At 63.3% G+C, this 104,049-nt stretch carries 90 protein-coding genes and 1 tRNA gene (1 of these 91 only partly in view); 60 read left to right on the top strand and 31 right to left on the bottom strand.

The window, feature by feature from the left end; all coding sequences use genetic code 11:
• Positions 1-341: 341 nt before the first annotated feature.
• Complete coding sequence (locus NKH52_RS15705) at positions 342-1,901, top strand: alkaline phosphatase D family protein (protein ID WP_502908033.1); 1,560 nt, start codon at positions 342-344, stop codon at positions 1,899-1,901.
• Between the two features lie 46 nt (positions 1,902-1,947).
• Here NKH52_RS15705 and NKH52_RS15700 read toward each other — a convergent pair whose 3' ends face one another.
• A complete protein-coding gene (locus NKH52_RS15700; RefSeq protein WP_352730845.1) occupies positions 1,948-2,229 on the bottom strand; it encodes a hypothetical protein in 282 nt (93 codons plus the stop codon).
• 197 nt (positions 2,230-2,426) lie between these two features.
• Here NKH52_RS15700 and typA point away from each other — a divergent pair, with 197 nt between their 5' ends.
• Entirely contained in the window at positions 2,427-4,256 is a 1,830-nt protein-coding gene (gene typA, locus NKH52_RS15695) for a translational GTPase TypA (protein ID WP_352730847.1), read from the top strand.
• Positions 4,257-4,316: 60 nt separating this feature from the next.
• On the opposite strand, the gene NKH52_RS15690 is transcribed toward typA, so the two are convergent.
• Together NKH52_RS15690 and NKH52_RS15685 are read right to left on the bottom strand one after the other, a co-directional pair.
• The gene (locus NKH52_RS15690) at positions 4,317-4,883 is read right to left on the bottom strand and encodes a DUF1062 domain-containing protein (protein ID WP_352967306.1); all 567 of its coding nucleotides are present in this window, start codon (positions 4,881-4,883) and stop codon (positions 4,317-4,319) included.
• Positions 4,816-5,085, bottom strand: coding sequence for a hypothetical protein (locus NKH52_RS15685; protein ID WP_352967309.1), 270 nt, complete (start codon positions 5,083-5,085; stop codon positions 4,816-4,818). The genes NKH52_RS15690 and NKH52_RS15685 overlap by 68 nt, the downstream gene beginning before the upstream one ends.
• A 333-nt stretch (positions 5,086-5,418) precedes the next feature.
• Between NKH52_RS15685 and NKH52_RS15680 the strand changes: the two genes are divergently transcribed.
• Positions 5,419-6,033, top strand: a complete 615-nt coding sequence (locus tag NKH52_RS15680) for a LysE family translocator (RefSeq protein ID WP_352731134.1) — start codon at positions 5,419-5,421, stop codon at positions 6,031-6,033.
• Between the two features lie 10 nt (positions 6,034-6,043).
• On the opposite strand, the gene NKH52_RS15675 is transcribed toward NKH52_RS15680, so the two are convergent.
• Positions 6,044-6,370, bottom strand: coding sequence for a YciI family protein (locus NKH52_RS15675; protein ID WP_352730850.1), 327 nt, complete (start codon positions 6,368-6,370; stop codon positions 6,044-6,046).
• Positions 6,371-6,494: 124 nt separating this feature from the next.
• The gene (locus NKH52_RS15670) at positions 6,495-7,058 is read right to left on the bottom strand and encodes a peroxidase-related enzyme (RefSeq protein ID WP_352730852.1); all 564 of its coding nucleotides are present in this window, start codon (positions 7,056-7,058) and stop codon (positions 6,495-6,497) included.
• 136 nt (positions 7,059-7,194) lie between these two features.
• Here NKH52_RS15670 and NKH52_RS15665 point away from each other — a divergent pair, with 136 nt between their 5' ends.
• Positions 7,195-11,985 (top strand): NAD-glutamate dehydrogenase, encoded by a 4,791-nt coding sequence (locus NKH52_RS15665; RefSeq protein WP_352730854.1) that lies wholly within the window; start codon positions 7,195-7,197, stop codon positions 11,983-11,985.
• 84 nt (positions 11,986-12,069) lie between these two features.
• Here NKH52_RS15665 and NKH52_RS15660 read toward each other — a convergent pair whose 3' ends face one another.
• Positions 12,070-14,214 (bottom strand): TonB-dependent siderophore receptor, encoded by a 2,145-nt coding sequence (locus NKH52_RS15660; RefSeq protein ID WP_352730856.1) that lies wholly within the window; start codon positions 14,212-14,214, stop codon positions 12,070-12,072.
• A gap of 353 nt (positions 14,215-14,567) precedes the next feature.
• Here NKH52_RS15660 and NKH52_RS15655 point away from each other — a divergent pair, with 353 nt between their 5' ends.
• Positions 14,568-15,944 (top strand): MFS transporter, encoded by a 1,377-nt coding sequence (locus tag NKH52_RS15655; protein ID WP_352730858.1) that lies wholly within the window; start codon positions 14,568-14,570, stop codon positions 15,942-15,944.
• Between the two features lie 518 nt (positions 15,945-16,462).
• On the opposite strand, the gene purH is transcribed toward NKH52_RS15655, so the two are convergent.
• From purH to htpX, 4 genes are all read right to left on the bottom strand, one after another.
• On the bottom strand, positions 16,463-18,079 hold the full coding sequence (gene purH / locus NKH52_RS15650) for a bifunctional phosphoribosylaminoimidazolecarboxamide formyltransferase/IMP cyclohydrolase (RefSeq protein ID WP_352730859.1): 1,617 nt from the start codon (positions 18,077-18,079) through the stop codon (positions 16,463-16,465).
• A gap of 352 nt (positions 18,080-18,431) precedes the next feature.
• On the bottom strand, positions 18,432-20,156 hold the full coding sequence (locus NKH52_RS15645) for a heparinase II/III family protein (protein WP_352730861.1): 1,725 nt from the start codon (positions 20,154-20,156) through the stop codon (positions 18,432-18,434).
• Between the two features lie 148 nt (positions 20,157-20,304).
• A complete protein-coding gene (locus NKH52_RS15640) occupies positions 20,305-21,693 on the bottom strand; it encodes an RsmB/NOP family class I SAM-dependent RNA methyltransferase (protein ID WP_352730863.1) in 1,389 nt (462 codons plus the stop codon).
• Complete coding sequence (gene htpX, locus NKH52_RS15635; RefSeq protein ID WP_352730865.1) at positions 21,690-22,706, bottom strand: zinc metalloprotease HtpX; 1,017 nt, start codon at positions 22,704-22,706, stop codon at positions 21,690-21,692. The genes NKH52_RS15640 and htpX overlap by 4 nt, the downstream gene beginning before the upstream one ends.
• Positions 22,707-22,825: 119 nt before the next feature.
• Here htpX and NKH52_RS15630 point away from each other — a divergent pair, with 119 nt between their 5' ends.
• A complete protein-coding gene (locus NKH52_RS15630; protein WP_127294179.1) occupies positions 22,826-23,047 on the top strand; it encodes a DUF1674 domain-containing protein in 222 nt (73 codons plus the stop codon).
• An 8-nt stretch (positions 23,048-23,055) separates the two neighbouring features.
• Here NKH52_RS15630 and NKH52_RS15625 read toward each other — a convergent pair whose 3' ends face one another.
• Complete coding sequence (locus tag NKH52_RS15625; protein ID WP_352730868.1) at positions 23,056-23,721, bottom strand: HAD-IA family hydrolase; 666 nt, start codon at positions 23,719-23,721, stop codon at positions 23,056-23,058.
• 169 nt (positions 23,722-23,890) lie between these two features.
• On the opposite strand from NKH52_RS15625, the gene NKH52_RS15620 reads away from it, so the two are divergent.
• The 3 genes from NKH52_RS15620 to NKH52_RS15610 all read left to right on the top strand — a co-directional run bounded on the left by NKH52_RS15620 (position 23,891) and on the right by NKH52_RS15610 (position 28,242).
• Entirely contained in the window at positions 23,891-24,760 is an 870-nt protein-coding gene (locus NKH52_RS15620; RefSeq protein WP_352730871.1) for a transglutaminase-like domain-containing protein, read from the top strand.
• A gap of 347 nt (positions 24,761-25,107) precedes the next feature.
• The gene (locus tag NKH52_RS15615) at positions 25,108-26,586 is read left to right on the top strand and encodes a TadE/TadG family type IV pilus assembly protein (RefSeq protein ID WP_352730873.1); all 1,479 of its coding nucleotides are present in this window, start codon (positions 25,108-25,110) and stop codon (positions 26,584-26,586) included.
• Positions 26,587-26,973: 387 nt separating this feature from the next.
• Positions 26,974-28,242, top strand: a complete 1,269-nt coding sequence (locus NKH52_RS15610) for a class I SAM-dependent methyltransferase (RefSeq protein ID WP_352730876.1) — start codon at positions 26,974-26,976, stop codon at positions 28,240-28,242.
• Position 28,243: 1 nt separating this feature from the next.
• Here NKH52_RS15610 and NKH52_RS15605 read toward each other — a convergent pair whose 3' ends face one another.
• On the bottom strand, positions 28,244-28,987 hold the full coding sequence (locus NKH52_RS15605; RefSeq protein ID WP_352730879.1) for an MOSC domain-containing protein: 744 nt from the start codon (positions 28,985-28,987) through the stop codon (positions 28,244-28,246).
• Positions 28,987-30,942 carry an acetate--CoA ligase gene (acs, locus tag NKH52_RS15600; RefSeq protein ID WP_352730882.1) on the bottom strand — a complete coding sequence of 652 codons (1,956 nt, stop codon included), beginning with the start codon at positions 30,940-30,942 and terminating at the stop codon, positions 28,987-28,989. The genes NKH52_RS15605 and acs overlap by 1 nt, the downstream gene beginning before the upstream one ends.
• A 305-nt stretch (positions 30,943-31,247) precedes the next feature.
• Between acs and NKH52_RS15595 the strand changes: the two genes are divergently transcribed.
• The gene (locus NKH52_RS15595; RefSeq protein WP_013529022.1) at positions 31,248-31,520 is read left to right on the top strand and encodes an usg protein; all 273 of its coding nucleotides are present in this window, start codon (positions 31,248-31,250) and stop codon (positions 31,518-31,520) included.
• 305 nt (positions 31,521-31,825) lie between these two features.
• On the opposite strand, the gene NKH52_RS15590 is transcribed toward NKH52_RS15595, so the two are convergent.
• Positions 31,826-32,860, bottom strand: a complete 1,035-nt coding sequence (locus NKH52_RS15590) for an aldo/keto reductase (protein WP_352730884.1) — start codon at positions 32,858-32,860, stop codon at positions 31,826-31,828.
• 52 nt (positions 32,861-32,912) lie between these two features.
• Positions 32,913-34,094, bottom strand: a complete 1,182-nt coding sequence (locus tag NKH52_RS15585) for an MFS transporter (RefSeq protein ID WP_352730886.1) — start codon at positions 34,092-34,094, stop codon at positions 32,913-32,915.
• 119 nt (positions 34,095-34,213) lie between these two features.
• Here NKH52_RS15585 and NKH52_RS15580 point away from each other — a divergent pair, with 119 nt between their 5' ends.
• Positions 34,214-35,122, top strand: coding sequence for a LysR family transcriptional regulator (locus tag NKH52_RS15580; RefSeq protein WP_023811745.1), 909 nt, complete (start codon positions 34,214-34,216; stop codon positions 35,120-35,122).
• A gap of 44 nt (positions 35,123-35,166) precedes the next feature.
• Here NKH52_RS15580 and NKH52_RS15575 read toward each other — a convergent pair whose 3' ends face one another.
• From NKH52_RS15575 to NKH52_RS15565, 3 genes are all read right to left on the bottom strand, one after another.
• Complete coding sequence (locus tag NKH52_RS15575) at positions 35,167-36,216, bottom strand: aldo/keto reductase (RefSeq protein ID WP_128304067.1); 1,050 nt, start codon at positions 36,214-36,216, stop codon at positions 35,167-35,169.
• Positions 36,217-36,392: 176 nt separating this feature from the next.
• Complete coding sequence (locus NKH52_RS15570; RefSeq protein WP_023811747.1) at positions 36,393-36,647, bottom strand: type II toxin-antitoxin system Phd/YefM family antitoxin; 255 nt, start codon at positions 36,645-36,647, stop codon at positions 36,393-36,395.
• A 431-nt stretch (positions 36,648-37,078) separates the two neighbouring features.
• A complete protein-coding gene (locus NKH52_RS15565) occupies positions 37,079-37,741 on the bottom strand; it encodes a YggS family pyridoxal phosphate-dependent enzyme (RefSeq protein WP_352730890.1) in 663 nt (220 codons plus the stop codon).
• 155 nt (positions 37,742-37,896) lie between these two features.
• On the opposite strand from NKH52_RS15565, the gene leuS reads away from it, so the two are divergent.
• Positions 37,897-40,521 carry a leucine--tRNA ligase gene (leuS, locus tag NKH52_RS15560; RefSeq protein WP_352730892.1) on the top strand — a complete coding sequence of 875 codons (2,625 nt, stop codon included), beginning with the start codon at positions 37,897-37,899 and terminating at the stop codon, positions 40,519-40,521.
• The gene (gene lptE / locus NKH52_RS15555; RefSeq protein WP_023811749.1) at positions 40,508-41,086 is read left to right on the top strand and encodes an LPS assembly lipoprotein LptE; all 579 of its coding nucleotides are present in this window, start codon (positions 40,508-40,510) and stop codon (positions 41,084-41,086) included. Before leuS ends, lptE begins: the two co-directional genes overlap by 14 nt.
• A gap of 77 nt (positions 41,087-41,163) precedes the next feature.
• On the opposite strand, the gene NKH52_RS15550 is transcribed toward lptE, so the two are convergent.
• Positions 41,164-41,331, bottom strand: a complete 168-nt coding sequence (locus NKH52_RS15550) for a hypothetical protein (RefSeq protein ID WP_352730894.1) — start codon at positions 41,329-41,331, stop codon at positions 41,164-41,166.
• 44 nt (positions 41,332-41,375) lie between these two features.
• Between NKH52_RS15550 and NKH52_RS15545 the strand changes: the two genes are divergently transcribed.
• Entirely contained in the window at positions 41,376-44,054 is a 2,679-nt protein-coding gene (locus NKH52_RS15545) for a DNA translocase FtsK (protein ID WP_352730897.1), read from the top strand.
• Between the two features lie 91 nt (positions 44,055-44,145).
• Here the strand turns inward: NKH52_RS15545 and NKH52_RS15540 are convergent, their stop codons facing one another.
• Positions 44,146-44,541, bottom strand: coding sequence for a hypothetical protein (locus tag NKH52_RS15540; protein ID WP_352730900.1), 396 nt, complete (start codon positions 44,539-44,541; stop codon positions 44,146-44,148).
• 333 nt (positions 44,542-44,874) lie between these two features.
• The gene (gene fsa / locus NKH52_RS15535) at positions 44,875-45,531 is read right to left on the bottom strand and encodes a fructose-6-phosphate aldolase (protein WP_127320636.1); all 657 of its coding nucleotides are present in this window, start codon (positions 45,529-45,531) and stop codon (positions 44,875-44,877) included.
• A 90-nt stretch (positions 45,532-45,621) separates the two neighbouring features.
• On the opposite strand from fsa, the gene NKH52_RS15530 reads away from it, so the two are divergent.
• The 9 genes from NKH52_RS15530 to NKH52_RS15490 all read left to right on the top strand — a co-directional run bounded on the left by NKH52_RS15530 (position 45,622) and on the right by NKH52_RS15490 (position 54,603).
• Positions 45,622-47,805 (top strand): primosomal protein N', encoded by a 2,184-nt coding sequence (locus NKH52_RS15530; protein ID WP_352730902.1) that lies wholly within the window; start codon positions 45,622-45,624, stop codon positions 47,803-47,805.
• Positions 47,806-47,858: 53 nt separating this feature from the next.
• Positions 47,859-48,554, top strand: coding sequence for an aspartate/glutamate racemase family protein (locus tag NKH52_RS15525; RefSeq protein ID WP_352730903.1), 696 nt, complete (start codon positions 47,859-47,861; stop codon positions 48,552-48,554).
• 95 nt (positions 48,555-48,649) lie between these two features.
• The gene (locus tag NKH52_RS15520; RefSeq protein ID WP_027037276.1) at positions 48,650-49,045 is read left to right on the top strand and encodes an AGROH133_08824 family phage infection protein; all 396 of its coding nucleotides are present in this window, start codon (positions 48,650-48,652) and stop codon (positions 49,043-49,045) included.
• Between the two features lie 246 nt (positions 49,046-49,291).
• On the top strand, positions 49,292-49,852 hold the full coding sequence (locus tag NKH52_RS15515; RefSeq protein WP_352629120.1) for a F0F1 ATP synthase subunit delta: 561 nt from the start codon (positions 49,292-49,294) through the stop codon (positions 49,850-49,852).
• The gene (gene atpA / locus NKH52_RS15510) at positions 49,852-51,381 is read left to right on the top strand and encodes a F0F1 ATP synthase subunit alpha (protein ID WP_023811756.1); all 1,530 of its coding nucleotides are present in this window, start codon (positions 49,852-49,854) and stop codon (positions 51,379-51,381) included. Before NKH52_RS15515 ends, atpA begins: the two co-directional genes overlap by 1 nt.
• Before the next feature lie 31 nt (positions 51,382-51,412).
• The gene (locus NKH52_RS15505) at positions 51,413-52,297 is read left to right on the top strand and encodes a F0F1 ATP synthase subunit gamma (RefSeq protein ID WP_023811757.1); all 885 of its coding nucleotides are present in this window, start codon (positions 51,413-51,415) and stop codon (positions 52,295-52,297) included.
• A gap of 70 nt (positions 52,298-52,367) precedes the next feature.
• On the top strand, positions 52,368-53,975 hold the full coding sequence (atpD, locus tag NKH52_RS15500; RefSeq protein WP_023811758.1) for a F0F1 ATP synthase subunit beta: 1,608 nt from the start codon (positions 52,368-52,370) through the stop codon (positions 53,973-53,975).
• Between the two features lie 42 nt (positions 53,976-54,017).
• The gene (locus NKH52_RS15495) at positions 54,018-54,203 is read left to right on the top strand and encodes a hypothetical protein (protein ID WP_502908029.1); all 186 of its coding nucleotides are present in this window, start codon (positions 54,018-54,020) and stop codon (positions 54,201-54,203) included.
• A complete protein-coding gene (locus NKH52_RS15490) occupies positions 54,196-54,603 on the top strand; it encodes a F0F1 ATP synthase subunit epsilon (RefSeq protein ID WP_352730909.1) in 408 nt (135 codons plus the stop codon). Before NKH52_RS15495 ends, NKH52_RS15490 begins: the two co-directional genes overlap by 8 nt.
• Positions 54,604-54,655: 52 nt before the next feature.
• On the opposite strand, the gene NKH52_RS15485 is transcribed toward NKH52_RS15490, so the two are convergent.
• Positions 54,656-56,176 carry a mannitol dehydrogenase family protein gene (locus NKH52_RS15485; RefSeq protein ID WP_352730912.1) on the bottom strand — a complete coding sequence of 507 codons (1,521 nt, stop codon included), beginning with the start codon at positions 56,174-56,176 and terminating at the stop codon, positions 54,656-54,658.
• A gap of 142 nt (positions 56,177-56,318) precedes the next feature.
• Between NKH52_RS15485 and uxaC the strand changes: the two genes are divergently transcribed.
• The 8 genes from uxaC (at position 56,319) to NKH52_RS15445 (ending at position 63,525) form a co-directional block, all read left to right on the top strand.
• Positions 56,319-57,731, top strand: a complete 1,413-nt coding sequence (gene uxaC / locus NKH52_RS15480) for a glucuronate isomerase (RefSeq protein ID WP_502908028.1) — start codon at positions 56,319-56,321, stop codon at positions 57,729-57,731.
• A 33-nt stretch (positions 57,732-57,764) separates the two neighbouring features.
• On the top strand, positions 57,765-58,742 hold the full coding sequence (locus NKH52_RS15475) for a TRAP transporter substrate-binding protein (protein WP_352730914.1): 978 nt from the start codon (positions 57,765-57,767) through the stop codon (positions 58,740-58,742).
• 56 nt (positions 58,743-58,798) lie between these two features.
• A complete protein-coding gene (locus NKH52_RS15470) occupies positions 58,799-59,326 on the top strand; it encodes a TRAP transporter small permease (RefSeq protein ID WP_127261423.1) in 528 nt (175 codons plus the stop codon).
• Positions 59,326-60,606, top strand: a complete 1,281-nt coding sequence (locus NKH52_RS15465; RefSeq protein ID WP_352730917.1) for a TRAP transporter large permease — start codon at positions 59,326-59,328, stop codon at positions 60,604-60,606. The genes NKH52_RS15470 and NKH52_RS15465 overlap by 1 nt, the downstream gene beginning before the upstream one ends.
• Positions 60,607-60,710: 104 nt before the next feature.
• Positions 60,711-61,484, top strand: a complete 774-nt coding sequence (locus NKH52_RS15460; protein WP_352730919.1) for a FadR/GntR family transcriptional regulator — start codon at positions 60,711-60,713, stop codon at positions 61,482-61,484.
• A gap of 25 nt (positions 61,485-61,509) precedes the next feature.
• On the top strand, positions 61,510-62,361 hold the full coding sequence (kduI, locus tag NKH52_RS15455; RefSeq protein ID WP_352730920.1) for a 5-dehydro-4-deoxy-D-glucuronate isomerase: 852 nt from the start codon (positions 61,510-61,512) through the stop codon (positions 62,359-62,361).
• Entirely contained in the window at positions 62,358-63,122 is a 765-nt protein-coding gene (gene kduD / locus NKH52_RS15450; RefSeq protein ID WP_352730922.1) for a 2-dehydro-3-deoxy-D-gluconate 5-dehydrogenase KduD, read from the top strand. Before kduI ends, kduD begins: the two co-directional genes overlap by 4 nt.
• A 67-nt stretch (positions 63,123-63,189) precedes the next feature.
• Positions 63,190-63,525: a cupin domain-containing protein gene (locus NKH52_RS15445; RefSeq protein ID WP_352730924.1), complete on the top strand. Its 336-nt coding sequence runs from the start codon at positions 63,190-63,192 to the stop codon at positions 63,523-63,525.
• Between the two features lie 174 nt (positions 63,526-63,699).
• Here NKH52_RS15445 and NKH52_RS15440 read toward each other — a convergent pair whose 3' ends face one another.
• Positions 63,700-65,121, bottom strand: a complete 1,422-nt coding sequence (locus tag NKH52_RS15440; protein ID WP_352730927.1) for a coniferyl aldehyde dehydrogenase — start codon at positions 65,119-65,121, stop codon at positions 63,700-63,702.
• A 379-nt stretch (positions 65,122-65,500) separates the two neighbouring features.
• On the opposite strand from NKH52_RS15440, the gene NKH52_RS15435 reads away from it, so the two are divergent.
• Positions 65,501-66,262: a sulfotransferase gene (locus NKH52_RS15435; RefSeq protein ID WP_352730930.1), complete on the top strand. Its 762-nt coding sequence runs from the start codon at positions 65,501-65,503 to the stop codon at positions 66,260-66,262.
• Entirely contained in the window at positions 66,262-68,103 is a 1,842-nt protein-coding gene (gene recQ, locus NKH52_RS15430; protein ID WP_127294236.1) for a DNA helicase RecQ, read from the top strand. The genes NKH52_RS15435 and recQ overlap by 1 nt, the downstream gene beginning before the upstream one ends.
• Before the next feature lie 260 nt (positions 68,104-68,363).
• Here the strand turns inward: recQ and NKH52_RS15425 are convergent, their stop codons facing one another.
• Positions 68,364-69,260 (bottom strand): LysR family transcriptional regulator, encoded by an 897-nt coding sequence (locus NKH52_RS15425; protein WP_352730932.1) that lies wholly within the window; start codon positions 69,258-69,260, stop codon positions 68,364-68,366.
• A gap of 276 nt (positions 69,261-69,536) precedes the next feature.
• On the opposite strand from NKH52_RS15425, the gene NKH52_RS15420 reads away from it, so the two are divergent.
• Together NKH52_RS15420 and NKH52_RS15415 are read left to right on the top strand one after the other, a co-directional pair.
• On the top strand, positions 69,537-70,271 hold the full coding sequence (locus NKH52_RS15420) for an SDR family NAD(P)-dependent oxidoreductase (protein ID WP_127294238.1): 735 nt from the start codon (positions 69,537-69,539) through the stop codon (positions 70,269-70,271).
• Positions 70,272-70,345: 74 nt separating this feature from the next.
• The gene (locus tag NKH52_RS15415; RefSeq protein ID WP_128304050.1) at positions 70,346-70,945 is read left to right on the top strand and encodes an NADPH-dependent F420 reductase; all 600 of its coding nucleotides are present in this window, start codon (positions 70,346-70,348) and stop codon (positions 70,943-70,945) included.
• Positions 70,946-71,603: 658 nt separating this feature from the next.
• Here NKH52_RS15415 and NKH52_RS15410 read toward each other — a convergent pair.
• Positions 71,604-71,693: transfer RNA gene (locus tag NKH52_RS15410), tRNA-Ser, on the bottom strand.
• Between the two features lie 409 nt (positions 71,694-72,102).
• Here NKH52_RS15410 and NKH52_RS15405 point away from each other — a divergent pair.
• The 3 genes from NKH52_RS15405 to NKH52_RS15395 all read left to right on the top strand — a co-directional run bounded on the left by NKH52_RS15405 (position 72,103) and on the right by NKH52_RS15395 (position 73,858).
• Positions 72,103-72,783 carry a 50S ribosomal protein L21 gene (locus tag NKH52_RS15405; protein WP_352730934.1) on the top strand — a complete coding sequence of 227 codons (681 nt, stop codon included), beginning with the start codon at positions 72,103-72,105 and terminating at the stop codon, positions 72,781-72,783.
• A 97-nt stretch (positions 72,784-72,880) separates the two neighbouring features.
• On the top strand, positions 72,881-73,150 hold the full coding sequence (gene rpmA, locus NKH52_RS15400; RefSeq protein WP_013529063.1) for a 50S ribosomal protein L27: 270 nt from the start codon (positions 72,881-72,883) through the stop codon (positions 73,148-73,150).
• Between the two features lie 120 nt (positions 73,151-73,270).
• Positions 73,271-73,858 (top strand): GNAT family N-acetyltransferase, encoded by a 588-nt coding sequence (locus tag NKH52_RS15395; RefSeq protein WP_352730938.1) that lies wholly within the window; start codon positions 73,271-73,273, stop codon positions 73,856-73,858.
• 178 nt (positions 73,859-74,036) lie between these two features.
• On the opposite strand, the gene NKH52_RS15390 is transcribed toward NKH52_RS15395, so the two are convergent.
• Entirely contained in the window at positions 74,037-74,906 is an 870-nt protein-coding gene (locus NKH52_RS15390; RefSeq protein ID WP_352730940.1) for an endonuclease/exonuclease/phosphatase family protein, read from the bottom strand.
• Positions 74,907-75,040: 134 nt separating this feature from the next.
• On the opposite strand from NKH52_RS15390, the gene obgE reads away from it, so the two are divergent.
• The 5 genes from obgE to NKH52_RS15365 all read left to right on the top strand — a co-directional run bounded on the left by obgE (position 75,041) and on the right by NKH52_RS15365 (position 80,745).
• Complete coding sequence (gene obgE / locus NKH52_RS15385) at positions 75,041-76,072, top strand: GTPase ObgE (protein ID WP_127297440.1); 1,032 nt, start codon at positions 75,041-75,043, stop codon at positions 76,070-76,072.
• A gap of 3 nt (positions 76,073-76,075) precedes the next feature.
• Positions 76,076-77,266, top strand: coding sequence for a glutamate 5-kinase (proB, locus tag NKH52_RS15380; RefSeq protein WP_352730942.1), 1,191 nt, complete (start codon positions 76,076-76,078; stop codon positions 77,264-77,266).
• Between the two features lie 48 nt (positions 77,267-77,314).
• Complete coding sequence (locus tag NKH52_RS15375; protein ID WP_502908032.1) at positions 77,315-78,556, top strand: glutamate-5-semialdehyde dehydrogenase; 1,242 nt, start codon at positions 77,315-77,317, stop codon at positions 78,554-78,556.
• A 249-nt stretch (positions 78,557-78,805) separates the two neighbouring features.
• Complete coding sequence (locus NKH52_RS15370; RefSeq protein WP_352731138.1) at positions 78,806-79,393, top strand: nicotinate-nucleotide adenylyltransferase; 588 nt, start codon at positions 78,806-78,808, stop codon at positions 79,391-79,393.
• Between the two features lie 68 nt (positions 79,394-79,461).
• A complete protein-coding gene (locus tag NKH52_RS15365; RefSeq protein WP_352554285.1) occupies positions 79,462-80,745 on the top strand; it encodes an MFS transporter in 1,284 nt (427 codons plus the stop codon).
• Positions 80,746-80,754: 9 nt separating this feature from the next.
• On the opposite strand, the gene NKH52_RS15360 is transcribed toward NKH52_RS15365, so the two are convergent.
• Positions 80,755-81,606 (bottom strand): mechanosensitive ion channel family protein, encoded by an 852-nt coding sequence (locus NKH52_RS15360; protein ID WP_352554284.1) that lies wholly within the window; start codon positions 81,604-81,606, stop codon positions 80,755-80,757.
• Positions 81,607-81,847: 241 nt separating this feature from the next.
• Between NKH52_RS15360 and rsfS the strand changes: the two genes are divergently transcribed.
• The 10 genes from rsfS (at position 81,848) to NKH52_RS15310 (ending at position 91,430) form a co-directional block, all read left to right on the top strand.
• Entirely contained in the window at positions 81,848-82,225 is a 378-nt protein-coding gene (gene rsfS, locus NKH52_RS15355) for a ribosome silencing factor (protein WP_013529073.1), read from the top strand.
• Positions 82,226-82,252: 27 nt separating this feature from the next.
• On the top strand, positions 82,253-82,735 hold the full coding sequence (gene rlmH / locus NKH52_RS15350) for a 23S rRNA (pseudouridine(1915)-N(3))-methyltransferase RlmH (protein WP_023811784.1): 483 nt from the start codon (positions 82,253-82,255) through the stop codon (positions 82,733-82,735).
• 124 nt (positions 82,736-82,859) lie between these two features.
• The gene (locus NKH52_RS15345) at positions 82,860-84,191 is read left to right on the top strand and encodes a murein hydrolase activator EnvC family protein (RefSeq protein WP_352730948.1); all 1,332 of its coding nucleotides are present in this window, start codon (positions 82,860-82,862) and stop codon (positions 84,189-84,191) included.
• Complete coding sequence (locus tag NKH52_RS15340) at positions 84,192-85,523, top strand: S41 family peptidase (RefSeq protein WP_023811786.1); 1,332 nt, start codon at positions 84,192-84,194, stop codon at positions 85,521-85,523.
• A 214-nt stretch (positions 85,524-85,737) separates the two neighbouring features.
• Positions 85,738-86,916, top strand: coding sequence for a divergent polysaccharide deacetylase family protein (locus NKH52_RS15335; protein WP_352730950.1), 1,179 nt, complete (start codon positions 85,738-85,740; stop codon positions 86,914-86,916).
• 156 nt (positions 86,917-87,072) lie between these two features.
• The gene (locus NKH52_RS15330) at positions 87,073-87,588 is read left to right on the top strand and encodes an RNA pyrophosphohydrolase (RefSeq protein WP_023811788.1); all 516 of its coding nucleotides are present in this window, start codon (positions 87,073-87,075) and stop codon (positions 87,586-87,588) included.
• Positions 87,589-87,665: 77 nt separating this feature from the next.
• Positions 87,666-88,805: an alanine racemase gene (gene alr / locus NKH52_RS15325; RefSeq protein WP_352730953.1), complete on the top strand. Its 1,140-nt coding sequence runs from the start codon at positions 87,666-87,668 to the stop codon at positions 88,803-88,805.
• Between the two features lie 273 nt (positions 88,806-89,078).
• The gene (gene rnk, locus NKH52_RS15320) at positions 89,079-89,495 is read left to right on the top strand and encodes a nucleoside diphosphate kinase regulator (RefSeq protein WP_352440991.1); all 417 of its coding nucleotides are present in this window, start codon (positions 89,079-89,081) and stop codon (positions 89,493-89,495) included.
• A 14-nt stretch (positions 89,496-89,509) separates the two neighbouring features.
• Positions 89,510-90,052 carry a GreA/GreB family elongation factor gene (locus NKH52_RS15315; RefSeq protein WP_352730956.1) on the top strand — a complete coding sequence of 181 codons (543 nt, stop codon included), beginning with the start codon at positions 89,510-89,512 and terminating at the stop codon, positions 90,050-90,052.
• Between the two features lie 121 nt (positions 90,053-90,173).
• Positions 90,174-91,430 carry a D-amino acid dehydrogenase gene (locus NKH52_RS15310; RefSeq protein WP_352730959.1) on the top strand — a complete coding sequence of 419 codons (1,257 nt, stop codon included), beginning with the start codon at positions 90,174-90,176 and terminating at the stop codon, positions 91,428-91,430.
• Between the two features lie 4 nt (positions 91,431-91,434).
• Here NKH52_RS15310 and NKH52_RS15305 read toward each other — a convergent pair whose 3' ends face one another.
• The 3 genes from NKH52_RS15305 to NKH52_RS15295 all read right to left on the bottom strand — a co-directional run bounded on the left by NKH52_RS15305 (position 91,435) and on the right by NKH52_RS15295 (position 95,131).
• The gene (locus NKH52_RS15305; RefSeq protein ID WP_352730962.1) at positions 91,435-93,591 is read right to left on the bottom strand and encodes a phospholipase D-like domain-containing protein; all 2,157 of its coding nucleotides are present in this window, start codon (positions 93,589-93,591) and stop codon (positions 91,435-91,437) included.
• Positions 93,588-94,031, bottom strand: coding sequence for a phospholipase A2 family protein (locus tag NKH52_RS15300; protein WP_352730964.1), 444 nt, complete (start codon positions 94,029-94,031; stop codon positions 93,588-93,590). The genes NKH52_RS15305 and NKH52_RS15300 overlap by 4 nt, the downstream gene beginning before the upstream one ends.
• A gap of 218 nt (positions 94,032-94,249) precedes the next feature.
• A complete protein-coding gene (locus NKH52_RS15295; RefSeq protein ID WP_352730967.1) occupies positions 94,250-95,131 on the bottom strand; it encodes a LysR family transcriptional regulator in 882 nt (293 codons plus the stop codon).
• A gap of 215 nt (positions 95,132-95,346) precedes the next feature.
• On the opposite strand from NKH52_RS15295, the gene NKH52_RS15290 reads away from it, so the two are divergent.
• Both NKH52_RS15290 and NKH52_RS15285 read left to right on the top strand, forming a co-directional pair.
• Positions 95,347-96,843 carry a CoA-acylating methylmalonate-semialdehyde dehydrogenase gene (locus NKH52_RS15290; RefSeq protein ID WP_023811796.1) on the top strand — a complete coding sequence of 499 codons (1,497 nt, stop codon included), beginning with the start codon at positions 95,347-95,349 and terminating at the stop codon, positions 96,841-96,843.
• 317 nt (positions 96,844-97,160) lie between these two features.
• Positions 97,161-97,460: a hypothetical protein gene (locus NKH52_RS15285; protein WP_352730970.1), complete on the top strand. Its 300-nt coding sequence runs from the start codon at positions 97,161-97,163 to the stop codon at positions 97,458-97,460.
• A gap of 54 nt (positions 97,461-97,514) precedes the next feature.
• Here the strand turns inward: NKH52_RS15285 and NKH52_RS15280 are convergent, their stop codons facing one another.
• The gene (locus NKH52_RS15280) at positions 97,515-98,165 is read right to left on the bottom strand and encodes a GntR family transcriptional regulator (protein WP_352730972.1); all 651 of its coding nucleotides are present in this window, start codon (positions 98,163-98,165) and stop codon (positions 97,515-97,517) included.
• Between the two features lie 111 nt (positions 98,166-98,276).
• Here NKH52_RS15280 and NKH52_RS15275 point away from each other — a divergent pair, with 111 nt between their 5' ends.
• The 5 genes from NKH52_RS15275 to livM form a co-directional block, all read left to right on the top strand.
• Complete coding sequence (locus tag NKH52_RS15275) at positions 98,277-99,170, top strand: dihydrodipicolinate synthase family protein (protein ID WP_352730974.1); 894 nt, start codon at positions 98,277-98,279, stop codon at positions 99,168-99,170.
• A 59-nt stretch (positions 99,171-99,229) separates the two neighbouring features.
• On the top strand, positions 99,230-100,480 hold the full coding sequence (locus tag NKH52_RS15270; protein ID WP_352730976.1) for an NAD(P)/FAD-dependent oxidoreductase: 1,251 nt from the start codon (positions 99,230-99,232) through the stop codon (positions 100,478-100,480).
• A 31-nt stretch (positions 100,481-100,511) separates the two neighbouring features.
• Positions 100,512-101,513 carry a 4-hydroxyproline epimerase gene (locus NKH52_RS15265; RefSeq protein WP_352730978.1) on the top strand — a complete coding sequence of 334 codons (1,002 nt, stop codon included), beginning with the start codon at positions 100,512-100,514 and terminating at the stop codon, positions 101,511-101,513.
• Positions 101,514-101,847: 334 nt separating this feature from the next.
• Entirely contained in the window at positions 101,848-102,750 is a 903-nt protein-coding gene (locus tag NKH52_RS15260) for a branched-chain amino acid ABC transporter permease (RefSeq protein ID WP_013529092.1), read from the top strand.
• A gap of 4 nt (positions 102,751-102,754) precedes the next feature.
• Positions 102,755-104,049: the 5' portion of a high-affinity branched-chain amino acid ABC transporter permease LivM gene (gene livM, locus NKH52_RS15255; protein WP_127296226.1), read on the top strand. 301 nt of this gene lie beyond the right edge of the window; only the first 1,295 of its 1,596 coding nucleotides appear in the window; it begins with the start codon at positions 102,755-102,757; its stop codon lies off the right edge, out of view.

The following is a 104,049-nucleotide window of genomic DNA, read 5'->3' as shown; positions in this document are numbered from 1 at the left end:
CCCTCCCCCTTGTGGGGAGGGGTTAGGGGTGGGGGTCCGTGCCGGGCAGACATCTCAGGAATTCCATGTGCGATAGCCCTGCCCTCAAGGGGGAGATGTCGCCGAAGGCGACAGAGGGGGTCGTCTCACGTGGAACGCCGACTTCCTGCGTCTGCGACAAAGGGCCGAGCCCGGTCGGACCGACCCCCTCTGGCCTGCCGGCCATCTCCCCCTCGAGGGGGGAGATCACCCTGTTGATCGTCAGAAAAACTTCATCATTTCGAGATGTGCCTGAAACATTGACGCTGGATTTTGGTGGCACCGTTCAAGCCATCCAGGAGACAGCCGTGAACAAGCTTTCGATGACCCGCCGCGCTTTCGTCACTTCCGTCGGCGCCGTTGGCCTGGCCGGCGTTTCGGGTCTGGCGCTGCCCTACTATTCGCGCGCCAATCAGCGGCCGGCCTTCACCCATGGCGTCCAGTCCGGTGATGTCGACGCAACCAGCGGCATGGTGTGGACGCGCACCGATCGCCCGTCGCGCGTCATGTTCGAAGTGTCGTCGACGGAGAATTTTGCCAATGCGACGCGCCTGGCGCCTCTCGATACGTCGCCGGCCAGCGATTATACGGTCAAGCGGCTGCTCACCGACCTCGCTTCCGATCAGGATATCTTCTACCGCATGACATCGGCCGACCTCGCCGACATCAACGCCGTTTCGGAGCCGATCACCGGCCGTTTCAGGACGGCGCCAGCCTCGAAGCGCGACATCCGCTTTGCCTGGTCCGGCGACACCGCCGGCCAGGGCTGGGGCATCGATGAGACCGGCATGAAGACCTACGCCACGATCGGCAAGCACACGCCCGACTTCTTCCTGCATTCGGGCGACACCATCTATGCCGACGGCGCCATGAAGGACGAGGTCGACCTGCCCGGCGGCGGCAAGTGGAAGAACGTCGTGTTGATCGACGGCAAGCGCAAGGTCGCCGAGACGCTGGAAGAATACCGGGACCAGTGGAAATACAACATGATGGACAGGAACGTGCTCGGCCTGAGCGCCATCTGCCCGACTTTCTACCAGTGGGACGACCATGAAGTGCTGAACAACTGGTCGGATTCCAAGGATCTCAGCGCCGACAGCCGCTATACGGAAAAATCCATCCACGTGCTGGCGGCCCGTGCGGCGCGGGCTTTCCACGAGATGACGACGATCCGCTACGAACCTTCCGAGCCCGGCCGCGTCTATCGCAAGGTTGCTTATGGGCCGCTGCTCGACGTGTTCTTCCTCGACATGCGCTCCTATCGCGGCCCCAATGGTCCGGACATGCAGGATGAGATGACGCCGCAATCACGCATGCTGGGCGAACAGCAGACGAAATGGCTGAAGCGCGAACTGGCGAATTCGAAGGCGACCTGGAAGATCATCGCCGCCGATATGCCGCTCGGCCTCGTCGTCTGGGACGACGGCACCAAGAAGGTTGGCGCCGAAGCGGTCAGCAATGGCGACAATGGCTTGCCAAAAGGGCGCGAGCTCGAGATCGCCGACCTGCTGCGCTTCATCAAGAATGCCGGCATCAGCAACACCGTCTGGCTGACCGCCGACGTGCATTACACGGCCGCGCACTACTACAACCCGGACAAGGCGCAGTTCCAGGAGTTCAATCCGTTCTGGGAATTCGTCTCGGGTCCGATCCATGCCGGCACGTTCGGTCCCAACGATTTCGACATGACGTTCGGTCCGGAGCTGAAGTTCATCAAGGCGCCGACCGCCGAACAGGGACAGAACCTGCCGCCCTCGGCCGGTCTGCAATTCTTCGGGCTGGTCGATATTTCAGGCGCCAGCGAGCAGATGACGGTGCGGCTGATGGATCGCGACGACAACGAGCTCTACAAGGTGACGCTCGACCCGGTGCGGTCGGCGTAAGCGCGCTGATGGAAAGGTGTCGCGCGCGTCCAGGGCGCGCGGCGTCTTAGTCCGGGTAGCAGACCATCGGAATGTTCGGCCAGACGGCGCTGTCGCAGTTGGCGCTGACCTGCCTCTGCTTGAAGGCGGCGCTCACCGGGCCGGTCACCACCGGGTCGACGCCGTCGGGCGCGTCGGCGAAAATCTGCTCGGCCGACTGTGCCTCTGACGGCAAGGCAGGCCGTGATTCCTTCATCGTCGCGGCCGACTGCGCGGCGTTGGCGGCCAGCAGGACGGCGAAGGCAACGGACGCGATGAGCGGCCAGAATCGGTTGAGTTTATCGGTCATGACGTTCAAACTGCCCGGCCCCCGAAGGGTTCCCGCCTTGGTTAACAAAATCATCTCACACGCAGATGCTTAAGATTTGATGAGTATTTGGTGACGCGCCTCCTCTTTCGCAACTGCGAAAAACCCTGTATGAGCCGCGCAACCGAAAGAGGCAGCGCCTTTTGGCCTGCTGCCTGCAACGCTTCCGAGACCAGAACATGAAAATTCGTAATATCGCGATCATCGCGCACGTCGACCATGGAAAGACCACCCTGGTCGACCAGCTTTTGAAGCAGTCCGGCTCCTTCCGAGACAATCAGCGCGTCGCCGAGCGCGCCATGGATTCCAACGATCTCGAAAAGGAACGCGGCATCACCATCCTGGCCAAGGCGACTTCGGTCGACTGGAAGGATACCCGCATCAACATCGTCGACACCCCCGGCCACGCCGATTTTGGCGGCGAGGTCGAACGCATCCTGTCGATGGTGGACTCAGCCATCGTGCTGGTCGACGCAGCCGAAGGGCCGATGCCGCAAACCAAGTTCGTCGTCGGCAAGGCGCTCAAGGTCGGCCTGAAGCCGATCGTCGTCATCAACAAGATCGACCGTCCGGACGCCCGTCATGTCGAGGTGGTCAACGAGGTGTTCGACCTTTTCGCGGCGCTCGACGCCACCGACGAGCAGCTCGACTTCCCGATTCTGTACGGTTCAGGCCGCGATGGCTGGGTTTCGGAAAATCCGGAAGGACCCAAGGACCAGCAGCTGGGGCCGCTGTTCGACCTCGTCATCAAGCATGTGCCGGAGCCGACCGTTCATCCCGGCCCGTTCCGCATGATCGGTACCATCCTGGAAGCCAATCCGTTCCTCGGCCGCATCATCACCGGCCGCATCGAGAGCGGCACGCTGAAGGCCAACCAGCCGGTCAAGGTGCTGCACCATGACGGCACCCAGATCGAAACCGGCCGTATTTCGAAGATCCTGGCCTTCCGCGGCCTCGAGCGCCAGCCGATCGAAGAAGCGCAGGCGGGCGACATCGTCGCCATTGCCGGCCTGTCGAAGGGCACCGTCGCCGACACGTTCTGCGACCTGAGCGTGAGCGAACCGCTGCATGCGCAGCCGATCGATCCGCCGACCGTGACCATGTCGTTCCTCGTCAACGACAGTCCGCTGGCCGGCACCGAAGGCGACAAGGTGACCAGCCGCGTCATCCGCGACCGCCTGCTGCGCGAAGCCGAAGGCAATGTCGCGCTGAAGATCGAGGAATCGCCCGACAAGGATTCGTTCTTCGTCTCCGGCCGCGGCGAATTGCAGCTGGCCGTGCTGATCGAGACGATGCGCCGCGAAGGCTTTGAAATCGCCGTGTCGCGTCCGCGCGTCGTCATGCAGAAGGGCGAGAACGGCGAATTGCTGGAGCCGGTCGAAGAAGTCGTCATCGACGTCGATGAGGAGCATGCCGGCGTCGTCGTGCAGAAGATGTCCGAGCGCAAGGCCGAGATGGTCGAACTGCGCCCATCCGGCGGTAACCGCCAGCGCATCGTCTTCCACGCTCCGACCCGCGGCCTGATCGGCTACCAGTCGGAGCTTTTGACCGACACGCGCGGCACCGCCGTGATGAACCGGCTTTTCCATGCCTATGAGCCCTACAAGGGCGAGCTGCCGGGCCGCACCAATGGCGTGCTGATTTCCAACGAACAGGGCGAATCGGTCGCCTACGCCATGTGGAACCTGGAAGATCGCGGCCCGATGGTCATCGATCCGGGCGTCAAGGTGTATCAGGGCATGATCATCGGCATCCATAGCCGCGACAATGATCTTGAAGTGAACGTGCTCAAGGGCAAGAAGCTGACCAACATCCGTGCCGCCGGCAAGGACGAGGCGGTCAAGCTGACCCCGCCGATCCGCATGACGTTGGAACGCGCCCTGGCTTGGATTCAGGACGACGAACTGGTCGAAGTGACGCCGAAGACCATTCGGCTGCGCAAGCTCTATCTCGATCCGAACGAACGCAAGCGGTTTGAAAAGTCATCCAAGGTGGTCGGCGCGGCGTAAGCTCTCTATTTTCCAACAACCGAGCGGGGCGGAGCAACCAGTGTTCCGCCCCTTTTTCGTTCATCCACCGGCAGCCGAGATGATAGCCTGTCGATCGGCCTCGCCGGCCAGATCGATTCGGATCGCGATTCCCGCGCGGGCCGGCTTGCGCAGGGCCTTTGCTCCATCCGGGTCAAGGATGAGCAGCCGCTTCTCCTCCAGCGCCTGAAGCCGTGATCGCGAGATGCCAAGTTCGCCGGCGAGCAGCCGGTCGAGTCGCAGCGATGTCGGCATTTCGAGCCCAAGCTGGATTTCCAACACGGTCGCGGCTTCCCTGGTGTCGCCGAGCCTGCGCTTGTGGACGCTGACATCGGGGAATTCCTCGACGCGCCCGATCCGGTTGCGCAACGCGACTACATCGAAGGCATGACGATGAGCGAGTGCAAGATCGTTGCTTTCGAGTGCCGCCAGCAGCGCCGGGTCGATGTCGCGGCGGTTGCAGCGCTCGAAAATGCCGAAATTCCAGGAATTGTCGCAGTCGATGCAGCGATAGATCAACCACACGTCGATGCGTTTGCCGTTAGCGTTGACGCGGAATTTCCCGCTGCTGCAATAGGCTTTCACAGTGCCGCAGCGATTGCAGCTGATGAGCGGCCGAGGTGGGGTTTTGGGTGCGATCGTCCAATGGATACGCAGTGGTCCAGACATGCCGATAAGCCCTTCCCGTCGGGAAGTTCATCAGACCGGTGATGTCGAGATGCCCATGTGGGCACGGCGTGGCGAGAAGCTGCGGTTTTTGGAAATCGGGTGTCACGGGCAAAAGCCGCGCGACGCGGTTCAGCAGTGCCAAACCGGTCTCGAACCGCCGCCCAGAAGAACACATGGAAAACGAAAACAGACACCGCGAACGCGGTGTCATGCCTTGTGTCGGGGGAGTTGGCGAGACCGGCGGTTACGTAGGCAAAGTGAAGCTCAAAATTGTTTCGCGGCGGCCTTTCTAGCCGCGAGATGCTGGAGGTGCAAGGGACCTCGCAAGCCTTGGGTTCCTCTCCCCCGCTTTGCGGGGGCGAGGAACCCAAGCCTTGGTACGTCAGCGCCAATGGCCCGTATCGGGTTGCCTTTGCCAGAGCCGCAGCTGTCGAGTATTTGTGGTTGATTGAGCCCTGACACCGAGACCCTGGCCATGCACCCCACCTCGCTCCTGATTTTCGCCGCCGCTCTGTTCGTTGCCGCGGGCTCGCCCGGGCCATCGATCGCGGCGCTTGTCGCCCGCGTCATCTCGAAAGGGTTTCGCGACGTGTTCCCGTTCCTGCTCGCCATGTGGATCGGCGAGGGCATCTGGCTGTCGCTGGCGGTGTTCGGCCTGGCTGTCGTGGCGCAGACCTTCCATTTCGCCTTCGTCGTGGTGAAATGGGTCGGCGTCGCCTATCTGGCTTACCTCGCCTGGAAGATGTGGACCGCGCCCGTCGATGCAAAAGAGGGCGAGATGCCGCGCGAGGATTCTCCGGCAAAGCTGTTCTTCGCCGGCATGGCCGTGACGCTCGGCAATCCCAAGATCATGATGTTCTACCTGGCGCTGCTGCCGACCATCATCGACCTCGCTTCGGTCAGCATTGTCGGCTGGGTCGAGCTGACGGCGACCATGGCCGTGGTGCTGGTCGCCATCGATCTCGCCTGGGTGCTCGCCGCATCACAGGCGCGCAAGCTTTTGAAGAGCAAGCGCGCCATGAAGATCGCCAACCGCGTCAGCGCCACGACGATGGCCGGTGCGGCCGCAGCCATCGCGGCACGGTCCTGAGCCGAAAGCGTCAGCCCATCATATTGATGATCGGCGCGATCTCGACATTGCAGTTCGGCTCCATCAGGATCGGACAGTCCCTGGCCTTGCTGGCAGCGTCATCGATGTCCTTTGCCTCGATGATCGAGTAGCCACCGGTCGGATTGCTGCCGCCATTGTTCTCGATCTTGCCGCCGGGCAGCACAATCTTCGACATGCCAACCGGATTGCCGCGGTCGACCACAGCCGAACCAAGCTTTCCGAACCAGCCTGTCCAGGCATCCGTCATCGCCTTGAGGTCGGCCTCCGTAGTCGGCATTTTGCCCGAGCCGTGATAGACGTAGAGAAACTGTGCCATGTTCTCCTCCTTTGATTGGCGGCATCAAACCGGCATGCCGTCACGCCGCAGCCCGATCATCGGCCGAAATTGGCGAACAGGCAATTAGAATAAGCAATTGCTAATATACGAATGGCGCCGAGCCTCACCGTGCCATGGCGTGGTATTCGTCGTTCGGGCGCATGTCGATTGCCGCGGCCACGCGGTTCGACATGTTGAAGAAGGCAGCGGTCGAGGCGATGTCCCAGATGTCGCGATCGGTGAAGCCGGCCTGACGCAGCGCGGCCCGGTCGGCCTCGACGATCTTGGCCGGCGCTTCGGTCAGCTTGACGGCGAATTCGAGCATTGCCGTCTGCCTGGGCGAAAGATCGGCGGCGCGGAAATTCATCACCATCATTTCACCGAGCGCGGGGTCGCCTGAGAGCTGACGCACCGCAGCGCCGTGCGCGGTCAGGCAATAGTAGCAATGGTTGATCGAGGAGACGGCGACCGCGATCATCTCGCGCTCCAGCTTCGACAGGCCGGACTCAGCCAGCATCAAATCGTTGTACATGTCGGTGAAGGCGCGCAGCTTCCTGTCGTCGAAGGCATAGGCCCTGAGCACGTTGGGGACGAGGCCGAGCTTCTCCTCGCATTTGGCGAAATAGGTTTTTGTCGCCTCGCTCAGCGCTCCGGATCCGAGGTCGAGCGCGGTGATTTTGCCGGTCATGGGTCATTTCTCCTCATCGAGCGGTGCCTTGTCACCGAATTCCGATAATTCTTGGCAAGCCGTCAAACCTTTGTCGCCAAATACCGGTCATCTGCTACGATAGTCGTAAAAGCATTCGACGGGAGGAAATAGCGTCATGGCCAGCGTGAAATCCGCGAGCAAGCCGAAGAAAAAAGCCACGGCAGCGATTAAAGCGGAGGAAAGGCCAGCCAGGCTTGCGGACTATCTGCTCGCCCGCGCGCCAGCGGAAGACATTGCTCCCTACGATGTGGCCGACCTGGAGCGGGCTGCCGATCTCGCCGGCCAGGCAGTCGCCACTCACAGGAAAGGCGAGTGTGTCGTCGCCGTCGATGCCGATTCGGGCGTTGTGCGAGACGGGCGCCCGATGACGGTTGTCACGGTCGTCAACGACAACATGCCGTTCCTGTTCGATTCCATCCTCGGCGAGATCACCGAGACATCAGGCGAACCGACCTTGGTCACCCATCCGGTTATCGTGGTTCGCCACGGCAAGGGCGGCGTGGAAGAAATCCTCGGCGACGGCAATTTCGCCAAGGACGACGGCAGCCACGACCGGCTGAGCGTCATCCATGTCCACATCCCGCGGCTGACATCCGAGCAGGCGAGCGGATTGAGCGAGCGGCTGCGCAAGATCCTCGGCCAGGTTCATGCCGCCGTTCACGACTGGAGGCCGATGCTGGCCCGCCTCGATCAGGCGATCTCGGAATTCCGCTATACGGCCGTGCCGCTCGACAAGAAGAGCGTTGCCGAGGCCCTCGCCTTCCTGGAGTGGCTGCGCGACGACAATTTCACCTTCCTTGGCATGCGGGAGTTCAAATACACCGGCGGCGAGGAAAGCGGCACGCTGGAGCGCGCTGAAAAGCCCGGCCTCGGCATCCTGTCCGATCCCGACGTGCTGGTGCTCAGGCGCGGCACCGAAGCGGTGACGACCACGCCGGAGATCCGCGCCTTCCTGCATGGGCCGGAGCCGCTGATCGTCACCAAGGCCAATGCCAAGTCTTCCGTGCACCGCCGCATCTATCTCGACTATATCGGCGTCAAGACCTACACCGCCAAGGGCACGCTCGCGGGCGAATTGCGCATCGTCGGCCTGTTCACCTCGACCGCCTACACGCGCTCGGTGATGAAGATCCCGTATCTCAGGTCCAAGGCCGAAACCATCATCGCCAAGTCCGGCTTCGACCGGCACGATCATTCCGGCAAGGCGCTGATCAACGTGCTGGAAAGCTATCCGCGCGACGAGCTGTTCCAGGTGCCGGTGCCGATCCTGAGGAAGCACGCCGCCGCCATTCTGGGCCTGGTCGAGCGGCCGCGCGTGCGGGCGCTGGTGCGCGCCGACCAGTTCGACCGTTTCGTCTCGATCCTCGTCTTCGTGCCGCGCGACCGTTACGACAGCGTCGTGCGCGAGAAGATCGGCTCGTATCTGAAGACCGTATTCGAAGGCCGGCTGTCGGCCTATTACCCGGCCTTCCCCGAGGGCGGGCTGGCGCGCGTGCACTTCATCATCGGCCGCTCCGGCGGCAAGACGCCGAAGGTCGAGCAAGCGACGATAGAGGCGGCGATCCGCGACATCGTGCGTACCTGGGAGGACGCCCTTTCCGATGCGGCCGAGGCCAGTGGCGGCGACCAGGCTTTGAAGGCGATCGCCGCGCGGCTGCCTGAAAGCTACCGCGATTCGTTCAGCGCGGCGGTGGCGCTGGCCGACGCCGGGCGTATCGCCAGGATCAGCGCCGGCAATCCGATCGCCATCGACTATTATCGCCACGCCGATCAGAAGCCGCACCAAGCGGCGCTGAAGATCTATCATCATGGCAGCCCGGTGGCGCTGTCGCGCCGGGTGCCGGTGCTGGAAAACATCGGCTTCCGCGTCATCAGCGAGCGCACTTTCGAGGTTGGCGATGACCAGTCCGGCTTAGTCTTCATTCATGACATGGAACTGGAGAACAGCTACGGCAAGCCGATCGACCTGACCGATGGCGGCGCGCTGTTCGAGGACGCATTCCTCTCCGTCTGGCGCGGCGACGTCGACAATGACGGCTATAACGGCCTCGCCCAGACCGCCGGCCTGTGGTCTGGCGAGATCACCATCCTGCGCGCCTATGGCCGCTATCTGCAGCAGGTGGGCATTCCGCAAAGCCAGGATTTTATCGCCGCCGCGCTCAACCGCTATCCCGACATCGCGCGTGGCCTGCATGCGCTGTTCATCGCCCGGCTTGGCTCGACAGCCGAGGCCGAAGGCATGGTGGCGGCAAAGCATCTCAAGGCCAAGATCAAGGATGCGCTGGAAGACGTTCCCAACATCGACGACGACACCATCATCCGGCGCTACCTCAATCTGATCGAAGCCTCGCTGCGCACCAATCATTTCGTTGCCGATACGAAAGAGAAAGGCCAGTCGCTGGCGATCAAGCTCGATTCGCACGCGGTCGAGGGATTGCCGGCACCGCGGCCGTGGCGGGAGATCTTCGTCTACGGTTCCGAGGTCGAAGGCCTGCATCTGCGCTTCGGTCCGGTGGCGCGCGGTGGCCTGCGCTGGTCCGACCGCGCCCAGGACTACCGCACCGAGGTGCTCGGCCTGGTCAAGGCACAGCAGGTCAAGAATGCCGTCATCGTGCCGGTGGGGGCCAAGGGCGGCTTTTATCCGAAGAAGCTCCCGATGAGCGCCGGTCGCGACGCGATCTTCGCGGCCGGCACCTCGGCCTACAAGAATTTCGTCTCCAGTCTGCTGTCGATCACCGACAATATCGGTCTCGACGGTGTCATCCCGCCGGCCGGCGTCATCAGACGCGACCCGGACGATCCGTATTTCGTCGTTGCCGCCGACAAGGGCACGGCGACCTTCTCCGACACCGCCAACGCGATCTCGGAGAAGCACGGCTTCTGGCTCGACGACGCCTTCGCCAGCGGCGGCTCGGCCGGCTACGACCACAAGAAGATGGGCATCACCGCCAAGGGCGCCTGGGAAGCGGTCAAGCGGCATTTCCGCGAGATCAACCGCGATATCCAGACCTCGTCCTTCACCGTCGTCGGGGTCGGCGACATGTCGGGCGACGTGTTCGGCAACGGCATGCTTTTGTCGCCGAAAACCCGGCTGATCGCCGCCTTCGACCATCGCGACATCTTCATCGACCCCGATCCCGATATGGCAGCCTCGATGGCCGAGCGCGAGCGCATGTTCGCGCTGCCGCGTTCGAGCTGGCAGGACTATGACAAGACGAAACTGTCGGAAGGCGGCATCATCGTCTCGCGCAACCAGAAATCGATCACCTTGCCGGCGGCGGCGGCGGCGGCGATCGGCCTGACCAAGACCATTGCCACGCCGGTCGAGATCATGACCGCCATCCTCAAGGCCCCTGTCGATCTCCTGTGGTTCGGCGGCATCGGCACGTATTTGCGGGCATCGACCGAAACCAATGCCGAAGTCGGCGATCGCGCCAACGATGCCATTCGCATCACCGCGCTCGACGTGCGCGCCAAAGTGATCGGCGAGGGCGCCAATCTCGGCGTCACGCAGCGGGCGCGCATCGAGTTCGGCCTAAATGGCGGCCGCTGCAATTCCGACGCCATCGACAATTCGGGCGGCGTCAACTGTTCCGACGTCGAGGTCAACATCAAGATCGCGCTGGCGTCCGCCATGCGCAAGGGGTCGTTGACGCGCCCGGCACGCAACAAGCTGCTGGCCGAGATGACCGACGAGGTCGGTTCGCTGGTGCTGTCCAACAACTACCAGCAGACGCTGGCGCTTTCGATCGCCCGCAAGCGCGGCCTCGCCGATATCGCGCATCAGAGCCGTTTCATGACGGCGCTGGAGGCGCGCGGCCTGCTTGACCGCACTGTGGAGACGCTGCCGTCGCCGGCATCGCTTGCCGAGCGCGAGGCGCGTGGCGAACCGCTGACCAGGGCCGAACTTGGCGTGCTGCTCGCCTATGCCAAGATCGTGCTGTTTTCCGACATCGTCGCCAGCGACGTGCCTGATGACGCGCATTTCGATCGCGACCTGATGGGCTATTTTCCCGACCGGATGGCGAAGAAATACGCCACTGAGATCCATGGCCACCGGCTGCGCCGCGAGATCATCACGCGCGTCGTCGCCAACGATCTGGTCAATCGCGGCGGCCCATCCTTCGTCAACCGGCTGCAGGAAGCCACGGGGCGCACCGCCGCTGACGTGGTGCGGACCTTCGCCTTGGTGCGCGACGGTTTTGCACTGCCGGCGCTCTATCGCGAGATCGATGCGCTCGACAACCAGATCGACGGCCAGGTGCAGCTCGATCTCTATCAGATGGTCAGCCGGCTGATCTATGTGACCAGCGGCTGGTATCTGAAGAACGATGCCGGCACGGTACCTCTCGGCCAGCGCATTGCCGAGCTGCAGGAAGCACGCAAGGCACTGGAACCCAAGCTCGTTTCGCTGCTGCCGGCTTTCTCGCGCGAGCGCATCGAGGAGAAGCGGCACGGGCTGTTCAAGAGTGGCGCGCCGGAAGGGCTGGCCGGGCAACTGGCGCTCAGCGAGGTGGCGGAACTTATCCCCGACATCGCGCTGACGGCGCGCACCGCCGGCGCCGATATCGTCGCCGCGGCCAAGGCGTTCTTCGCCGTCAGCGATGCCTTCCGCATCCCGCGTGTCGAGGACGCCGCACGCTCGATCACGCCTTCGGACTACTATGATCAACTGGCGCTGTCGCGCGCCACCGACACGATCGGCGCGGCACGGCGCGGCATCGCGGTGGCGGCACTCACCGGCCACGCCAAGACGGCCGATCCGGTGGTTGCCTGGCTGGACGCCGGCGGCGAGCGGGTGGCGCGCATCCGCGAGCGGCTGCAGGCACTGACCGAGGGCGGCGACATCACCGTGTCGCGGCTGTCGGTGGCGTCAGGGCTGATGAGCGATCTGACGGGGATGTGAACCGCCGACGATCACCACACGCATCACCGGATGCGTGTGGCTCCTTTCGAATGCCATCCGCTTCGAAACTAGCGTTCAAAAAGCTCACCAGGAATGTTTGAGCGTGCCGACGATTTTCAGCCGGTCGCCGTAAAATTCGGTTCCGTAATAGCTGGTTGTCAAATACTTCCGGTCGAACAGGTTCGTTGCGTTCAGGGCCAACGTCACGTCCTTGGTCATCTTGTAGCTGATCGCCGCATCCACCAGTGCGTAGCCGCCAATCGAAGTCGTGTTCGCGTCATCCCCGTAGGTTTGCCCGATATAGCGCACGCCTCCGCCGATGGTCAGGTCGCCACGCCGTCCTTCCTCGGGAAGCGTATAATCAACCCAGGCCGAAGCCAGGTGGCGAGGGACACGTTGCGGCCGATTGCCGGCATTTCCGCCAATACCGTCTTCCAGGATCTCGGCATCCCAGTAGGAATAGGCAAGTGTCAGGTTCAGGTTTTCCGCAATGGCGGCCTTGCCCTCGAGTTCGATGCCGCGGACGCCGACCTTGCCGATCTGCTGCTGGACAACAGGCGTGACATAGGTCGGAACATTGGTTTGGGTAAGGTCGAAGACCGCGGCCGTGAACAGGCCGTCGAAGCCGTCGGGCTTGTACTTGATGCCTGCCTCATACTGCTTGCCCTCTTGAGGCTTCAGCGAACCCGAGACCGCATATCCGTTGGCGCTTGGCGCCACAAGCGGCTGGAAGCTTTCCGAATAGTTGGCGTAGACCGCGAGGTTCGGGGTGAATTTGTAGGTCAGGCCGGCGCGCTTGGTGAAGGCGGATGCCGTGTCGTCGTCCTGCGTTCCCGAGTCGAGATAGTCCGCGGTCGTATGCACGCGGTCCCAGCGCCCGCCCAGGGTGACGATCCAGCGGTCGTCAAACGTCAATTGCTCCTGGGCATAGACACCGACCGCCTGTTGCTTGACCCGCCAGTTCACGTAGGGGCCGAGATTGATGCAGGACAGACCGCAATAGGTCGGATTGTTGATGTCGATGGGACCGGCGGTGCCGAAGAGGATGTTTTCGCGGGTGTTGTCATTGGCGTAGTCGACGCCGACAAGCGTCTTGCTGTCGATCCCGTCCCAGCCCGTATCGTATTGCAACTGATTGTCGAAGGCATAGCGGTTGGACACGCCATCGACGGAAAATGCCGTGCGGTCGGCCGTGGGGTCAGGCGATGCGCCGTAGACCTCGGCGTAGTCGAGGCTCAAATGCGTGTAGCGGGCATTGGAGCGGAAGGTGAGGTTCTCGTTGAACTCGTGCTCGAACTGGTAGCCGATATCGACCTGCTCCGTGTTGAAGCGGTTGAAATCCGGCTCGCCCAGGAATGTGCCGACGTCGATATTGCCGCCAGCCGGGGTGCCGCGTGCGCCTGTCCCATCTCGCTTGTAATAGTCAGTCAGGATGGTGAGCGACGTTCCTTCCTCGGGCTTGATGGTCAACGCGGGCGCGATGTAAAGCCGATCGTCGTTGGAATAGTCCCATCCTTGATCGCCATCCTTGGCCAGCCCGGTGAGCCGATAGGTCCACACGCCATCGGGGTCGATCGGTCCGCCAAAATCAACGCCAACCTCCTTGGTACCGTCGCCATAGGACGTGTAAATCTCCCCCTGCTTCTGGTCCAGCGGCCGCTTGGTGATGGCATTGACCAGTCCGCCAGGGCCGTTGAGACCAAAAAGCGTCGATGTCGATCCCTTCAGGACCTCCACGCGCTGAAGTCCGTAAGGCTCGAGACGGCTGGCCGTGAACCAAGCGGGGATGCGCGCCGTGAGGCCATCGCGATAAGTACCGAGCGATGTCTGGTCGAAACCGCGGATACGAACATAGTCGTATCGGTCATCGTTGCCGAACTCGTCGGTGAGGACGCTGGATGTGTAGGCCACGGCCTGCTGGAGGCTTTCGACATGGCGTGCCTCCAGTTCCTTCTGGGTTACAACTGAAACCGAGGCGGGAACGTCGACGATGGGCGTATCGGTCTTGGTGCCGGTCGCCGTATCCTCGGCGACGATCGTTTGATCGGGCCCGACAACGCGGTCCGACTTCCCGGTGACGACGATCGTTTCCAGTTGGGTTGCATCGTCCGGCAAAACCTGCTGGGCCCGGCCGGCCCCCATCGCTCCAAAAGATGCCGCTATCAAGGCACTGCTCGCAATCAATCGCCTTGCCTGAGTGCGCAACAATGCCTGTCGACCAATCGTCATTTCTTATTCCCTGTCAGACCAATATCGAGCCGTTCGACCGGTGACCTTCCGGCCCTGCGCGAGCGCAATTAGTCAAACCGGACAAAAGGAGTCAACTTAATAATCAAGAAATTCGCGCCGGCGGCAATCGCTGCGAAGCAGGGGGTGGAGGGCGGTGCCGGACCTTCGGTCCGACTTCCCCCACGAGAAAAAATAAGGGCTTGGCCCGCGCCGCGGACGAAAGCCAATTGCTGGGTTTTCGAACAATGAACCCTCGGCAGGGGCAAGGGACGGCACCAAGCTTCGTTCATTGCATGAGCGCATGAAACATGCAGACATGGCGCCCGACACGGAACCGGTGCCGGGGGATCATCATGACGGTAGAGACAGTGCAGCGTGCGTCCGGGCGCGGCATCTGGGGATGGATGTTGTTCGACTGGGCGGCGCAGCCGTTCTTCACCGTCGTCACCACCTTCATCTTCGGGCCTTATTTCGTGTCGCGGATGGCGAGCGATCCGGAAACCGGGCAAGCGGCCTGGGGCTACGGCATTGCCGCGGCCGGCCTTGTCATTGCAGTGCTGTCGCCCATCCTCGGCTCGATCGCCGACCAGACCGGACCGCGCAAGCCTTGGATCGCATTCTTTGCCGCGGTCAAGGTCACCTGCCTTTGCATGCTTTGGTTCGCGGCCCCCGGTTCGAACCTTTTCCTGGTCGTGCTGTTCTTTTCGCTGGCGTCGGTGGCGGCGGAGTTTTCGACCGTGTTCAACGATTCGATGATGCCGCGCCTGGTGCCGAAGAGCGAGATCGGCAGGATCTCCAACATGGCCTGGGGCCTTGGCTATCTCGGCGGCATGATCGCGCTGATCTTCGTCGTCGCCTGCCTGGCCGGTTCGCCGGAGACCGGCAAGACGATCATCGGCATCGACCCGCTGTTCGGGCTCGACCCGAAGCTCGGCGAGGACGCGCGCGCAACCGGGCCTTTGTCAGCCGGCTGGTACTTCCTGTTCATCCTGCCGATGTTCTTTTTCACCCCCGACGCCATCAAGGGCCTGCCGATCGGTCCGGCTGTCCGAGAGGGGTTGGCGGAGCTGAAAGTGACATTGGGCGAGGTGCGCAAGCGCAGCGGTATCTTCCGCTTCCTGGTCGCCCGCATGATCTATCAGGACGGCGTCAACGCGTTGCTGGCGTTGGGTGGCACTTTCGCCGCTGCGATGTTCCACTGGTCGATCACGGAGATCGGTATTTTCGGCATCATTCTCAACGTCGTCGCCATCTTCGGCTGCCTGGTCGCAGCCCGTCTCGACACGGCGCTTGGCTCAAAAACCATCGTCATGATCTCGCTGGTCCTGCTCAGCATCGCCACGATCGGCATCGTCTCGACTGGGCCGGGCTATACGTTGTTCGGCTTCTGGATGATGCCTGGACCGGACAGCGGCGGCCTGTTCGGCACGGCAGCGGAAAAAGCCTACATCTTCTTCGGCCTGTTGATCGGCGTGGCTTTCGGGCCGGTGCAGGCGTCGTCGCGGTCCTACATGGCGCGCAGCGTCACCGCGGCAGAATCCGGCCGCTATTTCGGCATTTACGCGCTGGCCGGGCGGGCGACCAGTTTCCTGGCGCCGTTCATGGTCGCGTCGGTCACCCTGGCCAGCGGCTCGGCGCGGCTCGGCATGGCGGTGATCGTGCTGTTCCTGGGCATCGGCATGGCGATCCTGGTCAAGACGCCCTATCCGGCGGACCGGCCGGTGGAATGAGTGGTTCGAAATATGGAGGTTGAAAGCCAACGGTTTATGGCCCTCGAAGGGACGCGTACGTGGGCGTCGGGTACGGTACACTTCGCTGCGGAATGCGACCGATTTCTAGTCGATCTATCGGTCTCTTCAAAAGATTTTAGGACCTCGCGACGAGCGTTTGAGGTAAGTCGTCACTGTTTTCTGATTGCCGCATTTAAGCTCTTGGAACATGCCGAATGGGCGGTCCAAGTCGATGCGTTTGACGCAGTTCTTACGGTGGAACTCAACGCCCACGCGAAGAATATTAAGCGCCTTCGTGACCTCAACGAACATAAATTGGAATATTTCATGGGAGGTGGTCGGCGGCGAGCCCTTTGGAATCGCGAAGAAGATGGGGGCACTGCGGACGCGAGTTCGACGGTTGATACCCGCATTGGAAATCTCCTAGATTGGCGGGAGGTTTCGCGGATTGCCGCAAAGCTGAATGAGGCTCTTCCCTAAATTGCTGTGGAGTTGCGAGCCCTGACGGCACGCCCAAATCAGTGCCGGAAATGCCTAACCCCCGTAAACACCATGGCGATGCCGTGTTCGTCGGCAGCGGCGATGACCTCCTTGTCGTTCATCGAGCCGCCCGGCTGGATGACGGCGGTGGCGCCGGCGGCGATCGCGGCCAGCAACCCGTCGGCGAAGGGGAAGAAGGCGTCGGAGGCAACGACCGAGCCCTTGGTCAGCGGTTCGGCAAGGCCCGCGGCCTCGGCTGCGTCGAGCGCCTTGCTGGCGGCGATGCGTGAGGAATCGACCCGGCTCATCTGGCCAGCGCCGACGCCGACAGTTGCGCCATCCCTAACGTAGACGATGGCGTTGGACTTGACGTGCTTGGCGATGCGGAAGGCGAATTTGAGGTCGGCCATTTCGGCCGGCGTCGGCGCCCTCTTGGTCACCACTTTCAGGCCGAGGTCGTCGACGACGGCGTTGTCCCGGCCCTGGACGAGCATGCCGCCGGCGACGGATTTGACCGTCGTGCCCGGCGTGCGCGGGTCCGGCAGCCCACCAGTGACCAGCAGGCGCAAATTCTTCTTCCCCGCCACGATGGCCGCTGCCTCATCGGTGGCGCCGGGCGCGATAATCACCTCGGTGAAGGTTTTTACGATCTCTTCCGCCGCCTCGGCGTCGAGGGTGCGGTTGACGGCGATGATGCCGCCGAAGGCCGAGACCGGGTCGCAGGCCAGCGCCTTGGCGTAGGCGGCTTTCAGCGAGGCGCCTTCGGCAACGCCGCACGGATTGGCGTGCTTGATGATGGCGACGGCAGCGGAAAGGTCGGGGTCGAACTCGCCGACCAGTTCGAAGGCGGCGTCGGTGTCGTTGATGTTGTTGTAGGATAGCTGCTTGCCCTGCAGCTGGCGCGCTGTTGCGACGCCCGGGCGCTTGTCGCCGTTGACGTAGAAGCCGGCGCTCTGATGCGGGTTCTCGCCATAGCGCATCACCTCGACCAGCCTGCCGCCAAAGGCGCGCCATGTCGGATGTTCGATCTCGAGCGCCTCGGCGAACCAGCCGGAGATCGCCGCGTCATAGCTGGCGGTGCGGGCAAAGGCCTTGGCCGCCAGCTTCTTGCGGAAATCCAGCGACAGCGAGCCGATGTTCATCTCCAGCGCATTCAGCACCGAAGCGTAATCGCCGGGATCGGTGACGATGGCGACATAGGCGTGGTTCTTGGCCGAGGCGCGGATCATCGCCGGGCCGCCAATGTCGATGTTTTCGACGATCAACGCGTAATCGGCGCCGGAGCGGCGGACCTCCTCGAACGGATAGAGATTGGAGACGACGAGATCGATCGGCTCGATGCCGTATTTGCGCATTGCCGCGGAATGCTCCGGATCGTCGCGCACGCCAAGCAGCGCGCCATGCACGCCGGGATGCAAGGTCTTGACGCGGCCGTCCATGATCTCGGGGAAACCGGTGAGCTCGGAGACGTCGCGCACCGCCAGGCCCGCCTCGGTGATCGCCTTTGCCGTGCCGCCGGTCGAGACCAGCTCGACACCGGCCGCTGCCAGCGCTTTGGCGAAATCGATCAGGCCGGTCTTGTCGAAAACGGAGAGCAGGGCGCGACGCACGGGAACGAGATCAGGTGCGGGAATGTTCTTGGCGGCGACGGCCATGGGCTGGCGGCCTTTCACGGCTGGTGTGGTGGATGCCCGCGCCCGTAGCACATGCCGCCCGGAAATCAAACCGGCGGTCAGGTGGGGGCAAGGCAACGAATCCGTGTTAACGGGTTTCTTCGGAGACTTCGCAGGCGCGTTGGCTGACGGAGCACCAACGAAAAAACCCGCTTATGCGGCGGGCCACTGGCACAAATCAGCACCATAGGCAAAAATATACCATAGCTGAGGGCACGGAGTCAAGAAAAAATTCCTATCGTGGGAAAGCTGTCGGCACAAAAGCTGCCGATGCCCCCGAACTGGTTGTCGTCAGGCCTTTTGTTAACCTGAGTTCGAAGCCCTGTCAGGAGGGTCAGTTGTTTTCCGGGTAGCCGGCGATGCTGGTGCGGGTCAGCTGCCAGTGGACTTCGGCGATTTCCGAAGCCTTGAAGGCAAGCACGATCTGGCGGCTGCGGCGCGGGCCGCCAAGGCCGGCGAAATAGATCGATTCCTCGACCTCCGGCACCACTTCGGCTGCTGTGAACACCCAGGTGTCGGCCTGATCGGCGGCCAGCACCAGGCGGTCATGCTCGTCCTGCAAAAGGTTGACGTCGGGATGAACGTGAAAGCGGACGGTGACGAAGTCGCGCCCATTGTTGCGGATCGCCGTATTGCCGGGGCGCTGGAAGCGGTCGCGGCCAGCCAGCACATTGCCGTTCGACGACAGTTTCAGCTCGCGCTCATGCAGGAAGCCGAAGCGCGGGACATAGCCGTCATGGCGGGCGATGAAGCCCTGAACGCCCTTCTGGTCGGTGCGCTTGCACTGCACATGCTGCGGGCCGCCGATCAGCGGCGAACCGAGTAGGTCGTTGACGCGCAACGAATGGCTGAAGCGCGCCGACGAGGTGTCGTTGATGGTGGCGGTCGAGTGCGCGGCGGTGGCGCGCGCCAGCGGCCGGAATTCAGCCGCGCCATAGGTGTCAATGCCGGCATTGACGATGTAGTGCTGGCGGCCGGACGACAGTTCGAAGGCGAGGCAGCTGGCGTGTGCGGCGTTGGACACATCGACCGGCGGCGGCGGGCCGGTGTCGGCGATGACCGTGGTGCCGCCCATCGACAGGCGCTCATAGCCGGAATGCGGCGCATGCAGCAGCGGCGCGCCAGCGGTGTCGTCGTGGCGCAGAATGGTGGCGATGCGGTCGTGGATGGTGGCGCCCATGCCGTTGAAGCGGGCGAGGCTGCCATCCTGATGGCGAAAGAAGCGCAGCGCCGGCAGCATGCGGTCGATGGCGCCGATCAGCGCCTGCGGCGGCGTTTCCGCCTGGTTGGCATAAGTCTGGCGCAGCGGCAGAAGGTCGGCGAGGATTTCCAGGACGACCATCGGGTTGCGCGAAATGTGCCCGCCATCGGCGAGGATCTGGCGGTCGAGTTCCTCGGCAAGATTGCGGGTCGCGCCCCGCAGGGCCGATGCCGGCGCCGGCAGGGACAAGGCAGCGAAGGCGAGCGCGATGCGGGCCCGCAGCCTGTCCTTGCCGTCGGGCATTTCGCGCGCCATCGACCTGAGGTAGCGGATCTGGATGGCAACCGATTTCAGGAAGGCGCGGTAGAAAGGGAACTCGGCGCCCTGCAATACGACCGAGGAGTGCTGCAACCAGGCGATGATGCGCTTGGCCGTCGTGCCCGGCTCCCAGGCGATGCCGGAAATATGGCTGCCATGCATGGTGATCCAGTCGGAGACCAGGGCGCGGGCGTTGGCGGCGGCAAGCTCGGTGCCGGCGGCGCGCATATGGCGCAGCCAGCGAAAGCCGTGCAGCGTCTTCTGCCAGCCGTGATTGGGCACGTGGATCTGGAAAGGCGACTTGCCGCCGGTCTCGACCACATGCCCCGACAGGGGATAACGGCCGTAATAGATCTCGAGTGCGATCTGCGGGTCGGCGAGGCGCAGGTCCGGCGGTGCGATCAGCACACGTTCCGGCGTGCGGCCGGAATAGCGCCAGCGATAGACAGGCCCGGCGCGCAGGCGCCGGCGCGTTTTGCGCCAGAACTCCTTCGCGACAAGCGTCCACAGACGCGTCGTGCTGCTGGCAGCAAGTGCCAAAACCCCTCCTGATCGTCCTCTACCCCGGCGCCGAGTCTACATGATTGCACGATTCGTGCGAAGGCGAATTCCACGAGCCCACGCCGGTTCACCTGGTTTTGCCCCCGATCCTACCCAAAAAAGTCAGTAAATCCGGGCAGTTCAATTCCTAGCCGGCTCGCCGCATGCGAGCGGCGAAGAAACCATCGAGGCCCGAGCGTTCCGGCGCGCCGAGCTCCAGGTCGGCGGGCGTGGTGCGCAGCGTGCCTTGCTGCGTCAGGAACGGATCGATGCCGGCGATCTCGCCTTGTCGCAGCGGATCGTTGGCGACTTCAGGCGTGCCGGCCAGAAAGGCGCGATAGAGATCCTCGCCCTCGAGCGGGTCGAGCGAACAGTTGGAAAAGACGATCGTGCCGCCGGGCCTCACCAGGGTGACGGCGCGGGCGAGCAGCCTGCGTTGCAGGTCGGCCAGTTTTTCGACATCGGCCGAAGTCTTGGTCCATGGCACGTCGGGATGCCGCCGCACCGTGCCGGTCGACGAGCAGGGCGCGTCGAGGAGAATCGCGTCGAAGAGTTCTTCCGGCTCATATTTGAGCAGGTCGGCCTGGACGATCTCGGCGGACAGGCCGAGGCGGTCGAGATTCTGCGTCAGCCGCACGAGCCGGTTTTTTGACGTGTCGACGGCGGTGACCTTCGCGCCGGCAACGATCAGCTGCGCGGTCTTGCCGCCGGGCGCGGCGCAGAGATCGGCAACCCGCAATCCCGTGACATCGCCGAACAGCCGGGCGGGCAGGCTGGCCGCGGCGTCCTGGACCCACCAGGCGCCCTCGGCAAAGCCAGGCAATTCAGTGACAGCACCGACAAGATTCTCGACTCGCACCGTGCCTGTCTGCAGGACGATGCCGCCGAGCTTTTCGGCCCAGAGACCGGGATCGGCCTTGACCGAGAAGTCGACCGGCGCCTCAACGCGATGTGCTTCGAGGATCTGTCTGGCCTTCTCGTTGCCGTAGGTGGTCTTCAGCCTGTCGGAAAACCATTTGGGCGCCTCGTCGGTGGCGGCAAGGGCGGCAGGCAATTCCGTTTCCTTGGCCCGTGCCAACGTGCGCAGAACGCCATTGACGAGGCCGGAGAAGCGCACCGTGCGCGGATCGGACTTGGCATGGGTCACCGCAATGTCGACGGCGGCGCTGTCGGGAATATCGAGGAACAGGATCTGTGCTGCGGCCACATGCAATATGTGCGACAAAGCGGTGGCATTGGGCGGCAGCGGTTTTTCCAGGCGCCTCGCCAGCAGCCCTGATATGGTCATGCGATAGCGCAGCGCGGTGACCAGGATGGCGCGGACCAGGCCGCGATCGCGCAAGTCGAGCGCCTTGTATTGCGGGTGGCCGTTCTCGTGATCGGTCAGCCCATCAAGCGGCGTCCTGGCGTCGATGACGGCGGCAAGCAGGCGCGCCGCCGCCTTGCGGGCGGCGAGGCCGGCAACGAAGTCGCCGCTGTCCCTGTGTTCCTGATCACCTGAAACTGTGCGTCGTGGTCCTCTGTCCGCCACGCTCACGACCACCGGCCCTTGGGCCCGGTCGGATTGCGACCCCACGGGTTGGATTTGGGCTTGGCGGCCTCCGTCGGCTGCTCGGGCCGCGCCTGATCCCATGGGCCGGATGGCCGCGGTTCGTCCGCCTGGCGTGGCGTTGGGGCCTGGCGCTGGGCGGCCCGGGTTTGGCTGCCGGCCATGTCGCGCGCCATCGCCTGCAAGGCTGCGATGCGGTTCTCAGTGGCGGGGTGGGTGGAGAACAGGCTGTCCATGCGCTCGCCGTGAAGAGGATTAATGATGAAGAGATGCGCGGTCGCGGGATTGCGCTCGGCATCGGGGTTGCGGATGCGTTCGGCGCCGCGGGCGATCTTGTCAAGCGCCGATGCCAGCCAGAGCGGGTGTCCACAGATTTCGGCGCCACGCCGGTCGGCCTCGTATTCGCGGGTCCGGCTGACCGCCATCTGCACGACCATCGCTGCAAACGGAGCCACGATCATCGCAACCAGCACGCCGACAAAGCCGAACGGGTTGTTGTCGCGGTTGCCGCTGAAAAAGAAGGCAAAATTGCCGAGCATCGAGATGGCACCGGCAAAGGTGGCGACGATCGTCATGGTGAGCGTGTCGCGATGCTGCACATGGGCGAGCTCGTGCGCCATGACCGCCGCGACCTCTTCAGGCGTCAGCGCCTGCAACAGGCCGGTGGAGGCAGCCACCGCCGCATTCTGCGGATTGCGGCCGGTGGCAAAGGCGTTCGGCTGCGGGCTGTCGATCAGATAGGTCTTCGGCATCGGCAGGCCGGCCTGTTTGGCCATTGCCTGGACGATGGCGTAATATTCGGGCGCGTTCCTTTCGTCGACCTCGACGGCACGGTTCATCGACAGCACCATCTTGTCGGCATTCCAGTAGCTGAACAGGTTGGTGCCGGCGGCGATCAGCAGCGCGATCATCATGCCGCCGGTTCCGCCGATCAAAAAGCCGACGCCCATGAACAGCGCGGTCATCGCGGCAAGAAGCATGGCGGTGCGGATGGTGTTCATCGTCTGCTCCTGTCCGGGGAATAGCGAAAAGGGGTCGATCGTCGTGGGTTCATGGCTATATGATGGGAAACGCCAGTTCCTGTTTCAATTGACTGGACTCAATCTGCCGAGATTATCGCATGACCGACGAAATCAGTAAAACAGGCGCCGCTCCTGCCGAAGCGGCATCGCAAAGAGAGCTAGCGCCGGCCGCACGCCGTGCGTTGGCCGAGGCCGCAGCGCGGCGGGAAGAATACCGCGAAAAGGAGGCCGCGCTGCCGAAGGAGATCGGCGGCCGCGGCGGCAAGGAGCCAGGGCGCTACGGCGACTGGGAAGTAAAGGGGCTGACCAGCGACTTCTAGATGCCTCCCTACGCAGCGTTGCGCTGCGGCTCGAGCGCGATCCAGCCACGCTCGTCGACAGTGATGCCGACCATGTCGTAGCCTGCGATCGCGGCATGTTGCGTTGGCAAGGGGTGCTTGTGCGTGGCGCTGATGACCATGACCGCCGCGCCCGCCGCTTCGGCTGCCGCGATGCCAGCTGGAGCATCCTCGAAGACGAGGCAATCGCGCGCGTCGAAGCCGAGCCGTTCCGCGCCAAGCCGGAAGCAATCGGGCGCCGGCTTGCCGCGGGAGACATCTTCCGCCGCGACGATGACGGCCGGGACAGGGATGCCGGCGGCCTTCATGCGCAACAGCGCCAGCTCGCGCGGGGCGGAGGTTACGATTGCCCAGCGTTCGGGCGGCAGCGAATCGAGAAATGCCACGGCGCCTGCGATCTGGAGAATGCCATCGAGATCGGCCGCCTCGGCCTTCAGCAGCAGATCAGCCTCGTATGCCGGGTCGACGCCCGGCAGTGCCAGGCCGGTGATGGTCTCGATCGCGCGCACGCCATGGATCGTCGGCAGGAAGGCGGCGACGTCGAGGCCCTGGCGGCGTGCCCAATCGCTCCACACCCGTTCCGCCGAGGCGATGGAATTGATGAGGGTGCCGTCCATGTCGAAGAGGAAGGCCGCGAATTTTCTGCCTGAGTACATGATTTTCCTTGAGTTCGGGGAGCGCTGGTGGGGTTGCCGAACCTAACCTCTCGACCGCGGCAGGGGAAGACACGGGGTGGGCTTTTCGATCGGCCCAGGGAACCACGGTATCCTCCGGGCGTTTGGGAAGGACTGCTTCTCACAACAACGATCGAAGGGGGGACCAACGATGCTGATCCGGCTCGGCTACGAAATCGCCATCGAATGCGTAGCCGCGACGCCGGTGATTTCAGTGCTCGAGATCCATCGGGACAGGCAGGCCGACATCAAGCGGCAGACGCGGGTGCTGACCTCTCCCGCGGTGCCGACAAGACTGTACCACGATCTGCATGGCAATGCCTGCCGACGCTTCACAGCGCCCGCCGGTGGTTTTCGCATCCTGTATGACGCGGTCGTCGAGGACAGCGGCGAGACGGACGAGGTAAACACGCTGGCCAGGGAAGTGCCGGTGGCGGACCTGCCGGACGAAGTTCTCGGTTATCTCCTGGGCAGCCGCTATTGCGAGACGGATCATCTGAGCAGCCTGGCCTGGCAGCTCTTCGGCGACATTCCGTCCGGCTGGGCGCGCGTGCAGGCGATCGTCGATTATGTCCACAACCGGCTGTCGTTCGGCTATGGCTATGCGCGCTCGACCCGCACCGCGGCGCAGGCGCATGAGGAGCGCGTCGGGGTCTGCCGCGACTTCGCCCATCTGGCGATCACGCTTTGCCGCTGCATGAACATTCCGGCACGCTACGTGAACGGCTATCTCGGCGATATCGGCGTGCCAGCCGATCCGGCGCCGATGGACTTCTCGGCGTGGCTGGAAGTGTTCCTCGACGGCAAATGGTACACGTTCGATCCTCGCCACAACACGCCGAGAACCGGCCGTATCGTCATCGCGCGCGGCCGCGACGCCACCGACGTGCCGCTGCTGCACAGTTTCGGCCCCCACCGGCTCAGCCTGTTCAAGGTGTGGACCTATGAACAGGAAGGCAATCTGTTCAACCCGCCCTACCACGGCATCGACAGGACCGTCAGCGCACAGATGCTGGCGTAGTCGCGAGGCCTACCGACGCAACTGCTCCAGGGTGGTCAGGAGGTTTTCTCCGGGCCGCAACTTTCGGAACACATGGTCCGCTTCGGCACAGTGAGCTTGTGCCGCAACAGGACGCCGTCGGCGGCGTCGCGATGCCTCGGGCCAGATCATGGTAAGCGGCTGGTAAACGCCAGCGCCACGGCGCGTTCCCGTTTACCAGCCGTTCACCTTTGTTGGTTCCAAAGTTTAACAAAAACAGTGACTTGCTACTGAAAAGCCAGCTCTCCGCCCAGCTAGGGCGTCATCCGGCGGGAATCCTGCATTGCCCTTTCCGCGGCGACGAGGCCGAGGCGAGTGGAGGCTGTAGGATGCGGAATTACGGGGGTCTTGTTCACGCGGTCGGCGGGTTCGCCAGGGATCGCGGTGGAAATTTCGCAATCTTGTTCGGCCTCAGCGCCTCGGTCTTGGCGCTGGCTGTCGGCTTCTCGGTCAACGTATCGCAGCTCTACAATGCCAGATCGAGCCTCCAGAGCGTGGTCGACGCCGCGGTCACGTCGACGGCACGCGACCTGACGACCGGCGCCATCAAGGAAGCCGATGCCAACACATCGGTGCAGGCTTTTCTCGACGCCAACAGCACGGCAGGCATCCTGCAGGCCAACCAAATCGTGCTCGACAAGCTGACTGTCAACAGGACCGCCAAGACGGTCCAGGCCGACGCCCATGTCGATGTCGGGCTGTATTTCCCGATTTTTGGCACGGGCGACATGAAACGCGTCGCCGTCTCCACGACGGCGCTCTATTCGGACAAGACCGTAGAAGTGGCGATGATGCTCGACATAACGGGGTCGATGGCCAAGCGCGGCAAGGTCGACAAAATCGGCGATTTGAAAGCAGCTGCAAAAAACGCCGTCCAGACGATGCTGCAGAAGCAGGATCCGCAGAACCCCCGCATCCGCGTCGCGATCGTGCCTTATGCATCTGGCGTGAACGCCGGCAAGCTGGCGGAAAACGTCTATGCCGAGAAGCAAGCCAGCTCTGAGCTCCCACCCATCGCCGGCAGTCCGCTTCTCGTCGCCAAGACAGGCAAAAATCTGCTGCCGTCCTTCAGCGACTACATCTCCATTGTCGGCGCGGCGATGCCACGCCCCGACAATTGCGCTACCGAGCGCAAGGACAAGAACGGCAACGCGGATATGAGCGCCGACGGCCCGGATACCGTTCGCACCGACAGGAACGGCAAGAAATACTATGCGCTGGTCAATCGGGACGACCATCTCGGTGACGGGGACATGAACAGGTGCCCTGATGCGGAAGTGATCCCCCTGACCGCCGAATCCGATGCATTGCTTGAATCGATCGACGACTTCCGGGCCAATGGGTTTACGGCCGGCGCGATCGCCATTCAGTGGACCTATTATATGCTGTCGCCGCAATGGCGCACTGCAATCAGGAATGCCGGTCTCGGCAAAGGCGCCTCGGATGCCGATCCGAAGAAGATCGCCAAGGTCGCGATCCTGATGACCGATGGCCAGTTCAATACCGCCTTCGCCGGCGCTGGGGACAGGTACAACAGCCAGGGCAACCTTGCGCGCGGCAACGCCGAAACGCTGTGCGACAACATGAAAAATGATGGCATCGAGATTTTCACCATCGGCTTCGATCTGGACGACAAGGACATGTCGGTAACCGAGCGGGACCAGGCAAAGGCGGTGCTCAGGGACTGTTCGTCGAAGGATACGTCCGCCGCCAAGAGGCATTTCTTCGACGTGTCCACCGGAGCCGAATTGGACGACGCCTTTCAGGAAATCATTCGCAACACCGAAAAGGTCGCATTGACCCAGTAGTCTAGTCCGCAAACGGAAAAGGCCGCCGCTTCTTTCGAAGCCGGCGGCCTTCCGTGTTTCCGTCCGTGGCGCGGCCCTATGGCGATGACCTATGAGGTCACCCGCCGCGCATTTCGCGCCTTAACGGGAAGACTGCTTCCCGAAAGTGCAATCCGCTGAGGCCACGTTCTGGAAAACGAAATCACTCGACATCGGATCACCTCCTTTCGATTTGTTGAACACATACTCATGATGGGGTGCGTTGCAGCAAAAGACAAGGCGCAGGTTTGAAAAAGTCGGGAAGGTGCTTTTGGCACGACACTGGGTTGCGGGCTGTCGGCCGGGCAGGCAAGATCATGGCATAGAGCCGAGCCGGCAACCCGGGTCGGCCCCTGTGGGGAGGAATGCATGGAAGCAGCCGAGAGAGCGGCGCGGATCGTGCGGACGGTTGTCGAGACGCTGAAACCGGGCTTTGCCGTCAGGCTGTGGACCGGGGAGCGGATCGGCCCAGCCACTGGTCCGGTGCTCACCATCAACGACCAGGACATCGTCTGGCAGATCGTGAAGCGACCGTCCCTGTCGACGCTGATCGAGATGTGGATTTCCAAGACGATCAACATCGAAGACGGGACGATCTTCGACTTCTACGCCCTGCCGTCGCAAGGCAAGCTCAGAACCAAGCTCAAATCGCTGCCGAAAATGGCGATCCTGCGCGACCTGCCTTCCGTGCTTTTGGCACGCAAGCAGATGACGGCGCGGACCGATCTTTCGGGGCGCAATCCTTATGTCGGCGGCTCGAGCCAGGAGGCGATCCAGCATCACTACGACATTTCGAACGCCTTCTACCGGCTCTTCCTCGACGAGCGCATGGTCTACAGCTGCGGCTACTTCAAGGATTTCGACAACAGCATCGATCAAGCGCAGATCGACAAGCTCGACCATATCTGCCGCAAACTCCGGCTGAAGCCGGGCGAACGACTGCTCGACATCGGCTGTGGCTGGGGAGCGATGCTGATCCATGCCGCGAAGAACTATGGCATCATCGGCCACGGTGTCTCGCTGTCGCAGGCCCAGACCGAGCTGGCCCGTGAGCGCATTCGCGCCGAGGGGCTGGAGGACCGCATCACCATCGAGATCAAATCCTATGCGGAGCTTACAGGCAGCTTCGACAAGATCTCGTCGATCGGCATGTTCGAGCATCTCGGGCTCGCCAACCACGCCACTTATTTCAAGACCATTCATCGCCTGCTGAAGCCCGGCGGCATCTATCTGCACCACGCCATCACCCGGCGCAGCAAGGGCGACATGAAGAAGACCCTGCGCAAGGGGCCGGAGTTCAAGGCGCTGATCAAATACATTTTCCCCGGCGGCGAACTCGACACGATCGGCATGACAACAGGCAATCTCGAGGCGCACGGCTTCCTGGTCTACGACGTGGAGAATCTGCGCGAGCATTACGCCCGCACCTGTCGCCTGTGGGCCGAGCGCCTGCATGCGCGTTTCGACGAGGCAATCGCCGAGGTGGGCGAAGCCAAGGCACGGCTATGGCTGCTTTACCTGACGGGCTGTTCGATCACCTTCGAACGTGCCTCGGCACAGATTTTCCAGACCGTCGTGACCAAGCGCGCGCGTGGTCCAAGCGGCCTGCCGCCGACGCGGGCGGATCTGTATCGATAGCTTACAGGAAGCGCATCGCGTCGCCGACTTCGACGCGCGCCGGCCGGTCGACCGTACAGTAGACGCCGAGATTGTGGGCGTTATGGCGGACAAGGTTGCGCAGGATCGCCGGATCATGATCGAAGCCATCCTGGGCGACGATGGTGAAACCGCAGCGGCGGCAGGGTTCCGAGATGGTCAGCAGGAGATCGCCGACGGCAAGCTTGCGGCCGATCCATTCCGTTTCGGGAAATGAACCTTCGATTGCCGCCATGTCGACGACGATGTTGGGGCGGAAGCGGCGTGGGTCGACGACCCCTTCCGGGTGCAACGCTTTGAGCCGTGCCAGCGAGGCGGTGGTCAACAGATGGATGGGCGCCTTGCGGTAGCGCTCCGCGGTCAGCGGGCCGGAATAGCTGGGCGCGGCATTCTCGCGGCGAAACGGCCGGATCGAGGCCTCGAAGCCGAGATAGGCCGACACCGCGCGGTCGCTCTCGATACTTGGCGCAGCCAGCCAGTTGTCCCCGGGAACGGCGATCTCGAGTTCCAGGGTCGGCGACAGCCGGGTGCGGATGCGCGGCACCTTGTGCCATTTCGGGTCGCGGTCCGGTCGCGCGATCTCATTGTCGGACGCGTCGACGAGGCCGAACATGCGGTCGCCCTCGATGCTCTCGATATCGACCGAGATTGTTTCCCGACGCTCGCCGGCAAGCGAACTCGCCGGATAGCGCCAGAGTTCACTGACAGTGCCGAGCGCGGCCTGCATCAGCTCTTCTTGTTCTGCCGGTTGGCAACCAGGTCGTCGACCACGGCTGGATCGGCAAGTGTCGAGGTATCGCCGAGGGCGGAGAAATCGTCCTCTGCGATCTTGCGCAAGATGCGGCGCATGATCTTGCCGGAGCGCGTCTTCGGCAGGCCGGGCGCGAACTGGAGCTTGTCGGGCGAAGCGATGGCGCCGATCTCCTTGCGGACATGGGCAACCAACTCCTTGCGCAGCTCCTCGCTCGGCTGCTCGCCGGCCATCAGCGTGACGTAGCAGTAGATGCCCTGGCCCTTGATGTCGTGCGGATAGCCGACGACGGCGGCTTCCGAAACCTTGTCGTGGCTGACCAGTGCGGATTCGACCTCGGCCGTGCCCATGCGATGGCCGGAGACGTTGATGACGTCGTCGACGCGGCCGGTGATCCAGTAATAGCCATCGGCGTCGCGGCGGCAGCCGTCGCCGGTGAAGTACTTGCCCTTGTAGGTCGAAAAATAGGTCTGCACGAAGCGATCATGATCGCCATAGACGGTGCGCATCTGGCCCGGCCAGGAATCGGTGATGCACAGATTGCCGTCGGCAGCCCCTTCCAGCACCTTGCCCTCGCCGTCGACCAGCTGCGGCTTGACGCCGAAGAAGGGCCGTGTCGCCGAACCCGCCTTGAGGTCGGTGGCGCCCGGCAGCGGCGTGATCAGGATGCCGCCGGTCTCGGTCTGCCACCATGTGTCGACGATCGGAACCTTGCCGTTGCCGACGATGTTGAAATACCACTCCCAGGCTTCCGGATTGATAGGCTCGCCGACCGAACCCAGCACGCGCAGCGACTTGCGCGACGTCTTCTTTACGTGCGCATCGCCGGCGCCCATCAGCGCGCGCAATGCCGTCGGCGCGGTGTAGAAGATATTGACCTTGTGCTTGTCGATGACTTCCCAGAAGCGCGACTGCGACGGATAGTTCGGCACGCCTTCGAACATCAGCGTGGTGGCGCCGTTGGCGAGCGGGCCATAGACGATGTAGCTGTGGCCGGTGACCCAGCCAACATCGGCGGTGCACCAGTAGATGTCGCCGTCATGGTAGTCGAAGACATATTGGTGCGTCATCGAGACGTAGACGAGATAGCCGGCGGTGGTGTGCAGCACGCCCTTCGGCTTGCCGGTCGAGCCCGATGTGTAAAGGATGAACAGCGGGTCCTCGGCCTTCATCCTCTCGGGCTTGCATTCGGCTTTCACCGTCGCGATCTCGTCGTGGTACCAGACGTCGCGGCCGGGAACCCAGCCGGTCTTGCCGCCGGTGCGGCGCACGACCACCACCTTTTCGACTTTCGTTCCGGCTTTCGCGGCGATCTCGATCGCCTTGTCGGTGTTTTCCTTCAAAGGGATCGGCTTGCCGCCGCGCAGGCCTTCATCAGCGGTGATGACGAAGGTCGACTTGCAGTCGTCGATGCGACCGGCCAGCGCATCCGGCGAGAAACCGCCGAAGACGATCGAATGGACGGCGCCGATGCGTGTGCAGGCCAGCATCGCATAGGCGGCTTCCGGGATCATCGGCATGTAGATGGTGACGCGGTCGCCCTTCTTGACGCCGTGCTTCTTCATCACATTGGCAAGCCGGCAGACGTGCTCGTAGAGTTCGTTGTAGGTGATCTTCTTGTCGTCGTAGGGATTGTCGCCTTCCCAGATGATGGCGGTCTGGTCGCCGCGCTTCTTCAGGTGACGGTCGATGCAGTTGTAGGAGACATTGGTCAGTCCGTCCTCGAACCATTTGATCGAGACCTTGCCGTCGAAGGAGGTGTTCTTGACCTTGCTGAAGGGCTTGAACCAGTCGATGCGCTTGCCGTGCTTGCCCCAGAATTTGTCCGGGTTCTTGAGGCTGTCGGCATACCATTTCAGGTAGGTGTCATTGTCGATCAGCGCGTTTTTCTTCCACGCCGGCTGGACGCGATGGACATGAACCTCGGACATTCCTGACTTTCCTCCCGAACCAATCGTCGCCGGCTTGAAATGTCGGCGGGATCGCGGCGACACGGCCGCGAATTCGGCGGCATTATTACCAGTTCCGCCGTTACGGCAACATTAGACGTTGGATTCGCGCGGCGGGATGCCGCAGGGGGCTTCTCCAAGGCTGTCAGCACTCGAATAGGTTCGCTGCTAACTGCATGTTTTCGCATGTTAAAGCCGGTTCAGATGAAGAAAAAATCAATAGACGGTTAATCAGCGGCGCGCACAATCAGCCGTGGGAGGACAGGCGAATCAACCTGGGGACCGTCATGCGCGACCATGCCGAAATGGACCTGATGCTCAAAGGCTATGGCTTGACCACGGCCAAGATTCTTTATCACTTTCCCGATCACCCGCATCTGCTGCAGAGCTTCATCTGGCAGGACTACGATCTGGCGCCGAAGTTTCCGGTGCTGATCAAGTTCATCGAATTCTGGAAGGCCAAGCTGGACGGGCCGCTGCATTCGATCAGCTACACCCACCAGAAGCTGATCGCGCCGAATGAATGGCGCAAGGTGGATGGGGAGTTCGTGCTGCACTAAGAGCAGTAGGCAGGCATTTTATCGACCATTATTGGTTGGCGCAAACGCCCATCGCGTCGTCATCCACGGGCGAAGCAAGGAGCGAAGCGACGCGGCGCAGACCCGAGGATCCATGCCGGGACTCCGAAGCGTCACAACGGTGCAGAGTTCTGCTCCGCTGCACTTTACGGCCAAAGTCGCGGCATGGATCCTCGGGTCTTCGCGACGCCGCTTCGCGGCTGCTCCGCCCGTGGATGACGAAGTTGAGGGGCTACGGCTACTCCCCAATGCCTATAGCGGCCCCGGAACGTAGGACTGCGACTTAATCACACCACCGGCGGGTTGAGCCGGGCGAAACCTTCCTGGCGACGATAGGGGAAATAGGGGTAGGGCGCGGTAATTTCGCTCGCCGTGTCGAGCTTTTTCATCTGCTCCGGCGTCAAGGTCCAGCCGACGGCGCCGAGGTTCTGGCGCAGCTGCTCCTCGTTGCGGGCGCCGATGATGACGGAGGAAACGGTCGGGCGCTGCAGCAGCCAGTTGATGGCGATCTGCGGCACGGTCTTGCCGGTCTCCAGCGCCACCGCATCGAGCGCATCCATCACCCGATAGAGATGCTCGTCCTCGACCGGCGGTCCGAAGCTTGCCGTGTCGTGCAGCCGGCTCTTTTCCGGCAAGGACTGGCCACGGCGGATCTTGCCGGTCAGGCGGCCCCAGCCGAGCGGGCTCCACACCAGCGCGCCGACGCCCTGGTCGAGGCCGAGCGGCATCAGTTCCCACTCATAGTCGCGGCCGACCAGCGAATAGTAGACCTGATGCGCGACATAGCGCGGATAGCCTTGGCTGTCGGCCTGCGCCAACGACTTCATCACCTGCCAGCCGGAGAAATTGGAGACGCCGACATAGCGCAGCTTGCCGGCGCGAACCAATTCGCCCAGCGTCGACAGAACCTCCTCGATCGGTGTGCCGGCATCGAAGGCGTGCAGCTGCAGCAGGTCGATGTAATCGGTGCCGAGGCGCCTCAGCGCATCATTCACGGATCTGATCAGCCGCGACCGAGACGAGCCATAGTCGGCCGGCCCGTCGCCCATCGGCAGCGCGGTCTTGGTCGAGATCAGCACGGCGTCGCGGCGGCCTTTTATGGCTTCGCCCAGCACCTGTTCAGAAGCGCCGTTCGAATAGACGTCGGCGGTGTCGAACAGGTTGACGCCGGCCTCCAGGCAAATGTCGATCAGCCGCCGCGCTTCCCTGGCATCGCTGTTGCCCCAGGCGCCGAACAGCGGGCCGGAACCGCCAAAGGTTCCCGCGCCAAATGAGAGTGCGGGCACTTTCAGGCCCGATGCACCGAGACGTCGGTAGTCCATCTTTTTACTCCTGTGGAACGAAGGGTGTGGAAAGCGGGTTTGCAGAGGACGGTCACGACCGGATGGAGGCAGGCTCGCCGAGCGTGACGGTGCGATCGAGACGCAGCGCCAGTCCCGCCACGGCGAGTGCCGCGAGCGGCAGCAGGGCGGCGACCCAGGTGAGGGAACCCAGACCAAGACCATGGGCAATCACCGCACCACCAAGCCAGGCGCCTGCGGCGTTGCCGAGATTGAAGGCGGCGATGTTGAAGGACGAGGCGAGGCTCTGACCGGCACCTTGTGCCTTTTCCAGCACCCACATCTGTAGCGGCGCAACTGTGGCGAAGGCGGCAGCGCCGAGCAGGCCGACATAGATGACGGCCATGACCTGGCTGTGGATGGCGAAGGTCATGGTTGCAAGCACCAGGGCCAGCACCACGAGACTGCCCAGCACGGCCGGCACCAGCCAGCGGTCGGCGATCTTGCCGCCAAGCAAATTGCCGGCAATGAGGCCGCCACCGAAGACGAGCAGGATCGGCGACACGGCCGCTTCCTTGAAGCCGCTGATCTCGGTCAGCAGCGGCGCGATATAGGTGAAGACGGCGAAGACACCGGCATAGCCGAGCACGGTGGTGGCAAGACCGAGCAGGACAGGCGTGCGGCGCAAAACGGCGAGATCGGCGCGCAGATCGCTCTTTTCGGGCGCCGTCCGGCTGCGCGGCACCAGAGCCAGGATGATGGCGAAGGCCGCCAGACCGACCAGTGTCACCGCCCAGAAGGTCGCCCGCCAGCCGAAGGCCTGGCCGAGCCAGGTGCCGAAGGGCACACCGAGGATGTTGGCGATGGTCAGCCCGGTGAACATCAGTGCGATCGCCGAGGCTTGTCTGTTGGGCGCGACCAGCCCGGTGGCGACGACAGAGCCGACGCCGAAGAAGGTGCCATGGGCGAAGGCGGTGATGATGCGGGCGCCCATCAGCGTCCAGTAGTCGGGCGCCAGTGCACAGGCGAGATTGCCAAGCGTGAAGATCGCCATCAGCGCCAGAAGCACGGTCTTGCGTGGCCAGTTGCCGGTGGCGATGGTCAGCAGGGGCGCGCCGATGACGACGCCGAGCGCATAGCCCGAAATGAGCTGGCCGGCGGCCGTGATCGAAACGCCGAGATCCTTGCTGACATCGAGCAGCAGACCCATGATGACAAATTCGGTGACGCCGATGCCGAAGGCACCGGCGGCAAGGCCGTAAAGAGCAAGAGGCATGGCGATTTCCACTTCGATGAGGAAGAGCGCCGTCCCGCGCCCCGACCCGTGAGATCGTGCTGCGACGCATTGTGAACCAGACTTGCCTTGGGCACATTTTCTGTGAAATAGATTCACAAATGGCCAGACCCGACATCAATCGCTCCGGTGAGATCGAAGTGTTCGTGCGCGTTGTCGAGGAAGGCAGTTTTTCCTCTGCCGCACGCGCCTTGCGCATGACGCCATCGGCGGTGAGCAAGCTGATCGCGCGGCTGGAGGCCCGGCTTGGCGCGCGGCTGGTCAGCCGTTCGACGCGAAAGCTGCAACTGACGCCGGAAGGCACAGCCTTCTACGACAGCGGCCTGCGCATCCTCGCCGACATGGCGGCGGCCGAGCAGGAGGCAGCGGCGGGTGCTTCACCGCGCGGACGTTTGCGCGTCAACAGCTACGTGCCCTTCGGAGTGCACCGGCTGATCCCGCTTCTGCCTCGGTTCCTCGAACGCTACCCCGAAATCTCAGTCGATCTGGTGCTGACCGACAGCGTCATCGACCTGATGGCGGAACGGGCCGATGTCGCCATCCGTGCCGGGCCGCTGAGTGAGTCACGGCTGGTGGCGCGCAAGCTCGGGCAAAGCCCGGTGGTCGTCGTTGCAGCACCTTCCTATCTGGAGGCGCACGGCACGCCGCTGACGCCAGCGGATCTCGACAGGCACAACCGCATGGGCTTCGGGTTCGTCAGGCATATCGATGGCTGGCCGTTCCTCGACGCGGACGGCCGCGCCATCATGGTTCCCATCACCGGCAACACGCTGGTCAGCGATGGCGAGGCGATGCGGCTGATGGCGCTGGCGGGCGCGGGCGTCGCCCGGCTGGCCCACTGGCATGTGGCGGCCGATATCGCCGCCGGTCGGCTGGTGTCGCTGCTGGAGGCATTCAATCCCGGTGACGAGGAGCCCACCCACGCCGTCTATGTCGGCCAGGGCCGGCATCTGCCGGCGCGGGTGCGTGCCTTTCTCGATTTTCTGGGTGAGAGCGTCCGGCTGACCTGACATCCCGGGAGCCACGGCTCCCGGGATGTCAGCGTGGGCTGTATTTATGCTTTCGGCGTGAACGGCGCCGGGCGGCGGCCCGCTGCCTGGCGCTCCAGCATCCAGCCGGGATATTCGGACGGCAGGGCGCTGACCTCGTCGAGACGAAGCAGATCGTCGCTGTCGAGCTTCACTTCCGTCGCGGCAAGGTTCTGCTCCAGCTGCTCCATGCGGCTGGCGCCGATGATGACGCTCATCACGAAGGGCTTGGCCAGGACATAGCCGAGCGCCACCGTGGCGACGCTGACATCATGCTTTTTGGCGATTTCGCGCATGACGGTAACGGTCGCCCAGGCACGGTCCTCATTGACCGGCGGGAAGTTGAAGGACGCGCGGCGGCCTTCGCCATTGCCGGGCGCGCCGGGGCCGTACTTGCCGGAGAGCAGGCCACCGGCCATCGGCGACCACACCATCAGGCCGAGCTTCTCCTCGTTGAGCAGCGGCACGATCTCGCGCTCGAGGTCGCGGCCGGCGATCGAATAGTAGGACTGCACGGTCTCGAAACGGGCAAAGCCCTTGCGCTCGGCGATGCCGAGCGCCTTGGCGATGCGCCATGCCGCCCAGTTGGAGACGCCGACATAGCGAACCTTGCCGCTGGCAACGAGATCGTCGAGCGCCCGCAGCGTTTCGTCGATCGGCGTCACGGTGTCGGTGCCGTGCAGCTGGTAAAGATCGATATGGTCGAGTTGCAGCCGCTTCAGGCTGGCATCGACCGAATCCATGATGTGGCCGCGTGAAGAGCCGCGCTGGTTCGGACCGTCGCCCATGGCGCCGTGGGCTTTGGTGGCGATGACCACATTCTGCCTGTTCACGCCGAGATCCCTGAGCGACTGGCCGAGCAGCCGTTCGGATTCGCCAAAGGAGTAGACGTCGGCCGTATCGAAGAAATTGACGCCGGCGGCGAGCGAATGGGCAACGATCTCGTTGACGCCCCTCTGGTCGAGACTGGCGATCAGGCCCCATTGGGCATTTTCACCGGCAGCACCGAAGGTCATGGTGCCGAGGCAGATTTCGGAGACGAACATCCCCGTATTTCCAAGCTGATTGTAACGCATGGTGGCGGCTCCAGAGAGTTTGTGATGACGCAAAGCAAATAGGAACGGTACGTTTCGTTTCCAATTGCTGGCTCAACGAGCCCGCCGAGTTGGCCTATAACCCCTCACCGCATCTAATGCCGCCATCAGAAAGCGCCCGCTGCATTCACCGAACGAGGTTCGCATGAGTATGCGGATTATAAGTCTATAACTCGGATCTTCGTCTTCGGGCGGCGATTGACCTCCTCGACGAAGTCGTCATCCCACACGGGACCTGAGAGAAGATATTCCGCAAGCGAAGGTGTTGCGCCGACCAGTCGGTCGTAGTTCTCGGGGGAGAGTACGACAGCAGTTGGCTTTCCGCGCACCGTGATGGTTTGTGGCCCTTGTTCCCGCGCCTGCCGTACGAATTTCGACAGATTGTTCTTCGCGTCCTTAAGATGCCAGTTCAAGGGCACTACTCGCTAGATGGCTTCGCTAGTCATATACCAGATGCCGTTGAAGCATGGCAGGGTTTCCGCTCGAACAGATGTGTTGCTAGTCCCTCGACATGGGTTGGAAGCTATTGGCAGCGAGAATCTATAGCCTCTTTCGGCGGCAGATCGCAAACCTCGGGATAAACATCTCTCTCGTCGTCATCCACGGGCGGAGCAAGGAGCGCAGCGACGCAGCGCAGACCCGAGGATCCATCCCGCGACATCTGCCGAAGAATGCAGCGGAACAGAATTCTGCACCGCTGCATTTTCCTTGTCGTCACGGCATGGATCCTAGGGTCTGCGCTCCGCTTCGCGTCGCTCCGCCCTAGGATGACGAAGGTGTGGTGGCCTGCAGCCAATCGAATATGTTGGAATTTAGCGACTAGAGACCGGTCTGTGCATCGGAACTATCGGTTGCCGAAGATCGCCGAACCGACGCGGACGCTGGTGGCGCCGAAGGCGATCGCCGTCTCGTAGTCGCCAGACATGCCCATCGAGAGTTTGGCGACGCCGGCTTCCTTGCCGAGCTTTTCCAACAGCGCGAAGTGCGGGCCGGGGTTCTCATCGGCCGGCGGGATGCACATCAGGCCCTCGATGGCGAGGCCATGCACGTCGCGGCAGCGGGCGACAAAGGCCACGGCGTCGCGGGGCTCGATGCCTGCCTTCTGCGGCTCGGAGCCGGTGTTGACCTGGACGTAGAGCTTCGGTGCGCGGCCCTGCCTGGCGATCTCCTTGGCCAGTTCGGCGGCGATCTTCTCGCGATCGATCGTCTCGATGACGTCGAACAGCGCCACAGCCTCCTTGGCCTTGTTGGATTGCAGCGGGCCGATCAGATGCAGTTCGATGTCGGGAAATGCGTCCTTCAGATCAGGCCATTTGCCTTGCGCCTCCTGCACGCGGTTCTCGCCGAAGACGCGCTGGCCGGCCTCGATGACCGGGCCGATGTCGGCAGCGTCGAAGGTCTTTGAGACCGCGACCAGCGTCACGACGCCGGCTTCGCGGCCGGCCTCGCGCTCGGCGGCGGCGATCTTCGCCTTGACCGCGAAAAATTGCTGAACGGCGTCACCCATATGCAAATCCTGCTGTTTTGACCGGCGTTTTTGTCAGACGCGATACCCATATGGTTGACGGGTTTGCCAAACCATGGTGAACACCCGGACCACATTCCCTGAACTGCCGAGCCATCGCCCGCAGTTCGCGCCTGCTTTTAAGTGAAAAACGTCCCATGGCAACCGAACGATACAATCCGCGCGCGTCAGAGCCCAAATGGCAGAAGGCCTGGGACGCCAAGAAGCTGTTCGAAGCGCACAATGACGATCCGCGCCCGAAATACTATGTGCTGGAGATGTTCCCCTATCCGTCGGGGCGCATCCATATCGGTCATACCCGCAATTACACGATGGGCGATGTGGTGGCGCGCTACAAACGGGCCAAGGGCTTCAACGTGCTGCATCCGATGGGCTGGGACGCCTTCGGCATGCCGGCCGAAAACGCGGCGATGCAGAACAAGGTCCATCCCAAGGAGTGGACCTACCAGAACATCGCCACCATGCGCGAGCAGCTCAAGGTCATGGGCCTGTCGCTGGACTGGGCGCGCGAATTCGCCACCTGTGACGTTGACTATTACCACCGCCAGCAGATGCTGTTCCTCGATTTTGTCGAGAAGGGGCTGGTGACGCGCAAATCCTCCAAGGTCAACTGGGATCCGGAGGACATGACGGTGCTTGCCAACGAGCAGGTCATCGATGGACGCGGCTGGCGCTCGGGCGCGCTGGTCGAACAGCGCGAACTGACGCAGTGGTTCTTCAAGATCACCGACTTCGCCCAGGATCTGCTGGATTCGCTCGACGGCCTCGACGAATGGCCGGAAAAAGTGAAGCTGATGCAGCAGAACTGGATCGGCCGCTCGGAAGGCCTGCTGATCCGCTGGCCTCTGGCCGACGCCTCTGATGGCGAGCATGAGCTGGAAGTCTATACGACAAGGCCCGACACCATCTTCGGCGCTTCCTTCATGGCTGTCGCCGCCGATCATCCGTTGGCCAAGAGGGCCGCTGCGCACAATCCGGCGCTGGCGAAGTTCATCGAGGATATCGGCCATATGGGCACCTCGGTGGCGGCGCTGGAGACAGCTGAGAAGAAGGGTTTCGACACCGGCATCCGCGTCGTCCATCCGTTTGACGACAACTGGACGCTGCCTGTCTATGTCGCCAATTTCGTTTTGATGGAATACGGCACCGGCGCCATTTTCGGCTGTCCGTCCGGCGACCAGCGCGACCTCGACTTCGCCAACAAATACGGCCTGCCGGTGATCCCGGTGGTGATGCCGGAGGGCGAGAATCCCGCGACGTTCCAGATCATCGATGAAGCCTATGTCGATGACGGCGTGATGATCAATTCGCGCTTTCTCGACGGCATGAAGCCGGATCAGGCTTTCGACGAGGTCGCCAAACTGCTGGAGCAGAAGACGATCGGCAACCGGCCGATGGCCGAGCGCAAGGTGAATTTCCGCCTGCGCGACTGGGGCATTTCGCGCCAGCGCTACTGGGGCTGTCCGATCCCGATGATCCATTGCGAGGCTTGCGGCGTGGTGCCGGTGCCGAAGGCGGACCTGCCGGTGAAGCTGCCCGACGATGTCGATTTCGATCGCCCGGGCAATCCGCTCGACCGGCATCCGACATGGCGCCATGTGAAATGTCCGCAATGCGGCAGGGATGCGCGGCGCGAAACCGACACGATGGACACGTTCGTCGATTCGTCGTGGTATTTCGCCCGCTTCACCGCGCCGTGGGCGCATGAACCGACCGATCCCAAGGCGGCCAACGAATGGCTGCCGGTTGACCAGTATATTGGCGGGATCGAGCACGCGATCCTGCATCTGCTCTATTCGCGCTTTTTCACCCGCGCCATGCGCGAGGCCGGCCATGTCGATCTGGCCGAGCCGTTCAAGGGCCTGTTCACGCAAGGCATGGTGGTGCACGAAACCTATCGCGTCGGCTCGGCATCGAATGGCCGCTGGCTGGCGCCCACCGAAGTTCGGCTGGAGGATGTCGACGGCAAGCGCAGCGCCATCGACATCGCCACCGGCGAGGCCGTCACCATCGGTCCGCTGGAAAAGATGTCGAAATCGAAGAAGAACACGGTGAGCCCGGAAGACATCACCGATGGCTACGGCGCCGATACGGCGCGCTGGTTCATGCTGTCGGATTCTCCGCCCGAGCGCGATGTCGAGTGGACCGACGATGGCGCTGCCGGTGCGCATCGCTTCATCCAGCGCATCTGGCGCCTGGTGTCGACGGCGGCCGAAACACTGGCCGGCATCAAGCCCTTAGCGGCCAGCAGCGGTGAGGCCGCGGTGGTTTCCAAGGCCGCGCACAAGATCCTGAAGGCGGTCGGAGAGGATATCGAGAAGCTCGCCTTCAACCGCGCCATCGCCCGCATCTACGAACTGGCCAACGCGCTGACCACGCCGCTCAACGAGGTGGCCGAAGGCAAGGCCGATGCAGCGCTGAAAGGCGCCTGCCGGCAGGCGGTGGAGATTCTCGTGCATCTGATCGCGCCGGTCATGCCGCATCTGGCCGAGGAGTGCTGGGCAACGCTTGGCGGCACCGATCTCGTTGCCGAACGGCCTTGGCCGGCCTTCGATCCGGCGCTGGTCGTCGACAACGAAGTCACCTATCCGGTACAGGTCAACGGCAAGAAGCGGGGGGATTTGACAATTGCCCGCGACGCGGACCAAGGTGCGGTCGAAAAAGCGGTATTGGCTCTCGACTTCGTGCAGAAAGCACTCGAAGGGAAGGCTCCGCGCAAGGTGATCATCGTGCCGCAGAGGATCGTCAATGTCGTTGCCTGATCGGGAAAAGACAGAGTTGAGCCATTTGCTGCGCCGCATAGCGCTTGCCGGCCTGATAGGTTCGCTCGCGCTTGTCTCGGCCTGCACGGTGCGGCCGCTCTATTCGAGCGCGCCACTGTCGGGTTCGCAGGCCAGTGCCAGTGCCGAACTGGCGTTGATCGGCATCAAGCCGGTCAATACGCGTTACGGCCAACAGGTGCGCAACAATCTGATTTTCGGGTTTGGACGAGGCGCCGGCGAGCCGGCCTCGCCGGCCTATTCGCTCAATCTCGGCGTGACCGAAGCGGTCGAGTCCGCGGCACTTGTGCAGGTCGGAACGGATGAAGACGAACCGACCGCCGGTTCCGTGACGCTGACCGGCAGCTATACGCTGGCTGATGCGAAGACCGGCGTGGTGATCGCATCCGGCAAACGTTCGATCACCTCGTCCTTCGACAGGCCGCGTCAGGAATTCGCCGCATACCGGGCGCAGATCGACGCCGAGAATCGCGCTGCGCGAGAGTTGGCGGAAGCGCTGCAGTTGTCCATTGCCCAGGACCTTGTCCGGCACGGCAAGACCGGCTAGCGCACCTCATCGCTTCACGGAAACGGTCTGGCTCCAGGCATGATGGGGTGATCGCGGGATCATGACCAGATTCTCGATCAGAGATTGTCCGAAGACCCATCGAGCTGCTGCGGCACGGCGAGTAGATCGCGCCACCAGCGTGGATGCGGCGAGACGACGATCGTGCCGTGTCGCTCGCAGACCACCACGAAGATTTTGGTGCCCAGGATGGTCGGCGATCCATCCGGGAAGCAACTGTTAACCACTCGCTCCCTATTGCTCGGCAGACATTTCAAAGTGAGTCTTGAGAATGGAAGCCAAGCGTTTTTCCCGGGTCAATTTATTGACGGCTGCATTGCCTGATGGCCCCGAGGGGAAGCGCTTGGAGAGCATCGGCGACAGGGGCGGTCAGCGAAGTTCTTCCGCGGCAGGCGAACTTGATCGTCCGGCTCGCAAGGAGCCGGACGGCCGGCAGCCCACCACACGCCGGGCCGGCTATTCCGCACCGGTGGTCGATCTCGGCGGCAACAAGCGGCCCTATATGGAGCCGCGGGGTGGCTCGGACGATACGCCTTCGAAAATCGGCGATATCGAGAGCCCTGCCTGGCAGGAATATTTCTTCCTTGCACCCAACGTGCGTTTTACACGCACGCCGGACTATGAGGCCAGGAAGCATCGTCCGCAGCACGAGCGTGTTGTCGAACACGCCGCGACGCGCCCAGCAGAGCAAACCGTTGCTCAATCCATGATCAACGGGGCGTCCTCCGCGCCTTCGCTCCTGGCATTGCCGGCGTCGGTGAAAAGCCCTGCTTCCCAGCCGCTGGCCGGCCACGCCTCACAAGGGCCATTACCGCCGGCTGCTGCTTTTGTTGCCCCGGAGCGCACCAGGGAGAAGGTGCCAGCCGTTGCGCCGGTGCCGCCGAGGTCGGTCGCTACGGCACGGGCATCCGCGCGCGCGTCCGTTGCTCCGGGCGCCAAGACGACCACTTCCGAAAGGCTGCGCTGGCCATATCTTTCGGATCATGCCTTCTTCGAGGCCATGGCACCCTATCTGGTCGACGTTTCGTCGCCGGCCCGGCAGACCGGTCCAGCGTCGCCTGCGCCGCTCGCCGTGGCGCCAGTCACGGCTATGCCGATCGACATCCGCCCAGGGACCGATGCCACCGCATTGTTTCGTGTCATCGACTGCCTTCCAGGCCAGGCCTTGAAGCCGTTGCCGGATGTTTGGCCGGCCAATTCGAACCGGACCGTCGCCCAACCTGGCGTGCCAGCGAGCAATGCGCCGTCGCCGGTCCAGGCTGTCGCAATCCCAGCCGCCAAAAGCGACGCCGTTTCCGTGTCGGCCGCGCCAAGTGTGAACGTCCCTGCCAGGGCCGTTGGCGCCCGGTCCGCGCGCTTGCCTGGGGCTGGAAAGGTCGTGCTGTCAACCGCGGGCGATCCCTATGAGCTTCCCTCGGAAGAGCTGTTGCAGCAGCCACCGGAGGGACAAGGCTTCTACATGTCGCAGGAGCGGCTCGAGCAGAACGCCGATCTGCTGGAAAGCGTGCTCGAGGACTTCGGCGTGCGTGGCGAGATCATTCATGTTCGCCCAGGCCCGGTCGTCACGCTCTATGAGTTCGAGCCGGCGCCCGGCGTCAAATCTTCTCGCGTCATCGGGCTTGCCGACGATATCGCCCGCTCCATGTCGGCGATTTCGGCGCGCGTCGCCGTCGTGCCCGGCCGCAACGTCATCGGCATCGAGCTCCCGAACGAAACGCGCGAAACCGTCTATTTCCGTGAGCTGATCGAATCGGAAGGCTTCCGCAAGACCAGCTGCAAGCTGGCGCTTTGCTTGGGCAAGACGATCGGCGGCGAGCCTGTCATCGCCGAGCTGGCGAAGATGCCGCATTTGCTCGTGGCCGGAACCACCGGCTCCGGCAAGTCGGTCGCCATCAACACCATGATCCTGTCGTTGCTCTACCGGCTGAAGCCGGAAGAATGCCGGCTGATCATGGTCGATCCCAAAATGCTCGAACTCTCCGTCTATGACGGCATCCCGCATCTTCTGACGCCCGTCGTCACGGATCCCAAGAAAGCCGTCACGGCCCTCAAATGGGCCGTGCGCGAAATGGAGGACCGGTATCGCAAGATGGCGCGGCTCGGTGTGCGCAACATCGACGGCTACAACGAGCGTGCCGCTCAAGCCCGTGACAAGGGCGAAACCGTCGTCATGACCGTGCAGACCGGCTTCGAAAAGGGCACCGGCGAACCGCTTTTCGAACAGCAGGAAATCGACCTTGCGCCGATGCCCTACATCGTCGTCATCGTCGACGAGATGGCCGATCTGATGATGGTCGCCGGCAAGGAGATCGAAGGCGCGATCCAGCGTCTGGCGCAGATGGCGCGCGCCGCCGGCATTCACCTGATCATGGCAACGCAGCGTCCCTCGGTCGATGTCATCACGGGCACGATCAAGGCCAACTTCCCGACCCGGATTTCCTTCCAGGTGACATCGAAGATCGACAGCCGCACCATCCTGGGCGAGCAGGGCGCCGAACAATTGCTTGGCCAGGGCGACATGCTGCACATGATGGGCGGCGGGCGCATTTCGCGCGTGCATGGGCCGTTTGTTTCCGACGCCGAGGTCGAGCATGTGGTCGCGCATCTCAAGGCGCAAGGGCGCCCTGAATATCTGGAAACCGTGACGGCCGACGAGGACGAGGAAGAAATCGAAGACGATCAGGGCACGGTCTTCGACAAGGGATCCGTTGCAGCCGAAGACAGCGACGCGATCTACGACGAGGCGGTGAAGGTGGTGGTGCGCGACAAGAAATGCTCGACGTCCTACATCCAGCGGCGCCTCGGCATCGGCTACAACCGCGCCGCGTCCCTGGTCGAGCGTATGGAAAAGGAAGGCTTGGTCGGCACACCCAACCATGTCGGCAAACGCGAAATCATCATGGGCCGGCGCCAGCCGGCGAACGCGCCTGACGACGAGGCTACGGACTGAGCGGCCCTGGCCGTCATGGGATCCTGCTTCAGGGGCAGGTCAAGCTCGTTAATTCCATCACCTATCCCAGCCTAGACCTGAAGCATCTACACTAGCGTGTGTGTCCCCGGTTAACGACGGCCTTTCCAATGCTGACGACCACATAGGATAACCAGCCAATGACATGCCCGAAGAAATAGATGCACAGTCCCAAATATGTAAGAAATGCAATCACAAATAGCTTCTCACCTAACGCAATATTCGTCACGAAGCTTTGAGGCAACAGGGCAAGAATCCAACCGAAGTGAAGGCCCCAGCTACACCCCCATTGACCACACGTCCGGTTGGCACTCAGCACCGTTGCGCCAAGCCACACGACCGAAATCACTATGAAACTCACCCACGAATAACGTTTGTCCCGAATGAGGCCGTAGATTGAAAATGCCTTCGCGAAGGCGAGTCCTATTGATGCAAGAACAGAAAAGGCGATTGAGATTAGAAGGCTCATGCTCGACTCAAGTAGCTAAAACATGGAAGCTACAGCCAGCGCCTTTATAAAGGCTTCGACCAAATCATCGATTTTTAAATGCTTCGAAGAGCATCTCTCTAACGTGATGCCACAGGGTATGCTCAGCAGTGCGTCGAGCTGGGGAACTCGATCAAATATCCTGATTTGAACTTGTCGCTCTTGATTTCAGCTGCCGTGCAATAAAGCCAAAGGAGCTAGTGTAAGGTACGCAAAAAACGAAGACGTGGAAAATCACCCGCCCTCAGCACATGAAAAAGGCCGGTTGCCCGGCCTTTTTGACTACAAGCGATTGGTCTCAGCCGATCGCCATTCTCAGCCGATCGATTGGCCGGTCTTTGCCCAGTCGGCGAGGAACTGTTCCAGGCCCTTGTCGGTCAGCGGGTGCTTGACCAGCGCCTTCAGGGTCGCCGGCGGCGCGGTCACGACATCGGCGCCGATGAGGGCCGCCTGCTTGACGTGGTTCACGGTGCGCACCGAAGCGACGAGGATCTCGGTCTGGAAATCGTAATTGTCGTAGATCTGCCTGATCTCCTGGATCAGCTCCATGCCGTCGATGCCGATGTCGTCGACGCGGCCGACGAAGGGCGAGATGAACGAGGCACCGGCCTTGGCCGCCAGCAGCGCCTGGTTGGCCGAAAAGCACAGCGTGACGTTGACCAGGCGGTTCATCTCGGTGCGGATCGTCTTGCAGGCCTTGAGCCCGTCCAGCGTCAGCGGCACCTTGATGCAGACATTGTCGGCGATCTTGGCCAGAACCTTGGCCTGCTGCATCATCTCGGAATATTCGGTGGCGGTGACTTCAGCCGAGACCGGACCCTTGACGATGTCGCAAATCTCTTTGGTGACGTCGGCGATCTTGCCGCCGGATTTGAGGATCAGCGACGGATTGGTGGTGACGCCGTCGAGCAGCCCCAGGTCGTTCAACTCACGGATATCCTTGACGTCGGCGGTGTCGACAAAAAATTTCATGGCGGGTCTCCTGAAGATTTTCATGTGCATGTCATGCACATTCGGGGTCGGCCTTTGATCTAGACCAAAGTCAGGGCAAGGTCACGCCTCATGATCGAAGATTCGCCCTTTGTCGCAGCCGCACCGGTGCTGGTGCCGATGCCCGCCGAACGCCCCTACACCTATGCCGTGCCGGCCGGCATGCGCGTGGTGCCGGGCTCGATCGTGCGCGTGCCGCTTGGGCCGCGCCAGGTCGCCGGCATCGTCTGGGATGGCGCGGTCGAGAAGGTCGACGCGAAGAAGCTGCGCCCCATCGAACAGGTCTTCGACTGCCCGCCGATCGACCGCGCCATGCGCCGTTTCGTCGACTGGGTGGCGCAGTACACGCTATCGCCGCCGGGCATGGTGGCGCGCATGCTACTCAGGGCGCCGGAGGCTTTCGACCCCGAACCGTGGATCGAGGGGCTGCAGCGCACGCTTCTCGCACCCGACCGGATGACGGGCGCCAGGCAGCGCGTGCTGGAGACGGCCGAAGGCGGCCTTGCCTGGACGCGCTCCGGCCTCGCTCACGCCGCCGGGGTGTCATCGACGGTGATCGACGGCCTGAGGGCGCAAGGCGTGTTCGAGACCGTGATGATCCCGCCGCGCCCGGTGGTGGCCGCGCCCGATCCCGGCTATGCCATTCCGGAACTGATGCCGGACCAGAGCGCCGCGGCGCAGATGCTGCGCGCCAATGTCGCAGCCGGCGTGTTCAACGTCGCGCTGCTCGACGGCGTCACCGGATCAGGTAAGACCGAGGTCTATTTCGAGGCGGTGGCGGCTGCGCTCGACCAGGGCAGGCAGGTGCTGATCCTGCTGCCGGAAATCGCGCTGACGCATGCCTTTCTCGAGCGCTTCCAGCAGCGCTTCGGCGCCAAGCCGGGTGAATGGCATTCCGACCTGCCGCCGCGGATGCGCGAGCGGGTTTGGCGGCAAGTGGCGGAAGGCGGCGTGCGGGTCGTCGCCGGTGCGCGTTCGGCGCTGTTCCTGCCGTTCAAGGAGCTCGGCCTGATCGTCGTCGACGAGGAGCACGACCCTGCCTACAAGCAGGAGGACCGCGTCTTCTACAATGCGCGTGATATGGCCGTGGTGCGCGGCCATATCGGCAGCTTCCCCGTCGTGCTGGCGTCGGCGACGCCGTCGGTCGAAAGCCGGGTCAATGCCAGCCAAGGTAAATACAACAGAGCGGTGCTTTCCGCTCGCTTCGCCGAGGCGGCGCTTCCGCATCTGAAGGCGGTCGACATGCGGCGCGCGCCGCCGGCGCGTGGCGGTTTCCTGTCGCCGGTGCTGCTCGACCAGATGCGCCAGACGCTGGAGAGGCAGGAGCAGTCGCTGCTGTTCCTCAACCGGCGCGGCTATGCGCCGCTGACGCTGTGCCGGGTCTGCGGCCACCGCTTCGGCTGCCCGGTCTGCTCGGCCTGGCTGGTCGAGCATCGTTTTCGCGGCCAGCTGGTCTGCCATCATTGCGGGCACAATGAGCGCCGCCCCGAAGCCTGCCCGGAATGCGGCACGCTCGATCATCTGGTCGCCTGCGGGCCAGGTGTCGAGCGGATCGCCGAAGAGGTCGTGGCGCATTTTCCCGACGCGCGCACCATCGTCTTGTCGTCAGACCTGATGGGCGGCGTGCGGCGGCTGCGGCTGGAGCTGGAGGCGATCGCCGATGGCGAGGCCGACATCGTCATCGGCACGCAGCTCGTCGCCAAGGGCCACAACTTCCCCAACATGACCCTGGTCGGCGTCGTCGATGCCGATCTTGGCCTTGCCAATGGCGATCCGCGCGCCGCCGAGCGCACATTTCAGCTGCTCAGCCAGGTCACCGGCCGCGCCGGCCGCACCGGCAAGAAGAGCCTTGGCCTGCTGCAGACTTTTCAGCCCGACCACCCGGTGATGCGGGCGATCGTCTCGGGCGACGCCGAGGCCTTTTACGAGCGCGAGATCGCCGAGCGCGAACGAGCCGCACTGCCGCCCTTCGGCCGGCTCGCCGGTGTCATCGTCAGCGCGGTGACGCGAGCCGAAGCCGAGGGCCATGCGCGCGGCCTGCGCCGCGCCGCGCCCGAGGCGACGGATTTGTTCGTGCTCGGCCCGGCGGAGGCGCCGCTGTCACTGCTCGGCGGCCGCCATCGCTTCCGCCTGCTGATCCAGGGCGAGCGGCGCGCCGATATGCAAGGTTTTATCAGGGCCATGCTGGCCAACGGGCCAAAACAGCGCGGTTCGGTCAGGGTGCAGGTCGATATTGATCCGCAGAGCTTTTTGTAAGGTCGCGCTTTCAGCGATAGGTTGCCGCAAGCCAGCGAGATGTGGAAACTCATATGAAAACCCTCGGCCTTCTGGGCGGCATGAGCTGGGAATCGACCGCCATCTACTATCGCCTGCTCAACGAGATCGTGCGCGAGCGGCTGGGCGGCTTGCATTCTGCCAAACTCCTGCTGTGGTCCTTCGATTTTGCAGAGATCGCCGAGCGGCAGCATCACGGCGACTGGGACGGCGCCGGCGTGCTTCTCGTCGAAGCAGCGCGCAAGCTTGAGACCGGCGGCGCGGAAGGTCTGCTTCTGTGCACCAACACCATGCACAAACTGGCCGGTCAGGTGCAGGCGTCGGTGTCGATCCCATTGATCCACATAGCCGATGCCACCGCGGTGGCGGTCAAGCGCGCCGGCATGCAGCGCCCGGCGCTGCTGGCGACGCGCTTCACCATGGAGCAGGACTTCTACAAGGGTCGGCTCGCCGACAGATTTGGATTGAGCCCTGTGGTGCCGGATGCGGCCGGGCGCGACATGGTCCATCGTGTCATCTATGAGGAACTGTGCCAAGGCATCGTCAAGGAGACTTCAAAGGCGGCTTATATAGCCGAGACCGAGCGCCTGCGCCGCGAAGAGGCGGCCGACAGCGTCATCATGGGCTGCACCGAGATCACCATGCTCATCGGCCAGCAGGATTTCGACATTCCGGTCTTCGACACGACGCGCATCCATGCCGAGGCGGCAGTGGAATTCGCGCTTGGCTGATGCGCGCCGCCTAAAGTGCGTGGACCCATCTGGCGCGGGGGTTTTCCTCCGTTAGAATGCCTGGAATTTCAAAACAGGCATTTCGAGGGGACAAGATGGATTTTGCGCTTCCATGGCCGACGAGCCAGGGCGAATGGCTGGCCTGGTCGAGCGCCGTCGTCACCGTGCTGCTCGGTCTTTTGTTTTTTCTGGCACCTGGCCTCGCCTTCCGTGCCCTGCGCTTGCAGGTCAAGCCAGAGAAGGCTGCGGCGATTGCCGAGGGGCGCGGCAGGATGTCGGGCTTCTATCTCGGCGTCGGACTGTGCTGTATCCTGCTGGCGCAGCCGCTGATCTACATGGCGCTCGGCTTTTCCTGGCTGTTCACCGCCTTCGGCCGGCTGCTGTCGATGATGTCTGATGGCGCCAACACGCCTTTCAATTGGGTTTCCATTGTGCTGGAATTGGTCCTGGCGGCGTTGCCGCTCGCCTTTGCCTTCGGCTTTCTGCCTTGAATCGTTGGGTATTCCCCGATGGAAGACGGGTGACTTTCCCCGGATGCGACAATAGTGCCTGAAAACCATGCGGAACGACGCATTGCGGTCTTAAAATGCCTGTGCTAGACGGCAATCGACTTTCGGCCGGGGATAGCGGAAGCCGCGTCTCCGTGCTTGAAAAAATGCAGTAAGGTCAAAGATTTAGCCAGAGTTTTTGCTCGCGCCAACAATCTACGGCCTGTCAGACAAGAGAAAAGACGGTCCGTGGCTCAATCGTCATCGCCAATCTCAGGTGTCGCAGAACGCTATGCGGGTTCGCTGTTCGAACTCGCCCTGCAGGCAAATTCCGTGGCCAAGGTCGAAGCCGACCTCAACAGTTTCGAAGCCATGCTCGCGGGCAGCGCTGATCTCACCCGGCTGATCAATAGCCCGGTGTTCTCCAGCGAGGACCAGGCGAAGGCCATTGCGGCGATTGCCGACAAGGCGGGGATTGCCGGCCTCACTGGCAATTTCCTGCGCGTCGTCGCCCGCAACCGCCGGCTGTTCGCCATTCCCGGCATGATCAGGGCGTTCCGCCAGATATCAGCCGAACATCGTGGCGAGACCGCTGCTGAAGTGACGTCGGCTCACGAACTGACGGCTGCCCAGCAGGCCGAACTCAAGGCGGCGCTGAAGAGCGTTGCCGGCAAGGACGTGGCCATCTCCGTCACCGTCGATCCGTCGCTGCTCGGCGGGCTGGTGGTCAAGATGGGCTCGCGCCAGATCGATACGTCGCTCAAAACCAAACTCAATTCGCTCAAGCTTGCACTGAAAGAGGTCGGCTGATGGACATCCGCGCCGCGGAAATTTCCGCAATTCTGAAAGACCAGATCAAGAATTTCGGCAAGGAGGCCGAGGTCTCCGAAGTCGGACAGGTGCTGTCCGTCGGTGACGGTATCGCCCGTGTCTACGGCCTCGACAATGTCCAGGCCGGCGAAATGGTCGAATTCCCCGGCGGCATCCGCGGCATGGCGCTCAACCTCGAAGCCGACAATGTCGGCGTCGTCATCTTCGGCGCCGACCGCGACATCAAGGAAGGCGATATCGTCAAGCGCACCGGCGCGATCGTCGACGTCCCCGTCGGCCCCGGCCTGCTCGGCCGCGTTGTCGATGCGCTCGGCAATCCGATCGACGGCAAGGGTCCGATCAAGGCAGTCGAGCGCAAGCGCGTCGACGTCAAGGCGCCCGGCATCATCCCGCGCAAGTCGGTGAACGAGCCGATGTCGACCGGCCTCAAGGCCATCGATGCGTTGATCCCGGTCGGTCGCGGCCAGCGCGAGCTGGTCATCGGCGATCGCCAGACCGGCAAGACCGCCATCATCCTCGACACGATGCTCAACCAGAAGTCGGTGCACGACAACGGCCCCGAGAAGGAAAAGCTCTACTGCGTCTATGTCGCCGTCGGCCAGAAGCGCTCGACCGTCGCGCAGTTCGTCAAGGTGCTGGAAGAGCGCGGCGCGCTCGAATACTCGATCATCGTCGCCGCCACCGCTTCCGATCCGGCACCGATGCAGTTCCTGGCGCCGTTCGCCGGCGCCACCATGGGCGAATACTTCCGCGACAATGGCATGCACGCGCTGATCAGCTATGACGATCTGTCGAAGCAGGCCGTCGCCTATCGCCAGATGTCGCTGCTGCTGCGCCGCCCGCCGGGCCGCGAAGCCTATCCGGGCGACGTCTTCTACCTGCACTCGCGCCTGCTCGAGCGCGCCGCCAAGCTCAACGACGATCTGGGCGGTGGTTCGCTGACCGCGCTGCCGATCATCGAGACGCAGGCCAACGACGTGTCGGCCTACATCCCGACCAACGTGATCTCGATCACCGACGGCCAGATATTCCTCGAAACCAACCTGTTCTTCCAGGGCATCCGTCCTGCGGTGAACGTCGGCCTGTCGGTCAGCCGCGTCGGCTCGGCCGCGCAGATCAAGGCGATGAAGCAGGTTGCCGGCTCGATCAAGGGCGAGCTCGCGCAGTACCGCGAAATGGCGGCCTTCGCGCAGTTCGGCTCCGATCTCGACGCCGCCACGCAGCGCCTGCTCAACCGCGGATCGCGCCTGACCGAACTCCTGAAGCAGCCGCAGTTCTCGCCGCTGAAGACGGAAGAGCAGGTCGCGGTGATCTTCGCCGGCGTCAACGGCTATCTCGACAAGCTGCCGGTCAACCAGGTCGGCAAGTTCGAGCATGGCCTGCTCAGCCACATGCGTTCGGCCGGCAAGGACGTCCTCGATGCCATCCGCAAGGAAAAGGCGCTGTCGGACGATCTGCGCGCCAAGCTGAAGGCCGAGATCGACGCTTTCGCCAAGACCTTCGCCTGAGCGAATTGCAAGACGGGATCAGGTTTGAAGCATGCCTTCATTAAAAGACCTTCGTAACCGTATCGCCTCGGTCAAGGCGACGCAGAAGATCACCAAGGCGATGCAGATGGTCGCCGCGGCGAAGCTGCGCCGTGCGCAAGAGGCTGCGGAAGCGGCGCGCCCCTATTCGGAGCGCATGGGTTCCGTGCTGGCCAACATCACCCAGGCCATCGGCGGCGGCGGCGATGCCCCGGCGCTGATGACCGGCACCGGCAAGGATGACGTGCATCTGCTCGTCGTCTGCACCGCCGAGCGCGGCCTGTGCGGCGGCTTCAATTCGCAGATCGCCCGCCTTGCCCGCGACCATATCCGCAAGCTTTTGGCGGACGGCAAGCAGGTCAAGATCATCTGCGTCGGCAAGAAGGGTTTCGACATCCTGCGCCGCGACTATGCGTCGATGATCATCGACCGCGTCGATCTGCGCGAGGTCAAGACACTCGGCTTCGTCAATGCCGATGCGATCGCCAAGAAGGTCATCCACCTCTTCAATGAGGGCGGCTTCGACATCTGCACGCTGTTCTATTCGCAGTTCAAGTCGGTGATCAGCCAGATCCCGACCGCGCAGCAGATCATTCCGGCCGGCGTTGCTTCGGCTCCTGCCGAGGCGACGGATGGCGGCAACGCCGTCTACGAATATGAACCGGAGCCGGGCGAAATCCTCTCCGACCTCATTCCGCGCAACATCTCCGTGCAGGTTTTCCGGGCGCTGCTCGAAAATGTGGCCGGCGAAATGGGCGCCAAGATGAGCGCCATGGACAATGCGACGCGCAACGCCGGCGACATGATCAACAAGCTGTCGATCACCTATAACCGCCAGCGGCAGGCGCAGATCACCAAGGAACTGATCGAAATCATTTCGGGCGCCGAGGCGCTCTAGGCGCGGTTCGCGGGTCATCGACCCGCGATCGGACCGCGTGAGAAACAAAGGACGAAAAAGGGTAAAGACGATGGCGAAAGCAGCGACCCCCCAGAAGGCGACATCCAAGACGGCAGCCCCCAAGGCCGCAGCCGCGAAAACCGCAGCCCCCGTGAAGGCGGCAAAGGCTCCAGCAGCAGCCGCGAAGGCTGCCCCGGCCAAGGCAGCAGCGCCGGCGAAGGCCGCCGCTGCCAAGACATCGGCAGTGGCCAGCAAGGCAACCGGCGTTGCCGGCAAGGTCCGCCAGGTCATCGGCGCCGTTGTCGACGTGCAGTTCGGCGATCACCTGCCGGCGATCCTGAACGCGCTCGAGACGACCAATGTCGGTAACCGACTGGTGCTCGAAGTCGCCCAGCACCTGGGTGAAAACACCGTGCGCTGCATCGCCATGGACTCGACCGAAGGTCTGGTTCGCGGCCAGGAAGTGCGTGACACCGGCGCGCCGATCACCGTGCCGGTCGGCCCGGGCATGCTCGGCCGCATCATCAACGTCATCGGCGAGCCGGTCGACGAAGAAGGCCCGGTCGACGCGACCGAAATGCGCTCCATCCACCAGCCGGCTCCGACCTATGTCGAGCAGTCGACGGAAGCGCAGATCCTGATCACCGGCATCAAGGTGCTCGACCTGCTGGCGCCCTACGCCAAGGGCGGCAAGATCGGCCTGTTCGGCGGCGCGGGCGTCGGCAAGACCGTGCTGATCCAGGAACTGATCAACAACATCGCCAAGGCGCATGGCGGTTACTCGGTGTTCGCTGGCGTCGGCGAGCGCACCCGCGAAGGCAACGATCTCTATCACGAGTTCATCGAATCCGGCGTCAACAAGAAGGGCGGCGGCGAAGGCTCCAAGGCGGCACTCGTCTACGGCCAGATGAACGAGCCGCCGGGCGCGCGCGCCCGCGTCGGCCTGACCGGCCTGACGGTTGCGGAATATTTCCGCGACCAGGGCCAGGACGTGCTGTTCTTCGTCGACAACATCTTCCGCTTCACCCAGGCTGGCTCGGAAGTGTCGGCTCTGCTTGGCCGTATTCCTTCGGCCGTGGGCTATCAGCCGACGCTCGCCACCGACATGGGCGCGCTGCAGGAACGCATCACCACCACCACCAAGGGCTCGATCACGTCCGTGCAGGCCATCTACGTGCCCGCCGACGACTTGACCGATCCGGCGCCGGCGACCTCGTTCGCCCACCTTGACGCGACGACGACGCTCAACCGCGCCATCGCCGAAAAGGGCATCTATCCGGCCGTCGATCCGCTGGATTCGACCTCGCGCATGCTCGACCCGCTGGTCGTCGGCGACGAGCATTATGGCGTCGCGCGCCAGGTGCAGTCGATCCTCCAGCGCTACAAGTCGCTGCAGGACATCATCGCCATCCTGGGCATGGACGAGCTGTCGGAAGAGGACAAGCAAACCGTGGCCCGCGCCCGCAAGATCGAGCGCTTCCTGTCGCAGCCGTTCTTCGTCGCCGAAGTGTTCACCGGCGCGCCGGGCAAGCTGGTCGATCTCGCCGACACCATCAAGGGCTTCAAGGGCCTCTGCAACGGCGACTACGACCACCTCCCGGAGGCCGCCTTCTACATGGTCGGCGGCATCGAGGAAGCTGTCGAGAAGGCACAGCGCCTCGCGGCTGAAGCGGCTTAGTATATGGACAGGAAGTTCTGTTGCTCAACCTTGCAAGAGGTGATGACAGAGCTTCCCTCGCCGTCGTTCTTCGAGACCGACGATGAGGTGCTGATGGTGACGGTCGGGACTGTCGAAACAGAAGACGGTCCTGGGTATTTTGATCAAGCGGTCATGTTCTGTCCATTCTGCGGGACCGAGTTGCAGACTGACGAAACTATCGCCGGCAAGGTGAAGCAAAATGGCTGAAGCTTTCAAGTTCGAACTGGTCTCGCCGGAGCGCCTGCTCGTTTCCGAGCAGGTCGAGTCCGTCGTCATTCCGGGCGCCGAGGGCGAGATGACCGTTATGGCGCATCACGCGCCGGTCATGACCACGATCAAGCCGGGCGTCGTCACGGTGAAGACCGCGGCGGGCGGCGAAGAGCGCTATGTGGTGTTCGGCGGCTTCGCCGACATCGTTCCGGCCGGCTGCACGCTGCTGGCGGAATCGGCTGTCGCGGTGAGGGATGTCGACCGCGCCGATCTCGCGCGCCGCATCCAGGAAGCCAAGGAAGACGCAGCGGACGCCAAGGACGACCAGGCCCGCAGCAAGGCGGAACAGTTCCTTAGCCAGCTCACCACGCTCGAAGGCGCCATCCTGCCGGCGTGAATGCGGTTTCGATAAAAAGAGTAAAAAGCGGGGCCTTGCCTCGCTTTTTTGTTTAGATGCCCAAGGCTGCGAAGGCCAGGGTCGGACCGTCCCGTCGCAGGTGGACGAGATGGACAGCCACGAGTTCGATCAACGTCTGCCGTTCGCCGTGGTCCTTGGCGAAGCCGGCCAGGTCGAACACCGCGGTCACGGTTTCGTTGGCCGGCAGCTGCTCACTCAAAAGTTCCGTCAACGCCGCGTCGAGCGGATCGGTGAAATGCCCCGCCGGCAAGGTTTTCCCTCGCGCGGCGCAAGCGGCGATCCAGGCAGCCACCACCAACGTGAGATGGACCAGTTCAGTACCGGCTTCGAGGCATTCGATGGCGGACGCGACGATGCGCTGCGGCAGTTTCTGGCTGCCGTCATTGGCGATCTGCGCCGTGCGGTGGGCAAGTGCTGTGTTGGAAAAACGCTCCGCGAGCTCCGCAGTATAGGCGCTCGTGTCCAATCCGGCATCCTCGGGCAGGGTCGGGATGGCTTCGGCCCACAATGCATCAACGAATTGCCGGATCGCCGGGTCGGCGAAGGCGCGGTCCACGGTGGCATGACCGTTGAGCAGGCCAAGATAGGCGATGGCCGAATGCGAGCCGTTGAGCAGCCTGAGCTTCATGTCCTCGAACGGGCCGACATCGCGAACCATGGTGACGCCGAATTGTTCCCACGCGGGCCGGCCAGTCGGGAACTTATCTTCGACCACCCACTGACAAAACGGCTCGGTCATCACGGGCCAGGCATCCTCGACGCCGAGTTCTTCAGCGATCCGCGCCCGATCGGCGTCCGTGGTTGCGGGCACGATGCGATCGACCATGCTGGAGGGAAACGAGACGTGACGGGCGATGTGGCTGGCGAGCGCGGCATCGCCCGATTGGGCGAGCCTGGCATCGCGCAATTCGGCGAATTCGGTGAGCAGCCAGTGCAGCGTGGCGCCGTTGGCCGGCAGATTATCGCAACACAGGACAGTGAAGGGCGGCGTGCCGGCGGCGCGTCGCCGGGCAAGCGCCTCGGTCAGAAAACCATGCGCTGTCTTCGGCATCCGGGGATTGGCCAGATCATGGACGATATCGGGATGTGCGGCGTCCAATCCGCCGCCTGCCGCCCTCAGATAGGCCTTTTCAGTGATCGTCAGCGTGACGATGCGGGTGCGCGGATCGGTCAGCGTGGCCAGCACAGCGCTGGGGTCTTCGGGCGCCACCAGCATCGCGCCGATCGAGCCGATGACCTGAAGCTTTTCGATTCCACCGCTTCTGATCGCCAGCGTGTAGAGCCCGTCCTGCGGCGTGAGAGCGTCGCGCGTGTCGGTGCTGCGCAGCGAAACGCCTGTTATGCCCCAATCCGCCTCGCCTGCCGCCAGGCAATCGTCGACATAGGCTGCCTGATGGGCGCGGTGGAAGGCGCCGACACCAAGGTGCACGATGCCCGGGACGACGCGGCTGCGATCATACGCAGGTGTCGCGATCGAAGCCGGCAGTGCGCGCACCGTCTTCGTGGAAAGGCGTTCGGTCGTCGTGGTGCGACTGGTCTGGTCGGGTGACATGAGTGGCCTCGGCAGGGATCGGCAAAGCGGCGTAACATTCGATTTCCCACCACACAATGGTCGAAAAGTCATCATACAAGAATCTAATTTTTGTATGTTGACATTATTTCTTGCCGCCCCTACCGATAGCCGCCTTGGGAGGATGATCGTGGCACTGACCGATGCGGATCTGCTGTTTCCCGCCGAGGCGCATTCGCGCTCGGTTGCCCGCGATCTCTATGCCGGGATCAAGGACCTGCCCCTGGTCAGCCCGCATGGTCACACCGATCCGCGTTGGTATGCGCTGAACGAGCCTTTCCCGGATCCGGCGCAACTGCTCATCGTCCCGGACCACTACATCTTCCGCATGCTGTTCAGCCAGGGCGTCCGCCTCGAGGATCTCGGCGTCGCGACGCTCGACGGCGCGCCTGTCGAGACAGACGGCCGGACGATCTGGCGGCGCTTTGCCGAGCACTATCATCTGTTTCGCGGCACACCGACCCGGCTGTGGTTCGACCACGTACTTGCCGATCTGTTCGGCATCGACGAACCGCTGACCGCCGCGACCGCCGACCGCCACTACGACACCATCGCGACGCTGCTGCAGTGGGAGAATTTTCGCCCGCGCGCGCTGTTTGAGCGTTTCAACATCGAGGTCATCGCGACCACGGAAGGCGCGCTCGACGATCTCAAATGGCACCAGATGATCCGCGACAGCGGCTGGCAGGGCCGTGTGGTCACCGCTTATCGGCCGGATGCTGTCGTCGATCCCGATTTCGAAGGGTTTTCAACCAATCTCGATCGGCTCGGCGAGATCACCGGCTGCGACACCGGCAATTGGGCCGGCTATCTCGATGCGCATCGCCAGCGGCGCGCGTTCTTCAAAAGCTTCGGCGCGACTTCGTCGGATCATGGCCATCCGACGGCCGAGACCGCCAATCTTTCGGATGCGGCGGCGCAAGAGCTGTTCAATCGGGTTCGCCGTGGTTCCGACGATGAGCGCGAGCGAAAACTGTTCCGCGCCCAGATGCTGACCGAGATGGCCAAGATGAGCCTCGACGATGGGCTGGTCCTGCAGATCCATCCCGGCTCCTGGCGCAACCATTCGCCCGCAATCTTCCAAAAATTCGGCCGCGACAAGGGTTTCGATATCCCGACCAGGACCGACTATGTGACGGCGCTGAAGCCGCTGCTCGACTGCGTCGGGCTGGAGCGCGACCTCACCGTCATCCTGTTTACGCTCGACGAAACCAGCTATGCGCGCGAGCTGGCGCCGCTGGCCGGTGTCTACCCGGCGCTGAAGCTTGGGCCGGCATGGTGGTTCCACGACAGCCCGGAAGGCATGCGGCGCTTCCGCGAGATGACCACCGAGACGGCCGGCTTCTACAACACCGTCGGTTTCAACGACGACACCCGTGCCTTTCCCTCGATCCCGGCGCGTCACGATGTGGCGCGGCGGGTCGACTGCGCGTTCCTGGCGCGTCTCGTCGCCGAGCACAGGCTGCGCGAGGATGAGGCGCATGAGCTGGCGCGGGAACTGACCTATACGCTGGCGAAGAAGGCGTACCGGCTCTGAACCGGGCGCCCTGATTTTAAAAGGGAGGAAGTCATGTTGCATCTTTCGAAATTGACGGCAGCCACATTCGCCTTCGGCTCGCTGCTGGTCGGCATTGCCAATGCCGACACCGTGCTGAGGTCATCGGATACCCATCCCGACGGCTATCCGACCGTCGAGGCGGTCAAATACATGGGCGACCTGATCAAGCAGCGCACTAATGGCCGCTATTCGGTCGAGGTCTACCATTCGGCGCAGCTCGGAGAGGAAAAGGACACGATCGAACAGACCCAGGCCGGCGTCATCGACCTCAATCGCGTCTCGATGGGGCCGTTCAACGGCGTCGTGCCGGAAACGGCGGTTCCGTCCCTGCCGTACATGTTCCGATCGGTCGACCATATGCGTCATGTGATGGATGGGCCGATCGGTGACGAGATCCTGAAGGCTTTCGAGGCGCATGACCTCGTCGGCCTCGCCTTCTACGATTCCGGCGCCCGCTCCTTCTACAACACCAAGAAGGACATCGCTTCGATGGCCGACATGAAGGGCATGAAATTCCGTGTCATCCAGTCCGACGTGTTCGTCGACATGGTCAATGCGTTGGGCGCCAATGCCACGCCGATGGCCTATGGCGAGGTCTATTCGGCCTTGCAGACCGGTGTCATCGACGGCGCCGAGAACAACTGGCCGAGCTTCGAATCCGCCAAGCACTATGAGGTAGCCAAGCACTACACCATGGATCAGCACCAGATCGTTCCGGAAGTGCTGGTGATGTCGAAGGCGAGCTGGGACAAGCTCTCGCCGGAAGACCAGGCGATCGTGCGGCAGGCGGCCAAGGACAGCGTCGTCAAGATGCGCGAATTGTGGGACGCGCAGGAGAAGAAGTCGCGCGACATCGTCGAGAAGGCCGGTGTCAAGGTCAGCGAGATCGACAAACAGCCGCTGATCGATGCGATGAAGCCGGTCTACGAGAAATATCTCTCGACCCCCGAGTTGAAAGATCTCGCCGCGCGCATCCAAGCGACCGAGTAGTCCGTTCTGGCAAATGATGGCGCGATGTCCGCGCCGTCATCCGGGGAGGCGTGCATATGAAACCATTTTGGCTCGCAATAGAGCGACTGCTGTCACGGTTGGCGAGGCTTGCGCTGTGGGTCAGCGGCATCGGGCTGACCCTGATGACGGTGATCATCTTCTGGCAGGTATTTTCGCGTTATGTGCTCAACAGTTCGCCAAGCTGGACGGAACCCTTCTCGGTGCTTTTGATGGGTTGGTTCATCTTCCTGGGGGCAGCGGTCGGTGTTCGCGAGCGCACCCATCTGGGTTTCGATGTGTTGCTCTATTTCCTGCCGCCCGCCGCCAAGGCGGTGCTGCGCAGCGTTTCGGACATCGTCGTGCTCGCCTTCGGCGCCGGCATGATCGTCTACGGTGTCCAGCTTGCCAGGCTGACCTGGAATACGGTGATGCCGTCTCTGGCTTTTCCGGGCGGCGTCGGTTTCCTGCCGGTGATCCTGGGCGGCGCGCTTGTCTGTCTGTTTTCGCTTGAGCGGCTGGCCGGGCGGTTTGCCGGACTACCGGTCGATGCCGATCAGTACGCCACAGGCGAGGAGGGTCTTTGATGGCACTGACGGTCCTGTTCGGCACCTTCGTCTTCTTGCTGATCATCGGCACACCGATCGCGTTCTGTCTCGGCGTCGCCAGCTTCGCGACGGTTTTGGTGCTGGGTCTGCCGCCGCTTGTGGTGTTCCAGCGTCTCAACTCCGGCGTCAGCGTGTTTTCGCTGATGGCCATCCCGTTCTTCATCTTCGCCGGCGATCTGATGGTGCGCGGCGGTATCGCCGCCAGGCTGGTGGCGCTTGCCGGTTCCCTGGTCGGTCACTTGCGCGGCGGGCTGGGGCAGGTCAACATCGCTGCCTCGACCATGTTCGGCGGCATTTCCGGCTCGGCTGTGGCCGATGCCTCGGCGGTCGGCGGGCTGATGATCCCGCAGATGAAGGCGCGCGGCTACGGCATCGACTATGCCGTCAACATCACCTCCGTCGGCGCCATCATTGCGCTGCTGATCCCGCCCTCGCACAACATGATCATTTATTCGATTTCGGCCGGCGGCCGCATCTCGATCGCCGACCTGTTCACCGCCGGCGTCATACCGGGCCTGCTGCTGGCGCTCTCCCTGATGATAACGGCCTATTGGGTTGCCAGCCGCCGCGGCTATCCGACCGAACCATTCGCCGGCTTCGGGAGGGCGCTGCAACTGCTTGTCGCCGCAATTCCGGGCCTGGTGCTGATCGGCATTATCTTCGGCGGCGTCCGCTCCGGCGTCTTCACGGCCACTGAGAGCTCGTGCATCGCCATCGTCTACGCCTTCCTGGTGACGCTTATCATTTACCGTTCGATGAGCTGGAACGACTTCGTCGCCGCGACAACGGCGGCCGTGCGTACGACGGCAATGGTGCTGATGATCATCGGCTGTGCTGCTGCCTTTGGCTGGCTGCTGGCCTATCTCAGGGTCCCCGCCGCGCTCGTCGCCTTCCTGCAGTCCGTATCCGACAACAAGCTGGTCATCCTGCTGATGATCAATGTGGTGCTGCTTATCCTCGGCACGTTCATGGATATGTCGCCACTGATCATCATCACCACGCCGATCTTCCTGCCCGTGGTGATGGCCTATGGCGTAGACCCCGTGCATTTCGGCGTCATCCTTATCCTCAATCTCGGCATCGGCCTGTGCACGCCGCCAGTGGGGGCGGTGCTGTTCGTCAGCTGCGCCATCGGACGGATCCCGATCTGGACGGCGATGCGCTCGATCTGGCCATTCTACGGCGCGGCTTTCGTCGTGCTGATGCTTGTCACCTACATACCGGAAATCTCATTGTGGCTACCGAGCCTGTTCCACTAGAGCAGTTCACGAAACGGAGAACTGCTCTAACCCTTTGTTTTGACGCAATTCCGGACGGAAAACCGTTTCAGACTTTTCCTGGAATTGCTTTAGGAGACCATCAAGTGCCCGCTGCATCCGCCGACCTCAAGGTCGAGAGAAAACCCAAGCTGTCGGAAACCGTCGTCGCGGCGATCCGCAGGCAGCTGCAGGCGGGCGAGATTCAGCCCGGCCACAAATTGCCGACCGAAGGCCAGCTGACCGAAACCTTCGGCGTCAGCCGCACCGTCATCCGCGAGGCGCTGGCCAAGCTTGCCGCCGACGGGCTGGTCGAACCGCGCCAAGGCGCCGGCGTCTTCGTCACAGAGCACATCTCGACAATGTTCGGCGCGCTGGCCGCCGACATGGGCAGCAAGGATTCGATCGCACTCAACGTGCTCGAAGTGCGGCTTGCGATCGAGATCGAATCGGCCGGGATCGCCGCCATCCGTCGCAACGCCGCGCAAGAGGCAGCGATCCAGGAAGCGTTCTTCGAATTCGAGCGGCTGCTGCTTGCCAGCGAGCCGACCGGTCCGGCCGACCTCGCCTTCCACCGCGCCATCGCCAGCGCCACCAACAACCCGTTCTATGTCGAGATGCTCGACGTGCTCGGCCGACGCGCCATTCCGTGCGACGTGACCTCGCCCTGGTCGACCGAACTGGTGCAATCCGACAGCTATCAGCGCGGGCTGCAACGCGAGCACCTGGTGATCCTCAACGCCATTACCTCAGGCGATGCCGAGGCCGCACGTGAAGCGATGCGCACCCACCTCACCGCCAGCCAGCTGCGTTACCGCGAGCGCCTGCATGCGCGTCAGGCTTACTATGCCAGTTCGGTCAAGGCCGCCGCCGGCGAATGACCCGTTTTTCAAGTCAGGACCGACAATGAACCAGAGCCATACCGACTACACCTCGCGATTTGCCATTGACCCGGCTGCCGCCGCGGCAATGGGCACCGATGAGCTGCGTCACAACTTCCATATTGACGGCCTGTTCCAGCCTGGCCGCATCAGCCTGACCTACACTCATTACGACCGCATGATCGTCGGCGGCGCCGTGCCGACTGGCGCACCGCTTCAACTGGAAGCGATCAAGCCGACCGGCACCAAGAACCTCCTCGACCGTCGCGAGCTGATCGCCGTCAACATCGGCGGCGCGGGCGTCATCACGGCCGGCGGCCAGTCCTTCGAATTGCAGGCGCGCGACATGCTCTATCTCGGCATGGGCACCACCGACGTGTCCTTCGCCTCGGTGGACAAGACCGCGCCGGCTAAATTCTATCTGCTCAGCGCGCCTGCGCATCAGGCCTGGCCCAGCCGGCTGATCCGCATCGGCGACGCCAAGCGCCTCGATCTCGGCAGCAAGGACACGTGCAACGAGCGTTCCATCTTCCAGTTCATCCATGCCGAGGGCGTGAAGACCTGCCAGTTGGTGGTCGGCATGACTCAGTTGGCTTCAGGATCGGTGTGGAACACCATGCCATGCCATGTGCATGACCGACGCATGGAGGCCTATCTCTATTTCGACCTGGCCGAGACGGCGCGCGTCTTTCACTTCATGGGCGAGCCGGATGAAACGCGCCATATCGTCATGGGCAACGAGGAGGCCGTGCTGTCACCGGGCTGGTCGATCCACTCCGGCGCCGGCACCTCCAACTATGCTTTCATCTGGGCGATGGCCGGCGACAATGTCGACTATACCGATGTCGACCCGGTGGCGTTGGACGAATTGCGGTGAACGATCTCTCCGCCTTCAGCCTGGCCGGCAAGCGCATTCTCGTCACCGGCGCCAACACCGGCATAGGCCAGGGTATTGCAATCTCGATCGCACGCGCGGGCGGCGCGGTGATCGGCGTCGGCCGCTCGCCGATGGACGACACGGCAGGCATGATCGCCGCGATGGGCGGGCAATTCGAGGCGGTGAGCGCCGACCTTGCCGACACGTCGACCGCTGGACCACTGCTTGACCGCGTCTGGGACGAAAGCGGTCCGCTCGACGGGCTGGTCAACAATGCCGGCATCATCCGCCGCGCCGATGCCGTCGATCTCAGCGAGGCCGATTGGGACGACGTCATGGATGTCAACCTGAAGACGGTTTTCTTGCTCTGCCAAAGCTTTGCAAGGCGTGCCTTGGCCGCTGAGCGGAAAGGCAAGATCGTCAACATTGCCTCCGTGTTGAGCTTTCAGGGCGGCATCCGTGTTGCGTCCTACACGGCCTCGAAGCATGGCGTGCTCGGCATCACCCGGCTGCTCGCCTGCGAATGGGCGCAGAAAGGCATCAACGTCAACGCCATCGCGCCGGGCTATATCGAGACCAACAACACGCAGGCGCTGCGCGCCGATCCCGACCGCAGCGCCGCCATCCTGGCGCGGATCCCGGCCGGTCGCTGGGGGGAACCGGGCGACATTGGCGACGCCGCCGTGTTCCTGCTGGCGCCGGCGTCGAACTACATGCATGGAGCGGTGGTGCCGGTGGATGGCGGCTGGCTTGCGCGCTAGGTTTTGACGCAATTCCGGACGGAAAACCGTTTCACACTTTTCCTGGAATTGCTCTGAGGAGATGACGATGACCGCAAAGATTTTCGCGCATGCCGGCGAGGGCGCCTGGACGCCGACCCCGGACGGCAACAGGCGACGCGTTCTCCTGCACACCGACGAGTTGATGCTGGTCGAATTCGGCTTCGACAAGGGTGGCGTCGGCGCCCTGCATTCGCACCCACACGTCCAGGCAAGCTATGTCGCCGAGGGCAGCTTCGAGGTGACCATCGACGGCCGCAGCGAGATCGTTGGGACGGGCGGAAGCTTCATCGTGCCATCGGGCCTGGTGCATGGGGTCAAGGCGCTCGAAGCGGGGCGGCTGGTCGACAGCTTTACGCCGCACCGGGCCGATTTTCTCGCTTAGCCAAGGTAGGGATAGGCGCGGGAAGACCCGCGCCCCAAGAGGCGCGGGTTGTTGCCTGGGCGCTTGTGGCGCCGCGGTACTCAAGACATCACCGCAGGACGCGGAAGCTGCCGCATGATGGTGAAGATAGGCTTAACGCGCGGATGGTCGTGATGGCCGGGTATCTGCGTTCGGTCAGGTGATGTGCCGGAGCAGGCTGAAAAGCCGTTCGAACGTCTTGCCGTAGGGCGGGCGCAGCAGGCTTCCCGCGCTCAGCCGCGACTGGGTGAAAACCGGCTTCTCCTTGCTGAAGGTCCGAAATCCCCATTCGCCGTGATAGGCGCCCATGCCGCTGGCGCCGACCCCGCCGAAGGGCTGGTTTTCCTGTACCAGATGCAGCATGCAGTCGTTGATGGTGACGCCGCCGGCAATTGTCTCGTGCAGGATGCGTTGACGGTTGCCGCTGTCGCGGCCGAACCAGTAGAGCGCCAGCGGGCGGTCCGCCCCATTCACATGCGCGATTGCCTCGTCGATCCCGGTATATTCTACGATGGGCAGCACCGGCCCAAAGATCTCTTCGCGCATCAGCCGCAGGTGCGCGCCGGCATTGCGTACCAGGGTCGGCAGCAATTTCCGGCTGGTGCCGCCGAGTTCCTCACTGACCGGGTTGATTTCGATGACATCGGCGCCGGCATCACGCGCTTCAGTGACCATGTCGCGCAGGCGCTGGTGGTGCCGATCGCTGATGATGGCGGTATAGTCGGGGTTGTCGCGCAGGGTTGGGTAGAGCTTAGCGATCGCCGTTGCGAGCCTGGCGGCGACCGCGTCTGCTTGCCCCTTCGGGACCAGAAGATAATCCGGCGCGATGCAGGTCTGCCCGGCATTCAACAGCTTGCCGTAGGCAATGCTGGATACTGCCGCGTCGAGGTCGCATGACGGATCGAAGATTGCCGGCGACTTGCCGCCGAGTTCGAGCGTGACCGGGGTCAGGTTGGCGGCCGCGGCGATCGCGACCTGGCGTCCGACCGCAGTCGAGCCGGTGAACAGCAAATGATCGAAAGGCATCGACACGAAGGCCTTTCCCATCTCCGCGTCGCCGGTGATGACGCTGAGCTCATCGGGTGCGAAATGCTCGGCAACGAGTTTGGCCAGCAGCACTGAGAATGCCGGCGTCAATTCGGAAGGTTTTATAAGCACGCGATTGCCGGCCGCGAGTGCCGCGGTGACCGGCGCGACGGCGAGCTGGAAAGGATAGTTCCAGGGCGAGACGATGCCCACGACCCCGAGCGGCTGCGGGACGAGGCGATTCCGGCCGGGCAGGAACGGCATGGTGGTGGCAACGCGACGCTCCCGCATCCAGCCCCTGAGATGCGACAGCGCGTGGCGGATACCGGCGCGCACGACGAACAGTTCCGCAAGCCGCGTCTCATGCGCGGAACGGCCGCCAAAGTCGGTGTCGATGGCGGTGCAGATGTCGGCTTCATGCCGCTCGGTCAACGCCAACAGGCGTTTCAGGCGATCCTTGCGGATGCCAAAGTTGGGGAAAGGCTGCGCCCCGAAGGCGGCGCGCTGCAGGTGGAACCGCTGGCCGAGAACATCCTGTCTGGTCTGCAGCATCGCATTCTCCCTGACTAGCGGGCCGAACTTACATCGTGGTGCGTGGCGGAATCCAGCGGGGGTGCAGGTCTCGCAAGGGAAGGTGCTGCGGCGAGCCTTGGATCAATCGGTCAGCTTCCGCGTTCGCGCCGCAGGCTTTCCTTGTGCCGGCTTGTTCTGGTTGTGGTCCGGTGTCAGCTGCGCTAAGGCAAGGTGCCCATGCGGAGAGTCGTTTTGACCGGTTTCCACATCCTCTCCAATCCACGAAATTGCAGCCCGGTGTCTGCCTGATGCAGGTATCGGCGATGAGTATCTTGGCCGTGGCCCGCAGGCGGCGCGTTTCGTCCCGGGTGGCCCTGATGCAAGATCGGGTTGCCGCATTGCGCCAGCGGAATTGCGGATGAAGGGCGCGCGCAGGCTTGAGGCTGCGTTTGGAGCGGCCGCGCGAAGGGTTATGCGGGAGTTTCTGCGGTTCGTGCCGCTGTCTCTGAAACAGCGCATGCAAAGACGCACATACGCACGTGCGACGCCCGCCAACAGAATTTACATTTCGGGCTGCGCGCGCAGCGGGACGACGCTGACACAGCGGCTGATGAGGTGTTTCGAGGATATTTTCGTCCATCCGCCCGAAGCGCGATACACAACGCTGGACATGCTGGATCGGCCGGAATCGAACCTCGTCGTCAAGCGCGATGCGCGCGGTTTTGCGCATCTGGCGAAGCTCCCTCCCTCCATCGGCTTGATCTATTGTGTGCGCCATCCATTCGACACGCTGACAAGTTCGCATCCGCAAACACGCAACGAGCGTCGGTTCCACGTCACGCCGCATCGCTGGCTGGCCGAATACGACGCGCTGATCCGGCTGAAGAAGGCACAACCGCACCGACAGATCCTCTTTGTCCGCTACGAAGACATGATCGGCGAGCCCGATGCGCAGCAGGACAGAATCGCGCAGTCGTTCGGACTGACACCGCGCATTCGTTTCAGCGAGGATCCGGACAATCCGATCCGGGTGGCTTCGTTGAGAAAATGGGAACGGAATGAAGAATTCAGGACCTATCTCGGCGGCCTGCCCCCGGCATTTCTCGTCCGCGTCCAGCGTTTCTGCGCCGCGTTCGGCTATGACATGCCAATAAGCACCCCGACCGTGGACGCGCGGTGATGCAGGCACCGGCGGCCGTCGCGACAGAAGAGCGAGATCCCAAGCGGCGCGTGCTGAAGGACGTGTTCGGCTTCGATGATTTTCGCCCCGGCCAGGCCGATGTCATGGACGCGCTGCTGGCTGGGCGTCATGTGCTGGCCGTCATGCCGACAGGTGCGGGCAAATCGCTCTGCTACCAAGTGCCGGCGCTGGTCCTGGGCGGGCTCACCATTGTCGTTTCGCCGTTGGTGGCGCTGATGCAGGATCAGGTCGCCGCCTTGCGGCTCGCCGGCGTGGCTGCCGATACGATCAATTCCTCGATCGACCGCGATGCCAATATCGCCGCATGGCGTCGCGTCGCCTCAGGCCAGACGCGCCTGCTCTATCTCGCGCCGGAGCGGCTGATGACCGAGCGGATGCTCGAGGCGCTGGCCAGGCTCGATGTCAGCCTGATCGCCGTCGACGAGGCGCATTGCATCTCGCAATGGGGGCCGGCGTTCCGGCGCGAATACGAGGACCTGTCGCGTCTGCGCGGCATCTTTCCCAACGTGCCGATCATCGCGCTGACGGCAACGGCGGACGAAGGCACGCGCACCGACATCGAATCCCGGCTATTTGCCGAGCGCGTCGAGACCCTGGTGCTGGGCTTCGACCGGCCGAACATCAAGCTTGCCATCGAGGCCAAGCAGGACAGCAAGCGGCAATTGCTGCGCTTCGTCGAGCGCCATCCCGGCCGCAGCGGCATCGTCTACTGCCTATCGCGCAAGAAGACGGAGGAGATGGCGGCCTTCCTCGAGAAGAACGGCGTCACCGCGCTCGCCTATCATGCCGGCATGAGCAAGGAGGCGCGAGACGCCAACCAGAACAGCTTCATGACCCTTTCAGGCGTCGTCATGGTGGCGACCATCGCTTTCGGCATGGGCATTGACAAACCTGATGTCGCCTATGTCTTCCACACCGACATGCCGGGCAGCCTGGAGGCCTACTACCAGGAGATCGGCCGCGCCGGCCGCGATGGGCGGGACGCCGAGGCGCATATGCTGTTCGGCCTTGGCGATATCCGCATGCGCCGGATGTTCATCGACGACGAGGATGCGCCGCCCGAGCACAAGAGGCGCTCGCATGGCCGGCTCGACACGCTGATCGGCTATTGCGAGACGGCGCAGTGCCGCCGCCAGGTGCTGCTCGGCTATTTCGGCGAGGAAGCGCAGCCTTGCGGCAATTGCGACACCTGCCTCGACCAGGCGCCGCGCGCCGATGGCGGAGCGGAGGCGCGGATCATCCTGGCAGCCATCGCCCAGAGTGGCGAACGCTTCGGTGCCGGCCATGTCATTGACATTCTGCTCGGCCATGAAACCGAGAAGGTGCTGGCCAGGAACCACCAGAGACTTGCCAGCTTCGGCAGCGGGCTGGCGCACAAGAAGGATTTTTGGCTGTCGCTGATCCGGCAACTCGTCGCCGGCGGGTTCCTGATCCCGGATCCGGCCGGCCATGGCGGGCTCGCCATCGCCGAAAAGGGCCAGGCGCTTGGCCGTGGCGAGGTGCCGTTCCATTATCGTGTCGAGGTGCGCAGCCGCGCCTTGCGCGGCAAGACGCGCTCCGGGCAGGATTTCGGGCAATCGGATGTGGACACCGGGCTGCTGGCCGCGCTGAAGACCTTGCGACTGCGGCTCGCCAAGGAGCGCCAGGTGCCGGCCTATGTGGTGTTTTCCGATCGCACCCTGATCGACATGGCAGAGCGCCGCCCAAACGACCTCGACGCCTTCGCTGAAGTGAATGGGGTTGGGGCGGCAAAGCTGAAGGAGTTCGGCCAGGTTTTTCTGAGTGCGATTGCCGAGCACCAATCCGATGGTTCGGCCTGAGGTCAGATCAGCGACTGGTCACGCGCCCTGAAGCATAGGGATCTTCGGAGAAGGCATCCGTTCCGAGACCTCCTGTTGCGTCGCCGCCCATTCCTCCACCGCCCATGCCCCCGCCGAGACCGATCAGTTCAATGTTCTCTGGCCGGCCAGTCGACAGATCAGGCCCAGACTGAGGCGTTCATCGACTTCATGGCTGAGCATCTGCAACCGCAATAGGTGCCGCTATCCGCTTATCCACCGCAGCGTCGACCCGCCGGGCGTCAGTCGCGCGATATGGACAGTCCCGTGAAAAGCGGAGCGTAGGCGGCGAGCCTGCGGGATACGAACTCCGTGAAGAGCCGCACGCGCTTCGTCTTGCGTGTCTCCCCCTGTGTGAGAAGCCAGAGCGTTCCGTACATGTGCAGGTCGGTGCCCGGCACCCTCACCAGCAGGGGGTCGGCATCTCCGACGAAGCACGGCAGTGTCGTGATCCCGAGACCTTGCCGTACGGCAACGATCTGCGCCTCGGCGTCCGTGGTCCTGAATGGAACCCCCGCGGTGCGAACCTCACCCGCGCTGGCCCACTCTGGAATTCCATGAACGCTTATGACGATCCAGCGGATGGGATCAGGCGCGCCCGCACGCCACGCGGCCAGGCGATCGCGGGACATGTAGACGCCGCCGAACACCTCCGGTCCCTTCAGGCCGTGAAGATTGAGCGGCAGGGTTTTGCGGTCGTAGACGACGCGGATCGCGACGTCGGCCTCTCGGTTGGTCAGATTTGCCAGCTCGCCGGACGACAGGATTTCCATCTCGATGTCCGGGTGCAGGCGCGCGAAATCGGCGAAGTCCGGCATGAGCAGGTGTGTCGCGAGGGGCGGTGCCAGCGTCACCCGCAGAAGCCCGCGCACACCCTGGTCGCGCCCGAAGACGCGCGTCTCCAGCTGGTGCGACGATGCTTCCATCTGGTTCGCGAGATCGAGGACTTCCTCGCCCGCAGCCGTCAGGCGGTAGCCCGAAGGCAGCTTTTCGAACATGTGCGCTCCGAGGCGTTCCTCGAGCTGGGCGACGCGTCGCAGCACGGTCGAGTGATTCACCCCGAGCTGCGCGCCGGCCGCCCGCACCGAGCCTCCGCGCGCGACGGCAAGAAAGTAGCGAATGTCATCCCAGTCGATCATGGTGCAATCCGGCACCGCGCGGTGCGCCTTCCAAAGCCCGTATCTAACGCATGCTACAGCAGTACGGGCGGGACATCATAGCTTATGTCGACAGGGGCGGCGCAATTCCGAATGGCGGACACGGATCGTCACGGCTGGCGTCAGTCCTGAAAGCGGATCGATTTTGCACCACCGATGTGCGCGCTTCCGCACTCACCGCGTGACCCTGACGGGCCCATCTAGAGGTTCTCGGGGCGTACCCGAACGACCAAAGACAGAGCCTGGAAGGATTGAGTTATGGGAAAACTAGACGGTAAGGTTGCGGTTATTACGGGCGGCGCCACCGGCATCGGTCGTGCCGCAGCGAAGCGCTTCATCGAGGAGGGCGCCTTCGTCTTCATCTTCGGCCGCCGGCAGGAAGCGCTAGAAGCCGCCGTGGCCGACCTCGGGCCTAATGCCCGCGCGGTGAAAGGCTCGGTTTCCAACGAGGCCGACCTCGACCGGCTCTACGCAGCGGTGAAGGCCGAGCGCGGAACCCTCGACATCGTCTTCGCCAATGCCGGGGCGGGAGGCCTGCTTCCGCTCGGCGAGATCACCGCCGAGCACATTGACGAAACCTTCGACACCAATGTGAAGGGTACGATCTTCACGGTCCAGAAGGCGCTGCCGCTGATGGGCGAGGGCGGTTCGATCATCCTGACCGGATCGAGCGCCGGCACCACGGGCGCCCCCGCATTCAGCGTCTACAGCGCGAGCAAGGCGGCCGTGCGCAATCTTGCGCGGAGCTGGGCCGAGGATCTGAAGGGCACCGGCATCCGGGTAAACGTGCTGTCGCCCGGGCCGACAGCGACCGAACTCGCGAAGGCAGCGATAGGGGAGGAGGGCTTGAAGGCCTTTGCCTCGATGAACCCGCTCCAGCGCATGGCCGATCCGGCTGAGATTGGAGCGGCGGCTGCCTTTCTCGCGTCATCGGACAGCAGCTTCATGACCGCCAGCGAGGTCGCCGTCGACGGCGGCTTGGCGCAAATCTGACGCCCTGCGCCCGGCCGGTCACTCCATTCGATATTCCAGGCCCGCAGGGCGTGGCAAACTGAAGGAGAATATACATGAGCTATGCAATTATTGGCTTCGGCAAGATCGGCCACGCTCTTGCCAAGGCGTTTGCCCGCAACGGCATCGAAGTGTCCGTGGCAACCACGCGCGACCCGGAAAGCTTTGCAGCCGATGCGGCCGCGATCGGACCCACGATTATCCCGAAAACGCTGGCGGAAGCGATCAAGGCGGACATCGTCTTTCTGGCGGTTCGTTTCGAGTCGCACCCAGATGTCGCGAAGGCGCTGTCAAGCTGGGAAGGCAAGACGATCATCGACGCGACGAACGTGTTTCCAGTGCCTGAAGAGCTGGACGGTCTGCCGTCCTCCGCCTTCGTCGCAAAGGCGTTCACCGGCGCCAAGCTCGTCAAAGGGTTCAATCACCTGATTGCAGCCACTTTGGCTGCCGATCCGATCGTCGAGGGCGGCCACCGGGTCGTCTTCCTGTCGAGCGACGACGAGGACGCGATCGCTCCCGTGGCGGCCTTAGCCAAACAACTCGGGTTCGCACCGGTCAAGCTGGGGAAGCTCAACGAGGGTGGCGCACTGGTGCACGCACGCGGCCGCACTTGGGGCCAGCTGATCTTCCAGGACCTGTTCAAGAAGGAGCAGTAACGGATTTATCGTGCACCGACAGAGTGGCCGGTGTTCGACGCCGGCCACATCGTCAGCAACGAGCCGAGCGCGCAAAGTGACGTGCTTGAACATCTGCCTGGGATCCTTCGGCCGACATGTGCCGGCCACCCATGAATCGTAATTGCAATAGCTGACGTCCCAGCCGGCATCGCGTCTTTTGGAAGTTGCCTCGCGACCGCTCGCGCGGATGGGTCCGAAGCCACCCCAACTGCCATCCGAGCCTTTGTAATTTCCCATGACGCGATAATTGCAGTTGTCTACGACGAAGTTGCCGTCCATCGACACGCATGCCGATGCGACAGTGGAAAGACTGAAGAGGGCCGTGCCGGCGACTGTGACGGCGAGAGAGGCTTTGCGCATAGTGGTCTCCTAACTGGCTGGGCGAACCAACCATTACGAGATCTTGGGCCGGGCCACTTCCCCCATTTGGGCTAAACCGGCTGGCAAATTCACAGCGACATGGCTGCGCTTGCGGACAGAAAACCATGTGCGGAGATGCCGAATGGGCCTGCCCTTGCCGAAGCTTTACGCCTCCGCGAAGGCCAGAGTGTCCCGGCTCGGGCGGCTTTGTCCTGTTGGCTGCGCGATATGCGGCAAGCGGCTAGCAGCCCAGGAGATGTCAGGTTCTTGGGCTAAATGGCGGAGAGGGAGGGATTCGAACCCCCGATGGGCTTGCACCCATGCCGCATTTCGAGTGCGGTGCATTCGACCACTCTGCCACCTCTCCGCGGTCATGGTCGGCCGTTGCCGGCGCGGCGCACTAGATAACGGCTGAACGGGCAGGTTACAAGGCCAATCCGTCAGTTATTTGGCTTGCTTGGCAAGCGGCGGATTCACGGCTGGTGGGGGTACAGCGAGACCCGAGGCAGATTGCCGACCAGTCACCCACCCTCAGCCCAGGCGGGGCAACGCCGTGGGCATGTCGGCACAGCCGGTCCGTGCCCGCCAATGACGGTCTCGGAAACGGCGCGGCTGGTTTGCCTTGACTCGCCCCCAACCTTCGGTTAGGGACAGCGCGCAATCGGCGTGGAGGGTTCTTCCGCGCCGCTTGTTTTTTGAACCCGCAGACTGACAAAAAGACGGCTGAACTGCCAGAGGCGGTTCATCAAGGCCGACCGAACAGCGAAAGGCAAAAAATGTTCGCAGTCATTAAAACGGGTGGCAAGCAGTATCGCGTTGCCGCCAACGATCTCCTGAAGATCGAAAAAGTCGAAGCCGCTGTCGGCGATATGGTCGAGATCGGCCACGTCCTTGCGCATGGCGAAGGCGAGAATGTCACGTTCGGCGCGCCGTTCGTCGACGGCGCGGTGGTCACCGCCGAAGTCGTCGAACAGGGCAAGAACCGCACCGTCATCGCCTTCAAGAAGCGCCGCCGGCAGAATTCGCGCCGCAAGATCGGCCATCGCCAGCTTTTGACCACCGTGCGGATCTCCGAGATCCTGCTGGGTGGCGCCAAGCCGACCAAGACGGCAGCGGCCAAGGCGCCGAAGAAGGTGAAGGCCGAGGCCGCCACCGAGGTGCAGGCGGAAGCCGCGCCGAAGAAGGAGCCCAAGGCCAAGGCAGCCGAGACAAAGGCAGCCGAGACCGCCGCAGCGCCACTGTTCAAGGCACCGAAGGGTGAGCCGGACGATCTGACCGTGATCAAGGGCATCGGCCCGGTCGCAGCCAAGGATCTTAACGAGCAGGGCATCGTCACCTTCGCCCAGCTTGCCAAGCTGACCGAGAAGGATGTCGCCAAGATCGACGAGCACATGCCCTTCAGCGCCGACCAGATCAAGGACTGGCGCGAGCAGGCCAAGGAATTGGCTGCGAAGTAATTTTCTGGCGATTGGGTCGCCGGATCGGACTTGAAACGGAACGCGAACGCGTTCATAAGGCCTTTTAGGCGCCTTGCGGCGCAACGGAGTTAGTTAGATGGCACACAAGAAAGCTGGCGGCTCGTCGCGCAACGGTCGCGACTCGCATTCCAAGCGTCTGGGCGTGAAGAAGTTCGGCGGCGAAGCCGTCATCCCGGGCAACATCATCATTCGTCAACGCGGCACCACGTGGCATCCCGGCGTCAATGTCGGCATGGGTACGGACCATACGCTTTTTGCGCTCGAGACCGGCGCCGTGACGTTCAACAAAAAAGCCAACGGCCGAACCTACGTATCGGTCAACCCGATTGCCAAAGCCGCGGAGTAGCCGGTTCCGCACTAGAACACCGGCGCCCATCTCGGGAACCGGTGTCTGGCAAAGCCAGGAAAAGGATCAGGGGAGATGGGTTTCCATCTCCCCTTTTTCTTGTGCCTGGAGGACTTTCAAATGGTTGCCGAAGCGGAAGACTCAGAAGACGGAAGTTACGCGATAGACTGCCCGGTGCTGGTCACCGAGCGGCTGGTGATGCGGGCGCCCCATGAAGGCGATGTCACGCAACTGGTCGAACTTGCCGACAACCGTCATGTCGCCGAAATGCTGGCCCGCATGCCGCACCCCTATGGTGAGGCCGAGGCGCGCTCCTTCCTCGCCATGACCAGGTCGCGCCGGGCCGGCATCGCCTATGCCCTGACGCTGGCCGGAACCGACACGTTCGTCGGCTGTGCCGGTCTCAACACCACCGAACGCGGGCTGGAACTCGGCTACTGGATCGGCGAGCCTTACTGGAAGAAGGGCTATGCGACGGAAGCAGCCCATGCGCTGGTCGATCTCGCCTTCCAGAGGACGTCGATCCAGGTGCTGCAGGCCTCGACGCGGGTCATCAATCCGGCCTCGCGCCGCGTCATCCACAAATGCGGGTTCCAATATGCCGGCCAGGGCATGCTGAATTCGATCGTCGCCGGCCAGGTTCCCGTCGAGCGCTACCGGCTCGACAGGAAGACGTGGACGAGCCTGCGGAACTGGGTGCATTTTTGATGTGTGCCGATATTCAGGTGAGGCCGGCCTGCGAATGGCGGCTTCCTGCGCTTCCGGTGCTCGCGTACGAAAAGTACGCTCCGCTCCGGTTCTCGGAAGCCACTATTCTCGGCTCGGCCTGACCTGAATCTCGACACACATCGGGTACGGCGCGAGACCAATGGGAGGCAAACTTGGGTCAGCCCAGTTCGACCCAGACCGGCAGGTGATCCGAACCGACCGCCTTTCGGTCGACCCACAGGCGCTTCAGGGATTTGGCAAGCGAAGCGCTTGTGAAGATATAGTCGATGCGCTTGTGGCGGCTGGGGTCGGTGGGTTGTTTCGGGTCGACCCAGCTGATGAGGTCGTCGCCGGTGGCGTTCAGGCGCAAGGCGGCATCGACGGCGAAGTCGGCGGTCAGCGGCATGCCGAATTCATGGTCCGGCCGGCCGGCGAGTTCGACATATTCGGGTGAACCGGCCAGCATGTTGAAATCGCCCATGCCGACAAAGGCTTCGGGATGCGGCAGTTCCGGCAGGCCGATCTCGGCGACGCCGGACAGCGCGCCGCCTTCGAGCGCGTAGTTCAGCATGCGTTGGCGCAAGAACTGGATCTGGCTGGCGCGTTCGAGGGGGCTGCGGTGATCGAGATGGATGGAATAGAAGCGGATGAAACCAAGCGGCGTCTCGATCAGCGCTTCCAGCGCGCCACGCTGGAAGTTCATCATCTCGAAGCTGCGGCTGCGCGGCAAAAGCAGGTTGCGCGACAGATGAATAGGCGTCTTCGACAGCACCATGTTGCCGAGCTGGAAGGTTTTCGTGATGGCGCGGCCATTGTCGATGTGCGAACCGATATTGGCCTCGAAATTGCTGCCATAGACGGCGAAATAATCGGGCAACGCCTCGCCGATCTCGGCGACCATGTCTCGGCCGCCATTCCTGGGATTGTTGCGGGTCACCTCCTGCAAAGCGATCACGTCGGCGCCGCGCACGGCATCAGCGATGCGCCCGACATCGTATTGCCCGTCGAGGCCGATGCCGTACTGGATGTTGTAAGTTACAAGCTTCATTCCGGCATCTCTCCGGCCGATCCCACGCGGCCATTGTCACAAAACGGCCTCGCCCTTCGCCGCGCCTTGGTTTAGAGCAAGGGCCAAGGTTTAGAGCAATGCCGCAAGGCCACTAGTAGAAACTGTACAATCCCATGAAATTTCTCGATCAAGCCAAGGTCTACATCCGCTCGGGTGACGGTGGCGCCGGTTCGGTGTCGTTCCGGCGCGAAAAGTTCATCGAGTTCGGCGGGCCGGATGGCGGTGATGGCGGCCGTGGCGGCGATGTCTGGCTGGAGGCGGTCGACGGGTTGAACACGCTGATAGACTACCGCTACCAGCAGCATTTCAAGGCCAAGACCGGCGTCCACGGCATGGGCCGCAACATGACCGGTGCCAAGGGCGCCGATGTCACGCTGAAGGTGCCGGCGGGAACGCAGGTGTTCGAAGAGGACAACGAGACGCTGATCTGCGATCTGACCGTGGTCGGCCAGCGCTTTCTGCTGGCCAAGGGCGGAAATGGCGGTTTCGGCAACCAACATTTCAAGACCTCGACCAACCAGGCGCCGCGCCGCGCCAATCCCGGCCTGCCGGGGCAGGAGCTCAACATCTGGCTGCGGCTGAAGCTGATCGCCGATGCCGGGCTGGTCGGGCTGCCCAATGCCGGCAAGTCGACATTCCTGGCGGCGGTCACCGCAGCCAAGCCGAAGATCGCCGACTATCCGTTCACGACGCTGCATCCCGGCCTCGGCGTTGCCCGGATCGACGCACGCGAATTCGTCATCGCCGATATTCCGGGCCTCATCGAAGGCGCGCATGAGGGCGTCGGCATTGGCGATCGCTTCCTCGGCCATGTCGAGCGCACGCGCGTGCTACTGCATCTGGTTTCGGCGCAGGAGGAAAATCCGGGCAAGGCCTACAAGACCGTGCGCGCGGAACTTGAGGCCTATGGCAACGGCCTGACCGACAAGGTCGAGATCGTGGCGCTTTCCCAGGTCGACACGCTCGACGCCGATCAGCGCAAGAAGAAGGTCGCTTCGCTGAAGCGTGCCGCCGGCCGCGCGCCGATGCTGTTGTCGGCGGTCACCGGCGAGGGCGTCGAGGCGGTGCTGCGGGCGCTGATGTCGGTGGTGGGCGAGGCGCGTGCGCGGATCGCGGCCCCGGTCGAGACGCGCTGGGACAAGTAGGCCATGCAGTCGCTGAAAAAATATCGGCGCATCACCGTCAAGATCGGCTCGGCGCTGCTCGTCGACCGAACGTCAGGCCTGAAGCGCGACTGGCTGGCCTCGCTTGCCGACGATATTGCGGTGCTTGCGCAGGGCGGCGCTGAAATCCTCGTCGTCTCCTCCGGCGCCATCGCGCTTGGCCGCACCATCCTTGGCCTCGGCAAGCGAGCCCTGAAACTGGAGGAGAGCCAGGCGGCGGCAGCCGTGGGACAGATCGCATTGGCCGGCGCCTGGTCGGACGCGCTCGGCAAGGGCAGCCTGAAATCGGGCCAGATCCTGCTGACGCTCGGCGACACCGAGGAGCGCCGCCGTTATCTCAATGCGCGGGCGACGATCTCGACACTCTTGAAGATGAAGGCAGTGCCGGTCATCAACGAGAACGACACGGTGGCGACCTCCGAAATCCGCTACGGCGACAATGACCGGCTGGCGGCTCGCGTCGCCACCATGATGGGCGCCGACCTCCTGGTGCTGCTCTCCGACATCGACGGGCTCTATACGGCGCCGCCGGCGCGTGACCCCCAGGCTAAATTCATTCCGGTGGTCGACCGCATCACGCCTGATATCGAGGCGATGGCGGGTGCGGCCGCTTCCGAACTGTCGCGCGGCGGCATGCGCACGAAGCTCGATGCCGGCAAGATCGCCACTGCCGCCGGCACCGCGATGATCATCACGTCGGGCACGCGGCTGTCGCCGCTGATGGCGATCGAACGCGGCGAACGCGCCACCTTCTTCCGGCCGAGTTCCAATCCGGTCAAGGGTTACAAGACCTGGATCGCCGGCCAACTCGAACCGGCCGGCCGGCTGACAGTCGATGCCGGCGCCATCGGCGCGCTGCTGTCGGGCAAGTCGCTGCTGCCGGCGGGCGTCAAGCTGGTCAGCGGCAATTTCTCGCGCGGCGACACGGTGGCGATCCTGTCGCCCGAGGGCCGCGAGATCGCGCGCGGGCTGGTTGCCTACGATGCAGCTGATGCCGTAAGGATCGCTGGCCTGAAGACGGCCGAGATTGAAACCGTGCTCGGCTACGAGGCGCGTTCGGCAATGATCCACCGCGACGACCTTGTGGTGAGCCATTCCGGTGACCAAGTACGAGCCGGTGACCAGGTGCGGGCCGGTGACCAAATCACGGTCGGCGGCGATATAAGCGGAGGATGAGCCGTGCTGAAACTGCATGAAAAATCCGGGGATGACACTGTCGCGCTGATGGCCGATATCGGCCGTCGCGCCCGCGTTGCCGCCCGACCGTTGGCCATTGCCACCACCGCCGCCAAGAATGCTGCACTTGCCGCCATGGCCGAGGCGATCGTCGCCAGGCAGCAAGACATTCTCGACGCCAACGCCATCGATGTCTCGAACGGCCAGGAATCCGGGCTTTCCGCCTCCTTCATGGACCGGCTGAAGCTCGATCCGGCGCGCATTCGCGCCATGGCCGACGGCATCCGCGAAATCGCCGCACTGCGCGATCCGGTCGGCGATGTGATGACGCAATGGGACAGGCCGAACGGCCTGCATATCGAGCGCGTGCGCACGCCGCTCGGCGTCGTCGGCGTCATCTATGAGAGCCGCCCGAACGTCACCGCCGATGCCGGCGCGCTGTGCCTCAAGGCCGGCAATCCGGTGATCCTGCGCGGCGGCTCGGATTCGCTCAATTCGTCGGCCGCCATCCATGCCTGCCTGGTCGAAGGGCTGAAGGAAGCCGGCCTGCCGGAAGACGCCATCCAGCTGGTGCCGACCACCGACCGCGCCGCCGTTGGCGAGATGCTGAAGGGTTTGAGCGGTACGCTGGACGTCATCATTCCGCGCGGCGGCAAAAGCCTCGTCGGGCGGGTGCAGACCGAGGCCCGGGTGCCGGTCTTCGCCCATCTCGAAGGCATCTGTCATCTCTACATCGACCGCTCCGCCAAGCTTGACATGGCGGTGCAGATCGCCGTCAACGCCAAGATGCGGCGCACCGGCGTCTGCGGCGCCGCCGAGACACTGCTGGTCGACCGTACCGTCGCGTTCAGCCATCTGGTGCCGATCCTCGACGCACTTCGCGCCGCGGGCTGCGAAATCCATGCCGATGCCGAAGTGCTGAAAGTGTTTTCCGACGCGAAGCCGGCCACCGATCTCGACTGGGTGACCGAATATCTCGAGGCCATCATCGCGGTGAAGCTGGTCGACGGTATCGACGGTGCCATAGAGCATATCGAGACGTTCTCCTCGCATCACACCGAGGCGATCGTCGCCGAGGATGCGCAGGTCGTCGAGCGCTTCTTCAACGAGATCGATTCGGCGATCCTGCTGCACAACGCCTCGACGCAGTTCGCCGATGGCGGCGAGTTCGGCATGGGTGCCGAGATCGGCATCGCCACCGGCAAGATGCATGCGCGCGGACCGGTGGGCGTCGAGCAACTGACGTCGTTCAAATACCGCGTGCGCGGGTCCGGACAGGTGAGGCCTTGACGTATTTCGCCCGAAGGGCCTGAAGCTTGCGCCCAGCCACCCCCCTCTGTCCTGCCGGACATCTCCCCCTCAAGGGGGGAGATCGGCTGACATTTCTGATTTCGCCAATATTCAACACTGAAAGGCTTACTCGTACGCCGAAACTGCCAATCTCCCCCCTTGAGGGGGAGATGTCCGGCAGGACAGAGGGGGGCGCCTAGCACCATGCTGTCGTCCCTTCAGCCCACAATCTCCTCCCACTATCTCAAAATGCCGCACGCCGAAAAAGGCCTCGCCGTCGGCCTGTTCGGCGGCTCGTTCAATCCGCCGCATGCCGGCCACGCGCTGGTCGCCGAGATTGCGCTCAGACGCCTGGCGCTCGAACAGCTGTGGTGGATGGTGACGCCGGGCAATCCGCTGAAGAACACCAGGGAATTGGCGCCGCTGGGCGAGCGGCTGCAGCTGTCGGAGCAGATCGCCAAGAACCCGAAGATCAAGGTCACCGCTTTCGAAGCCAGCCATCATGTCCGCTACACCGCCGACACGCTGGCGCTGGTCAAGGCGCGCAATCCCGGTGTCGACTTCGTCTGGATCATGGGCGCCGACAGTTTGCGCGATTTCCATCGCTGGCAGCGCTGGCGCGAGATTGTCATGACTTTCCCGATCGCCATCATCGACCGTCCGGGGGCGACGCTGTCGTTCCTGTCCTCGGTCGTCGCCAAGACCTTCGACTATGCCCGCGTCGACGAAGGCGATGCGCCGCGGCTTGCCCGCATGAAGGCGCCGGCCTGGACCTTCATCCACGGCCCGCGCTCGTCGCTGTCATCGAGCGCGATCCGCAAGCTGGCGAAGGGGTGAGCCCGCCCGTCCGCCCATGTCGCTTTTATCGCTCCCTTTGCCAGTTTCATGGGCAATCCTGAGCAGGCATGTCGATTCCCAGGAAAATCCGCAGCGAAGCCGAGCAGGGCGCCGAGCCCACACCGCTGATCGCGATTGCCAGCGTCATCGTGTCGATGGCACTGATTGCCGTCGGCAACGGGCTGATGTTTGCCTATATCCCGGTTCGGCTCGGCGCCGAGGGTTTCGATCCGACCTGGGCCGGGCTGATCATCACCGGACTTTCGGCCGGCGGGCTCGCCGGCTGCATCCTGACCGGGCCGCTGGTGCGAAGGGTCGGCCATGCCCGTGCCTTCATGGTGCTGTCGGCGCTGATCGCGCTGGCCAACGCCGCTGTCGGCGCCGGGGTCCATCCGCTGCTGTGGATTGCCGCCCGCGCGCTCTACGGCTTTGCCATCTGCGGCCTGTTCATCGTCGCGCAGAGTTGGCTGAACGACGCCGTTGCCAACGCCATCCGCGGCCGGGTGATGGCTTTCTTCTACGTCGCCTATGTCGCCGGGCTCGGCGTCGGCTACGCGACGCTGGCGCTGGTCGATATCAGGACAGCGGATGCGCCGCTGATCGGCATCGTCTTCACGGCGCTATCGATCCTCCCCGTCGGGATGACCAGACTTGCCCAACCGCCGGCACCGCAGGCGGCCTCGGTGGCGCTGCGCCGCGCCTGGCGGGTTTCACCGGTCGGCGTCGCCGGCATGCTTGCGGTTGGCGGCCTGTCGATGTCGATTGCGGGCTTCGCGCCGATCCACGCCACGGCCAAGGGCTACAGCCAGGCCGATGTGGCGCTGCTGCTTTCGGCGATGCCTCTCGGCACGCTGATCCTGCAGATCCCGCTTGGCTGGATTTCCGACCGAACCGACCGTCGCTATGTGCTGATCGCCGCATCCGCGCTCGCCATGGTTGCCGGCCTGTTTGCGCTCGGGTTCGATGGCGGCGCGTTGGCCGCGTTGGTTGTGATCTATATCGTGTGGGACGGCGCCTCGGAATCGATCTATTCGCTGGCCAGCGCACATGCCGCCGACCGCGCCGGCAAGGACGACATGGTGGCGCTGTCCAGTTCGCTTTTGTTTGCCTGGTCGCTGTCGGGTTTCGTCGTGCCCGGCATCGTGACGGCGCTTTCAGCCGTCTTCGGAACGCAGGCTTTCATCTATGTGGCTGTTCTCATCGCCGCAGCCTTCTGCCTGTTCGTGCTTTTGCGCGTGTTCACGACGCGTGCGGTCCCGGTCGGTGAAACCGGCAGTTTCGCACCGATGACGGCGCAGGCGCCGTTGCCGGTTGAACTTGCCTTCGCACCGGACGATGAGGGCCGACACTGAGCCAACCGCCTATTGTCGACGGGCTTCGGGTTGGGGCGCTTCCGGTGGCGGCAGCGGGATCGATATGCCTTCGCTATCGAATTCCTGTTTGGCGCGCTTGGTGAGATCGGTCTGGGTGGCGAAGAAGTCCGCCGACGAAGTCCAATAGCGCAAGGCAATCGAAACAGTGCTGTCGCCCAATGTCGAGACGAAAGCGATCGGTGCCGGCTCACGTTTCACTCGCCGTTCGGCCGCGGCAATGGCGAGCAAGGTTTTCTGCGCCCTGTCGATGTCGTTCCAGGAGCCGATGCTGAGTATGATGTCGCTGCGGCGTACGCCGTTGCGCGAAAAGTTGCGCACCGGCTGGTTCCATAGCGTCGAGTTGGGCGCCAATATGTAGACCCCGTCGGCGGTCCTGAGCTTGGTCGCGAACAGACCGATCTCCTCGATCGTGCCGGCGATCGAACCGACCTCGACGGATTCGCCGATGCGGAACGGCCGCAGCGCCAGAAGCATGATGCCGGCGGCGATGTTCTGCAGCGTGCCCTGCAACGCCAGGCCGATGGCGAGGCCAATGGCACCGATCGCGGCAATGATCGAGGCCGTCTGAACGCCGAACTGGCCGAGCACCATGATGGTGACGAGGATCAGGATGGCGTAGCGGACGATCTTCGAGAAGAAATGCCGCAACGTCGCGTCGAAACCATGGATATGGCCGAGACCAGCGAAAATCGAACGTTCGGCAAGACCGGCGACGATGTAGCCGACAATCAAGAGGATGACGGCACCGATGGCCGAGAAGGAGTACGAAACAATCAGCGTGCTCAGTTGGGCGAGGCCAGCCTGGACGCTGAGAAAAGCGTTTTGCGGGTCGATCGGCATGGGGAAATCCGGTTGGTCGGTGAGCCGATAACCCATGCGGGCGGTGAGGGTTCCGATCTTTTCCGGCGTGCGGCGGAACCACAAGAGTGACAATACGTTCGTGCGAGGCAGGGTCCCGTCTTGAAACTGTCAGGGAACTCTGCCTATCTAAGTGGTGTCACCTGCTTCAAGGGGTGATTTGGTTGTTCTTGCTGCGAAAGGAAATACACTGAGAACAGCACTGCGGAAGAAGGCCGATATCATGCCTTCGCCGGCCAGGATCAGCGTAGACGACGCCGTGTCCCGCGCCATCAAGACAGTCCTTGCCAGTCTGGAAGACTCCAAGGCCGAAAACATTGTCTCCATCGACATCCAGGGGAAATCGAGCCTCGGCGACTACATGGTCGTCGCTTCGGGCCGATCGCACCGTCATGTCGCGGCTGTCGCCGATCATCTTCTCAAAGCGATCAAGGATGCCGGTCTCGGCACCGCGCGCGTCGAGGGGCTATCCGGCGCCGACTGGGTCCTGATCGATTCTGGCGACATCATCGTCCACGTCTTCCGCCCCGAAGTCCGCGAATTCTACAATCTCGAAAAGATGTGGCAGGCGCCGGACCTCGAGGAAGAAACGCTCCACTAAGTCGTTCGCGCGGCTTACAAGGCGAGGATGAAGATATCAGTTCATGCCGTGGGCCGGATGAAAGCCGGCCCCGAAAAGCTGCTGGCCGACCGCTATTTCGAGCGTTTCGCCAAGAGCGGCCCGGTAGTGGGGCTTGAATTTGGCGGCATTGCCGAGATTGCCGAGGGGCGCGGCCAGACCGCCAACGAGCGGCGGCGTGAGGAAGGCCAGAAACTGCAGACGCAGTTGCAGCCCGGAACCGCTTTGATCCTCCTTGACGAACGCGGCAAAAGCTTTTCCTCGGAAGATTTCGCCGGGCGCCTCGGCCTGTTGCGTGATGGTGGCCGCAAGGCGTTGGTCATCGCCATCGGCGGCGCCGACGGCCACGATCAGTCGCTGCGCGACCAGGCCGAACTGGTGATGTCGTTCGGATTGCTGACATGGCCGCATCAACTGGTGCGCGTGATGCTGGGAGAGCAGCTTTATCGTGTGGCCACCATCCTTTCGGGACATCCCTACCATCGCTCGTAAACCGGTGAATTGGTGCGACACACCCGGATTTCCGCCCCAATGCCGAGGCAAGATTGCATCGAGTGGGCGGTTTCGAACATGGTTGATTGTTCGTTAACGAAGCCACGCATAGAGTCGGGCTTCAATGTCTGAAGACAGCAAATCAAGAACGGGCTCCTGGCGCGCGCGCTGCGGCATCGCGGCGGCGGTACTTGTGCTGTCGCTGCATGCGGGGCGGGCGGAAAACACGCTCGACATGGCTCCCGATCCGGATCAGAGCCGGGCCGAATATGAACGGGTCTCGAAGGAGATCACGCTGTCGTCGGAACGATTGGCCAAACTCTCCGCCGATATCGCGACGATCAAGAAGGATCACGCCTCGATCACCGCCGCATTGATCCAGTCGGCGATGACCGAGCAGAAGCTCGGCCAGGACATCGAGGACATCGGCGCCCGGCTGGAAGGACTGAAGGGCCAGGAGCAGAAGATCCGCGCCTCGCTGATGGCGCGGCGCGACGTTCTGGCCGAAGTGCTGGGCGCGTTGCAGCGCATGGGCCTCAACCCGCCGCCGGCGATCCTGGTTAAGCCCGAGGACGCGCTGTCGTCGGTGCGCAGCGCCATCCTGCTCGGCGCGGTGGTGCCCGAACTGCGCCAGCAGACCGATAGCCTGCTTGCCGATCTCAAGGAACAGACCAGGATTACGGCGTCGATCGAGGCCGAACGGGCGCGGCTGACGGCGGCGGTCGGCGACCAGACGGCGGAAAAGAAGCGGCTCGGCATGCTGCTGGAGGCCAAGCAGAAGCTCGAAGCCGACACGCAAACGCAAATGGCCGCGGAAAAGCAGCGATCCGAAGCGCTGGCGGCCAAGGCCGGCAGCCTGAAAGAGTTGATCGCCTCGCTCGAAGCGCAGGCCGACAAGAGCCGCAAGGCCGCCGATGCGGCCAAGGCCGCCAAGACGGCGGATGGCGACAACGCATCTGCGCCGGCGGAACTGGCGTCGCTGCCGGTGCCGGAAGGCAACCAACTTGCCGCCGCGGTGCCCTTTTCGGCCCTTCAGGGGCAGATCGCACTGCCGGTGACCGGCCGCATCAAGCGGCGATTCGGCGCCGATGACGGTAACGGCGCGGTGATGCTTGGCGACATGGTTGCGACACAATCGGGAGCCATCGTTACCGCGCCGGCGGATGGAAATGTGCTTTATGCGGGGCCGTTTCGCTCTTATGGTCAACTCTTGATCCTGAACGCAGGCGACGGCTATCATGTCGTTTTGGCGGGGATGAGCAGAATCAGCGTCGCGACCGGTCAATCAGTGCTTGCAGGAGAGCCGATCGGTGCGATGGGAGAGGCCCGGGTGGCGAGCACCTCGGTTTCGAAGAATGGAAATGCCACGCCGGAACTCTATGTCGAGTTCCGCAAGGATGGAAAACCCGTCGATCCGGCCCCATGGTGGGCGGACCGTTTTTCTGGAAGGACGTGAATAATGCGGAAACTGTCGCTTCTGTTTGCCGGTGCGCTGATGGGCGCGTCCGCCATGAGCCTGGTCTATGGCGCACCCGGCTCGGCGGCGAACGCTGCAGGGTCGGAGACCTACAAGCAACTGGCGATCTTCGGCGATATCTTCGAGCGGGTGCGGGCACAGTATGTGACACCGCCCGACGACAAGTCGCTGGTCGAGAACGCCATCAACGGCATGCTGGCCTCGCTTGACCCGCACTCCTCCTACATGAATGCCGAGCAGGCGCAGGATATGCGCGTCCAGACCAAGGGCGAGTTTGGCGGCCTCGGCATCGAAGTCACCATGGAGAACGATCTGGTCAAGGTGATCACGCCGATCGACGACACACCGGCCGCCAAGGCAGGCGTGCTGGCCGGCGACTACATCGCCAAGATCGATGGCGAAGAGGTTCGCGGCCTGACCCTCAACGATGCGGTCGACAAGATGCGCGGCCTGGTCAACACGCCGATCAAGCTGACCATCCTGCGCCAGGGCGCCGACAAGCCGATCGAACTGACGGTCGTGCGCGACATCATCAAGGTCAAGGCGGTCAAGTTCCGGGTCGAGAACGACATCGGCTACATGAAGATCACCTCCTTCACCGAAAAGACCTATGACGACCTCGAGAACGCCATCGACACCATCAAGAAGCAGATTCCCGACGACAAGCTGAAGGGCTACGTTCTGGATCTCCGCCTCAATCCGGGTGGCCTGCTCGATCAGGCGGTGAGCGTGTCCGATGCCTTCCTCAACCGCGGCGAGATCGTTTCGACGCGTGGCCGCGACCCCAAGGACGTCACCCGCTTCGACGCCAAGCCCAAGCAGGTCGACGACATCAACGGCAAGCCGATGATCGTCCTGGTCAATGGCGGTTCGGCCAGTGCCTCGGAAATCGTCGCCGGCGCGCTGCAGGACCTGCGCCGCGTCACGGTGGTCGGCACGCAGTCCTTCGGCAAGGGTTCGGTGCAGACCATCATTCCGCTCGGCGAGAATGGTGCGCTCAGGCTGACGACGGCGCTCTATTACACGCCGTCCGGCAAGTCGATCCAGGGCAAGGGCATCACGCCCGACATCAAGGTCGACCAGCCGCTGCCGCCGGAACTGCAGGGCAGGGACCTGACGCGCGGCGAATCCGACCTCAAGGGCCATATCAAGGGCGCCGATGAGAGCACGACCGGTTCGGGCTCGGCAGCCTATGTGCCGCCGGATCCGAAGGACGATCTGCAGCTCATCTATGCCGAGCAGCTGCTGCGCGGCCAGAAGACCGATCCGGCCTTCCCGCCCAATCCGCAAAAGGCGGTTCTCAACCAGTAAGGATCTGGAGCGGCGCACGCGCCGCTCCATCTTTCTGTTTGAGCCTGATGGAAGCAATGCGATGCTGCCGGGACCGAAAGGTTCCGGCAGTTTGATTCGGGGGGTGAGGCAAAGCCCCCAAGGCATGGCGCGGGGTGTGTGCCGGGATTGATGAATTCGCGCATGTCCTTTCGAAGCGGCTTCGCCTTCGGAGCCATGCGCCCGGGGATTAGGCTTGGCTGACATCGGCAAGGACATCGAACGCCCGCTCGGACAGGCAGTCCGGTCGCCGCGCGCCGCCGGCAAGCTCAGCGGCGGTGCGATCATGGCGACAGTGGCCGTGCTGGCGGTGGCAGGCGTCTCCGGCGCGATCGCGCTCAGGGAAAAGCCGTTTCGAAAGCCGCAAGAGGTTGCCGTTTCAACACCGAAAGTGACCGCGGCGGCCGAGCCTGCCGCCGCGCCGCCTGCATTGGCCCCGGCGGCACCGAAGCCGGAGGCGCCGGTCAAATCAGGCGGGCCGCAGATCATCCATGTGCAGACGGAGGAGGGCGATGGGCCGCCCAAGGCAGCGATCGTCATTCGCGATCCGTCGACCATCGGCCAGAACCTGAAGATCGCGCACATTCCAGACAAGGCGCTGATCGAAGCCAGCGAGACCGGGCCTTTGCCGGTGCGCGCCGCCGATGGCAGGCGGCCGTTCGACGCCTATGCGCGGCCCTGGTCGGGCGGGCGCGGCGCACGGGTGGCGATCGTCATCGGCGGGCTTTCGGTTTCGCAGACCGGCACCCAGGCGGCCATCGCCAAGCTGCCGGCGGAAGTGACGCTGGCTTTCGCGCCGCAAGGCAACAGCATCGGCCGCTGGATGCAGGCAGCCAGGCAGAGCGGCCACGAGATCGTCATGCAGGTGCCGCTCGAACCGTTCGATTATCCGAAGGTAAATCCGGGCCGCAACACGCTGACGGTGGCGGCGAGCGCGGATGAGAACCTGAAAAGCCTGCACTGGGCACTGTCGCGGACGACCAACTATACCGGCGTCATGAACTATATGGGCGCCCGTTTTTCCGCCGACGCGGCGGCGATGGAGCCGTTCATCGCCGAGCTCGGCAAACGCGGCCTTGCCTATATCGATGACGGCTCGTCGGCTCGCAGCCTGGCGCCGGACCTGGCGCTGAAGGACGGCGTGCCCTTCGTCGCCGGCGACATGGCGATCGATGCCGTGCAGGATCGCGGCGAAATCCTGAAGAAGCTCGACAGTCTGGAGGCGACCGCGCGGGCCAAAGGCACCGCCGTCGGCATCGGTTCGGCCTTCGACCTGACGGTCGATACGGTGTCGTCCTGGGTGGTCGAGGCCAAGAAGCGCGGCATCGAGATCGTGCCGATTTCAGCGGTGGCCATTGACCCGCAAAAAGGCTAACAGCCGTCTTGATAATTCTACTCCGGCGGGCATCTGTCGACGTTTTCTGCGCTTCCGGTGCTCACGTACTTTAAGTACGCTCCGCTCCGGTTCTCGAAAACGCTCGCCACCTGCCTCACCGGAGCGAATTCTCAAAACGGCTGGACCCCATCACGCATGGCTAAAAAGATTGATCGCGAAACGCTGCCTTATCGTCCCTGTGTCGGGCTGATGATCCTCAATGCCGAGGGCCTTGTCTGGGTCGGGCACCGGATTGCCGAACCGGACAGCGAATTTGCCGGCACGACGCAGCTCTGGCAGATGCCGCAAGGCGGTATCGACAAGGGCGAGGAGCCGCTGCAGGCGGCCGAGCGCGAACTCTATGAGGAGACCGGCATGCGAGGCGTCTCGCTGCTGGCCGAGGCGCCGGACTGGATCAACTATGATTTGCCGGACCATCTCGTCGGCATCGCCTTCAAGGGCCGGTATCGCGGCCAGACGCAGAAATGGTTCGCCTTTCGCTTCCATGGCGACACCAGCGAGATCCAGATCAACCCGCCGCCGGGCGGCCACACCGCAGAGTTCGACGAATGGGCATGGCGGCCTATGCAGGATTTGCCCGACCTGATCGTGCCGTTCAAGCGCCATGTCTATGAGGATGTGGTGGCGGCGTTCCGGCATCTGGTGCAATAGCCGCTATACAACAACCGCGGTTGCCGCGCCGGCCCGGCGGTCCTATTGATGTATCCACTACCACGCGAAGGGTCGCCATGAACGACGCCCCCCAAAAGCCGCCGCCAGAAGAGGTCACCGCCACAAGCGAAGTGGCGGCCGGGGCCATCCTCACCATCGATCTCGGTGCAATCCGTGAAAACTACCGGCGGCTGAAAGCGCGGTTGGGCGATGTTGCCTGCGCTGGTGTGCTCAAGGCGGACGGCTACGGCGTTGGCGCCGGCCAGGTCGGGGCGGCGCTGCTGCGCGAAGGCTGCGATGTCTTCTTCGTTGCGCTTCTGGGCGAAGGCGTCGCCCTGCGCCGCTCGCTTGGTCCGGGCCCTGCCATTTTCGTGTTGAACGGCATTCCGTCCGGTGCCGAGACGGACGCCGTGGCAGCGGACGTTTGCGCTGTCATTAACAGCCCCGAGCAACTGGTGGCCTGGCGTGTGGCGGCTCGCCGCGCCGGCCGAAAACTGCCGGCCGCGATCCAGGTCGACAGCGGCATGTCGCGGCTCGGCATGGCGCCTCGGGATGTGGATCGCATCGCCGCCGACCCGCAGGCCTTCGACGGCATCGACATCCGTTACGTGATGAGCCATCTGGCCTGCGCCGACGAGCCGGAGCATCCGGCCAATGAGAAGCAGCGGCTGGCGTTCGAGCGGCTGCGCAAGATGCTGCCGGAGGCGCCGGCATCGCTGACCAATTCCTCCGGCATCTTTCTTGGGGAGCGCTTTCACTACGATCTCGCCCGCCCCGGCGCCGCGCTCTACGGCATCAATCCGACGCCGGCAAAGCCCAATCCGATGCTGCCGGTGGTGCGGTTGCAGGCAAAGGTGGCACAGACGCGCAGCGTCGAACAAGGCGCCGGCGTCGGCTATGGCCATACCTATCATGCGCAAGGCCCCCTCAGGCTGGCGACGATTTCGTTTGGCTACGCGGATGGCTGGCAACGCCGCGCCGCGTCCGCCGCCTGGTTCGAGGGCGTGCGCCTGCCTTTCCTCGGGCGAGTGTCGATGGACTCGATCATTCTCGACATTTCCGCCCTGCCGGCCGGCAGGCTGCGCGAGGGTGATCTCGTCGAACTGCTCGGTCCCTCGCAAAGTGTCGACGACGCTGCCGGCCATGCCGGCACCATCGGCTACGAGATTCTGACCAGCCTCGGCTCGCGCTTCCATCGGCGCTATGTCGGCGGTTGAGCGGTTTGGCCACGCTTGACAAGCGGACGCCTGTCGGCAAGGCTCCTTGCATGAGCAACCCAGCTTATATCAGAACCTTGTTCAGGGTCTGCCCGATCGCGGGATCGTAGCCCCGGCGCGGTCGCCTTTTGGCGTTCGTCCGAACCGGGGCATTTCTACCTGACATCATCAACTCGAGCCAGACAGCTTCGCGGCTGCCGGCTTTTCATCAAGCCACCGTTTGTGCGGGGGCAGGCGCGCGTCTGTTCGATGCGCCAACTCATGAGGTTTGCCATGCAACATGCAACAGGATTGCGTCCACCGAGCCGGGTCAGCGATGCCGACCACCACAGGCTCACGGGCCTGGCGCGGGCGTCGCTCGACCGCGTGCCCGAGACGGCCGAAGAACTGCTTTCAGAGATGGACCGTGCCTTCGTGACGGCAGCGGCTTCCATGCCGGCCAACGTGGTGCGGATGGGTTCGACAGTGACAATCCGCAACGATGGCGGCCACACTCAGCGCATCACGCTGGTCTATCCCGGCGAAGCAGACATCACTGAAAACAGGATCTCGGTGCTGACGCCGATGGGGACGGCGCTTATCGGCGCGTCGATCGGGCAGACAGTGTGCTGGAGCAGCCGTGGCGGCCGGGAACTGTCGGCGACCATTGAAGCGGTCGATGCGCCGGCCTGCGGGCGGGAAGGGTCCTGATCATGGAGACGGCGATGACAGGCGCGAATTTCCGGCTGACGACAAAGGACTTCGCCGTCCTCGAGATCATGTTGGAGCGTCGGCGGGCTTTCGCGGATCCGATTGTTCCAATGCTTGAAGACAAGCTTTCCAAAGCCGAGGTCGTCGCGATCGATTCGGTCGGATCCGATATCGTGACGCTGAACAGCAGGCTGGTGTTTCGTGTCGATGCCGGCCCTGCCCAGACCCGAACCCTGGTGCAGAACGAGGTGCGCGGTCCGGTCGGCTCCAGCCTGTCGATCATGACAAGGCGGGGGCTTTGCATGCTCGGCATGGCCGAGGGCCGGACTGCATGGATCGAACAGGCCGACGGCAGGCGGGAGTCGGTCCTGATCGCGACCGTGCTCTACCAGCCGGAGGCCGCGCGGCGTGCCGTCAGGGAGAGATCCCAAGCCGAGGCGCGACGGCCGCATGGGCTCACCCTCGTCTACAGCGCCGCAGCCGATTGGCGGCCCCTTGGCGAAAGGGCCGGAATGCGGCAGACAGGGGATGACGACCCCGGTCCCACGGCGGCGTGAACAGGCAACACTGCACGATCCCGAAAGTCAGCATCGATTTTCGCCGGGGATCGTGCGCAAATCGGAAATGCGGCCGCGTCCAGGCGTCCCCAAGGACGTGCTGCGCGGCAAGGAGTGAACGATGAAGATCATGGTGCTGGGCGGCGGCGTCATCGGAGTGACCACGGCGTACTTCCTTGCCGAGGCCGGCCACGAGGTGACGGTTCTCGACCGCCAGAAAGGCCCGGCGCTGGAAACCAGCTTCGCCAATGCCGGCGAGATTTCGCCCGGCTACGCCTCGCCCTGGGCCGGACCCGGCATTCCGCTGAAGGCGATCAAATGGCTGCTGATGAAGCATGGCCCGCTGGTGGTGCGGCCGGCCTTCGATCCGCATATGTGGACATGGCTGATCAAGATGCTGCGCAACTGCACGGCCGAGCGCTATGCGATCAACAAGGCGCGCATGGTGCCGCTCGCCGAATACAGCCGCGACACGCTGAAGGCGCTGCGCGAAGCGACCGGCATCGCCTATGACGAGCGTACCCAGGGCACGCTGCAGCTGTTCCGTACGCAAAAGCAGCTCGACGGCACCGGCGGCGATGTCGAGGTGCTGAAGAAGTACGGCGTGCCCTACGAGATCCTCGATCAGGACGGTTGCATCGCGGCTGAGCCTGGCCTTGCCGGGGTGCGCGAAAAGTTCGTCGGCGGCCTCAGGCTGCCGCACGACGAGACCGGCGACTGCAAGATATTCACCGACAGGCTGGCCGAACTCTGTGTGGCCCGCGGCGTCAAGTTCGAATACGACGTGACGATCTGGCGCGTCATCCGCAGCCGCAACCGCATCGCCAATCTCAGCACCAGCAAAGGCTGGAAGACCGCCGACGCCTATGTGATGGCGCTGGGCAGTTATTCGGCAGGGTTCATGCGCAGGGTGAAGCGGCCGATCCCTGTCTATCCGGTCAAGGGCTATTCGATCACCGTGCCGATCAAGGATGCCGCCGCGGCACCGGTGTCGACGGTGATGGACGAGACCTACAAGGTGGCGATCACCCGGCTCGGCGACCGCATCCGGGTTGGCGGTACGGCCGAGATTTCCGGCTTCGACCTCAGGCTGCACGAATCGCGGCGGCGCACGCTGGAACACTCGGTCGGCGATCTCTTTCCGGGCGCCGGCGCCATGCGGGACGCGACGTTCTGGTGCGGGCTGCGGCCGATGACGCCGGATGGTCCGCCGCTGATCGGCCGCACCGAGCTCTCCAATCTCTATCTCAACACCGGCCACGGCACGCTCGGCTGGACCATGGCTTGCGGCTCGGGCAAGGTGCTGGCCGACATCATCTCCAGCAGGGTGCCGGACATCGATGTCCGCGACCTCGCTCAGGAGCGTTATCTGCGATAAGAGGTCAGAACGCCTGTCGGACCCAGTCCTCGTCGAACAGCAGCCGGTAGGCCCACGGTATCGTCATATTGGTGGCGACCGGGTTCGAGTGGGCGACATAGTCGTCATAGATCGGCTTCATCCTGGTGTAGAAGGCCGGATCGAGCACCATCATGCCGTTCTCCGAGTCGTGAAAGAAGCTGCGGTTGTTGAGATTGACCGACGAGATGGCGACCAACCTTTCGTCGATCATCATGATCTTGGAATGCAGCACCACGTCAGGCGCCTTGAACTCGCGGATGTTGATGCGGTCGCCATATTTCTCGACGAACAGCTTGTTGAGCGCGGTGAGAAACTTGCCGCCGATATCGCCCTTGAGATCGATGCGGCCGACAATGTCGATCCTGACGCCGCGGGCGAGCGCCCGGTCAACAGCCTGGGCAAGCTTGGGCGTCAGGTTGAGGTAGGGATTGACGATCTGGATATGGTGCTGGGCGGCGTCGACCAGGTCGACGAAATAATCCTCCAGCGCATGGCCATCCTCGTAGGGCACCGAAATGAAGTGCCGCGCCGTGCCTGACGGGCGGGCGCCGGCGGACCGGACCGGAATGGAGAAGGGGCGCGCCAGATTGGTGTCGGCGTCGCGCAGCCACTCTGTCGAAAGATGCGCGGCAAGTGTCTCGACCGTGGCCGGATCGGCAAACTCGATGTCGAAGTCGCTCCAGTTCGAATAGTAGTTCAATGAGAGCCCGTCGGTCTTGCCGTATTGCTCGAGGTCGGGATAGCGCGACAGATCGATCGGCTGGTGGAACAGGAAGCCGTCATGGATGTTGCGGCCACCGATGATGGCGCGTGAGCGCCCGGGATCGTCGGCAAGCGTTGCCAGCATCTTGACATGATGGACCTTGTGCAGTTGTGAGATCTGCTCGTCGATCGGCGCGCCCCGGTCCGCCTGCCAGCGATATTCCTGCAATTCGACATTGGGGAATTCGGCCGCCAGCCGGTGCAGCAGGGCGTCGTCCTTGTCGCGCTCCAGCACGTCCGTGACCAGGATGCGCACCTTGGTGCCAAGGGCCGCATGATGACGGATCAGCCGTTCGATGATGCGGCCGGAGAAGTCGGCCTTGAACTCCAGCGACGACAGATAGATCAGTTTGAGTTTTGGGGCCCTGGAGAAATCGAGCGGCAGCCCCGGGTCGCCCTTGTCGATGGCGCTGTCGGACAGCGGCGCTCCCATCAGCGCCTCGACCTTGGCGTTGAAGCCATCGCGCGACTTGCGCAGCAGGCGCGGCTTTCCGATCGGCAAGGCACAGGTCTGCGACAGCCAGCGGCTGGCGTAGAAGGCGCGGCTGAGCGGGTCGAGGCTAGTGGGGTCGGGCGTAGGGCAGCGTTCGTAGCGACTGTCGAAGGCGGCAAGCGCCGGGTCGGCGGTCTCTTCGCGCCGGATGGTGAGCGGCGCGCCGGCCGGGGCAAGGCTGGAGCGGATTCTTGCCGTGCAGCGGTTCAGGCGGTCACTCGGGAACAGGCTGACCGTGTCATCCCCGCCGGGCAGGCGAAAGCGAAATGTCGTGCCCGTGGCGATGGTGCGTGAACCGGCGCCGGCACGGATTGCCAGCGCGCCGTCGCAGACGCCTTCGATGTCGGCCGGTTGCTTGCCGGCCTGGTGCAGGACGATCTCGACGCTGCGCGCCTGCAGGCCGGAGAAATCGAAGATCCTGGGCACTGAGGGCCGCGCTGCCGCATCGATGTAGAGCGTCTGCCGCGACACCCGCCAGCGTCCTTCGAAATGACCCCCGCCGCTGCTGGCCCCGGCTGGCGGCAGATGCATTTCTGCGACCGGCCCGGCCAGTTGTTGCAGCGTCCGGTAGGTCGCCTGGAAATCGCTGTTGGCGATCTCATGGCGGTCGTGACCGAAAGGGCCGGTGCCGTTGGCGCGGTCCATGGCGCCAAGCTGGTGGCGGGCGAGCAGCGCCAGGAACCGCTTTTCGTAGTCGCTGGTGCCGGCGTCACCGAAAAACTGCGCGGCGGCGATCCGCGGCCCAGCTGTCTCGGCGGAGAGCGCGGGTCGCGCGCAAGCGCTCTGACCTTGCAGGAGATCGCAGGCATTGCGGCCAGCGACGGCACAGCCGGCAAGGACAGCCAGCCCGAACAGAGCGATGGCGATGGATGCGTGACCCTTCACCCGGCCGCTCCGGTCTTCAGGGCGCTCAATTGCGCCGGATCGCGCGGCGGCATGAAGCCCTGCGGGAAGACCTTGCAGACGGGAATGGTGAAGGTGGCGATCAGCAGTTCGGCCTCGCCGCGCATTTTGCGTGGCGTTGTCTTATCGTCGCGGATCGCTTTCGCCAAGGCGACCAGGGTGCCGTCGCAGTCGCAATGGTTGTGGCGGGCGATGTAGCAGGCATCATGCGCCTGGCAGGCCGCATCGAGGCGGTCGGCCGGCCGGGCCGATAGATCGCCGGTGCGGGTGCCAGGGCCGCAATAATTGCCGAAGACGAGAGGCGAAGGCCGCGCCATGGCGTAGCGGATCGGCTTGGGCAGTTCGGCTTCCGGGACCTTCGTCCACGGATTGGCGCAAGCGGAAACGAAAAGCAGCGGCAGGATGGCAAGAACGGCTCGCATGTCTATCCGCGCCAGCTTTCTGAAAGTGTCCCTGCGCGCGGCGTCCGCCCACAGCCGGCGACCGCACGCCTGATGCCACACTGGCCGGTTTTGTGGCAAGGAAAAGGCGGCACGGCTAAAGCGCATCGCGTTTGATCGGATTCATGCGATGCGCTTTAGCGTCTTTGTTTTATGCATGTCGTTCTCTCAAAACCGAGATCGCTTTTGGGCGACATGCATCAGACAAACAGGTTTCGCTCCCGCTCCACCACCTTGGTTATAAAGCTGGCGACGATCTGGACGCGGCGCAGCGGCCTGACCGATTCGTGATAGACCAGCCAGTAGGCACGGCGGATCGGCGCGACCACATCGACGGATACCAATTCCGGCATCGAGCGGGCGACGAAGGTGTGCAGGATGCCGATGCCGGCGCCCGAGCGCACCGCTTCGGCCTGGCCGAGCGCCGAGGAGATGGCGAAGCTGGTGCGCCAATCGCCGCTGAATTCGGCCGCGTAGTCGAGCGAGGGGCTGACGATGAGGTCGGGCACATAGCCGATGAGCGTGTGCTGGCCGAGTTCGGCGGCGGTTTTGGGCAAGCCATGCGCCTCGACGTAGGCGCGCGAGGCAAACAGGCCCAGCGAATAGTCGACCAGCTTTCCCGCCACCAGCCGGCCTTCGGTCGGCCGCTCGACGGTGATGGCGATGTCGGCCTCGCGGCGCGACAAGGAAAAGGAGCGCGGCACCGGCACAAGCTGGATCGTCAGCTCGCGGTGCAGGGCGGTCAGTTCGCCGAGGCGCTTGGCCAGGAAGGCGACACCAAAACCGTCCGGCGCGCCGATGCGCACTGTGCCGGAGACATCATCGCCTTCGCCGGATACGGTAGAGCGCGCGGCGATCATGTCGCCTTCCATGCGCTCGGCAATGTCGAGAAAGCGCTCGCCGGCCGGGGTCAGCTCGCTGCCGGTGGTCAGCCGACGAAACAGCTTTGTCCGCAGCGCATCCTCGAGTGCGGCGATGCGGCGCGAGACGGTGGCGTGGTTGAGCTCCAGCCGTTTGGCCGCGCCAAGGATCTGGCCGGCGCGGGCCACGGCAAGGAAGATGCGGACGTCATCCCAGTTCATGGAGCTGGTCCCGATGCCAATCGCCGACGCTGCGTTCTGTAGTGGAGGTCAATCTCTTAATCCGTACAGCAGCAATTGTATTCCACCTTTTGCGGGAATTGATGCTCGCCCGTCAATCGCTATCTACTTTTCGCACAACGGTTGCGTTCTCCGTCGCGTTGCCATCCGCCGGCCGAAGGCGGACAATGCAGCATCGCAAACAAGGGAGAGAAATCATGATCGACTATGGTCATTTCATCGGCGGCAAGCATGTCGCCGGGACCAGCGGCCGCAAGCAGGATGTCATGCAGCCGATGGATGGCTCCGTGCGCGGCACGGTGGCGCTGGCCTCGCAGGCGGAACTGCGCGCGGCGGTCGAGAATGCCAAGGCAGCGCAGCCGAAATGGGCCGCGACCAACCCGCAGCGCCGCGTGCGCGTGCTGATGAAGTTTCTCGAACTGGTCGCCCGCGACTATGACGAACTGGCCGACATCCTGGCGCGTGAGCATGGCAAGACGATCGCCGACGCCAAGGGCGACATCCAGCGCGGCCTCGAAGTGGTCGAAGTCTGCATCGGCGCGCCGCATATGATGAAGGGCGAATTCACCGACGGCGCCGGCCCCGGCATCGACGTCTATTCGATGCGCCAGCCGCTCGGCGTCGTCGCCGGCATCACGCCGTTCAACTTCCCGGCAATGATCCCGCTGTGGAAGATCGCGCCGGCCATCGCCTGCGGCAACGCCTTCATCCTGAAGCCTTCGGAGCGCGATCCCGGCGTGCCGATGCGTATCGCCGAACTGTTCCTCGAAGCCGGCCTGCCGGCAGGCATCCTCAACGTCGTCAATGGCGACAAGGATGTCGTCGACGCCATCCTCGACGATCCCGACATCAAGGCCATCGGCTTTGTCGGCTCGACGCCGATCGCCCATTACATCTATTCGCGCGGCACGGCCGCCGGCAAACGCGTGCAGTGCTTCGGCGGTGCCAAGAACCACATGATCATCATGCCCGATGCCGACATGGACCAGACCGTCGATGCGCTGATCGGCGCCGGCTACGGCTCGGCCGGCGAGCGCTGCATGGCGATCTCGGTCGCCGTCCCGGTCGGCAACGATACCGCCAACCGGCTGATGGAAAAGCTGATCCCGCGCGTCGAGAGCCTGAAGGTCGGTCCTTCGACGGACTCTTCCGCCGATTTCGGCCCGCTGGTGACGGCGCAGGCATTGGAACGCGTTAAGGGCTATGTCGACACCGGCGTCAAGGAAGGCGCCAAGCTGGTCGTCGACGGCCGCGGCTTCTCCATGCAGGGTTATGAAGACGGCTACTATATGGGTGGCTGCCTGTTCGACAACGTGACCGCCGATATGCGCATCTACAAGGAAGAGATCTTTGGGCCGGTGCTCTCTGTTGTGCGCGCGCCGACCTATGAGAGCGCGATCAAACTCGCCAACGATCACGAGATGGGCAATGGCGTCGCCATCTTCACCCGTGACGGCGATGCCGCGCGCGACTTTGCAAGCCGTGTCCAGGTCGGCATGGTCGGCATCAACGTGCCGATCCCGGTGCCGATCGCCTACTACACCTTCGGCGGCTGGAAGGCATCTTCCTTCGGCGATCTCAACCAGCACGGCCCGGACGCGTTCCGCTTCTACACCAAGACCAAGACGGTGACCTCGCGCTGGCCGTCCGGCATCAAGGACGGTGCCGAATTCGTCATCCCGACGATGAACTGAGCCGGACGACTTCTTGGTTGCGCGTCCTCGCCTTCGGCTGCGGTCGCGCGGGCGGGCATCAAGGACGGTGCTGAATTCGTCATCCCGACGATGAACTGACCGGACAACAAATTGGTTTGGATTCAAGGCCTGGGCGCTCGCGCCCGGGCGTTTTTTTGCAATCCGGTGGCGACCCTATCCGCTTGAACGCTAATGTGATGGAACCAAGTAGGCATCTGCCGTCTTGGTCTGCAGTCCTGCCGCAAGGAGGTACGGCAGATCAAGCAACGGCGCTGGCGACAGCTTCGGGGACATCGTCTGGCGCAAGGAGGTGTCAGATGACCCGTCTTGTGGCAACGCTATTTTTCGCGGCGGTTTCCGCGTTTCCGGCCGCCCCGGCGATGGCAGAGCAATGCGCGGCGCGTGCGGATATGATCAAAGCGCTCGGGGAAAAATTCCACGAAAGCGAAGCCGCGCGCGGCCTGGTCAACCCGAGCCTGATTCTTGAGATATTCGTCTCCGACCAGGGCACCTGGACGATTCTTGCCACCGACACGCGTGGTCAGAGCTGCGTCATCACGGCAGGCGAAGGCTGGGACGGCCCGTTGATGGCGGCGGCTGCCTTGCCCGGGACTTGACCCGAGCTTCGAGGAAGCGCCGGCGACGAGAGCGCACCGGATATAAAAGGACGTTCAGCGCGTAGCGGCCGTCTCGGCGTGGCCGCGGAGCAGCGCCATCAGGCGTTTGGCGTCCTTGGCCGCGGCCTCCTCGTCGCCAGCAAGGATCGAGCGGATCAGCGCGACATGGTGCTCGGCGGATTCGGCAAGACCGGTCTCGGCCTTGTAGCGGAACCAGAAGCGGCGGCTGTGGGTCTGCAAGGGGGCGGCCAAACGGGCGGCGAAGGGATTGTCGGCAGCCAGCGCCAGCGCTTCGTCGAGTGCCTTGTCGGCCTGGATGAAGGCAAGCACATTACCCGAGATCACCGCTTTCTGCATGGCGAGCGCTGCTTCGTGAAACAAGTCGGCGGCTTCGCGGGTGACGAAGCGGGCGGCCGAGCGGGCGAGCACCACCTCGACGCCGCGACGTGCATCGAGGACGCGCAGCCAGTCGCCGGCATGGAGCGGGGCGATGGCGATCCCGGCGCGCGGCCTGATGTCAAGCAGCCCTTCCCAGGCCAACCGCTGGATCGCCTCGCGCACCGGTGTCCTGCCAAGCCCCAGCCTGTCGATCAGGGCGCCCTCGGTGACGAAGCTTGCCGGGGCCAGTTCGAGCGTGACGATCATGTGCTCGAGCACATGGTAGGCCCTGGTCGCGGCCGGCTCCGCCGAGTTGTTTGCTGCCATGGATATCAAATGAGCTCTCCTGATATATCTTGAATATATCATAACGGAATCCGCATTGACAGCGGGTTTGTTAGTAGATATACCGCTGATATATCAGATGGAGAGATGATCATGTGGACCGGAGTTTTTCCCGCCGTCACGACCAAATTCGCCGCGGATGATCGTCTCGATCATGCCGAGATGGAGCGCTGCTTCAGCCTGCAGATGGAGGCCGGCTGCGACGGCATCATCGTCTGCGGATCGCTCGGCGAGGGGCCGATGCTGTCGCCCGACGAGAAGATCGAGGTGCTGAAGACCGCACAGAAGGTCGCCGGCAAGAAGCCGGTGCTGCTGACCGTCAACGAGGCCGGCACACGCGAGGCGGCCAGTATCGCCAAGCGCGCCGCCAAAGAAGGCGCCAATGGCCTTATGGTCGTGCCGAGCCCGATCTACCACACCAATGCGGAAGAGACGGTCGCGGCCCTGCGCGCGGTCGCGCAGGCGGGCGACCTGCCGGTCATGATCTACTCCAACCGGCTTGCCTACCGGGTCGACGTCAGCGTCGACCAGATGGAGGAGCTGGCGTCGGACAAGCGCTTTGTCGCGATCAAGGAATCCTCCGACGACATCCGTCGTTCGACCGAGATCATCAATCGCCTGGGCACTCGCTACGACCTGTTCACCGGCGTCGACAATCTGGCCTTCGAGGCGCTGTCGGTCGGCGCCATCGGCTGGGTCGCGGGACTGGTCACAGCCTTCCCGCGCGAGACCGTCGCCATATTCCAGCTGATGAAGCAGGGCCGCCGCGAGGAGGCGCTCGCCATCTACCGCTGGTTCCGGCCGCTGCTCGATCTCGATGTCTCGACTTACCTGGTCCAAAACATCAAGCTTGCCGAAGTGTTCGCGATCAACACAAATGACCGCGTTCGCATGCCGCGCCAGCCGCTGTCTGGAGCGCGCCGCAAGGCTGTCGAGAAGATCGTCAAGGATGCGCTCGCCGTGCGGCCGACACTGCCGCAGTTCTGAGCTGGTATGAAGCGAGCGGGGCGGAGACTGGGACATGCATGCAGGGGTGACGTACAAAGATGAATAGCGATGTTCCAATCGACATCGCCATCATCGGTGGCGGCATCATCGGCATCTGTGCCGCTGCGTCTCTCGCCGAGGCCGGACGCAGGGTCACCGTCTTCGACCGCACCGGCATTTGCGAGGAGACGAGCTCCGGCAATGCCGCCGCCTTCGCCTTCTCCGACGTGCTGCCGCTGGCCCACAAGGGCATGATCCGGCAGCTGCCGAAATGGCTGGCCGATCCGCTTGGCCCGCTCAGCATTCCGCCCGCCTATCTGCCGAGGCTTCTGCCCTGGCTAATCCGCTTCTGGCGCGCCGGGGCGCCCGGGAAATACGAGGCGAGCCTTGCCGCTCAGGCGGGCATGATGAAGCTCGCCGAGGCGGAGTGGATGGGCTTGCTCGATCGCTCCAGTACGCGGTCGATGTTGCGCGAGGACGGTTCACTGGAGCTCTATGAAAGCGAAGCCGAATTTCAGGCCGGGCTGCCCGGCTGGGCGGCGCGTGAGCGTTTCGGCATCGGTTTCCGCCATGTCGAGGGCGAGGAACTGGCCGCCTTGCAGCCGGGGCTGTCGCCGCGCTTCATCAAAGGTACGTTCGTGCCGGGATGGAAGACGGTCGCCGACCCGAAACTGCTGGGCAAGGCGGTGTGGGCCTATGCGCAGGCCAAGGGCGCCCGCTTTGAGCTGGCTCGGATCGGCCAAGTCGCGGCGGATCAGGATGGTGCGACGCTGACGTTGGGAGACGGCACCACAAGGCAGGCGCGACAACTTGTCGTCGCCGCCGGCGCATGGTCGCATCTGCTGGCGCGGCAGCTCGGCGATCGCATTCCGCTGGAGACCGAGCGCGGCTACAACACCACGTTGCCGACGAGTGCCTTCGACGTGAAGCGGATGCTGATCTTCTCCGGCCATGGTTTCGTCGTCACGCCGCTCGAAACGGGCCTGCGTGTCGGTGGCGCCGTTGAACTCGGCGGCATCGAGCGGCCGCCCAATTATGCCAGGTCGAAGGCGCTGCTGCGGAAGGCACAGAAATTCCTGCCGGGGCTCGATCCCTTGGGTGGGCGCGAATGGATGGGGTTCCGTCCCTCGCTGCCGGATTCAGTGCCCGCCATCGGCGGCGCGCCGGGAAGGCGGTCGGTGGTCTATGCCTTCGGCCATGGCCATCTCGGCCTGACCCAGGCGGCGGCCACCGGACGGTTGATCAGGGATCTTGTCCTGGGGCAGACTCCACCGATCGATCTGGCCCCCTTCAGTCCGCAACGATTTTGATATTTTCGGGTTTTGATTTTCGAGGAGCGTCATGGCCAAGAAATCCTTCTTCTGCATAGACGGCCACACCTGCGGCAATCCGGTGCGGCTGGTCGCTGGCGGCGGCCCGCTGCTGCAGGGCGCGACGATGATGGAGCGGCGTGCGCATTTTCTGGCCGAGTATGACTGGATACGCACCGGGCTGATGTTCGAGCCGCGCGGCCACGACGTGATGTCCGGCTCGATCCTCTATCCGCCGACGCGCGAGGATTGCGACATCGCCATCCTGTTCATCGAAACCTCCGGCTGCCTGCCGATGTGCGGTCATGGCACCATCGGCACGGTCACGATGGCCATCGAGCACGGTCTGATCAAGCCGAAGACGCCGGGCGTGCTTCGGCTCGACACGCCGGCCGGCCTTGTCATCGCCGAATACAAACAGGTCGGCGACTATGTCGAGGAGGTGCGCATCACCAATGTGCCGTCCTTCCTCCATGCCGAGGGGCTGACGGTCGAATGCCCTGGGCTCGGCGAAATCACCGTCGATGTCGCCTATGGCGGCAACTTCTACGCCATCGTCGAGCCGCAGGAGAACTATCGCGACATGGCCGATTATTCGGCGGGCGACTTCATCGCCTGGAGCCCGGTGGTGCGCCAGCGGCTCAACGAGAAATATTCCTTCGTCCATCCCGAGAACCCTGGCATCAACCGGCTGTCGCACATGCTGTGGACCGGTGCGCCGACGGTGAATGGCGCGGATGCCCGCAATGCCGTGTTCTACGGCGACAAGGCGATCGACCGCTCGCCCTGCGGCACCGGCACCTCGGCGCGCATGGCGCAGCTTCATGCCAAGGGCAAACTCAAGGCCGGCGACAGCTTCGTCCATGAATCGATCATCGGTTCGCTGTTCAAGGGCAAGGTTGAAAAGGATGTCACCGTGGCCGGCAAGCCGGCCATCGTTCCCTCGATCGGCGGCTGGGCGCGGATGACCGGACTGAACACCATCTTCATCGACGACCGCGACCCGTTCGCTCACGGATTCGTTGTCAAGTGATGGGGATCCTGACCTTGCGGAAAGCAACGGCTTGAAAAATGGATCGTGCAAAAAACGCAAGGATTCCTTTCATCACCTAATTTTGACGGTGATTCCTTCGAAACCGAGCGCATGATGCGGTCGAATCGTCAAAGACATTGCGTTATGCCAATGATAGGGTCCGCGATAGTCCAGGGGCTGGATGATGGCAAACGGGCAATCGGACAGCGTGCTTCGAAAACACGCATGACGATTGAAAAATGACGTTGCAATCCGGGCTCGAAACTTTACGACTAGGGGAAATACGAAAAGGAATGCGTCTGCATGGGCGACATTCCAGGGGAGCCATGTACACATGCAGTACTTTGTCCAGCAGCTTATCAACGGGCTGACGCTGGGATCGATCTATGGGCTGATCGCGATCGGCTACACGATGGTCTACGGCATCATCGGCATGATCAATTTCGCCCATGGCGACATCTTCATGGTGGGTGCCTTCACGGCACTGATCGTCTTCCTCGCCCTTGGCGCGCTGTTCTATTCAGTGCCGGTTGTGCTGGCGCTGCTGATCATGATGATCGTGGCGATGCTGCTCACCAGCCTCTATAACTGGACGATCGAAAAGGTCGCCTACCGGCCGTTGCGCGGTTCGTTCCGGCTGGCCCCGCTGATCACTGCCATCGGCATGTCGATCGCGCTGTCGAACTTCGTCCAGGTGACGCAGGGTCCACGCAACAAGCCGATCCCGCCGATGGTCAGCCAGGTTTACAACATCAACGGCATCAGCGTGTCGCTGAAGCAGATCATCATCGTCGTCGTCACGGCGCTGCTGCTGGCGCTGTTCTGGTATCTGGTCAACAAGACCTCGCTCGGGCGAGCGCAACGGGCCTGTGAGCAGGACCGCAAGATGGCGGCGCTGCTCGGCATCGATGTCGACCGTACCATCTCGATCACCTTCATCATGGGCGCGGCCCTTGCTGCGGTCGCCGGCACTTTGTTCCTGATGTATTACGGCGTCATTGCCTTCTCGGATGGCTTCACGCCGGGCGTGAAGGCCTTCACGGCGGCGGTGCTGGGCGGCATTGGTTCGCTGCCTGGGGCGGTGGTCGGCGGGCTGATGATCGGCTTCATCGAGAGCATGTGGTCGGCCTATTTCTCGATCGACTACAAGGACGTCGCGGCGTTCTCGATCCTGGCGATCGTGCTGATCTTCCTACCTTCCGGCATATTGGGCCGGCCAGAAGTCGAAAAGGTCTGAGACCATGGCCGTCACCGTATCTCCGGAGCGCGACACCGTCGCCACCCCCATGCAGCGCGCGTTGCGCGAGGCACTTTATGCCGCTGCCATATCGTTCGGCCTGTTCGTGCTGTTCATCGGCCTGAAGACCGGCCAGAACATTTCCAATGAACTGGTCCTGACGACACGCTGGGGCCTGCTTGCCGCCGTGGTGATCGCCACGGCTGTCGGGCGCTTCCTCTATGTCGCCTATGGACAGCCCTTCCTGGCCAACCAGAAGATCACCGACGTCGCCACCGGCCTGCTGCCGGCCAGCGTGGCGTCCCGCTTCTTCCAGTTGCCGGCCTTCATCGTGGCCTTGGTCGCGGCGGTGTTGTTGTTTGCGGTCAACAGCTCTCTCGTCGGATGGGTGGGAGCGGAGCCGGCGGGCTATCTGCAATTCCTGCGCGCCCTGGCGGTCATCTATGTGCTGGCCTGCGTGATCTATTATTTCCGGGGCTTCATCCATGCCAACTTCACCAAACTCGGCATTGCCGCGCTGATCCTCTATCCGATCCTGGTGGTAGCTATCCTGTCGCTGATGTCCTGGTCGTTCGTCGGCGGGCTGCAGGGCTCGCTGAAATGGGTCGACAATTTCGGCATCCAGATCCTGATCTATGTGATGCTGGCCTGGGGCCTGAACATCGTCGTCGGCCTCGCCGGCCTGCTCGACCTCGGTTATGTCGCCTTCTACGCGGTCGGCGCCTACGCCTATGCGCTGCTCGGCACGCAGTACGGCCTGTCGTTCTGGATTCTTTTGCCGGCCGCCGGCGCCATGGCCGCCTTCTGGGGCGTGCTGCTCGGTTTTCCGGTGTTGCGCCTGCGCGGCGACTATCTGGCGATCGTCACCTTGGCTTTCGGTGAGATCATCCGCCTGGTGCTGATCAACTGGCGCGAGGTCACCAACGGTTCGGCCGGTATTTCCGGCATTCCGAAGGTCACCTTCTTCGGCCTGATGACCTTCAACGTGTCGGACCCCAATTACATCGCCAAGGTGCTGCATCTGGCGACATCGAGCGCCTACTACAAGATCTTCCTCTATTACCTGATCCTGGCGCTGGCGCTGCTGACAGCCTTCGTCACCATCCGGCTGCGGCGCATGCCGGTCGGCCGTGCCTGGGAAGCGTTGCGGGAGGACGAGATCGCCTGCCGCTCGCTCGGCATCAACACCACCACTACGAAGCTTACAGCCTTTGCCACGGGTGCGATGTTCGGCGGCTTCGCCGGCGCGTTCTTCGCCGCACGGCAGGGCTTCGTCAGCCCGGAATCCTTCGTCTTCCT

The sequence above is a fragment of the Mesorhizobium sp. M1066 genome, assembly GCF_040318635.1.
GTDB lineage: Bacteria > Pseudomonadota > Alphaproteobacteria > Rhizobiales > Rhizobiaceae > Mesorhizobium.
Note: the sequence above shows the minus strand (reverse complement) of the source record. Positions and strands in the feature narration are given on the sequence as shown.

Bases quoted from the DNA above. Each gene is read 5' to 3' on its own strand.
- NKH52_RS15620 (WP_352730871.1), top strand. From the start codon at position 23,891: ATGCTGATCCGGCTCGGCTACGAAATCGCCATCGAATGCGTAGCCGCG.
- NKH52_RS15545 (WP_352730897.1), top strand. From the start codon at position 41,376: ATGGAAGCCAAGCGTTTTTCCCGGGTCAATTTATTGACGGCTGCATTG.
- kduI (WP_352730920.1), top strand. From the start codon at position 61,510: ATGAACCAGAGCCATACCGACTACACCTCGCGATTTGCCATTGACCCG.
- NKH52_RS15310 (WP_352730959.1), top strand. From the start codon at position 90,174: ATGAAGATCATGGTGCTGGGCGGCGGCGTCATCGGAGTGACCACGGCG.
- NKH52_RS15390 (WP_352730940.1), bottom strand. From the start codon at position 74,906: ATGAAGCTTGTAACTTACAACATCCAGTACGGCATCGGCCTCGACGGG.
- NKH52_RS15520 (WP_027037276.1), top strand. From the start codon at position 48,650: ATGGATTTTGCGCTTCCATGGCCGACGAGCCAGGGCGAATGGCTGGCC.
- NKH52_RS15270 (WP_352730976.1), top strand. From the start codon at position 99,230: ATGAATAGCGATGTTCCAATCGACATCGCCATCATCGGTGGCGGCATC.
- NKH52_RS15670 (WP_352730852.1), bottom strand. From the start codon at position 7,058: ATGACCGGCAAAATCACCGCGCTCGACCTCGGATCCGGAGCGCTGAGC.
- NKH52_RS15415 (WP_128304050.1), top strand. From the start codon at position 70,346: ATGAGCTATGCAATTATTGGCTTCGGCAAGATCGGCCACGCTCTTGCC.
- NKH52_RS15285 (WP_352730970.1), top strand. From the start codon at position 97,161: ATGACCCGTCTTGTGGCAACGCTATTTTTCGCGGCGGTTTCCGCGTTT.
- NKH52_RS15580 (WP_023811745.1), top strand. From the start codon at position 34,214: ATGGCCAGACCCGACATCAATCGCTCCGGTGAGATCGAAGTGTTCGTG.
- proB (WP_352730942.1), top strand. From the start codon at position 76,076: ATGCAGTCGCTGAAAAAATATCGGCGCATCACCGTCAAGATCGGCTCG.
- recQ (WP_127294236.1), top strand. From the start codon at position 66,262: ATGCAGGCACCGGCGGCCGTCGCGACAGAAGAGCGAGATCCCAAGCGG.
- rsfS (WP_013529073.1), top strand. From the start codon at position 81,848: ATGCCTTCGCCGGCCAGGATCAGCGTAGACGACGCCGTGTCCCGCGCC.
- NKH52_RS15675 (WP_352730850.1), bottom strand. From the start codon at position 6,370: ATGGCACAGTTTCTCTACGTCTATCACGGCTCGGGCAAAATGCCGACT.
- obgE (WP_127297440.1), top strand. From the start codon at position 75,041: ATGAAATTTCTCGATCAAGCCAAGGTCTACATCCGCTCGGGTGACGGT.
- NKH52_RS15360 (WP_352554284.1), bottom strand. From the start codon at position 81,606: ATGCCGATCGACCCGCAAAACGCTTTTCTCAGCGTCCAGGCTGGCCTC.
- uxaC (WP_502908028.1), top strand. From the start codon at position 56,319: ATGATCGTGGCACTGACCGATGCGGATCTGCTGTTTCCCGCCGAGGCG.
- NKH52_RS15505 (WP_023811757.1), top strand. From the start codon at position 51,413: ATGCCTTCATTAAAAGACCTTCGTAACCGTATCGCCTCGGTCAAGGCG.
- NKH52_RS15365 (WP_352554285.1), top strand. From the start codon at position 79,462: ATGTCGATTCCCAGGAAAATCCGCAGCGAAGCCGAGCAGGGCGCCGAG.
- NKH52_RS15435 (WP_352730930.1), top strand. From the start codon at position 65,501: ATGAAGGGCGCGCGCAGGCTTGAGGCTGCGTTTGGAGCGGCCGCGCGA.
- NKH52_RS15440 (WP_352730927.1), bottom strand. From the start codon at position 65,121: ATGCTGCAGACCAGACAGGATGTTCTCGGCCAGCGGTTCCACCTGCAG.
- NKH52_RS15370 (WP_352731138.1), top strand. From the start codon at position 78,806: ATGCCGCACGCCGAAAAAGGCCTCGCCGTCGGCCTGTTCGGCGGCTCG.
- NKH52_RS15525 (WP_352730903.1), top strand. From the start codon at position 47,859: ATGAAAACCCTCGGCCTTCTGGGCGGCATGAGCTGGGAATCGACCGCC.
- NKH52_RS15615 (WP_352730873.1), top strand. From the start codon at position 25,108: ATGCGGAATTACGGGGGTCTTGTTCACGCGGTCGGCGGGTTCGCCAGG.
- NKH52_RS15295 (WP_352730967.1), bottom strand. From the start codon at position 95,131: ATGAACTGGGATGACGTCCGCATCTTCCTTGCCGTGGCCCGCGCCGGC.
- NKH52_RS15610 (WP_352730876.1), top strand. From the start codon at position 26,974: ATGGAAGCAGCCGAGAGAGCGGCGCGGATCGTGCGGACGGTTGTCGAG.
- rnk (WP_352440991.1), top strand. From the start codon at position 89,079: ATGCAACATGCAACAGGATTGCGTCCACCGAGCCGGGTCAGCGATGCC.
- NKH52_RS15630 (WP_127294179.1), top strand. From the start codon at position 22,826: ATGACCGACGAAATCAGTAAAACAGGCGCCGCTCCTGCCGAAGCGGCA.
- NKH52_RS15530 (WP_352730902.1), top strand. From the start codon at position 45,622: ATGATCGAAGATTCGCCCTTTGTCGCAGCCGCACCGGTGCTGGTGCCG.
- NKH52_RS15605 (WP_352730879.1), bottom strand. From the start codon at position 28,987: ATGCAGGCCGCGCTCGGCACTGTCAGTGAACTCTGGCGCTATCCGGCG.
- lptE (WP_023811749.1), top strand. From the start codon at position 40,508: ATGTCGTTGCCTGATCGGGAAAAGACAGAGTTGAGCCATTTGCTGCGC.
- rlmH (WP_023811784.1), top strand. From the start codon at position 82,253: ATGAAGATATCAGTTCATGCCGTGGGCCGGATGAAAGCCGGCCCCGAA.
- NKH52_RS15655 (WP_352730858.1), top strand. From the start codon at position 14,568: ATGACGGTAGAGACAGTGCAGCGTGCGTCCGGGCGCGGCATCTGGGGA.
- purH (WP_352730859.1), bottom strand. From the start codon at position 18,079: ATGGCCGTCGCCGCCAAGAACATTCCCGCACCTGATCTCGTTCCCGTG.
- atpA (WP_023811756.1), top strand. From the start codon at position 49,852: ATGGACATCCGCGCCGCGGAAATTTCCGCAATTCTGAAAGACCAGATC.
- NKH52_RS15330 (WP_023811788.1), top strand. From the start codon at position 87,073: ATGGCTAAAAAGATTGATCGCGAAACGCTGCCTTATCGTCCCTGTGTC.
- NKH52_RS15315 (WP_352730956.1), top strand. From the start codon at position 89,510: ATGACAGGCGCGAATTTCCGGCTGACGACAAAGGACTTCGCCGTCCTC.
- NKH52_RS15665 (WP_352730854.1), top strand. From the start codon at position 7,195: ATGGCCAGCGTGAAATCCGCGAGCAAGCCGAAGAAAAAAGCCACGGCA.
- leuS (WP_352730892.1), top strand. From the start codon at position 37,897: ATGGCAACCGAACGATACAATCCGCGCGCGTCAGAGCCCAAATGGCAG.
- NKH52_RS15445 (WP_352730924.1), top strand. From the start codon at position 63,190: ATGACCGCAAAGATTTTCGCGCATGCCGGCGAGGGCGCCTGGACGCCG.
- NKH52_RS15300 (WP_352730964.1), bottom strand. From the start codon at position 94,031: ATGCGAGCCGTTCTTGCCATCCTGCCGCTGCTTTTCGTTTCCGCTTGC.
- NKH52_RS15625 (WP_352730868.1), bottom strand. From the start codon at position 23,721: ATGTACTCAGGCAGAAAATTCGCGGCCTTCCTCTTCGACATGGACGGC.
- NKH52_RS15540 (WP_352730900.1), bottom strand. From the start codon at position 44,541: ATGAGCCTTCTAATCTCAATCGCCTTTTCTGTTCTTGCATCAATAGGA.
- NKH52_RS15575 (WP_128304067.1), bottom strand. From the start codon at position 36,216: ATGCGTTACAATCAGCTTGGAAATACGGGGATGTTCGTCTCCGAAATC.
- NKH52_RS15700 (WP_352730845.1), bottom strand. From the start codon at position 2,229: ATGACCGATAAACTCAACCGATTCTGGCCGCTCATCGCGTCCGTTGCC.
- atpD (WP_023811758.1), top strand. From the start codon at position 52,368: ATGGCGAAAGCAGCGACCCCCCAGAAGGCGACATCCAAGACGGCAGCC.
- NKH52_RS15275 (WP_352730974.1), top strand. From the start codon at position 98,277: ATGTGGACCGGAGTTTTTCCCGCCGTCACGACCAAATTCGCCGCGGAT.
- NKH52_RS15565 (WP_352730890.1), bottom strand. From the start codon at position 37,741: ATGGGTGACGCCGTTCAGCAATTTTTCGCGGTCAAGGCGAAGATCGCC.
- NKH52_RS15420 (WP_127294238.1), top strand. From the start codon at position 69,537: ATGGGAAAACTAGACGGTAAGGTTGCGGTTATTACGGGCGGCGCCACC.
- NKH52_RS15705 (WP_502908033.1), top strand. From the start codon at position 342: ATGACCCGCCGCGCTTTCGTCACTTCCGTCGGCGCCGTTGGCCTGGCC.
- NKH52_RS15585 (WP_352730886.1), bottom strand. From the start codon at position 34,094: ATGCCTCTTGCTCTTTACGGCCTTGCCGCCGGTGCCTTCGGCATCGGC.
- NKH52_RS15395 (WP_352730938.1), top strand. From the start codon at position 73,271: ATGGTTGCCGAAGCGGAAGACTCAGAAGACGGAAGTTACGCGATAGAC.
- NKH52_RS15405 (WP_352730934.1), top strand. From the start codon at position 72,103: ATGTTCGCAGTCATTAAAACGGGTGGCAAGCAGTATCGCGTTGCCGCC.
- fsa (WP_127320636.1), bottom strand. From the start codon at position 45,531: ATGAAATTTTTTGTCGACACCGCCGACGTCAAGGATATCCGTGAGTTG.
- NKH52_RS15680 (WP_352731134.1), top strand. From the start codon at position 5,419: ATGCACCCCACCTCGCTCCTGATTTTCGCCGCCGCTCTGTTCGTTGCC.
- typA (WP_352730847.1), top strand. From the start codon at position 2,427: ATGAAAATTCGTAATATCGCGATCATCGCGCACGTCGACCATGGAAAG.
- alr (WP_352730953.1), top strand. From the start codon at position 87,666: ATGAACGACGCCCCCCAAAAGCCGCCGCCAGAAGAGGTCACCGCCACA.
- rpmA (WP_013529063.1), top strand. From the start codon at position 72,881: ATGGCACACAAGAAAGCTGGCGGCTCGTCGCGCAACGGTCGCGACTCG.
- NKH52_RS15265 (WP_352730978.1), top strand. From the start codon at position 100,512: ATGGCCAAGAAATCCTTCTTCTGCATAGACGGCCACACCTGCGGCAAT.
- NKH52_RS15660 (WP_352730856.1), bottom strand. From the start codon at position 14,214: ATGACGATTGGTCGACAGGCATTGTTGCGCACTCAGGCAAGGCGATTG.
- NKH52_RS15290 (WP_023811796.1), top strand. From the start codon at position 95,347: ATGATCGACTATGGTCATTTCATCGGCGGCAAGCATGTCGCCGGGACC.
- NKH52_RS15595 (WP_013529022.1), top strand. From the start codon at position 31,248: ATGCGCGACCATGCCGAAATGGACCTGATGCTCAAAGGCTATGGCTTG.
- NKH52_RS15590 (WP_352730884.1), bottom strand. From the start codon at position 32,860: ATGGACTACCGACGTCTCGGTGCATCGGGCCTGAAAGTGCCCGCACTC.
- NKH52_RS15485 (WP_352730912.1), bottom strand. From the start codon at position 56,176: ATGTCACCCGACCAGACCAGTCGCACCACGACGACCGAACGCCTTTCC.
- htpX (WP_352730865.1), bottom strand. From the start codon at position 22,706: ATGAACACCATCCGCACCGCCATGCTTCTTGCCGCGATGACCGCGCTG.
- NKH52_RS15465 (WP_352730917.1), top strand. From the start codon at position 59,326: ATGGCACTGACGGTCCTGTTCGGCACCTTCGTCTTCTTGCTGATCATC.
- NKH52_RS15260 (WP_013529092.1), top strand. From the start codon at position 101,848: ATGCAGTACTTTGTCCAGCAGCTTATCAACGGGCTGACGCTGGGATCG.
- NKH52_RS15280 (WP_352730972.1), bottom strand. From the start codon at position 98,165: ATGGCAGCAAACAACTCGGCGGAGCCGGCCGCGACCAGGGCCTACCAT.
- NKH52_RS15425 (WP_352730932.1), bottom strand. From the start codon at position 69,260: ATGATCGACTGGGATGACATTCGCTACTTTCTTGCCGTCGCGCGCGGA.
- NKH52_RS15375 (WP_502908032.1), top strand. From the start codon at position 77,315: ATGGCCGATATCGGCCGTCGCGCCCGCGTTGCCGCCCGACCGTTGGCC.
- NKH52_RS15470 (WP_127261423.1), top strand. From the start codon at position 58,799: ATGAAACCATTTTGGCTCGCAATAGAGCGACTGCTGTCACGGTTGGCG.
- NKH52_RS15490 (WP_352730909.1), top strand. From the start codon at position 54,196: ATGGCTGAAGCTTTCAAGTTCGAACTGGTCTCGCCGGAGCGCCTGCTC.
- acs (WP_352730882.1), bottom strand. From the start codon at position 30,942: ATGTCCGAGGTTCATGTCCATCGCGTCCAGCCGGCGTGGAAGAAAAAC.
- NKH52_RS15495 (WP_502908029.1), top strand. From the start codon at position 54,018: ATGACAGAGCTTCCCTCGCCGTCGTTCTTCGAGACCGACGATGAGGTG.
- NKH52_RS15475 (WP_352730914.1), top strand. From the start codon at position 57,765: ATGTTGCATCTTTCGAAATTGACGGCAGCCACATTCGCCTTCGGCTCG.
- NKH52_RS15345 (WP_352730948.1), top strand. From the start codon at position 82,860: ATGTCTGAAGACAGCAAATCAAGAACGGGCTCCTGGCGCGCGCGCTGC.